Genomic DNA, 95313 nt, shown 5'->3' on the forward strand with positions numbered 1-95313 from the left:
TCGGCGAGCCGCCGCAGGTTGGCCGTCTTCTGCGAGGACCGGTAGGTCCAGCACAGGACGTCGAGGCCGTCCGGGACGTACCACAGCGGCAGCAGGTGCGGCCGGCCCGCGGGCCCGACCGTCGCGCAGGTCACCACCCGCCCGTCCGCCAGGAACCCCTCGATCTCCTCGTCGGTCATCCGGATCTGCTCGCGCCGAGACATGGCCCTCCTTGCGCCCTTCGGAACAGTCCACTACTTTATCGATAGTACTTGCCATTCGCAAGTAGACTTCCGGGAGGGCGCGCGTGCGCAGCACCAGCAGTGGCGGGGCCTCTCCCCGCCCTTCTCACGAGACGCTCTGCGCGGCCCTGCTCGACGCCGCGTGCCGGCATCCGCGGCGGGTCGCGTTCACCACGCTCGACGGGACGATCGCGCTGACCTGGTCGCGCGTGGTCGAGGTGGTGGCCCGGGTGGCCGGCGGGCTCATGCGGCACGGCGTCCGGCGGGGCGACACCGTGGCGCTGATGATGGGCAACCGCCCGGAGTTCGCGCTGGCCGACCTGGCGGCCGCGAGCCTGGGGGCCGTCCCGTTCTCGATCTACAACACCTCGTCACCGGAGCAGGTCGAGTACCTGCTGGCCGACTCCGGCGCCCGGATCGCACTGTGCGAGCCGCGGTACGCCGGCGTGCTGGACGCCGTGTCGCGGCGGCCGGGCGGCGCGCGCCTCGAACAGGTCCTGGTGCTCGGCGAGCGGCCCGGCGCGGACCCGGACGTGGCGGGCCTGCGGGACGCCCCGCCGATCGACCTGAGGCGGGCCGCGTCGCGGCTGGGCCCCGACGCCCTGCTGACCCTGGTCTACACGTCCGGGACGACCGGGCCGCCGAAGGGCGTCGAGGTCACCCACGGGAACGTGCTGGCGACGGTGGCGTCGATGTCCGGCGCGATCCCCCAGGGCGACCACCCGCGGCTGATCTCGTGGCTGCCCGCCGCGCACATGGCCGAGCGGGTCGCCAACCACTACACCGCGGTCGTGCACGCGGCGACCGTCACCTTCTGCCCCGACCCGGGCGCCATCGGCGACGCCCTGGGCGCGGTACGGCCGACCTGGTTCTTCGGGGTCCCGCGCGTCTGGGAGAAGCTGGAGGCACGGCTCCGCACGAGCTGGGACCGGCTCCCCGGCCCCGAACGCGAGCGGGTCGCCGCGACGATCGCCTCCGCCGAGGAGGCCGTGCACCTGCGGCAGGCGGGCAAGGAAGTCCCGCCGGAGCCGGCCGCGAAACTCGACCACGACCTGCTCGCCCGCCTGCGGGCCGAGGCCGGGCTGGACCGGATCGGCGCCGCGCACGTCGGCTCCGCGCCCTGCCCCCAGGAGACGATCGTCTTCTTCCAGGCCCTCGGCGTACCGCTCTCGGAGCTGTGGGGCATGTCCGAGACGACGGCCAACGGCACGGTCAGTCCGGCCGGCGCGGTGCGGATCGGCACGGCGGGGCTGCCGACCCCGGGGGTGGAACTGCGCATCGCCGACGACGGGGAGCTGCTCGTCCGCGGCCCGAGCGTGGTGCGCGGCTACCGGAACCGCCCGTCCGAGACCGCCGCCGCCATCGACGAGGACGGGTGGCTGCACACCGGCGACATCGGCTGGCTCGACGAGGACGGCTACCTCACGATCGTGGACCGCAAGAAGGAGCTCATCATCAACGCACACGGAAAGAACATGTCGCCCGTCGCCATCGAGGCGGCGCTGACGGCGTCGTCCCCGCTGATCGGCCGCGCCGTCGCCATCGGCGACCGGCGGCCCTACAACGTCGCGATCGTCGTGCTGGATCCCGACCATCTCCGGGGCTGGGCGGCCGAGCAGGGCCTCCCCCCGGATCCGGACGGGCTGGCGGAGCGCGAGGACCTGCTGGAGACCGTGCGCGCAGCGATCGTGCGGGCCAACACCCGGCTCTCGCGGGTCGAGCAGATCAAGCGGGTCGCCGTGCTCGGCGAGGAGTGGGCGCCCGGAGGTCCCGAGCTGACCCCGACCATGAAACTGCGGCGGACGCCGATCGCGCAGCGCTACGGCGCGCTGATCGACGACCTGTACGCCCGGCGCGCCGGCCTGGAGGTGGAGTGATGCGCGCGGTCCGGGTGACCAGGCCGGACGGCCCGTCCGCCGTGACCGTCGCCGACGTTCCCGAACCGGAACCCGGCACGGGCGTGCTGATCGAGGTCGCGGCGGCCGGGGTGTCGTTCCCCGACCTGCTCATGAGCAAGGGCAGGTACCAGGTCCAGCCCGACCCGCCGTTCACGCTCGGCCTGGAGGCGGCCGGGCGGGTCCTGGACGCCCCGGCGGGCAGCGCGCTGCGGCCGGGAGACCGGGTCGCCGCGTTCGCCCTCGGCGCCTTCGCCGAACGGTTCGTCGCGCCCGAGGAGTCCACGTTCCCGCTGCCCGACGAGCTGACCGACGAGCAGGGCGCCGGCCTGATCATGAACTACCAGACGGCCCACTTCGGGCTGCACCGCCGCGGCGGGCTGCGCGCCGGCGAGGTCGTCCTGGTCCACGGGGCGGCCGGCGGCGTGGGGACCGCGGCGATCCAGGTGGCCCGCGGCCTGGGCGCCCGCGTCATCGGCGTGGTGTCGACCGGGGAGAAGGCCGCCGTCGCGGCCCGGGCCGGCGCCCACGACGTCGTGCTCGCCGGCGACTGGGCCGCCGAGGTCCGCAAGCTCACCGGCGGCCGGGGCGTGGACGTCGTCTACGATCCCGTCGGCGGCGAGCGCACCGGGGAGAGCCTGCGCCTCCTCACCCAGGAGGGCAGGCTGATCGTGATCGGATTCGCCGACGGCGCGATACCGTCGCTGGCCCTCAACCGCGTGCTCCTGCGCAACGTCTCGGTCATCGGGGCCGCGTGGGGCCACTTCGTCGACACCCGCCCGGAGGTCTCGCGCGCCATCGCCGACGACCTGGCGCGGATGGCCCGCGAGGGCACCGTCGCCCCGCTGGTGGGCCCGGCCTTCCCGCTCGAGGACGCGGCCGCGGCGCTGGCCGCCCTCGACGACCGCCGGGCGACCGGCAAGGTCGTGCTGAGGACCGCGCGATGACCGGCGTCCAGGGCTGGTGGGCGGGCGGCCGGCACGTGACCCTGCCCGTGGCGGGACGCGACCGCCGGATCTTCGTCCGCGACGAGGGCTCCGGGCCGCCGCTGGTGCTGCTGCACGGCTATCCGGGCTCGTCGTTCGAGTGGGCGGGGGTATGGCCCGCGCTGGCCGCCGCGCACCGGGTCGTCGCGCTCGACCTCCTGGGGTTCGGCGCCTCGGACAAGCCCGCCCGGCACCGCTACCGGCTGGCCGAGCAGGCCGATCTCGTCGAGGCGCTGCTGCGGGAGCTGGAGATCGGCGCCTTCTCGGTGCTCGCCTACGACTACGGCACGATCGTCGTCCAGGAACTGCTGGCGCGCGGCGTGCTGCCCGAACGGGTCGTGCTGTCCAACACCGGGCTGTTCCCGGACCTGTACCGGCCGCGCCGGGTGCAGAAGCTGTCCGTCGCCCCGGTGGTGGGCACGCTGCTCGCGGCGCTCGCCGCCAACGAGCGGACGTTCCGGGAGACCTGGTCGGCGGTCTACAGCCGCGAGCATCCGCTGGACCCCGTGCAGGCCGCGCAGCACTGGCAGGCTCTCCGGGCCGGCGGTCCCGGGCGGACGCTGCAGCGCCGGCTCCTCGACTACATCCCCGAACGCCGCGCCGCCGGCGCACGCTACGCGGCGGCGATCCAGGACAACAGCGCGCGGCTGTCGTTCCTGTGGGGGTTGCAGGATCCGGTCTCGGGGTCGGCCATCGCGGCGGCCCTGCCGGAACGGCTCACCGATCCCGACCTGGTCACCTATCCCGACGCGGGACACTGCCCCCACATCGAGATCCCCGACCGGTTCGCCGCCGACGTCCTCGCCCGGACCGCGCCGGACCGGAGCCGCTGACGCCTCGCACGCCCACGGTGCAGGGCAGGTGCGCGCTCCTGCCCTGCACCGGCTCCCCTTGTTGACCTAGCAGCACCCCTGTTAGGTTGTCAGCACTCGTGCTTCTGGGGGGAAACCATGGTTTCCACGTCTGAACTGCTCATCGACCGGGCGCGCGAGCGCACCGGGCTGGCGGATCTCGGTCCGGACGGCTGGCAGGAGGGCCTCGACCGGCTGCTCGCCGCGGTCCCGGTCGACATCGGGTCCGACCCGCGGGCCGCCGAGGCGATCGAGACGATCATCCTCGGGCGGCTGGTCAACCGCCTGCGCATCGAACACTGGTACGCGCGGCACGACGAGGCGGAGATCCCCCGGGTCGAGGGCCCGGTGGTGATCCTCGGACTGCCCCGGACGGGCACGACCGCCCTCCACTACCTGCTGGCCGTCGACCCGCGGTTCCGGTACCTGCGGGCCTGGGAGAGCGGGGACCCGGTCCCTCCGCCGGTCGCCGCGACCGAGAGCGACGACCCCCGGCGGGCGGCGGCGAACGGCCGCGGGAACGTCCGCCACATCAAGACCGTCGACGGACCGGTGGAGGACGTCGGCCCGCTCGGCCTGCACTTCCACAACCAGGACCTCCTGCTCCCGCTGCCGTCGTACACCCGGTGGTGGCGCGACGCCGACCTGACCAGCACGTTCGCCTACCACGAGCGGGTGCTGCGGCTGCTCCACTCGCACTCGGCCTCGTGCCGGTGGCTGCTGAAGGCCCCGGCCTACCTCTTCCAGGTGGCCAGGCTCGCCGAGCGGTATCCCGACGTCCGCTTCGTCATGACGCACCGCGACCCGGCGGTGGCGCTCGCGTCGGCGTGCAGCACCGTCGCCAGTTCCCAGAAGGGCGCGGTGCCCGCGCGGGTCCAGGACCCCCGCGACCTCGGCCGCGATCTCCTCGAGCACTTCGCCGAAGGCACCCTCCGGGCGATCGCGGAGCGGCGGAGGCTCGGCGAGGAGCGCTTCCTGGACGTCGGGCAGCACGAGATCGAGAACGATCCCCTCGGCGCCGCCGAGCGGATCTACGACTTCCTCGGCCTGGCCCTCACCGCGCAGGTCCGGGCGGCGATGGCCGCCTGGGCGGCCGCGAACCGGCGCGGGGACCGGGGCCGGCACGTCTACGCGCCGGAGGACTTCGGCCTGAGCGCCGAGCGGATCCGGCGGGCGTTCGGAGGGTACATCGACCGGTTCGGCGCGCTCACCGGGATCGCGGCATGACCCTCGATCTCACCGGCGGCATGCCGCCCGAAGCCGACGAGGTGACCGCGGAGACCCCGGGCTCCCCCGCCTACCGCGAGGGCGTGTCGATGTGGATCTGGGACGGCGCCGGACGGCTCGCCCTCCCCCGGATCGGCGTCGAGGCGGTCGGCGCCACCTGGGACGAGTCCCGGTACCTCTCGCTGAACCTGGCCTTCCCCGACGGACGGGTCCTCGTCGCCCACGCGGAGCATCCGGCGCTGCCGGCGGCCGACGGGCGCGGTCTCCCCAGGGTCCTGGGGACCGGGCCGCTGCGGTTCGTGTGCGTCGAGCCGTTCACCCACTGGCGGCTGGTCTTCGACGGCCATGCCGCTCCCACGACCGTGCCGGACCAGATCGCCGGCCGCGCCGCGCGGGGGGCGGCGCTGACCGCCGCGGCGACCGTCCCGCTCAGGATCGAGGTGGACGGCCGCATGGCCGCTCCCCCCTGGGTGCAGGGCACCCACGATCCGGAAGGACGGTTCATCCCCGGCGAGCAGCGGTTCGAGCAGCTCTTCACCGCGACCGGAACGGTGAGCATCGACGGCGTCACGACCGGGTTCGAGGGCGGAGGGCTGCGCATCCACCGCAAGGGCGGCGGCCGCAGCGACTACGCCGACTTCTTCGGGCACTGCTGGCAGTCGGCGCTCTTCCCGGGCGGCCGGGCCTTCGGCTTCATCCACTACCGGCCGCGGCCCGACGGGTCGGTGAAGTACCACGAGGGCTGGGTGCTGGACGGCGGCGCCGTCCTGCCGGCCCGCGTCGTCGACACGCCATGGCTGGGGGACATGCGGTCCGGCGGCGAGGACGTCTCGTTCACCCTGCGCGCTCCCGAGGGCGATATCGCCATCGAGGCGGAGACCTTCGCCTCCGCGTTCACGCCGGAACGCCCCATCGGCGGCGGCAGGACCTTCCCCGACCTGCAGCAGGGCATCGCCAGGTACCGGTGGGACGGCGAGGAGTCCTATGGCATGATCGAGCGCTCGATCCGCCGTTAGGGTCGACCGCGTGATGGCATTGCAACCCGCACCGTCGGCGCAGCGCGGTGTCGAGATCGTCCGGTTCCTCGCCGACCATCCGGGCGAGGTGTTCGCCGTCGCCGACCTGGCCCGGAGGCTGGGGCAGAGCCGGGCGACCTGCCAGGCGGTCCTGCTGGCCCTCGAACCGCCGAACTGGGTCCGGCGCACCGAGAGCGGTTACACCCTCGGCGCCGGCCTCATCCCGATCGGCGCCGCGGCGCAGCGGGGGGCCGCGGTGGTGGGGCTGCTGCGGGCCGCCACGCGCCGCCTGTACCAGGAGACCGGCTGCGAGGTGATCGGCTACCTGCCCGCCGGAGACCAGCTGGTCAACGTCGGCCGCGTCGGCCCGCCGTTCCTGCTGTCGGCGACGATGATGGAGGGGCAGGCGTTCCCGCTCGCGCCCCCGAACGGCCTGGCGTTCGCGGCCTGGGACGATGCCGAGCTCGACCGGTGGATCGCGCGCGCACCCGGGATCGGACGCGAGGGCGAGACGCGGCTGCGGGAGGCGGCCGCCAGCGTGCGGACGCTCGGCTACGGCATCGTGCTCGACTCCTTCACCCGCCGCGACCTCGAATCGGGCCTCGCCGACCTGCCCGAGGAGCGGCGGCGGCCGATGGAGCAGGCGCTGGCCCAGGACGAGCTGGTGCGGGTGGCCCGCGTCGAGTCGCGCACCGTCCGGCACTCGTTCGTCTCCGCCCCCGTCTTCGGCGCCGACGGCCGGGTGGCCGCCCTGATGGGCGTCATCTTCGAGACCGACCACGACGCCGAGGTGCCCGACATCGCCGCGGCGCTGCTCGCGGCGTCCCGGCAGCTGAGCGACGGCCTCGGCGCGCCGAGCCCGGAACGGGGCGGGGAGGGCCCGTCCTGATCACGCCGTCCGGTCGTCCGGCCGGCCCCGCAGCGCGCGGAGCGCGAAGTCGGCGAGGTCTTGTGAAGTGCTGCGCGAGGGCGCGACGCCGTTGATCAGGTGGCGGCGCAGGCTGGCGAGGACGAAGTCATGGATGATCAGGGCGGCGCCGGCGGGGTCGGCGCAGGCCCACGAGCCGTCGGCGTTGCCCGCCGCGATGACCTCCTCCAGCAGGCCGCCCAGCTGCCGCTCGGTCTCGGTGGCCTCGGTCGGGTCCGCGGCCCCGCGCCGCCCGGTGCCGGCCACGAACGGCCGCGTCCGGTCGGCCGCGTACTTGGCCTCCGCCTGCTGCATCACCCCGCCCACCCAGGCCCGGATCCTGCCTTCGGGCGTCGGTTCCCGGGACATGCGCCGGGTGAGATGCTCGACCAGGAGCCGGCGCCCCTCGGCCAGCACCGCGTCCAGGAGGTCGTCCTTGGACGAGAAGCACCGGTAGAACGCCTGCTGCGACAGGCCCGCCTCGCGCAGGATCGCCCGGACCGCCGGTTCGCTGTCGGACGTGGCGGCGATGACCCGGAACGCGGCCTCGATCAGGCGCCGGGCGTACTCCTCCTTCTCGTCCTCCCGCAGGCGGGGGCGAGGGCTCATGCCCCGGCCGCCAGTTGACGCCGCTGGACCTGCCGGGTGGCGCCGGTGCGCGGGATGGCGTCCACCACGACCAGCCGCCTGGGGACCTTGAACCGGGCGAGGCGGCCGTCGCAGTGCCGCTGGAGCTCGGGCAGGCTGAGCGAGGCCCCGGGGCGCGGGACGACGAACGCCGTGACGATCTCGCCCCAGTCGTCGTGCGGCACCCCCGCCACCGCCGCGTCCAGGACGGCCGGATGGGTCGCGATCACGCCGTCGACCTCGGCCGGGGCGATGCTCTCCCCGCCACTGCGGATCATGTCGCTGACTCGGCCCACGATGGAAATGTAGCCCTCGCCGTCGATCTCGGCCAGTTCGCCCGTCCGGTACCAGCCGTCCACCAGCGCGGCCCGGGTGGCCCGCTCGTCGCGGTGGTAGCCGTCGAACAGGAACGGGCTCCTGACCCACAGCTCGCCGTCCTCGACCCGGACGCGCACCCCGGGCACCGGCGGGCCGACGCTGCCCGGCTTGCGCCGGACGTCCTCGAACGGCAGCCGGCACACGCCGGCCGCCTCGGTGGACCCGTAGGTGATCGTCGTGGTGGTCCGCGGCAGGGCCGCGTGGATGCCGGCGAGCAGCTCGGGCGTCGTCGCGGACGTGCCCGTGTCGGCCCGCCGGAGGGACCCCAGCTCGAACCCGGTCAGGTCGAGGTCCAGGATCCGCCGCCAGACCGCGGGGATGGCGTAGAAGCTGTGGGCCCGGCGCCGTTCGATGGCCCGCACCAGGTCCTCGGCGCCGCCCCCGTCGGCGAGGACGACCTCGTCCCCGCACAGCCACGGGCCGATGGCGCTGCTCCAGCCGGCCATGTGGAAGAGGGGGAACATCGAGACCAGGGGCCCGGTCGGGAAGTCCGACAGGGCGGACAGGGCCCGGATCATCGTGGTGCGGTGGGACAGCACGATCGCCTTGGGCAGCCCGGTCGTCCCGCTGGTGAAGTACATGACGTGGCCGTCGGTCTCCCGCGGCCCGGCCCGGCCGGCGCGGTCGATGCCGGACGCGGCGGGCGAGCGCGTCACGTCCGCGAGCCGCAGGTCGCCGTCGTACCCCTCGCCGGAGATGACGAGCCTGGGATCGGCCAGGTCGAGCACGGCCCGTGCCTCGTCGCCGGTGAGCTTCGGGCTCATCGGGGCGAACACGGCGCCGAGCGCGGCCGTGGCGAAGAAGAGCGGGACGAGGTCGAGATGGGTCTCGCCCCGCCAGACCACGCGGTCCGAGCGGCGGACGCCCGCCGCGGCGAGGGCGCGGGCGCACCGTTCGACGGCCTCCGCCACCTGCGCGTAGGTCACCGACTCGCCGCCCCGGGACGCCGCCACGCGCCCGGGGTGGCGCGCGGCGGCGGCGAGGAACGCCTCGTGCAGCAGCAGCTCGCTCATCAGCCCGAGGACGCGGAGAGGTCTTTGAGTACGCCCAGCTTGTAGGTGGCGGCCAGCTTGTCGTCGAGGTAGTCCGGCGCCTGCCGGGTCTCCAGGAACCATCCGGTCGGGCACATGGTGAGGACCTCCACGAAGGTGAACCCCGCGCCGGCCTCCTGCAGTTCGAAGGCCCGGCGGAGCGCGCGCCGGGTGCGGGTGACGTTGGCGGCGTTGTTGACCGCGCCGCGGGCCACGTAGGCGACGCCTTCGAGCCGGGCGAGGAGGTCGGCGATCGGAATGGGGAACCCGTGCTGCGCCGCGTCGCGTCCTTCGAGCGTGTTCTTCGTGCGCTGGCCGAGCACGCTCGCCGCGGTCATGTGGCCGCCGGTCTCGCCGAAGACGCCGTTGTTGACGAGGATCGCGGTCACCCGCTCGGCGCGCGCCGCCGTGTGCAGGATCTCCTGCAGGCCCTCGTTCACCATGTCGCCGTCGCCCTGCAGCGTGAAGACGAAGGAGTCCGGCCGCACCCGCTTGACCCCGGTCGCCAGCGACGGCGCCCGGCCGTGCAGGGCCTGCACGATGTCGATGTCGGCGGCGGTGGAGAACCCGGTGTAGCAGCCGATCCCGACCACCCCGATCGCCCTGGACGCGATCTTGAGCTCGGAGATCATCTCCGCGATGGCGCGCATGACGATCGGCTCGCCGCAGCCGGGGCAGAGGTGGTGCGCCTCGTTGCGCACCAGGGCGGGCGCGAAGTCCTCGAGCAGCCGGGCCGGGGCGGCGGGCGCCTGGTCGGTGGGCACGATCTTCACGTGGTCACACCTTTCGCGTCTCGGCGTCGAACGCCGTGCGGAGCCGCTCCGACAGCCGTTCCACGTCGTAGTCGGGGGAGATGCCGAAACCGGACATGTCCAGGGTCAGGTCGCCGATGAACCGCACCGGGGCGCGGCCGTTGACCGCGAGCCGCACGTCCTCGACCATCTGCCCGTTGTTGAGCTCGTAGACGGCGACCGTCCGGGCGCGGGCGGCGACCTCGGCGACGGTCTCGCTCGGGAAGGGCCACAGGGTGATGGGGCGGACGAACCCGATGGGGAGCCCCTCCTCGCGGAGCAGCCCGACGACATACCGGACGTAGCGGGCGGCCGTGCCGAAGGAGACGACGACGAACTCGGCGTCGTCCACGAAGCCGGTCTCGACCATCGGCGTGATCCCGGCGGCCATGGCCGACATCCGCTCCGCCACGAAGGCGAGGTGGGCGCCGTACCCGCCCTCGCCCTCCATCCGGGCCTTGTCGCGCGACAGCGGCGACACCAGTTTGGAGTTGCCGGTGCCGGCGGCGGATCCGTCCACGCACCAGTCCTTCGGCGGCAGCGGCCCGAAGTCCAGCGGCCGCACCTCGACGGACTCCTGGACGTGCGCCAGGTAGTAGTCGCCGTAGAGCAGCACCGGATTGCGCCACTGGTCGGCCAGGTGGAAGGCGTACTGGACCAGCTCGGCCGCCTCCGGCGCGTCCACCGGGGCCAGGACGGGGTGGCGGTAGTCGCCGTGGCCGCCGCCCCGGGTGCTCTGGAAGTAGTCCGTCTGGCCGCGGGACATGTTCAGCACGACGAGCGGCACCTGGGCGCGGCACAGCTCGGAGATCGACTCCTGCATCAGCGACAGGCCCTGCCCGACCGAGCCGGTCGCGGCGCGGGCGCCGGCGGCCGCCGCGCCCCACGTCATGCCGATCGCCTCCAGCTCGCTCTCGGCGTTGACGCAGGTGCCGCCGGCGTCCGGCAGGAGGCGGGCCATGTGCTCCAGGACCTCGGTGAACGGTGTCATCGGGTAGCCCGCGAAGAAGCGGCATCCCGCCGCGACCATCGCCTCCGCGATCGTCTCGGCCCCTTCGGCAAGACGCGGCGCCATCACTCGCCCTCCTCGGCGTCGACCGTGGTGACGACGGGCTCGTCGTACTTCCACACCTGGAACACGTAGTCGGGGCAGACCTTGGCGCACGCGCGGCACGCGATGCAGCCCTCGACGAGCAGCGGGTACTGGAACCCCATCTCGTTGCGCTCGTGCACCGTCATCGCGAGGACGTCGGGCGGGCAGGCGTCGATGCACAGCTCGCAGCCCTTGCAGCGCTCGACGTCGATGACCACCGTGCCCTTGGTGACGATCGGTTCCGTCATCGTCCCGCCCCCACTTCGGCTTCCCGCTTCTCGTCCGGCCAGGCCTCGGTGGCGCGCTCGGCCACGAGTTCGTAGCCCGCGCGGATGGCGGCGGCGTTGGCCTCGGCGTGCTGGGCCCGGTAGGACGGCAGCACCTCCCCGGCGGCCGCTTCGAGCGACTCCACGGTGACCACGCCGGTGGCCGCCGCCAGCGCCCCCAGCGTCACCATCGAGCCGCCGCGGGCGTTGCCGAGGCCGGTCGCCGCCGCGGTGGCCTCGACCGTGACCACGATCAGGTCGTCGCGGGCCGGCTCGCCCCGGAAGACGCTGCCGTCCACGATCACGACGCCGCCGGGCGACATCCGCCGTTCCACGTCGGCCCAGAACTCGTGGTGCATGGCGATCGCACCCCATGGGCGCGACACCGTCGGCGGCGTCACGAGCCGCCGGGTGCCGATCACCACCGTGGCGTCGGTGTTGCCGCCGCGCATCATGCCCGCGTACTCGCCGAACACCATCGCCGAGAGCCCTTGCGAAGCCGCGGCCACGCCCAGTGTCCGGGCCGCCAGTTGCACGCCCTGCCCGCCGATTCCGGTGAGCCGCAGCGCCCGCTCCGTCACATCGCCTCCCTGGTTTAGAGAACGCTGTTCCCTAAACGAGGGGAACACCGGCGACAGAAGTTGTCAAGGGGCGCAAAAAGAATGTCTCGCATCCCCGCCGGCGGGCGCGGCACCAGGGCGCGGGACGCCGTCTGCTACCTGCGAAAATGTTCGCTACATGGGGGAGGTCCGGTCAGGCGGCCGCCTGCTTGGCGCCGCCGAGATCCGGCGTCGGCTCGCGTCTCACGCCCGCCCGCCCGGCGTTGGCGATGAACGCGGTGATGAGCAGGCACACCAGGGTGGCGCCGATCATGAACAGGCACACCGACGTCAGCGCCGCCTCGGTCGGCAGGTGGGTGCCCGGCGCGGTGGAGGTGGCCATGATCACCGAGGCCAGGGACAGTCCGGTGGCGATCGACACGTTCATGATCACCCGGTTCATGCCGGTCGCCGCGCCGGTCTGCTCGGCCGGCACCACCTCCACGACCAGGTTCGGCATCGCGGTGAAGGCGAACGCCGAGCCCACGCTGAGCAGGCCCAGGCAGATCGAGGCGCCCACCAGGCTCTGCACCGTCACCATCAGCAGACCGGCCCCGACGAGGTAGAGCACGCACGCGATCACCATCGACCAGCGGGCGCCCACCACCTGGGCGATCCGCCCGCTCAGCGCCGAGCCGCCGTAGCCGACCACCGCGGCGATCAGCAGCACGAAGCCGGCTTCGGTGACCGAGAGGCCGTGCCCGACCGGCGCGGACGCGGGCAGCTGCAGGATGATGTGCCCCAGGATGGAGGCCGCCCCCATCGGCCCCACCCCGATCGCGATCGTCGCCAGCGTGGTCAGCGCCAGCTTGCGGTGGGTGAACTGCCGGACGTCCACGATCGGCTCGCGGACGCGCCGCTCCCACCACACCCAGGCGGCCAGCGACGCCAGCCCGACCAGCAGCGAGGCGAGCACCCGCCCGTCGGTCCAGCCCCAGTCCTCGCCCTGGGTGACGCCGAACAGCAGGCCGCCGCTCGCCGGGACGAGCAGCACGGCACCGGCGATGTCGACCGGGGGGCGGGGCCTGATCCCGGGCGTGCGCGGCAGCCCGGCCAGCGTGGTGAGCACCGCGGCGGCGCCCATCCCGGTGGCCACCATGAACATCAGGCGCCAGCCGCTGTGGTCGATCAGCACCCCGGCCAGCAGCCCCCCGGCTCCGGCGCAGATCGGGACGATCCCGCCGAGCAGCGCGATCGCCAGCGGCACCCGCCGCTCCGGCAGCAGCTCGCGGACCAGCCCGAACGACAGCGGCAGCGCGCCGGCGGCCACGCCCTGCACGCCGCGGCCCAGCACCACCATCCACAGGTCGGTGGCCAGCACGCTGATGAAGGAGCCGCAGGCCGCGACGCACAGCACGGTCACCAGGACGTTCTTGCGGCCGAAGATGTCGCCCAGGCGCCCGGCTGTGGCGGCGACGGCGGCCCCCACCAGCAGGTAGGCGGTGGTGGTCCAGCCGACGGCGGCGGCGTCGGCGTCGAAGACCTTCATGAAGGTGGGGATGGCCGCGATCGCCATCGCGGTCTCGAAGACCGCGAAGACCTCGATCACGATCAGGACGATGAGGAGGCGCGTGTGCGCGTCCTCACGGGGTGGGGTGACGCTGTCCGGCGAGAGGGACATGGGCTTCTCCAGGCGTGGGGTGGGATTGCCGGAGTCGGCTCGGACGTCGCGCGCGGGAAATCCGCGGAATCCGGAGCTGGAATTGCCGATGGAATGGTTCGGATCACATGGTCTTCGGCTATTGCACAGCGCGGGCCAAGGTGACTTTCCGGGGCCGGGGTGTGCCCTTCTCTGAGGCGCTGGCAGGGTCATGGTAACCAGGAGAAGCTGGTATGTCCATAAGCCGGTAGAAGATCGTTCTCGCCAAAAAAGGACAGTATTTCCGCAGGTGAAGGGGTTTCAACGGCCCCGACGACGGCGGGACGCCGTCGTCCCGCGGCGCCGCGCGGCCCGGCGGGCCGGCCAAAAGATCTTCCCTCTCGGCGCTTCCGAGCGCGAGCACGACCGTCACGCAAACCGTGTCAGGGCCGTGCGGAATGGCCGTTCCGAGAAGAGGCCGGCGTCCGCACGCGACATTCCCAGGACACCTCGCCGCGGAGCGGGGAGGGATCGTTCCTACGGGCGGCGGGCGACCGCGCAGGCCCCCAGGTTCGCGATCTCGTCGCCGGGCTCCTGCTCGGCGGGCTCCAGCTCCGGCCGCCACCGGAACGGGTCGACCAGGCCCGGCTCCAGGAACTCGAAGTCGCCGAACAGGGCGGTGATCTCGTCGCGGTCGCGCAGCGTGCCCAGGCCCATCGTCCCCTGGTACGCCTCGGCGACCTCCTCCAGGGCCGGAAGCACGTGGCTGATCGTCAGAAAGCTGCCGGGCACGAGCCGCTCGCGGAGGTGGGCCAGCAGGTCGGCGGGCCGGGGATCGGGCAGGAAGTGGAACAGGGCCAGCGCGCTGACGGCGACCGGACGGCTGAAGTCGAGCGTCCGGGCCGCCTCCCGCACGATGCGGTCGATGTCGACGACGTCGGAGTCGATGTAGTCGGTGGCCCCCTCCGGCCGGCTGGTCAGCAGCGCGCGGGCGTGGGCGAGCACGATGGGGTCGTTGTCGACGTACACCACGCGGGACTCGGGGGCGATGCCCTGGGCGACCTCGTGCAGGTTGGGCGAGGTCGGCAGCCCGGTGCCGAGGTCGAGGAACTGCCGCACCCCGTGCTCGCGCGCGAGCACGCCGACGGAGCGGGCCAGGAACCGGCGGTTGGCCTGCGCCAGCGGCCGCAGCTGCGGGCAGATGCCGAGGATGCGCCGGCCGAACTCGCGGTCGGCGCCGAAATGGTCCTTGCCGCCGAGGTAGAAGTCGTACACCCGGGCGGGGTGCGGCTCGTCGGTGCGCAGATCCACGGAGGGGGGCGTGTCGGTCATGGAGAGCGCTTCCTATAAAGGGAAATCAAAACGGTCGCGTCCGCAGAAGCGTAGCGGCAACGGACTTCTCGGACGGGCCTCCGGAGGGGTCCAGGCCCGGCGTGTCACGACCAGTAGCGCGCCGCGGAGTCGCGCGCGAGGCGGGCGAACTCCGGCATCGGGAGGGCGAGCAGTTCGGTGTTGAGGACCTCGACGCTGACCAGGCCCTCCCAGCCGCGGCCGAGCAGGGTGGAGGCGAAGCGGTCGAGTTCGAGGACGCCGTTCCCGGGCATCGCCCGGCGCTGCGAGGTCTCCTCCGCGATGTCGCCGGACACCGGCGGCGGCGCGTCGGCGAACTGGACGTAGGCGATCCGGTCCAGCGGCACGCGGGCCAGGTCGTCCCAGGTGCTGTCGCCGAAGGAGAAGTGCCACGAGTCGATCAGGAGGCCGGCCCGGCCGGCGCCCGCGGCGTCCACGACCTCCAGGCCCGTCCTGATCGAGGACACCGGTCCCAGCGGGCTGAACTCGACCGCCATCCCGGCGCCGGCGTCGGCGAACATCGCCGCGCACCGCTCGACCACCTTGGCCGTCTCCTCGGTGAGCCCGGTGTAGAAGAGCGTGGGGATCCACTCCGCCCGCACCGCGGCGGCCGTCCGCGCCAGCTGCTCGGCGGCCGCCAGCGTCGCCGCGTCGTCACCGTCCACCATGAGGACGAGCAGTTCGTGGCAGCGCAGCCCGGCCGCGTCGTAGACGGCCGGCGCGTCGGCGCCGACCCACTCGGCGGACAGCCCCAGGGCCGAGAACCCCGCCTGCCGGGCCGCCCCCACCAGGTCGCCGACGGCGCTGTCCCACCGGATGTCCGGACTGAGTCCCAGCTCCACCGCCACCGGTTCACCTCAGCCCTGTCGCCGCCACCGTCGGAATCATTGTAAGTTTTGCAATAATGATAGGCAAGGTGGCCGGGACGGGTTCACAGGCCGGCGCCGCCGGTCTTCTCGGCGCCCATGCCCGAGAACCCGACGGAGTAGCCGCCGTCCACCGGCATCAGGAGCCCGGTGATGTAGGAGGCCTCGTCGGAGGCCAGGAACAGCGCCGCCGAGGCGATCTCCTCGGCCAGCCCCCAGCGGTCCATGGGGATCCCGGGGATGCGGAACGTCCCCGGGGGCGGCTCCGGGAACTCCCGGGACCGCGCGACCAGGCCGGTCCAGATGCTTCCGGGGCACACCGCGTTGACGCGGATGCCGTCGTCGGCGTAGTCGAGGGCGGCGACCTTGGTCAGCTGGTTCACCCCCGCCTTGGCCGCCCCGTACACGCCGTGGTGCTTGAAGCCGACGACCGCGGTCGCCGACGAGACGTTCACGATCGAGCCGCCTCCGGTGCCGCGCATCGAGATGATGCCGTACTTCATGCAGAAGAAGACCCCCCGCAGGTTCACTCCGTGCACGCGGTCCCAGGTCTCGGTGGTCTGCTCGTGCAGCGGCTTCAGCCCGCCGCCGAACCCCGCGTTGTTCACCAGGACGTCGACCCGGCCGAACTCCTCCTCCGCCGTCGCGATCATGCGCCGCACGTCCGCCTCGTCGGCGACGTCGGTCCGGAGCCCGATCGCCGCGCCGCCGATCTCCCGGGCGACGTCGATCGCGCTGCCGCTGACGCTGGCGCAGACGACCTTCGCCCCCTCGCCGGCGAACCGGTGCGCGGCGGCCCTGCCGATCCCCGACCCCGCGCCCGTGATGACCGCGACCTTGCCCTGCAAGCGCATCCGCGCCTCCCGTCGTCCGTGCGCACCACACTCTCGCTCCACCCATCTTGTATGCAATATCGCCGAACAAACCGCAAGAATCTCGCTTGTTGCCCATGCGTATCGGGCTGGTGTATGCAATATGGGAACCTCGGTGGTGGGCGTGGATCGACCGGAACGGAGCCGACGATGACCGACCCGTTGGGCTGGCGGCTGAAGATCGGGGTGGTGACCCCCTCGGTCAACACCATCGTCCAGCCCGAATACGACGACATGCGTCCGCGCGGGGTGACCAACCACATCGCGCGGATCCACATCCGGGACTGGGTCGTGAACGACGACGAGGACTTCGCCGGGCTCGTCCAGGACATCGACGCCGGTGTCGACGACGCGGTGGAGCGGGTGCTGACCTGCGAGCCCGCGCTCGTGGTGCTCGGGGTGTCCATCGAGGCGGTCTGGGGCGACCCGAAGGCCGGTGACGCGATCCGCGACCGGCTCCGCGCCAGGTTCGGGGACGACCTGCAGCTGGTGCACGCGGGCGCGGCGATCCCGGCGGCCCTGCGCGCCGTCGGCGTCAACGAGGGCCCGATCGGCGTGCTGACCCCGTACCAGCCCGGATCGGAACAGCACCTGCGCGGTTTCGTCGAGGGCTGCGGGTACGAGCTGAGCACCGCGGTCCACCTGCGCGCCCCGACCGCCGTGCAGATCGCCCACACCCCCAGGGAGACCCTCGTCCAGGGGCTCAAGGAGATCGCGGAGAAGCGCCCGCGGGCGATCGTCCAGTTCGGCGCGAACCTGTGCATGGGACGGACGGCGGCCGAGGCCGAGCACTGGCTGGGCCTCCCCGTGATCGCCGTCAACACGGCCACGTACTGGCACGCGCTGCGGAGCAACGGCATCACCGACCAGATGGACGGCTTCGGCCGGTTGCTGGCGAGCCACTAGCCGTTGGGAGGCACCCGCGTTGCCCGCTGACTATCCGACCCTGTTCTCCCCCATCGCGCTGGGACCGCGAACGGCGCGCAACCGCGTCTGGATGGCGGCGCACGCCACCGAGTTCTCCACCGACGGGACGTTCGCCGACGCCAGCGCCGACTACTACGCCGAGCGCGCCCGCGGCGGCGTCGCCGTCATCACCATGGAGGCGATGGCGGTGCACCCCACGACCCAGCCGCGGCGCGGCGTCATCCACGCCTACGACGCCGCGGTGGTGGACAGCTACCGCAAGGTCGCCGCCGCCGTCCACCCGCACGGCGCGCTGCTGATGGCGCAGCTGTGGCACCGCGGCCGCCAGACCGACGGCATCATCTCCCGGCTGCCGACCTGGGCGCCCAGCCCGGTGCCCGACACCGTGTACCGGGAGACGCCGCACGCGATGGACCGCCGGGAGATCGACGAGATCGTCGCGCACTACGTCCTGTCGGCCCGCCACGCGGTGGAGGGCGGCGTCGACGGCATCGAGATCCACGGCCTGGCGCACGGGTACCTGCTCGGCCAGTTCCTCTCCCCCGCCACCAACCACCGCACCGACGAGTACGGCGGCTCGTTCGAGAACCGGCTGCGCATCGTGCGCCGCATCGTCGAGGAGGTGCGCGCGGCGGTGCCCGCCGACCGGGTGCTCGGGATCCGCCTCAACAGCGACGACGGCGACGTGGAGCACGGCCTGCGCAACGCGGACTGGGTGCGCATCGCGACCGAGGTCGACGGCTGGGGCGTCCTGGACTACATCTCCACCACGCAGGGCACCTACCTCGACCGGATGCAGATCTACGGCACCTCCGCCGCGCGGCCCGCGGGCTACGAGGTCGCCGACACCGCCAACATCACCGCCGCGGTCTCGGTGCCGGTCATGGCGGTGGGCCGGATCACGACCCCGGAGATGGCCGAGGACGTCCTCGCCTCCGGCAAGGCGCAGTTCGTCGGCATGGCCCGCCAGCTCATCGCCGACCCGCTGTGGCCCGCCAAGGCCGAGCGGGGCCGTCCCGACGACATCCGCCCCTGCGTCGGCGCGAACTGGTGCGTCGCGTCCTTCGCCCGCGGCCCCGTGACCTGCCTCCACAACCCGCACGTGGGCCGCGAGCGCGAGTTCCGCCAGGACGACGCGCGGCCGCGGCGGTCCCGCCGGGTGGCGGTCGTCGGCGGCGGCCCGGCCGGGCTGCGCGCCGCCCTCAGCGCCACCGACCTGGGGCACCGGGTCACCCTCTTCGAGCAGAGCGGCGCCCTCGGCGGGCAGGTCAACCTCCTCGCGCAGGCGGCGTCCTACCGGGAGTGGTCCGGCGTCACCGACTGGCTGGCCGACCGGCTCCGGCGCACCAAGGCCGAGATCCGCCTCCGGCACCGGGCCACCGCCGACGACCTCCTCGACCGGTACGACGCGGTCATCGTCGCCACCGGCTCCACCCCCGTCCGGCACGGCTGGACGGCCCGGCGGCCCGCGCGCTGGGCCGCCGACGCAGCCGCCCTGCCGGGCTCCGGCCAGTGGAACGTCTACACCCCGGCGCAGATCCTGTCCGGCGGCGAGACCCCGCCGCACCGGATCCTGGTCGTGGACGACACCGGCGACCGGCAGGCGTTCGCCACCGCCGAGTACCTGGCCGGACGCCGCCACGCGGTGCACGTGGTCTCCGCCTTCCCCCAGCTGGGCCACGCGTTCGCCGACTCCCACGACCTGCCGTTCGCGTTCGGCCGGCTGCGCCGCGCCGGCGTCACGTTCACGCCCAACGTGGAGGTCACTGCAATCGACGAGGACACCGTCACGCTCGCCGATGTGCACACCGGCGAGCTCTCCCGGCTGACCGACATCGACGGCGTGGTGCTCGTCCTCGGCAACGCCGCCGACGACGCGCTGGCCCGCGAGCTCGACGGCACCGGCCTGGACGTCCATCTGATCGGCGACGCCCAGGCACCCCGCCGCATCTTCAACGCCATCTGGGAGGCCGAGACCGCGGCCCGGAGCCTCTGAGCCGATCAGGATTCGAGAAGCGGCCGCGGCCGGGGCGCGCCTAGCGTGACCTGCATGGACTTTTCGTCGACCGGCTGGAGGCAGTGATGACGGCGAAGCAGCAGGCGCGCAGGCCCGGTACGCCCGGGGCGTTCTCGCGGTGGATGCAGCACCGGGCGAACGCCCGGATGAACCGCAAGGTGCGGCGGGGGCGCGGCACGTTCATGGGCATGGACGTCCTGATCCTGAACACGGTGGGCAGCCGGAGCGGGCAGCGGCGGGAGACGCCCGTGGCGTGGTTCGCCGACGGTGCGGACGACCGGCTGATCGTCGCGTCGGGCGGCGGGAGCCGGAACCCGGACTGGTTCGACAACCTGATGGCGCATCCCGAACAGGCGGCGATCGAGCTGCCCGGCCGCGACCCCGTGCCGGTGACGCCGCATCATCTGGACGGCGCCGAGCGTGAGCGGGCGTGGCGGCTCATCGCCACCGCCCAGCCGCGCATCGCGAAGTACCAGGGCAAGTCCGACCGGGAGTACCCGGTGGTCCGGCTCAGCCCGCGGTGACCGCCGCGAGGTCGTGCCACTGGAGGGTCTGGTCGCAGCAGGACTCCAGGAGCGCGGAGTCGTGGCTGACCATCAGGGCGGCGCGCGCGTCCTGCCGGACCTGGGCGCGGATGAGGTGGACGAGGGTGGCGGCGCTGGACGCGTCGAGCATGGCGGTCATCTCGTCGCAGAGCAGGTAGCGCGGTCCGGCGCCGAGGGTGCGGGCCAGGCAGGCGCGCTGGAGCTGGCCGTCGCTGACCTCGTGGGGCCTGCGGCGCAGCAGGTCGGGGGTGAGCCCGACGAGGTCGGCCAGCCGCTCGGTCTCGCCGTCGGGCGCCGACGGCGGGAGGTGGGCGGACACGATGCGCCGCAGGGTGTGGCGGGGGTCGGCGGCGGCGCGCGGATGCTGGAAGACGACCCCGACGCGGCGGCGCTGGGCGGCGGGCGCGGCGTAGCGGAACCGGCGGACGGGCTCCCCGTCCAGGTGGACGCTTCCGCCGCGGGGCGGGTGCAGGAGGGCGAGCACGCGGATGAGCGTGGACTTGCCGCACCCGCTGGGGCCCTGGACGCCGATGACGCGGCCGGGTTCGAGGGTCAGCGAGACGCCGGTCAGGACGTCGGGGCCGCGGCCGTAGCCGGCGGTCAGGGCGGTGGCGCTCAGCATGGCCGGTCTCCGTTCGGGGGGCGGGCGCAGGCGAGGGCGCGGGGCCCGGGCAGGCCGGCGAGGGCGGGGTCGCCGGTGCAGGTGTCGCGGCGGGGGCAGCGGGGGCGGAAGGCGCAGCCGGCGGGGAGGTCGGAGAGGTTGGGCGGATGTCCGGGCAGGGGGTGCAGGCCGCGGGCGGGGGTGGCGGCGAGCAGGCCCCGCGTGTAGGGGTGCCAGGGGTCGCCGAACACGTCGGCGGCCGGGCCCTGCTCGACGATCCTGGAGGCGTACATCACCGCGACGTCGGTCGCGGCGCGTTCGGCGGCGGCGATGTCGTGGGTGATGAGCAGGACGGCGCGGCCGTCCTCGGCGATGCCGCGCAGGGCGTCCACGGTGCGGTCGACCAGGGGCCGGTCCAGGCCGGAGGTGGGTTCGTCGGCGAGGACGACGTCGGGGTCGGCGGCGAGGGCGAAGGCGAGCACCGCGCGCTGGATCATGCCTCCCGACAGTTCGTGCGGGTAGTGGTCGAGGGCGCCCGGGGCGAGGCCGACGCGTTCGGCGAGGGCGTCGGCCTCCCGGTGCCGGTCGCCTTTGCCGGGACGCAGTTCGCGCAGGGTCTCGACGAGCTGGGCGCGGACCGTGCGGACGGGGGTCAGGGCGGTGGCCGCCGACTGCGGCACCAGCGCGACGCGCCGTCCGCGCACCTGGCGGGCGAGCACGCGTTCGGGCGCCGAGGTGAGTTCCACGGGTTCGGAGCCGGTGTGCAGCCAGACCTCGCCGCGTATCTCGGCGTTGCCGGGGAGCAGCCCGAGCAGGGCGGAGGCGAGGACGCTCTTGCCGCAGCCGCTCTCCCCGACGAGCGCGAGCAGCCGGCCGGGCCGCAGCTCGAACGACACGTCGGTGACGGCCTGCACGACCGAGTCGCGCAACCGGAACCGGACCGACAGGTCCCGGGCGCTCAGCAGCGGACCCGGGCCGGTCACAGGGCCAGCTCCGAGCGGCGCCGGGGGACGATCCGGTCCCTCCACCAGCCCGCCAGGCCCGCGACCGCCAGCGTCACCGCGACCAGCACCCCGGCGGGCGCGGCGATCGTCCACCAGGCGCCCAGCAGCACGTCGTCGCGGCTGTCGGCGACCATGGTCCCCAGGCTGGGCAGGTGCGGGGGGAGGCCGAGTCCCAGGAAGCTGAGAGCGGTCTCGTGCCAGACCGCGTGCGGCAGCAGCAGCACCGCCGCCAGCGCCGACTGCGGGGCGACCGCCGGGAGCAGGTGGCGGGTGAGCACGGCGATCCTGGACGCGCCGCCCGAGATGGCCGCGTCGATGTACGGGCGGGAGCGCAGCGACAGCACCTCGGCGCGGACGATCCGGGCCACGGTCGTCCAGTGCGTCAGCGCGATGGAGGCGATGACCGCCCACAGCGAGCCGCGGTACAGCGCCACGATGAGGATGCCCAGGAGGAGGTGGGGCACCGCGTTGACGCCGTCCACCAGCCGCATGACGATCGCGTCGACGGCGCCGCCGGCCGCGCCCGAGGCGGCGCCCACCAGGGTGCCGAGCACCGTCGCCACCAGGGCGCAGGTGACGGCGACGATCAGGGAGACGCGGGCTCCGGCGGCGGTGCGGGTCAGGACGTCGCGCCCGGAGTCGTCGGTGCCGAAGAGGTGGCCCGGCCCGGGGGCCTGCCGGACGGCGTCGTAGTCGACCGCGCCGGTCGCGGCGTCCCCCGCCATCAGCGGCAGCACCGCGACGGCGGCGACCAGCGGCACCAGGACCGCGACCGCGGCCAGGACGCGCGCGCGGGCGGAGGCGGCGGCGCCCGGACGGGCCGTGCCGCCGGGTCTGCGCCGGCCCGCGGGTCGCCACTCCTGGAGCCGGGGGCGGCCCCCGGCGGTCTGCTCGTTCATGGCCTCACCCATCGGCGGACGCTCTCGGATCGATCAGCAGGACGGCGACGTCGGCGCACAGGTTGCCGGCCAGGACGGCGGCGGTCGCCAGCAGGGTGAGCGCCACCAGCAGCGGGAAGTCGACGTTCAGGCCGGCCTTGACCATCGCCCCGGCCACGCCGGGCCAGGAGAACACCTCCTCGACCAGCACCACGCCGGTCACCAGTTCGGGGAGGCGGGTGCCGACCGTGGTCACGAACGGCAGCAGCGCCGTCGGCAGCCCGTGCCGCAGCACGACCCCGCGTTCGGGCAGGCCGCGCGAGCGCGCCGCGGTCACGTGGTCGTCGGCGAGCCCGACCAGCATCTGCTGCCGGACGGTCAGGATCAGCCAGGGCAGCTGCGCGACCGCCAGGACGAGCGCGGGCAGGGCCAGATGGCGCGCGGTGGAGGCGAACCCGGCGGTCCCCGTGGCGTCGCTGATACCGCCCGCGGGCAGCAGCGGCAGCGCGACCGCGAACACGGCGATCGCGCCCAGGCCGAGCAGGAAGGTCGGCAGACCTTCCAGTGCGTGCGCCACGGTGACGGTGAAGCGGTCGACCCAGCCGCCCTGCCGCCACGCCGAGACCACACCGAGCGTCAGCGCGATCGCCACGGCCAGGGTGAGGCCGGTGCCCGCCAGCAGCAGCGTCCACGGCAACCGCTGCGACACCACCTCGCCCACGGGCTGGCCGAAGCTGCGGCTGGTCCCCCAGTCGCCGGTCAGGACCCCGCCCAGCCAGTCGGCGTACTGCCGCCAGATCGGCTCGTTCAGGCCGAGCTCGGCGCGGGTGCGCGCGATGTCGGCCTCGGCGGCCGTGAAGATGCGCGTGCCGTAGTACTGGTGCACCGGGTCGAACGGCGAGGCCGCGCCCAGCAGGAACACCACTCCCGACACCACCAGCAGCAGCGGCACGGCCACGAGCGCGCGCCGCAGCGCCATCAGCCCGGCCCGCCCCCGCCGCGTGCGGGGTTCCGTCTTGAGAACGTTCACGCGCGGGGGGACCACTTCTCGAGGTTCCACCACGGCCCCCACATCAGCACGCCGTGCACGTGGGGATCGACGACCGGCTGGTAGCCCGACCACTGGCCGCGCACCACGTAGGCGTGCTCCAGGAAGACCAGGAACACCCACGGCGGGTTCTCGGTCAGCCTGCGCTGCACCGCCCTGTACGCCTCGGCCCTGGCGGACGGGTCGGTGGCGCGGCGAGCCTTGTCCAGTTCCGCGTCCACGGTGGCGTCCCGGTACGAGCCCGGGTTGTTGAACCCGTCCTCGGCCTGCGAGGAGTGCAGCACGCCGTAGGCCACCAGGTCGGGATCGAAGGGCGTGCCGCCGCCCATGACGACCGCGTCCCGGTCCATCCTCGGCTCGATCGCGTCCCAGCCCAGCCCGACCAGGTCCACCTTGACGCCGACCTTGGCCGCGTCGGAGGCGAACCCGCCGGCCAGGGCCCTGCGGACCGAGTCCTCCGCCGGATACATGAGGTTGAACCGTGCGGGGCGGCCGTCGCGCGCCCGGACGCCGTCGCTCCCGGCCCGCCAGCCCGCCGCGTCCAGGATCCGCCCCGCCTCGGCCGGGTCGTGCCGGAAGACCGCCGACGGGTCGGCGAACTCGCGCAGCACCTGCGGGATCGGGCCGTAGGCCGGCGCGCCGCGCCCGGCCAGCAGCGCCCGGATCATCCCGTCCCGGTCGACGGCCAGGTTCAGCGCCCGCCGGATCGCCAGGTCGCCGGTCACCGGGTTCTTCTGCGGCATCATCACGCCGCGGTAGTCGGCGCTGTCGTGGCCGTGCACGGTCATGCCGTCGACGCGCGAGAACGTGCCGGCGAGCGCGGGCGGCAGCACCGTGCCGTCGAAGTCGCCGCGCCGCATCCGCTGGGCCCGGGTGTTGTCGTCCGGGACGAACACCACCGTGACCTTCTTGATCCGCGGGGCCCCGCCCCAGTAGCGGTCGTTGGCGGTGAGCACCAGCCGCTCGCCCCGCCGCCACTCGGCGAACCGGTACGGCCCGGTGCCCACCGGCCGGGCGTTGAACGCCGACGACTCCAGTCTGCCGCCGCCGGCCAGCGCCTCCGACGGCACGATGCCCAGGAGGAGCCTGTGCACGAACGGCGCGTACGGGTGCCGCAGCCGGAACTCCACCGAGTCCGGCCCGGCCTGCCGGACCTCCTCCAGCATCCGGAACGAGGAGGCCACCGGCGACGCGGCCTTCGGGTCCAGCAGCGTCCGGTAGGTCGCGACGACGTCCTCGGGGCCGAAGGCCGACCCGTCGTGGAAGGTGACGCCGGGACGCAGCCGCACCGTCCAGGTCTTCCCGTCCGCCGACGGCGCGGGCACGGCCGCGGCCAGTGCCGGCTGCGGGCGGCGCCGCGCGTCGTGCGTCACCAGGCCGTCGAAGATCTTGCCCTTGCCGTCTTCGGCGAACCCCATCAGCGGGTGCAGCGACTCGTCCTCGTAGGGGTCGGCGAGGACGATGCCGTCCTCGCCGGTCTGTTCCTGGGGGGCGGCGCAGGCCGCCGCCACCGTTCCGATCGCGACCGAGGCCACGACAAACTTCACCAAAGCACGCGAAGTACCGCCCACGGCCAGGACGGTAACGTGCCCGCCGCACTTATTACAAGTCGCTCGCAACTACGAGGCACACGCAACAAGTGTTGTCCGCCGTGTTGTCCGCGTGGCCGCGCGGGGCAACAGGTCGGCCGTTGCCGCACAGCCGGTCACGCCGATGGGTGAGGTAATGGCGTCATGATGAACAAGTCCCATCTGGCCTACCTGTCCAGCCCGGAGTGGGCCGAGGCGCTGCGCACCGACCTGCTGCCCTGGCTCCAGGAGGTGGCCGAGCTCGGCGACCACGTCCTGGAGATCGGCCCCGGCTACGGCCTCACCACCGAACTCCTCGTGTCGCTGGCGCCCCGCGTCACCGCCGTCGAGATCGATCCCCGGCTCGCCGCGGAGGTGCGGGCCAGGCTCGGCGACGCCCCGGTGGAGGTGATCGAGGGCGACGCCGGCGCCCTGGACCTGGCACCGGACCGGTTCTCGGCGGCGACCTGCTTCTCGATGCTCCACCACCTGGAGTCGCCCGCGGCGCAGGACCGGCTGTTCGCGCGGCTGCACGGCGCGCTCCGTCCCGGCGCGGCACTGCTGGGAGTCGAGTCGATCGACGGGGAGATGATCCGCCGGGGCCATGTCGACGACACCTATGTCCCGGTCGATCCGGCCACGCTCGGGCAGCGGCTGGAGGCCGTGGGCTTCACCGGCACCGTGGTCGAGACGGTCAGCGACTACCAGTTCCGCTTCATCGCGAGAAAGCCGGGCGATGGTCACGGCTCGAAGCGGTAGCCCATCCCCGGTTCGGTGATCAGGTGTGCGGGGCGCGCGGGCTCGCTCTCCAGCTTGCGGCGCAGCGAGGCCATGTAGACCCGCAGGTAGTTGGTCTCCTTGACGTGGTTGGGGCCCCAGACCTGGGCGAGCAGGCGGCGCTGCGGCACCAGCGTGCCCGGGTTGCGCAGCAGGATCTCCAGCAGCTTCCATTCGATCGGGGTCAGGTGGACCTTGGCCTCACCGGGGCCGGTGACGGTCTTGCGGACCAGGTCGACGGTGTGGTCGCCGACCTGGACGATCGGGGAGACCTGGTCGGCGGGCGCCCTGCGGGTGATGGCGCGGATGCGGGCCAGGAGCTCGTCGACGCCGAACGGCTTGGTCACGTAGTCGTCGGCGCCGGCGTCCAGGGCGTGGACCTTGTCGGTGCTCTCGGTCCGTCCCGACAGCACCAGGATCGGCACCGAGGTCCAGCCGCGCAGCGACCGGATCACCTCGATGCCGTCCGCGTCGGGCAGGCCCAGGTCCAGGACGACCAGGTCGGGCCGCCAGTCCGCGACCCAGGTGAGGGCGCGGCCCGCGTCGGCGGCGACGCGGACGTCGTAGTGGCGGGCGCGCAGGTTGATGCGCAGGGTGGCCAGGATCTGCGGGGAGTCGTCCACCACGAGCACGCGCGTCATGATTCCTCGTCTCCTTCGCGCCCGCCGGGCACGCCGGCCGCCAGGTCGCCGCCCGGTTCCGCCGCCGGCAGGGTGACGACCATGGTGAGGCCGCCGCCGGGGGTCTCCTCGATGTCGATGGTGCCGTCCATGGCCTCGGTCAGGCCGCGGGAGAGGGCCAGGCCGAGACCCACGCCGGTGTGGTTGTCGCGGTCGCCCAGGCGCTGGAAGGGTTCGAAGACGCGGTCGCGGTCGGCGGGCGGGATCCCGGGGCCGCGGTCGATGACGCGCAGCTCCAGGCGTCCGGCGTGCGCGCTGGCGGTGACCAGCACGGGCTCGCCGGGCGGGCTGTACCGGACGGCGTTGCCGATGAGGTTGGCCAGGACGCGTTCCAGCAGGGCCGGGTCGGCGAGCAGTTCGGGCAGGCCGTCGGGGACGCGGATCCGGACGCCGGTCGCGTCCCCGGCGGCCCGGGGCACGATGTCCTCGGCGGCGAGGGGGCGCCGGGTGACGCCCAGCGACCCGGCCTGGAGCCGGCTCATGTCGAGGAGGTTGGCGACCAGGCGGTCGAGCCGTTCCAGCGACTCGGCGGCCGTGGCGACCAGCTCGTCCTGGTCCTCGGCGCTCCAGTCGACGTCGGGGCTGCGCAGGCTGTCGACGGCCGCCTTGGCGGAGGCGAGCGGGGTGCGCAGGTCGTGGCTGACGGCGTTGAGGAGCGCGGTGCGCATGCGGTCGGCGGCGGCGAGCGGGCGGACCTGCTCGGCGGCCTCGGCCAGCCGCCGGTGCCGCAGCGCCACCGCGGCCTGGGCCGCGAACGCCTCCAGCACCCGCCGGTCGGCGGCCGGGAGCGTGCGGCCGCGCAGCACGAGCGCGAGCGCGTCGTCATCGACGAGGATGTCGGTCTCGCCGGCGTCCGGGCTGGTGCACGGCTCGCCGCCGACCGTCGCGACGACGATCCAGGCGTCGGGGTCGCGGAGCGTGTCGGGGGTGGCGGGCTCGTCGGGATCGCGTTCCAGCAGGGTGACGGAGGCGAGGCCGTAGGTCTCGCGGAGCCGTTCGAGGATGCCGGCCAGGGCCGTGGAGTCGCGGCGCCCGCCGGCGGGGGCGTCACCGCGCAGGATGTCCCCGGCGAGGATGGACAGGATCTGCGACTCGGTCTGGGCCCGTGCCGCCTCCCGGCTCTTGCGCGCGGTGACGTCCACGATGGTGCTGACCGTCATCCCCACCACCACGTACACCATGAGCTGGAGGAACGCCTCGGGCTGGTTGATGGTGAAGGTGTAGAGCGGGGGCGTGAAGTAGTAGTTGAGCAGGAGCGAGCCGGCGATCGCGGCGAAGATCGCGGGAAACAGCCCGCCGATCATCGCGACCCCGATCACCGCCGCCTGGAACAGCAGGATCTCGCTGGTGAGGGAGAGCTGGTCGCGCGTGTGGTCGAGGAAGAAGGTGAGCAGCGGCAGCCCCGCGGCCGCGGCCGCGAACCCGGCGTTGCGCCGCTTGGCGGGCACGCCCCACGCGGTGCGCAGCGCCTTCCAGCGCCTCCCCTGGCTGGTCTCCTCGTGGGTGACCAGGTGGACGTCGATCGAGCCGGACTGGGCGGTGGCGGTGACGCCGACCCCGCGGGAGAACAGCTGGGCGATCCGGCCCCGGCGGGACGCGCCGAGGACGAGCTGGGTGGCGTTGACGCCCCGCGCGAAGTCCAGCAGCGCCTCGGGGACGTTGGTGCCGACGACCTGGTGGTAGCTGCCGCCCAGGCTCTCCACGAGGGCGCGCTGGCGGGTGAGATGGGCGGGCCCGGCTCCGGTGAGGCCGTCCGCGCGGGTGACGTGCACGGCGAGCAGGTCGGTCCCCTTGGTGCGGTCGGCGATGCGGGCGGCGCGGCGGATCAGCGTGTCGCCCTCGGGGCCGCCGGTGAGGGCGACGACGACGCGTTCGCGGGCCTCCCAGGTGCCGCGGATGTCGTGGTCGGCTCGGTACCGGTCGAGCTGGTCGTCCACCTTGTCGGCCAGCCACAGCAGCGCCAGCTCGCGCAGCGCGGTCAGGTTGCCGACCCGGAAGTAGTTGCCGAGGGCGGCGTCGACCTTGTCGGGCCCGTACACGTTGCCGTGCGCCATCCGGCGCCGCAGCGCCTGCGGGGTCATGTCGATCAGCTCGATCTGGTCGGCGCGGCGGACCACCTCGTCGGGGACGGTCTCGCGCTGCGGCACCCCGGTGATCCGCTCGACGACGTCGTTGACCGAGTCCAGGTGCTGGACGTTGACGGTGGAGATCACGTCGATGCCGGCGTCCAGGATCTCCTCGATGTCCTGCCAGCGCTTGGCGTTGCGGGAGCCGGGCACGTTGGTGTGCGCCAGTTCGTCGATCAGCGCCACCGCCGGGCCGCGCCGGATCACCGCGTCCACGTCCAGCTCGGTGAACGAGGCGTCCCGGTAGGCCAGCTCCCGGCGCGGGACGGTCTCCAGCCCGTCCAGCAGCCGCGCGGTCCGCTCCCGGCCGTGCGTCTCCACGAAGCCGACCACCACGTCAGTGCCGCGTTCCCGCCGCCGCCCCGCCTCGGCGAGCATGGCGTAGGTCTTGCCGACCCCGGGCGCGGCCCCGAGGTAGATGCGCAGACTTCCCCGGCCCATGTGTTCCTCCCGGCCCCGCGTCACCCGTTACCGCGGGGTCAACCGCGGTACGGGAACCTTCCGTCCAGCGCCATGTTCAGTTTCAGGACGTTGACCGCCGGCTGTCCCATGAACCCGAGGGCCCGTCCCGTCTCCTCCTTCTTCACGAGCTGTTCGACCTGGGCCGGGGAGACGCCGCGGGCCTGGGCGACCCGCCCGGCCTGGAGCCGCGCGTAGGCGAGGCTGATGTGCGGGTCCAGGCCGCTGCCGCTGGCGGTGACCGCGTCGGCGGGCACGGCGGGTTGCGCGGGCGCGCTCCCCCTGACCGGGACGACCAGTCCGGCGGAGTAGTCCTCGCCGTACCGGGCCGGTTCGACCCGGACGCCCTTGTAGGTGGCCATGAACGGGGCCCGCACCACGCCCGCCTGCTCGTTCAGGCTGACCACGCGGGTCGGGTGCGGGACGTCCCCGGCCGCCGTGCGGGCGCCGAAGACCGCGAGGACGGCGCCGGCCCCGCCGGGCGTGCAGAACGGGCGGGCGCCGCTGACGCCCTCCAGTTCCCCGACGCTCCTGCTGCGCTCGCAGACCTGGGTGAGCAGGCTCTGCGAGGCGTTCTCGTCCTCCTTGCCGGCGGCGACCAGCTTCGGGTTCGGCAGCGTGTCGACGATGCTCTCCGGGCCCAGGTTGCTCGCGCCGGAGGAGGTGGGGTCGTAGCCGTCGCCGGCGGCCGACGGGCGGCTCTGGAAGTACTGCTTGAGCGGGGCGCCGTCCTTGCCGGTGAACGACTGCCCGATGAGGGCGCTGCCGGCCGTCCGGCCGCCGGCCGAGACCAGCGAGCCGTCCGCCTTGTCCTGCAGGCCGGGAAGGCGGCCGACCGCGAACACGGCCAGCGGGTAGGCGACGCCGAGCAGCACGGTGAAGACCAGCAGCGCGCGCAGCGCGGCCAGGTGCTGCCGGATCCAGCTTGGTAGACGCATGTCAGGACATCCCCGGGAGGAACTGGACGATCAGGTCGATGAGCTTGATGCCGATGAACGGGGCGACGATCCCGCCCAGGCCGTACACGTACAGGTTGCGCGACAGGAGCTTGGACGCGCCGCCGGGCTTGTAGCGCACGCCGCGCAGGGCCAGCGGGATCAGCGCGATGATGATCAGCGCGTTGAAGATCACCGCGGACAGGATCGCCGACTGCGGGCTGTGCAGCCGCATGATGTTGAGCGCGTCCAGGCCGGGGAACAGCGCCACGAACAGCGCGGGAATGATCGCGAAGTACTTGGCGATGTCGTTGGCGATGGAGAAGGTGGTCAGCGCGCCCCGGGTGATCAGCAGCTGCTTGCCGATCTCGACGATCTCGATGAGCTTGGTCGGGTCGGAGTCCAGGTCGACCATGTTCCCGGCCTCCTTGGCGGCCGAGGTGCCGGTGTTCATCGCCACGCCGACGTCGGCCTGGGCGAGGGCGGGGGCGTCGTTGGTGCCGTCCCCGGTCATCGCGACGAGCCGGCCGCCCTCCTGCTCGGTCCGGATGAGGGCGAGCTTGTCCTCGGGCCTGGCCTCGGCCAGGAAGTCGTCCACCCCGGCCTCGTCGGCGATCGCCTTGGCGGTCAGCGGGTTGTCCCCCGTGATCATCACGGTGCGGATGCCCATCCGGCGCATCTCGTCGAACCGCTCCCGCATGCCCTCCTTCACCACGTCCTTGAGGTGGATGACGCCGAGGACGCGGGCGGTGCCGTGCACGACCTCGCCGACCACCAGCGGGGTTCCGCCGGACGCGGAGACGCCGTCGACGGTGGCGCCCAGGTCCTGCGAGACCGTCCCGCCGCGCTCGCGCACCCAGTCCGCGACCGCGCTCGCCGCGCCCTTGCGCAGCATCCGGCGGCGGCCGCCCCGGTCGTCGAGGTCGACGCCGCTCATCCTGGTCTCGGCGGTGAACGGCACCCAGGTCGCGTGCGCCAGCTCGCCGGGCTCGCGCTCGCGCAGCCCGTACCGCTGCTTGGCGAAGACGACCACCGAGCGGCCCTCGGGAGTCTCGTCGGCGAGGCTGGACAGCTGCGCCGCGCCGGCCAGCTCGTCCTCGGTCACCCCGTCGACCGGGATGAACTCGGCGGCCTGCCGGTTGCCGAGGGTGATCGTGCCGGTCTTGTCCAGCAGCAGCGTGTTGACGTCGCCCGCCGCCTCGACCGCCCGCCCGCTCATCGCCAGGACGTTGCGCTGCACGAGCCGGTCCATGCCCGCGATGCCGATCGCCGACAGCAGCGCCCCGATCGTGGTGGGGATCAGGCAGACCAGCAGCGACACCAGCACGATCCCGGTGACGCCGTTCCCGTCCAGCGCCAGGGAGTCCGGCACACCCGGATTGCCGGCCTTGGAGTAGATCGCCAGCGGCTGGAGGGTGGCGACCGCCAGCAGGAAGATGATCGTGAGCGCGGCCAGCAGGATGTTGAGCGCGATCTCGTTGGGCGTCTTCTGCCGGCTGGAACCCTCGACCAGCGCGATCATCCGGTCGATGAACGACTCCCCCGGCCGCTGCGTGATCCGCACGACGATCCGGTCCGACAGCACCTTGGTGCCGCCGGTCACCGCCGAGCGGTCGCCGCCCGACTCCCGGATCACCGGGGCGGACTCGCCGGTGATCGCCGACTCGTCCACGCTCGCGATGCCCTCGACCACGTCCCCGTCACCGGGGATGGTCTGCCCGGCCTCGACGACCACGACATCGCCCTGCCGCAGGTCGGCCGCGCCGACCCGCTCCTCCCGGAGGCCGCCGGGACGGCCCGGGGCCCACTCGGGCAGCCGGCGGGCGACGGTGTCGGTCTTGGCCTTGCGCAGCGTGTCCGCCTGCGCCTTGCCTCGCCCCTCGGCCACCGCCTCCGCCACGTTGGCGAACAGCACCGTCAGCCACAGCCACGCCACGATCGCCCAGGCGAACACGGTGGGTTCCAGCACGGCCAGGACCGTGCTCCACACCGCCCCGACCTCGACGATCAGCATCACCGGGTTGTGCCACAGCGTCCGCGGGTCCAGCTTGCGGAACGCGTCGGGCAGCGTCGTCACCAGCAGCTTCGGGTCCAGCAGCCCGCCCTGGACCCGGCCGCCCCCCTTGGACGCCGGGGCGCCCGGCACCTGCCCGGTCTTCCGCAAGGTCTGCGTGGGCATCAGTGGATCCCTTCGGCCAGCGGCCCGAGCGCCAGCGCGGGCAGGAACGTGAGAGCGACCAGGATCACCGTGACCCCGGCGACCATGCCGACGAACTGCGGCCGGTGCGTGGGCAGCGTGCCGTCCGACGCCGGCGCGTGCCCCTGGCGGGCCAGCGACCCGGCCAGCGCCAGCACGAAGATGATCGGCAGGAACCGGCCGAAGGCCATGCACAGGCCCAGCGCGGTGTCGTACCAGACCGTGCTGACCGTCAGGCCGGCGAACGCCGAGCCGTTGTTGTTGGACGCGGAGGTGAAGGCGTACAGGACCTCGCTCAGCCCGTGCGGCCCCGTGTTGAGCATGCCCTCGCGGCCGCTCGCGGTCGCCATCGCCGCCGCGGTCCCCGCCAGCACCAGGATCGGCGTGATCAGGAAGTACATCGCGGCGAACTTGATCTCGCGGGAGCCGATCCGCTTGCCCAGGTACTCGGGCGTGCGGCCCACCATGAGGCCCGCCACGAACACCGTGATCACGGCCAGCACCAGCATCCCGTACAGGCCCGAGCCGGTCCCGCCGGGCGCCACCTCGCCCAGCATCATGTTGAACATCGTCATCATGCCGCCGAGGCTGGTGTAGGAGTCGTGGAAGGAGTTCACGGCGCCGGTCGAGGTCAGCGTGGTCGCGGCGGCGAACACCGCCGAGTTCAGGACGCCGAACCGCGTCTCGGTCCCCTCGGTGGAGGCGCCCACGGCGGTCGGCACGGTGCCGTGGTGGATCCCCTGGAAGGTCATCGTCAGCGCGATGCTCGCGATCGCGATCAGGGACATCACCGCGGCGATCGCGTAGCCCTGCCGGTTCTGGCCCACCATCCGGCCGAACGTGCGCGGCAGCGCGAACGGGATCAGCAGGATCAGGAAGATCTCCAGCCAGTTCGTCCAGGACACCGGGTTCTCGAACGGGTGCGCCGAGTTGGCGTTGTAGAACCCGCCGCCGTTGGTGCCCAGTTCCTTGATGGCCTCCTGGCTCGCCACCGGCCCGCCGGTGATCGTCTGCGGGTGGCCGGTGAGCGTGGTCACCGTCGTGCCGCCGTCGAAGTTCTGCACGACCCCGCCGATGATCAGCGCGATGGCGCCGGCGAACGCGATCGGCAGCAGGATGCGCAGCGCACCGCGGGTCAGGTCCACCCAGAAGTTGCCAAGGTGCTCGGTCTTCTTCCGGGCGAACCCGCGCACCAGCGCGATCGCGACCGCCATGCCGACCGCCGCCGACACGAAGTTCTGCACCGCCAGCCCGGCCATCTGCACCAGGTGGCCCATCGTCGACTCGCCCGAGTACGACTGCCAGTTGGTGTTGGTCACGAAACTGACCGCGGTGTTCCACGCCTGGTCCGGCTTGACCGGATCCATGCCCAGGCTCAGCAGCAGATGGTTCTGCAGCCGCTGGAAGCCGTAAAGGAACAGGACGCTGATCGCCGAGAACGCGAGCACGCTGCGCGCGTAAACGCCCCAGGTCTGCTCGCCGCCGGGCTCGACGCCCATGCATTTGTAGAGCACGCGCTCCACGCGCGAATGCCTCGTACCGCTGTAGACGCGGTACATGTAGTCGCCCAGCGGCCGGTACGCGACCGCCACGGCGAGCACCAGGGACCCCAGGAAGAGGAGCCCCGCGGCCGTCGGACTCACTAGAAACGCTCCGGATACAGCAGGGCGGCGATCAGGAAGACGATCAGGGCGGCGGCCAGCACCAGCCCGATGAGGTTCTCGGCGCTCACAGCCGCTCCACGCCCTTCACCAGCAGGCCGAGCGCGGCGAAGATCGCCACGGTCAGCAGGACGAACGCCACATCACTCATTGGTCGGTCACCTCTGTCGAATACCGGATCACGAGCGGCCCGCGCCTCTCGGGGCCCTCGGTGAGTAAATCGCCGCATTCTGGGCGCTTCGACCCCCCTTAACGACTCCTTGACGAGGAGGCCGCCAGTCTTGACGCGGCACTGACGCGGCCACCCCGCCGACGGCCCGGATTTTGCGTCCGGCCGGCAGGGCGGCGACTTCTGGCCCCTTCAGGGGGTGAGGCCGTGGCGGAGCGCGAAGATGACGGCGGCGGCGCGGTCCCGGAGGCCGAGCTTGGTGAACACGCGTCCGATGTGGGTCTTGACGGTCCCTTCGGCGATGCTGAGCCGGACCGCGATCTCGGGGTTGGTCGCCCCCTCCCCGATCAGGGCGAGCACCTGCCGCTCGCGCGGGGACAGCCCGGCCAGCGCGGGCGGCGGCGGTGTCGCGCCGACGCGCGTGCGGTAGACGTCGAGGACCTGCGGCGCCACGGCCGGGTCGAGCCAGCCCTTGCCCGCGGCGACCGCCCGGGTCGCCTGGATGATCTCCTCGCACGGGGCGTCCTTGAGAACGAAGCCGGCGGCGCCCGCGGCCAGCACGGCGGCGACGACCGCCGGATCGTCGAACATCGTGAGCGTCAGCACGGGCGGCGCGCCGGGGACGGCGCGCAGCAGCCGGGTGGCCTCGGCACCGTCCACCCGCTTCATCCGGACGTCCATGAGGACGACGTCGGGCCGCACCCGGGCCGCCGCCCGGACCACCTCGTCGCCGTCGGCGCATTCGCCGGCGACCTCCAGACCGGGTTCGCCCTCGAAGATCCGGACGAGCCCGGCGCGCACGAGCGGCTGGTCGTCCACCAGCAGGAGCGCGGTCACCGGACGCCGCCGAGCGGGATCGCGGCGTCGATCCGCCACCCGGCGCCGTCCGGCCCGGCGTGCAGGGTGCCGCCGAGCGCCGCGACGCGCTCGCGCATGCCGACCAGGCCGAGCCCGCCGCCGGCGGGCGGGGCGGTCCGGCCGCCCGGCGGTGCGGCGCCCCGGTCGGCGACCGTGACGAGCGCGTGCCGGGCGCCGACGCTGGCGGCGACCGCGGCGGCGGCGCCGGGCGCGGGGCGGGCGCTGTTGGACAGCCCTTCCTGGACGACGCGGAACAGGGTCAGCCCCACCGCCGGGTCCACGGACGCGAGGTCGCCGCTCGTGGTCAGCTCGACGGACAGCCCGTCGGCGCCGAGCCCGTCGACGAGGGCGCGGATGTCCTCGGCGGTGGGCGGCGGCGGGGCGATCGGTCCCGCCGCCGCACCGGGGTCGCGGAGCAGGACCAGGCCCTGGTGGACGTCGCGGACGCCGCGGCGCCCGACCCGCTCGGCCTCCTCCAGCGCGCCGACCGCGGCGGCGGCGTCCCCGCGTGCGGCGGCGCGCCGGGCGGCGCCGATGTTGAGCAGCACCACGCCGAGCCCGTGGCCGATCAGGTCGTGCACCTCGCGGGCGATCTTGCGGCGCTCCTCGGCGACCGCCTCCCGGTCCAGCCGCAGCCGCGCCTCGTACAGCGCGGTGTGCAGGCGGAACGCCAGGCCGAGCAGGAGGAAGCCGATCCCCCACATGATCCAGGTGGGCCACAGCGGCAGGTTCCCGGCCGCGAACCGCTGCAGCGGGGCGAGCGCCAGCGCGACCGGCGCGCACCACACCAGGTCCCGCGTCCGCGCGAGGATGGCCAGATGCGCCCAGGCTGGCGCGGTGGCCACCGCGAGGGCGCCGTCGGCGAAGGTGCCCTCGGTGAACGGGAACGGCCGGAACTCCCCCGGCGCGCTCTGCGCCGGCGGCGCCAGGACGAGGGGCGCCAGGACGGCGAGCACGGCCCACGGCACCAGCGCGGGCGGGACCCGCCACGGCCGCACCACCTGGAGGGTCCAGACCGCGATGTAGGCGGCGACCGGCACGGTCCTCGCGATGGGCGCCGGTGACAGCGCCACGGCGAGGACGGCCCACGCGACGCCGACGCAGCCGAAGAAGCGGAGCACCGGCCACGGAGGGGGATGGCGGAGGAAGACGGCCTCGATCCGACCCATGCGCAGATCCTAGGAAGCGCCGCCGCGCGCCGTCATCGGACCGTGGTCGTACCCGGCCGCGACCCCGGTCATAGGCCGGCCGGCGCCCGCGGGGCGATGCGCGGACGGGGGCGCGGCGGCGACGCTGGCGTCCATGAGGATCCGATCGCTTTCCCGGATGGCGCGCCTGTCGGCGGTCCCCGTGGGCGTCACGCGGCGGCTCGTCCTGGCGGGCGGGCTGCGGGCCCTCGGGCGCCTGACCGACGAGTCCGCGCTCGACCTGCACGAACGCACCGCCGACCAGCTCGTCGAGGTGCTCGGCGGGCTGCGCGGCGGGGCGATGAAGTTCGGCCAGGTGCTGTCGGTGTACGAGGCGGTGCTGCCGCCCGCGGTGTCGGCGGTGTACCGGCGGAGGCTGGCCGTGCTGCAGGAGGACGCGCGCCGCGAGAGCGCCGGCACGGTGGAGCGGGTGCTGGCCGAGGACCTGGGACCCGGCTGGCGGGACCTGTTCGCCTCCTTCGACCTCGACGCCGCCGCGGCCGCCTCCCTCGGTCAGGTGCACCGGGCGCGCTGGGGCGCGGACGGCCGGGCCGTGGCGGTCAAGGTCCAGTACCCGCGGGCCCGCGACGAACTGCTCGGCGACCGCGACGCGGTCGTCCTGGCGATGCGCCTGTTCACCGGGCTGCTGTCGCCGGAGCTCGACGGCCGGGCGCTGGCCACCGAACTCATGGACCGGATCGCCGAGGAGCTCGACTACGCCGGCGAGGCCTCGGCGCAGCGGGCGTTCCGGGCCGCCTACCTGGACGACCCCGGCTTCCTCGTCCCGGAGGTCGTGCTGCAGCGCGGCCGCGTCCTGGTCACCGGCTGGGTCGGCGGGACGCCGCTGGCGCGCGTCGCCGAGTCCGGGAGCCGGGAGGCCCGCGACCGCGCCGGACTGCTGCTGACCCGCCTGCTGTTCTCCGGGATCCCGCGCTGCGGCATGATGCACGGCGACCCGCACCCCGGCAACTTCCGCCTCCTGGACGACGGGCGGCTCGGCGTCCTGGACTTCGGCGCCGTCTACCGGCACCCGCCCGGGACCGTGACGCCGCTGGAGCGGTGGATGAACGTCCACCTGGCGGCACTGGACGACGGCGCCGACCTGGAGGAGGCACTGCGCGAGGCGGGTTTCCTGCGTCCGGGCGTCCGGGCCGACCCGGTGCGGCTGCGGGAGCTGTTCCTGCGTTCGGGCGCGCCCGCGTTCGCCGAGTCGTTCAGGTTCGACGCCGCGTACCTGCGGGACGCGCTCGCCGGCATCACCGCCTCGATGCCGGTCGGGCTCAGCATGGCGTTCCCGCCCGGAGCCGTCCACGCGCAGCGCGCCCTGGGCGTCGGCATCGGAGTGCTGTGCCGGCTGGAGGCCGAGGTCCCGTTCCAGGCCGAAGCGCTGCGCTGGCTTCCCGCCGGCGAGGACCTGGCCGGGTGAGGCCAGAAAAACTCACCGTCCGTTTCCGAACAGGCACGGGCCGCACACTCCTTATCACTTAACGACAAGGTTCGGCGGAGGAAATGCTCGCCTTTCGAGAATGTGAATGGCGAACCCGGTCTCGTGGAGTTCGAGCAGTTCCCGGGTGACATCTCTTGGCCATATTGGTCGTTTACGGTCTCCGTCCGTGTCGCTCTCCGCCCCGACCTCGAATCCCCTCCCGACGGCCGCCGCTTCACGGCCGGGCCGGTCCGGTACGACCTTCGCGCTGACAGGATTGGCGTTGATGGGAGCCGGCATGGTCCTGCTGTGCGCCGGGATGGCCGCCGGACCCTCGGGACTGGTCCCCGAACGGGGTTCCGAAGGCCCTTTCCTCTCCGGCTCGCTCGGCCTCTCCCGCACAACGGTCACCTGGCTCGGCCGGACCGCCATCGGTTGCGCCGCCGCCGGCACCCTCGCCGTCCTGTGGGCCCTGCGGCGGGGGTGGAAAGGGCTGCCCCCGCGCGTCATCCTCACTTTCGGCGCGGCGGCCGCGGCGCTCATGACGGTGCTTCCGGTCGCGGGATCGGTCGACATCCTCAACTACGCCGTCTACGGCCGCATCACCGACCTGGGGCACAACCCGTACACCATGACCCCGCAACACCTGTACCGGCTTGGAGACCCGGTCGGGCTGCTGCGTCCCGAGCCCTGGGCCGGGCACCCCACCGTCTACGGCCCCGCCGCCACCGCCGTCCACGCGCTCGCCGGACACCTCGGCGGCGCCTCCATGGCCTGGATCGTCCTCTGGCTCAAGCTCTTCCACGCGGCCGCGTTCACGGCCACCGCGTACATGCTCCACCGGCTCACGGGCCCCGACCGCGCCGCCCGCACCCGCGCCGCGCTCCTGTGGACGCTCAACCCCGTGATGCTGTTCTGGATGATCGGCAGCGGGCACGCCGACGCCCTCGCGATCACATTCCTCGTCGGCGCCGTCCTCGTCGTCGGAAACCGGGCCGCGCTCGGTCCCGCGCTCCTGGCCGGCTCCCTCGCCGGAGCGGCCGTCGCCGTCAAGGCCACCTTCGCCCTGCCCGTCCTCGGACTGGCGATCGCGGGCCTGCGCCACCCCCGCCTTCTGGCCACCGGGGCACTCGGCGGCGCCGTCACCCTCGCCACCGGCTACCTCGTCGCCGGGCCCGCCGCCATCGCCTCCCTGACAAGGCGCCTGGCCCACGACAACGACCTCTTCCTCCCCGTCCCCGGCGCCCTGCTCGAACGCCCGGCGCTCTACACCCCCGCCATCGCCGCCACCACCGGCGGCCTGGCGCTCCTCATCTGGTGGCGCCTCAACCGCCGGTCACCGCTCGTCCCCGAGGCGGTCCTGGACGCGCGCCCGATCGCCGCCTTCGCCGTCGCCTGCGTCGTCCTCTCCCCCGTCCAGTACCCCTGGTACGACGCCGCCTTCCTCCCCCTCCTCGCACTCGTCCGGCCCAGCCGGCTCGACGAACTCCTCATCGTCCGCGGCGCGCTGCTCACGGCCATCGTCCTGCCGGGCATCGGCATCGCCACCCCCCAGTACGAGGCCGCCCGCGTCGTCGTCCTCCTCTTCACACTCGTCCTCGTCGCCTCCTGCCTCTGGAGACCGCGAACGCCGGCGTCCCTCGATCAGAGGTGGGCGCCGACGTAGCGGGTGATCTGCCGGGCCGCGCGGTCGAGGGCGGCCTGGCCGACACCGCGCGGCCGCATGATCTCGTCGAGGCGGTGGATGAGCGCGGCGGCGCAGATGTCGGCGTCCCGGCGGGGCAGGTAGCAGTGGATGTACGGACCGGCGTCCACGAGGTCGGAGCGCATCGGGGTGTGCATGACCAACGACACGCCGTCGGTTTGGTCGTTCATCGGATGGCCGGACACCAGATAGGCGAGGTGGCCCGGCAGGCCGATCGGAATGTCCTCCCGGTCCGAGACTGCTCGGGGGGAGCCGCAGTGCTGTGGCGTGGTGCGCCTGCGCTGGGCCGCTTCGTTGCTGTCGGGGAAGAAGCCGCATTCGTAGCCGCGCGTGTAGAGCACCACCATCACGCCTCGGGTGCCCGCCATGCCGATCCCGCTTCCGCCGGTTCCGCCGCAGTCCTGCCCGGCGGGTCCGATGAACCGGACGTCCCGGAACGGCACCTGGTAGACGGCCGCACGCGCCGGCAACGCGACCTGGGGCGGCAGCCGAATCCGGGAGGGTGACGAGCGCTCCCGGTCGAACGCGCAGGACAGCACGGGGACCACGGCGGCCGTCCTGGTGGCGGTCGGTCGTGGCGGCGCCGTCTCGTCCTGGACGGCGAGGGTCCCGGCGGTCCCGGCCCCGGCCACCAGCGTGGTGCCGAGCACCGCGGCGGTGATCTTCGCTCCGGTGGTGGCCAGCAGCCCGCCCTGCGCCGCGGCGGCGGCCCCGCCGCCCGCCATCCCCTGCGCGATGAGAGCGCCCAGGGGCAGCAGCGCCGCCAGGGCCACCGTGCCCGCGGCCAGGGCCCGGACGCCGCGATGCTCCCAGTCGGCCCCGTACGCCTCGGACGCGACGGCCTCCAGCGACGTGAGGAAATCCCGGGCGGACGGCGGGCGCCCGTCCGGATCCTTGGCCATGCCCGCCGTGACCAGGGGCCGCAGCGGTTCGGGGACCTCCTCCACCGGGACCGGTTCGGTGAGGTGCTGCCGCCTCAACCCGGGCAGGCCGGTCGCCCGGTACGGCCGGTGCCCGGTGACGCACTCGAAGAACACGCAGGTCGCCGCATACACATCGGTGGAGGGCGAGGCGGCCCGTCCTTCCCACTGCTCGGGCGACATGTAGGCAGGCGTGCCCATCCGGGCCCCGTCGCCGGAAACCGTGGCCACGCCGAAGTCGACGAGCTTGCTGAGGCCGTCGCTCTGGACGACCACGTTGGCGGGCTTGTAGTCACGGTGGACGACCCCGAGCGCGTGCGCAGCGCCCAGCCCCAGCAGCGAGCCCTTCAGAACGACCAGCGCGGCCTCGGGTGCGAGCTTGCCGTGCTCGGCCAGGATCGCCTTGAGCGAGACCCCGTTGACGGCCTCCATCACGATGGCCGCGCCGTCCTCGCCGCTCACGAACCGGTAGAGCCGGGTCACATGCGGGTCGGTGACGCGGCCGAGCATGACGGCCTCGGCCCGCAGCCGGTCGATGGCCGCCTCGTCGCCCGGACGCCGGTGCACGTACTTGATCGCCACCGGGGACCGCGATCCGGTGGGCCGGGCCAGCACCACGCGCCCCTGCGCGCCCGAGCCCAGCTCGCGGACTTCGTCGAACCCGGAGATCCGCCACGGGGCCACGGCGGTTCAGCCCTTCCGCCCGGTGACGCCGGCCTGGACGTCCATCGCGCCGACCGCCATGTGCGGGGCCCTCAGCCGAGCGCGCCGACGTCGATGTGCCCGGCTCGCCGGGCGAACCGCCACCGCCCGTCCTCGCGGACGAACTCGTCGACGTGCCGCCCGACGAGGACCCCGGGCGCGCCGCCCTCGGCCGCCCCGGACACCGCCGCCCACACGCACTCGCCGGACGCGGTGTCCCCGTCCAGTTCGATGCTGGGCGAGGCGATCACGTGGACCGACTTCCTCGCGCTCTCGGACCGGAGCACCTTCGCGGCCGCCCGCTCGATCTCCTCGCGGCCGTCGGCGCGCATGACGGGCCCGAGCCGGAGCTTGGCGTCCCGCGAGAACAGCGCCGCGTACGCGACCGGATCGCCGGCGTCGAGATGGCGCCCGTAGTCGATGTACAGCCGGCGGATCTCGTCCAGGTCCTCAAGCCGCCCGAGCCTGCCGGCCAGGTCCCGGAGCGCTTCGTCTCGATCCATGGCCGGATTGCTCCTTCGGTCCGCGATGAGAACGATGGTGCAATCTTAGGTAAGAAAGCGCTACAAGGCCACGCCCGCGTCGATGACGTGGGTGGCGCCGGTGACGAACCTGCCGTCGTCGGAGACGAGATAGAGGATCGCGTTGGAGATGTCCTCCGATTCGAGCGCGACGACCGGCAGCCGGTTGACCGCGCGTGCCGCCTCCTCGAAGTCCGCGCGGGTGGGGGCCTCCAGGTCGGGCCGGAACAGCCGGTAGGTGGAGTCGTTCAGGACCATGTCGGTCGCGACCGTCGTCGGGTGGACGGTGTTGACCCGGATGCTGTGCGGCGCCAGCTCCTTGGCCATGACCTTCATGAGCATGACCAGCCCCGCCTTGGCGGCCGAGTAGTGGGCGGTGTTCTCGTGGGCGTACATCGCGGCGAGCGAGCTGGTGATGACGACGGCGCCGCCCCGGCCACCGGCGACGATGTGCGGGACCGACGCCTTGAGCGACTTCCACACCCCGGTCAGGTTGATGTCGATCATGTCCTGCCAGGTCTCGTCGCTCATCTCCAGCGTCGGCGCCGGGGAGGAGATGCCCGCGTTGGCCAGGACCACGTCGAGCCGGCCGAACTCCGCGACCCCCGCCTCCACCGCCGCCGCCAGCGCCGCCGAATCGCGGACGTCGGCGTCGCGCGCGACGATCCGGCGGCCCGTGGCCTCGACCAGCCGCGCGGTCTCGGCCAGATCCTCGGCCGTGGCCAGCGGGTAGGGGACGCTGTCGACCTTGGCCGCGGTGTCGATCGCGATGATGTCGGCGCCTTCCCGCGCGAGCCGTACCGCGTGGCTCCGGCCCTGACCCCGCGCCGCCCCGGTGATGAACGCGACCTTGCCGTCCAGCTTGCCCATGCGCGTCTCCCATGCCGTTTCGGAGGGTTCCCACCGGAGGTTATGGCGCACGCCGACGCAGGTCCAGAACACAGCGACTGACCAAACGAACCGATCTGGTCAGTTCGTTCTATAGAGTGAAGGAGGAACCTACCGAGGAGGTCCTCATGACGGACGCGTCCAGGGGCGGCCGTGCGCTGGTGGTGGGGCTGGGGATCGCGGGCATCGCCGCCGCGGTGCGGCTGCGCCAGATCGGCTGGGAGCCGGTGCTGGTCGAACGGGCGCCCGCGCGCCGCTCGGGCGGGTACTTCATCATGCTGTTCGGCACCGGCGTCGCCTCCGCCCGGCGGCTCGGCGTCCTGGACCGGATCGGCGACCGCGGCGGACCCCACGTCACCGTGCACGAGGTCGATCGGACCGGGCGTCGCCGTCCAGGCATGAACCCGGCCGCCATGGCCCCCGGAGCCCCCCGCGCGCTGCTGCGCGGCGATGTGGAGCGCGGCCTCTTCTCAGCGCTGCCGGACGACGTGGAGATCCGCTACTCCACCGTCCCCACCGGCATCGTCCAGGACGACACCGCCGCCGAGGTGACGCTGCACGACACCACGGCCGGCACCACCGCCACCGAGCGCTTCGACCTGGTGGTGGGCGCCGACGGGATGCGCTCCACGGTACGAGAACTGGCCTTCGGCCCCCAGGACTTCCTGCACCCGCTCGACTACATGATCGGCGCCGCGCTCCTGGACGAGCCGGTCGACGGCTTCGGCCTGTCCGAGGGGCTGATGCTGGCCGAACCGGGCCGCTCGGCCTGGGCCTTCCCCTTCGCCGACCACGCGCCCAGCCTGCTGTTCTCCTACCGCACCACCGACATCGACGCCGAGTTCGCCCGCCCGCCGATCGAGTCCATCCGCGCCGCCTTCGGCCCCCAGCCCACCGGCCCCCTCCTGGAGAGCCTGCTCACCCGCTACGAACAGGCCCCCGACGCCCTTTTCGACTCCGTGCACCAGGTCAGGATGCCGCGCTGGCACCGCGGCCGGGTCGTCCTGCTCGGCGACGCCGCCTGGTGCCTGACCCTGTACTCGGGCATGGGCGCGTCCACCGGCATCGCCGGCGCCGAACTGCTGGGCACCATGCTGCGACGCCACGACCTGCCCGCCGCACTGCACGCGTGGGAGGCCCGGATGCGCCCCTTCATCCACACCCAGCAGACCGGCGCCCTCACCTCGCGACGCCTCTTCACCCCGCACGACCGCAAGGAGCACATCATGCGCGCCGGGATGATGCGCCTGATGCGCGCACCCGCCGTCGGACACGCCGCGCGCAGGATAATGGCCAAGGACATGAAGGCCAAGAACATCGACGTCGCCTCCCCCTGAGAGAGCCATGAACCCGCTGGTCGAGCACAACTCCCGCAAGGCCGCCCGCATCCTGGACGCCGCGCGCGAACTGGTGCTCGACCACGGAGCGGGCAAGGTCACCGTCGCCGAGATCGCCCAGGCCGCGGGCGTCGGCAAGGGCACCGTCTACCTCTACTGGCCCGGCAAGGAAGACCTCATCCGCGGCCTGTTCGCCCGCGACCTGCTGACCGGCATGGACGAACTCATCACCCGCCTCACCGCCGACGCCGCCACCGTCCAGCCCCGCCACCTGGCCCCGCTCCTCCTGCGCGCCGCCGGAACCCGTCCCCTGGCCCGCCTCGTGCACGGCAACGACCCCGACCTCCTGCGCCTGCTCACCCCCGACCCCGCCGACCACGAACTGTTCGCCCGCACCCGGCCCAGCGCCCTGTGCGAAGCGGTCATGCCCGTCCTGCACCGCCACCGCCTGATCCGCCACGACCGCCCCCTGCCCGACCAGACCTACACGATGCACGCCCTGCTCACCGGCTTCCTCGCCACCACCGCCGACCCCACGACCGGCGTGGACGACCCCGGAAAGGTCCTGGCCGACACCATCGCCGTGCTCTTCGAACCACCCGCCGCACCCGCCCGCCCCGCCGTCACCGCGGCCGCCGACCGAACCCTGGCCATCTTCCACGAGACCCGGAAAGCCGTCCTGGACCTCATCGACCGCAGCCAGACCCCCTAGAAGAGGCCCGCATGCGCATCGTCGCCGTCGCCGACACGCACACGTTCCACCACGAACTCACCGTCCCCGAGGGCGACGTCTTCGTCCACGCGGGCGACCTGTGCCGGCGCGGCAAGGACCTCCGGGAACTCGAGGACGCCGCGGACTGGCTGCACGCTCTCCCCCACCCGACGAAGGTCGTCGTCGCCGGCAACCACGACTGGATGTTCCTCGACCAGCCCGAACGGGCCCGCGCCGTCCTGGCCGACCGCGGCATCCGCTACCTCCAGGACAGCGGCACCGAGATCGACGGCGTGACCTTCTGGGGCAGCCCCTGGCAGCCGGAGTTCAACGACTGGGCGTTCAACCTGCCCCGCGGCCGTCCCCTGGCGGAGCGCTGGGCCCTGATCCCCGAAGGCGTCGACGTCCTCGTCACGCACGGCCCTCCCCTGGGCATCGGCGACACGAACGCCATGCCCGGACGCCACGGCTGCGAAGACCTCCTGACCCGCGTCCGCGAGGTCCGCCCCAAGCTGCACCTGTTCGGCCACATCCACCAGGACGGCGGCCTGTGGCACCGCGACGGGATCACCTACGCGAACGTCACCACCTGGGAATGCGAACGCGCCCCCACCACCATCACCCTGACCCCGACAGGCCCCCACCCCGAAACAGTGCCCCCCGCCCGACCTCGCTGAGCGTCCTGGCCCTCCACCGCCCGCCACCTCCGCCAGCGGAAACGCCGACCTGAGCCAGAAGACGGCGGCAGATCACGTTGGCACACCCGCTGGAATCTCAATGCCGCTTGACGGTATATGCCGTTCATGCCTGCAATAACAGTTCTTGGCGGATAAATCCCAGATTATTAGGTTTGGCCGCCCTTCTGGCGACCTGGGTTCGGCGACCGAGGGTCGAGTGTCAGCCCCATCACTCTGGGTAAATCCAATAAGGGGAGTAAGCTCTTTAAATTCGCTTGTCAAGTCCTTGCTCCCCTAGCGTTGGCGGAACCGGTTCGTTGTGCCAGTCATCGTCAGCCGTCACGGAAGATCTCGCCCACCCGGGTCCGTCCACGCGGTCGATCGATCGGCTCGCCAAGGAACCGTGATCGAGGGGCACGAACATCGATGACGCGGTCCCCCAGCACCGGAAGAGGAGGCGACGCCGGAGTCGTGCTCGATGGTGTCGGCCCTCCCGACCGACCCGACCGGTGGCGGCGGGAGTTCGGGTGGCTGTGGCTCGGTTCCGCGGCCTCGACGCTCGGGGGCACGAGCGTCGCCATGACCGCGCCGCTCCTGGCCCTCGCGGAATCCGAATCGGCCGTCGTCACGGGTGCCGTGTTCGCCGCGGGCACCCTGCCCAACCTGCTCTATCTGCCCGCGGGGCTCGTGGTCGACCGGTTCGACGAGCGACGGACGATGCAGGTCAGCCTGGCCGTCCGGCTGGCGGTGGCAGTGGCGATGGTGTGCGTGACCGCCGCGGGGCGACTGCATGTCTCGATGCTGCTCTGCGCGGCCGCCCTCAGCGGAATCTGCACGACCTTCTACAACGTCGCCGAGACCAAGACCGTCCCGCGACTGGTCCCCGTCAGCCACCGGAAAAGGGCCGCGGCGACCAACGAACTGCGCGGCAACCTCTCGTCACTGGTGGGACGTCTGCTGGGCGGCGCACTGGCCGTTCCGGGACGGAGCACGATGCCCTTCGCCATCGACGCGGCGCTGAGCACCGCGACCTTGGCGACCCTGTTCACCATAAGATCGCGTCTCAAGCGCACCACGACCGGTGAACGCCCCCAGGGACTGCGCGGTCTCGGGCCCGACTTCACCGAGAGCGCCGTCTGGCTGTGGCGCCGGCTTTTCCTTCGCACCGTTCTGATCACCTGCACGCTGACCAACGCGCTGTTCTCCGTGATGGTCCTGATACTGATGGTGCGAACTCGTGATCAGGGAGAAGGCTCCTGGCTGATCGGGCTGATCCTCGGCGCACCCGCTCTCGGCGGGTTCATCGCCGCCTGCTACACGGCCAAGCCCCGCTTTGGGTGGTTGCGGGAACTGATGCCGTGTCCGCGCGAGCCGTCCACGGCACATCCTGAGCCGGCCCCGGCACCCGCCACCGAAACGGAGACGGAGACGGAGCCGGTGTCACAGCATCACCGGTTGCGGTTCCTCAGCAGCCACCCGCTGCGGATGGTCTCCATCTGCCTGGGAAGCTGGCTGGTGCTCACCTCCGCCATCCCGCTCACCGGGAACCCGTGGATCTGGCTGATCGCCTGGGGCGGGGTCGGCTTCGTGGGCACCCTGATGAACATCGCCCTGAACGGTTACCAGTCGGTGTACACCCCCGAAGCGATGCGCGGGCGGGTGAACGGTGTCGTCCGGTTCTGCACGATGGGCGGGACCTCCATCGGCACCGTGGTCGGCGGCCCGCTCGTCTTCTGGATCGGGGCGACGGCGGTCGCCTGGTGCGTTCCGGGGGCTATCGCGATCCTGGCCGCGGTTCTGTGGGGAGCCTGGAAGTATCGGGTCCGCCGACCGCGCGACCGCGCGCTGCCGTCGCCCCCGGTGTCAGATTCCCCTGATCCCCCGGACGATGCGGAGTGCGGAGAAGCTCCGCGATCCCGCCAAGATTCCGTACTGCCCGCCGGAGCCGCTGCTCCGTAGCGACGGCGCCGTCCAGCCCGCCACCGTTGCGGATGAACTGGTAGGCGATGGCAGTGTCCGCGAGAAGTTCCGAGACCACGGTGCCGGTCTCCTCGGAATCGCCGAGCAGGACCCACATCGTCATGGTGGCGTTGTCGGCGTCCAAATACTCCTGGTGGGCGCGTGCGAGCGCCGCACCGAGTTCCTCGTTCTTCACGCTTCCGCTCGTCACCTTGCGGATCTCGGCGCAGAAGCGCATGGTGAACGCCAGCCTGAGCACGGCCGCCTGCGCCTCGGCGTAGCTCTCGAAGAGACGGTCACGGTCGGCTTCCCGGCGCGCGTTCGCCCGGGCATCGGCCTCCTGCCGGCGCTGCTGGCGGGCACGGCGCCCCTCTCCCAGGACCTGCAGCCAGGTGACGAGCCCCGCGGCGAAGAGCGTCGACAGACCAGTGATGAGCGCGACCAGCGCGGCGTCGGACATGTCCTGATGATGGGAGCCCGGTCAGCGCGTCACCACCTCATCGGTCACACTTCTTCGAGCAGGCGCCGCGCCTCGTCGCGCAGGTGAGAGGGCAGCGGAGGACGGCTGGCCTTGACCGCCTGGGATGCCAGCTCGGTGGCGGCACGCCGGTCGCCCGTCTCCCGCTTGCCCTTGGCCACGCGCAGCAGGACCGGTCCATTGTCGTCGGCCTCGGCGACGGCCTGCTCGAAGTCACGCCTGGCCGCCTCGATGGCGCCGGGACGGGCGATCGCGGCCAGCGCCAGCCCTCGCGCCGCCCGCACGGAGGCCGGCGGGTCGCTCCCCACCCGGTCGAGATCGCGCAGAGCCGACTCGGCCTGGCCGGAGTCGGCCAGGATCTCACCGCGCAACTGGAGCGCTTCAGGATTGTCACCGTCCGCCGCCAGCACCTCCCGGAGCACGGCCTGCGCCGCACGCGGCTTACCGACGTGCCAGAAGGTGAGGGCGAGGGCCGTGCCCACAGCAGGGTCGTTCGGGGCTCGCGTGGACGCGCGGTCGAGGATCTCCAGAGCCTCGTGTCCCTCTCCCCTGGCCAGATGGAGCCTGCCGATCGCGCCGAGTTGGCGCCCGGCGGCGGGCGAGTCGGGAATCGACTCGAACAGCGCGGCGGCGGTGCGGTAATGGCGGATCGCCGCCTCATCGGCGGCGCCCAGGCAGGCGATGTCCCCCAAACAGGACTCCGCCTCGGCACGAACGCGCATGTCCGGCTCGCCCGAACGGTTCAGCGCCGCTCTGGCCTGGCGTTCGGCCAGTTCCAGATCTCCTCGTGCCAGTGCCCGGCCGGCGGCCCGGACACGGGTGGCGGCATCGGACTCCCGCTCCGGCCGGTCCTCACGCCGCACCCGGTCGATCGCCCGGACCAGCAGCGGGTGCCTCGCCTCGTGCCGCCAGACACCGCCGTGCCGACGCGTTGTCAGCAGGAAACGTTCCTCCAGCGCGTCGAGCACCTCGAACGGGATCGCCCCATCGCGGGTGTCGAGATGATCGTGTGCGTCCGGATGCCCGATGCGGCTCAGCCACGCGGCCACGACCGGCGACGGGAGGTCATGGTCGACCGCCACATCGCTGATCGCGGCCCGGCAGAAATCCGTCAGAACCTCGTCGACATCCGGTAGATCACGCGGGGTGATCTCGCGGGCGCCGCCAGGTCGCCGATCCCACATCGGCCGGCACAGCAACTGCAGCAGCACAGGCTCGATGCCTTCTCCGGCAGGCCCTTCCCGCTGGGACAGTTCGTCCAGCAGCTGATCCGCGGCAGCGTCCGTGAAAGGGGGGCGGGAGCCCTCGAGCGGATCGGTGAGGGCCCGCCGGGCCTCCTCACGGCCGACGGAGGGTATCGCGAGCCACCCCATCGGCCCGGCGTCGAATGTCTTGAAGAGCCGGGTGAGATCGTCGAGACGCGTTTCCCGCACCACGAGCAGCAGGCGCAGATGGGGAACGGCCTCCAGGGCGCGGTGCAGTTCATCGACGAAGCCCCGCGTGCGACGCGAGTCAGGATCCCGGAAAAGCCTCTCCGCCTGGTCGATCGCCACCAGAACCGGACCCGCGGCGGGACCACGAGTGGCTGCGACGTCGCGCACGTGCACCCGACGACGCAGGTGATCGGCGATGGACAGGCCGGTCAGGCGGGTCAACGGCTCGCGGGGCCGCCACGCTTCCAGCAGCGTGCGCGTGAACGGATTCTGCGGGGGGAGGCCGGCGACCGGATAGCCGGCCTCCTCGGACGGTCCCATGGAGACCGAGGCGACCGGCAGGACGTCCGCGCGCCGGGACCGCAGCCACGGCACCGCACCCGCCCGGACAAGGGATGTCTTGCCCGAACCGCTCGCTCCGCACAACACCGTGAGGCGGTGCCGTTGCCAGACCGAGCACAATTGGGCGATCTCCTCGCCGCGCCCGATCAGCCGGCGCCGGTCATGAACGGTGAGGGAGCCCGGCCACCCCCCGGAGGAAGACCGTCCGAGAAACGAGTCAGCGGCGCTCATGTCGACGGCTCCGGTCAGGCGAAGGCGGTTAGAGACGCCCCTGGCCGCGGTGCCGGTCAGGGCCGGGCACGCGGGAGGTCACTCCAGAGCGGCCACGGAAGGGTCGACGAGCGCCTCGGTCGAATCGACGACACGCCCGACCCGAGCAGGCACGACGCCGGCCGGGCCGTGTGTCACACATCGTCCACGACGGCGTCGAATCTGGCCACCGCGTCATCGCCGTGATCCGAAGTGAGCAGAGAGCGCAACTCGCGTTCGACGACGGCGGCGTCGACGGCGGCCACGTCATCGAGCGAGACCTCTGAGAAATCGAGCAGAACACCCCCGAAGTCTTCGGCGTCACTCATTCGACCTCCCTGCGCGGTCAACGCTTCCTTCGCACGGTACCACGCCTATTGATCACCAAACAGGGCACAGCACATCTCTCCGCGCCGGCACCGCATTCCATGCTTTCGACGGCCAGGCCGAAAATGAGTTTCTGGATTAGCCGCATACCGATCGACCATTGCGTGCCACTGGATTACGATCACCACTTCACCTCGTGGTTATTTCCAGAAGCCGACGACATAAGATGTTCTCACGGGTGGGACGGACACGGAGGCGGCCGTGACGCGCGACGGTTACACGAGACGACCTGGAAGCTCCGAGCCCACGGTGTGGGGCGGGGTACCCCCCAGAAACAAGAATTTCACCGGGCGGACAGACCTGCTGGAGAGGCTCCGGGAGGGTATCGCCGGTGAGGTCACCGCCGTGGTCCCGCACGCCCTGCACGGCATGGGAGGTGTGGGCAAGACCCAGATGGCGGTCGAATACGCCCACCGCTACCGCGGCGACTACGACCTGGTGTGGTGGGTGCCCTCCGACCAGGCGTTCCTGGTCCAGTCCTCGCTGGCCGCACTCGCCCCGTTCCTGGACCTCCCGTCGGCCACCGCCACGGGCATCGAGGATGCCGCCCAGGCCGTGCTGGACGCGTTGCGGCGCGGCGAGCCCTACCCCCGCTGGCTGCTGATCTTCGACAACGCCGACAGGCCGGACGAACTGAACACCATCATCCCGCGCGGCCCCGGACACGTTCTGATCACTTCTCGGGACCATCGCTGGGAGGACATCGTCGACGCGGTCCGCATCGACGTGTTCACCAGGGATGAAAGCCTCGCGTTCCTGACCAGGCGCGTGCCGCACGCCATCACCGAGGCGGACGCCGACATGCTGGCCGAGTCGCTGGGCGATCTGCCCTTGGCGCTGGAACAGGCGGGCGCGCTCCAGGCGCAGACCGGGATGCCCGTGGACGAGTATCTGCAACTCCTCGACGAGCACCTGAGCAGCCTGATGGCCGAGGGCAAGCCACCCGAATACCCCAAGTCGATGACCGCGGCCTGGGCGTTGTCGGTGAGCACGCTGGAGGACAAGCTCCCCGAAGCCGTGGAACTGCTGCGCTGCTGCGCGTTCTTCGGCGCCGAGCCGATCCCGCGTGCCGTGTTCTCCCGCACGGCCGAACAGCTGAGCCCGCATCTGACCGGAATTCTCCGCGACCCCATCCTGCTCAACCGGGCCATCGGAGAACTCAACCGGTTCGCCTTGGCCAAGATCGACAACCCTGGGCGCACGATTCAGGTGCACCGGTTGGTCCAGGCCCTTCTGCGCGACTCGCTGGACGACGAGGACCAGGACCGCATCCGCCACCACGTGCACCGGTTGATGGTCAGCGCCGCCCCGGACGACCCGACGCAGCCTCAGAACTGGCCGGGCTACGCGGCCCTGCTCCCGCACGTCCTCGCCGCGGGGCTGCCCTCCTGCCAGGATCCGGACGTGCACGCCTTGGCCCTGGGCTTCGTCCAGTACCTGTGGCTGGCGGGCCACCACAGCTCGGCCGTGGAGTACATCGACAACTTCGAGGGTCACTGGGTCGCCCTCAACGGCGAGGACCATCTGGACGTGCTCGACCTGCGCCGACAGCGCGCCAACATCGTCCGCGCGCTCGGGCGGTTCACCGAGGCCTACGAGCTCAACCAGGGCACGCTGGCGCAGATGCGGCGCATCGGCCGTACGGACGAGCCCTTCCGGGACGTGCAGCTCCAGGTCGTCAACAGCATCGGTGCCGACCTGAGAGGCCGCGGAGACTTCCGCGGCGCCTTCGACCACGACCAGAAGTCCCTGGAAGAGCACGAGGCCGCCTACGGTCCCGACGACGCGCGCGTCCTGCGGGTGGTGAACAACCTCGCCCTCGACTTCGGCCTCATCAGCGACTTCCGGACAGCACGGGAACTGCACGAGCGCAGTTACGCCGGCGTGGAGACCGGAGGCGCGGGCATCGGCGCGACCAACGTCCTCACCGCGTGGGGAGGGCTGGCCCGCGCGGTCCGGTTGAGCGGCAACTACCAGGAGGCCGTCGACCTGGGCGAGGCCGCTCATTCCTATGGCGCCGACGTCCTGAGCCCTGAACATCTGCTGACGTTGCGCACCGGCATCGACCTGGCCATCGCCTATCGCAGGACCGGGGAGTACGAGGACTCGCTGGCACTGGCGACGGAGACCCACGACAGGTGCCAGCGCCTGTTCGGGTCCGACCACCCCGACACCCTCGCCGTCGTCGTCTGCCTGAGCAACATCCACCGCAGCATGAACGCGATCGACGCCGCGTACGAGATGATCCAGGCCGCCCTCATCCGCTACGCAAGCGTGTACGGCGAGGAGCATCCGTACTACCACGGCTGCGCGAGCAACGTGGCGATCCTCCATCGCGTCCGCGGCGACCTCGACGAGGCACGGCGTGCCAACGAGCACGCGCTGATGGGCCTGGAGAAGGCTCTGGGCCGCAACCATCTCTACCCGTTGACCGTCGCGACCAATCTGGCGAGCGACCTGGCCGCGCGTGGGGACCTGAGATCGGCGCACGAACTCGGCACCGACACCCTGGGACGCTTGCGCGCCCTGCTCGGCGAAGACCACCCGATGACGCTGGCGTGCGCCGCGAACGTGGCGTCGGACCTGCTCGCGGACGGACTCGAGGGAGAAGGCACCGTCCTGTACGAGGACACCCTCGACCGCTACACCCGTGCTCTCGGCCCGACCCACTTCGACACACTCGCCGCGACGGCACGCCACCACCTGGACTGCGACTTCGATCCCCCACCGATCTGATCAGCCCGGTGCCCTTCCCCGCCCCGCGTGGGCGGCCTGCCACCTCCCGCGATGGCGTTCGGCGATGGCACGCGCCGCGTCCAACGCGACGGAGGGGACGGGCTCGCGCCGCCACGCACGCACCGTCCTGTCCATGACGGCGACGAACTGCTCACCGGCCTCGGTGAGCCGCCCGCAGCCTCTGAGAGTGCGGATGACCAGGGCGCACGCGTCGCGCCAGTGCGCGAACTCGGTGTGCGCTCGCAAGGCGCCGTCTCCTCGTTCACGCCCCCGCTCGGCCCGCCAGTACCCGGCGACGCCCAGGTGCGCGTAAGCACCGTGGAGGAGGCCGCCGACCGGGCGGGGATCGTCCCTCCACGGAGCGTAGAAGCGGCTCCCGTCGTCGGGCAGCGTCAGCGGAACGACGTCGTTGAGCGCACCGAGCTTGGCGTGCTGGGCCTCATGCGCGAGGGTGACCGCGAGCGCGTGATCGTCCGGGGGCGGGGACATGGCGACGGCACCGAAGGCCATGGGCACGGTGGCACTGGTGTGGTCGGGTCCGTCCGCGCGGAGCGGGACCAGCACGCTGATCGCGGCGGCCACCTCGCCCGCCGTCTCCGCGTGCCCGCGCACGAGCAGCCGCCACGCCCGGCGGAGCGAGGCCCGCCACGCCTCCACCTCGGCGGCGGCCAGGCGGGGCGCCGCCTCCAGTTCGGGCGTGCCGGGCGTCCGATAGGGATCGCAGTCGTCGAGGACCAGCCTGATGGTCAGGCCGTGGTATTCGGCGTCGAGCCGCCGTAGCCCCTGCCACATGGACGTGTCGCCATGGGGGTCGGCGGGGATCCGCACCCGTGCGTCCGGCGCGGCGATCTCGGGCCGGCCGCCGGCGGTGCGCACGATCACGTACCGCCCCTCCGCCTCCCCCGGAAGGAGCAGACGTCCGAGAGACGGCAGCACAGCGCTCTCCCTGGAGATCTCGACTTCGATCGCCCGGGGGAAGCGAGCCCGTACAAGGGCGGCCGCCGCCAGCGAAGCCAGTGCTCCGGAATCGCCCTGGCCCTGCAGGGCGGCCCGCGCCCACACTCCCACGGTCGGATACCGGATCACGGCGTCCACCGCGTCGGGGCACGTTCTCTGGATCTCGGCCAGCAACGCGTAGGCCTGCCTCGCCCGCCTCGCACGGGTCGCCCCTTCGGCTCTGGCCGCATCGCGTACGGCGCGGAGCAGGAGGACGCGTTTGCTGTACTGGGCGGCCTTGAGGTGTCCGACCGCGTACGCACCGCCCCCGCCTGAGGCCAGGCCGTAGAAGACCTTGCCCGGGATGATGTGACGGGTCACGGGACGACTGCGTCGAGATGACCGGTGGCGACCAGGTCGCGGGCGACCGTCCGGCGGACATGCCTGATGAGGCGCATCAGGTCGGGGCAGTAGACGGACGGGTTGGCGAAGCCGCTCCCCGCCCGGTAGCGGTGCGGGTACATGCCTCCGCCGCAGATGCGCCCGACCGGGCAGGAGCGGCAGGACGAGGCGAGAGCATCCGCTCCCATCTGGCGTGCGGCGGTCCATGGGGAAAGGAGCGCCCTGTCGAACGGATCGTCGACGATGTTCAAGCCCGTGCGGGCCGCCCCGTGATAGGCGGACTTGAGAGTGTCGACCTGCTCGATCTGCCCGCCGGTCTCGATCACCGCCATCGCCGCCGGCGACAGGCCGACCGCCTCGGTGCGGGACCTCCCGCCCAGGAGCAACCGGATGATCTCGCTGAAGAGGCGGATGCGAGGCTTGTCGTCGGTCTCCCCGAACCAGTGGTCGAAGACGGCCACAAGCCAGTCCCCGTACGGGGTGGCGGGGTCGTCCCGGTGGCGTCCGGGAGGCGGAGCACTCCAGTTGCCGTGCGGGAGCAGAAAGTCCACGACCGGCGGAGCGTGCCGTGCCAGGGCCTCGTAGGTGGCGACGGGAGCGCCGGCGCGCAGGTCGACGGTCGCGAGCAGGCCGCTGAACAGATGCCGGTATTCCGGCGAGGCCAACCGCCGGATGCCCGCGCTCACCGCCGCGTGGCTTCCGCGTCCGTTGGCGAAACGGCGATGCCGGTCATGGCTCGCCTCGCCGCCGTCCAGGCTGACGCCGACGCGGATCGACAACTCCGCGAAGAGGTCGAGGAAGGCCTCATCGAGGAGGACACCGTTGGTCTGCACATAGGCGCGGACCTCTGCCGGGGCCGCGGCCGCGCGGACCGCGGTCACGGCGCGCCGGATTCGGGCGGGTCCCGCCAGCAGCGGCTCACCACCGTGCAGGATGAACTCGATCCTTGGAAGGCGGTGCGCTCGGACGTGCTCGCCGATCCGCTCCGCCACCTTGTCGATCAGTTCGGGCGCCATGGTGCGGGGCTGCTCGCGCCAGCTCTGATCGGCCATGTGGTACATGTAGCAGTAGTCACAGGACAGATTACATCTGCTGTGAATCTTCAGGATGAACTGCCTGAACGGTGTGGGCGTCCACCCCTCGGCCACGAGCTCCGACACATTCAGTGCGCCGGGCCATTCGACCCCGTCCGTGTGACCGGGCACGCCCATCAGCTCCCAGTACGGTCGAGCGCCGCGCTGCGCCGTTATCTACTTTGTCGCCATATATGCTTCTCAAATTCCATGATCATCAAACCCGTCTTGATCGGCCGTCTCATTCCGGCCACTTCCCGTCCCAGTGAACATCGCCCCGGTTAGGGACGGCATCGTTAGCCGACCACATATGTCCGTAAAGGGACGGTCGGAACCCCCGCGACCACCCGTGATCGCAGACCGGCTTCATGGCCGCTCACCGCTCGCGGAGCCGGCCTCGGCGTCCGGGAATTCGTTATCGCAGTGATCGTCTCCGGCGCTACCATCGCGAGGACACCGAGGAGCGGGCGAATGTGCGTGCACGAACCGGAGGCCAAGGAAGCGCTGGTCGCCGACTACATCCAGGCTCACCCGGACCACCCGGCCGCGGTGAAGCACCCGGCATTGGACGGCGTCGCCGAGATCTCATGGGCCACCTTCCCGGGATGCCCTGCCGGAGTTCCGGCGCTGTTCGCGGGGCTGCTCGACCGCTCCACCGGCGCCGAAGCGCTGCGCGTGCTGGAGATCGTGCTCACCGACGGCCTTTTTCACGTGAGCGCGGCGATGCCCACGGCGCTGCCGTTCCTGATCCGGCTCGCGACCGACTCCAGCGTGCCCGTCCGGGCCGACATGGCCGAATGGGTGCTGCTGATCGCGGTGCTGTCCCGGCCGGTCGACGAGAACAGCACACCATTCGACGTGACGCTCAACGGCCTCGACCTCGACCACCCGGAGCGCGCCGAGTGCAGGGCCGTGTTCGCCGAACACGCGGCCGAGTGCCGCACGCTCATCGACGAGACCACCGAAGACCTGTTCACGAGTGAGCGGTTCGACGCCCTGCTGGCAGCCCCCGCACAATCCCCGGGTGAGCGGTCAGCGTAGGACGGGAGTGCTGAGGGACGGCCCATGTCCTGCGCACGATGCTCTCCGGTGGGGTGCGGGAAGCCGTCCGCCCGGGTCACCTTCGGCCTGATGATGCGTCCACCTGGCGCGCGACCTGCTCGACGACGCCCTGGGGCCGGAGCTCCGGAGGGCCGTGGCGGCGGTACCGATGCGGGGATCGACCTTCAAGGTCGTCCTGGAGCTGGACGGGCCGCCCCGGTACGCCGGGCTGCCCGAACGCCGGTCGCGTGATCCTGCGCGACCGTACCGCGGAAAGGCGATAGACCATGGAATTCCTCGTCAACATCAAGATCGAGTGGCCCGCCGACGGCGACCCCGAGCGGTGGGCGCGCATCGTGGCGGAGGAGCGCGCGATGGCCGCGCGGCTCGCCGAGGCCGGGCATCTCGTCCGCATCTGGCGGGTCCCCGGCCGGCGGGAGAACTGGGGGGTGTGGCGGGCCTCGTCGGCGAGCGAGCTGCACGAGATCCTCAGCGGCCTGCCCGTCTGGCCGTGGATGGACCTGACCGTCCACCCCCTGGCGTGGCATCCGGCCGACCCCGACCCGCACGACCCGCGCCCGGAAAGCCCGATCGGCCTTGGGCCGGCGGGTTGAGCCGCCCGGTGCGGTGAACGGCATGCGGCTCACGCGACGCGGGCGGCGGGCCCACGCCCTCCTGGTCCTCGGGCTCGCCGGCGTCCTGGCGGCGTCCGGCTGCGGGACGGGCGGCCCCTTTGGAGGAGCGCCGGCACGCTGACGCCATGTTCGACCCGCTCGTCCGCGAGGACCTCACCCGCGGGTCCCGCGGCCGGGCGCCGGCGCTCAGCCCGCCCTGGCCGGCTTCTGGACGATCTCCAAGGACGGCCGGTCCTACACCTTCACGCTCCGCGAGAACGTGCGGTTCTCCGACGGGACCCCGCTGGACGCCGCGGCGCTGAAGCTCAACTTCGACCGGATCATGGACAAGGCGTCGCCGCTGTACGACAAGACGGCCGGCGGCAACATGATCACCCGCAACCCGCTTTCACTTTCCCACGGAGGATCGGCGCTGCCGGCCCGCCCGGAGGGTCCCGCGGGACGCCCGACTGACGTATCGGCCGAGATGCGGCGTGAACGTGCCGAGCGAGAAGGTGATCCCCCACAACGGGTCCGTGACCGGCGGCGACGATCCCGTGATCGTTTAAGGAGCGGTGGTCGGGCGATGAGTTTCGGGGGGTGGGGGGTGTCTGCATTGGTAGACGTATCCCGAGTGAGAGGAGCACGACGATGCGGATCACCTTGACGACGTTTCTGACGTTGGACGGGGTCATGCAGGGGCCGGGGACGCCGACGGAGGACACCAGTGGCGGGTTCGAGCACGGGGGCTGGCAGTTCCCCTACGCCGACGAGGAACTGGGCACCCGCACCGCCGCGTGGTTCGACGAGGCCGACGGGTTCCTGCTGGGCCGGAGGACCTATGAGATCTTCGCGGCCTACTGGCCCGCCGTCACCGACGAGGGCAACGTGATCGCGGCACGGCTCAACGCCCTTCCCAAGTACGTCGTCTCCACGACGCTGGACAGGGTCGAGTGGAACAACTCAACGCTGATCAAGTCCGATGTCCCGCGGAAGGTGGCCGAGCTCAAGGGCCGGCCCGGGCGGGAGCTCCAGATCCATGGCAGCGGCGTGCTCGCACGGTCGCTGCTGGACCACGGACTGGTCGACGAGCTCCGCCTGTGGAACTACCCCGTCGTCCTGGGCGGCGGCAAGCGGCTGTTCGAGCCGGGGCGGGTGCCGACGGCGCTGCGCCTGATCGAGTCCAGGACGACCGGCAGCGGCTGCGTCCTCAGCGTCTACGAGCCCGCGGGGAAGCCGGCGTACGGCGACTTCACGGGATAGGGCACGGCGGGAGCGTGGTCGGCACATTTCCCCGTCGGGATGGTCAGTGGCGACCTACCGTCAGGAAACAGAAAGTCGCCGCCGAACTACCTAAAGTGAGCACGGTCGTGATCGCGCACGCTCCCGAGGAGATCATTTGACCGGCTGGCGAATAATACTGGCGGCCACGGCCGCGGCGACCGGGCTCTGCGTCGTCGGCACCGGCCCGCCGAGCGCGGAGGCGCGGGCGAAGGCCGTCGAGGTCACCCGCTTCCTGGGCGAGCAGCGCGTGCCGCACAAGACGCCGCTCGACGGGACGACCGTCGGGGGCCTGTCCGGCTTCGACCGCGACCCCCGCACCGGCACCTGGTACTTCGTCTCCGACGACCGGTGGCGCTACAACCCGGCCCGGTTCTACACCGGGAGCCTGGAGATCGACCGCGTCACCGGCGCGTTCACCGGCGTGCGCCTGACCGGGGTCACCACCCTGCGGCGCCAGGACGGGACCCCCTACCCGCCCTACGGGCAGCCGGAGTCGGCCGACCCCGAGACGATCCGCTTCGACCCGCGGAGCCGCCGGCTGCTCTGGGGCAACGAAGGCGACCGGCCTGCGGAGGGCTCGGACATTCCGGTGTCCGACCAGTTCATCGGCTGGACCGATGGGGAGGGCCGGGACCACGGCCGGCTGCGGAAACCCGGCAACCTGGACCTGACCGACACCGACCGCGGGCCGCGCCGCAACTTCGGCTTCGAGGCGCTGGCGGTCACGCCGCACACCATCGCCGCCGCGATCGAAGGGCCCCGGTACGAGGACGGCGAGCCGCCCACCGTGCGGCGCGGCGCGCCGGCGCGCATCACGACGTGGAACCGCGCCGGGACCGTCCGCGGCCAGTACGCCTACGCCATCGACCCGCTGCCCACCGCGCCGGACCCGCCGGACGGCCACACCGACACCGGGATCTCCGAGATCCTCGCCATCGACGACCACCGGTACCTGGCCCTGGAGCGCTCCTGGCTCGAAGGCGTCGGCTACAAGGTCAAGCTGTACGAGTTCGACCTGCGCGGCGCCACCAACGTGCTGTCCCGGCCCGGTCTCACGGACGGCCGGCCCTACCGTCCGGTCGCCAAGCGCCTGGTCCTGGACCTCAGCACGGTCCGGCCGCCGGTGCAGAATCTCGAGGGCCTCGCCTGGGGGCCGCGGCTGGCCACCGGGGAGTGCACGCTGGTCGTCGGCTCCGACGACAACTTCGACTCCGGCGAAGTGACGCAGTTCCTGGCGTTCGCCACCCGTGGCTGCTGACCTGGGGGTTCAGGCGATCAGGGCGGCGGCGCCGCCGGTGACGAGGCCGACGGCGGGGATCAGGGGGCTGCCCTTGGCCGCGGCGACGAGGTGGAAGCGCAGGTCGCGGTACTCCGCCATGCCTTCGGTGCCGGGCAGGACCAGGACGCGGGGACGCAGGCCGGCGAAGACGATCCAGTCGAGCACGACCAGGTCGAAGACGCTCAGGGTGGCGAAGATCAGGGCGGCGCACAGTGCCGCCGAGACGAAGCCGAGCCCGCCGTCCAGCGCCCCGTCGAGCGTGATCATCGCGATCGTCATCAGGGGCAGGCCGCAGACCCCCCAGACGAAGACGCCGAAGGCCACCGCGACCCGCCGGCCGCGCGCGCTCTTGGGTCTGCCGTAGCGCTCCTGGAGCGCGGGCGGATAGTCGTTCAGCAGGAAGTCGGTGCTGACGGCCGCCCCGGCGAGCACCGCCGCGCTGAACAGGACGCTGAGCACCAGCCCGTATCCGAGGCCGTATCCGACGATCGTCGACCACTCCATGCCCCACCCCTTCGACATCAGTTCGGTAAGGCTTACCTAAGTTGGGATGGAGCTTAAAGTCAACAGGGTGTGAAGTTCAAGGCCCGCTAGGATGATCCGGTGCCCGGACGAGACACCGAGCCGTCCCCCGGGGGCGAGAGCGGCGCCACGAGCCGGAGGCGGCCCGAGTTCCGCAAGGGGCGCCCCACCCTCACCAGGGAGCGGATCGCGCGGGCGGCCCTGGCCATCCTCGGCGACACGGGTCCGTCCGACCTGACCATGCGCGCCGTCGCCGCCCGCATGGAGGTCTCGCCGCGCGCCCTGTACAACTACGTGACCGACCGCCGGGACCTGCTCCGCGAGATCGTGGAGGTCTGCCTGCGCGACCGTCCCGCGCCCCGGCTGGACCCCGCGCACTGGCAGGACGGCCTCCGCGCCTACTGCCGGGATCTCCGGTCCTGGTACCGGACCCATCCCGGGATGCTGGCCCTGGCGCGGGCCGAGGACCTGACGCCGTTCGCCTCGGCGGAGTCGCTGCGGGCCGACGACGCGCTGGTGGGCCTCTTCCTCGACGTGGGGCTTTCTCCCCAGGACGCCTACCGGGCCTGGTCCATCACCGTGCTCCAGGTGGCCGGGTTCGCCGAGATCTGGGACGCCTGGCACGACCGGCCGCCGCCCGGCTCGGATCCCCCGGCCTGGGCGGGGGTGCCGCCGAACTCGGCGGGCGCGGGCCTGACGCAGCTGGACCGCATCGCGACGGAGATCGTCCCCGAGCCCCCGGACGCCCTCTTCGAATCGGTCCTGACCATGCTGATCGCGGGCATCGAGGCCATGCTGTGACCGCGGGAAGGCGGTGGCCGCCGGGGTTCCCCGGCGGCCACGGAGCGGTCACTCGTTCAGCGCTGGGCGCTGGGCGATCTCTGGACGCCGGCCGAATCGCCGAGGCCGAGGGAATCGCCCCCGCCGGCCCTGATCCGCCTCGGCCGGTCGACCATGAGCGCGATGACGGCGGAAAGCGCCAGCAGCAGCGCGATCAGCAGGATGCCGCCCTTGTCGTTCCCGGTGGCGTCCCGCAGCCACCCGGTGAGATAGGGCCCGAAGAATCCGGCGGAGATGCCGACCGTGTTCACCAGCGCGATGGCCGTCGCGGCGCTCACTCCCGAGTACATCCGCGTCGCCATGATCAGGACGGTGGTGGCGCCGCCCGCGGTCCCGATCGACAGCAGGCAGATGAAGAGGATGAGCACGAGGGGGTCCGACGCGAACGTCGCGGCCACGCCGCCGACCAGGCCGATGACCGCGGTCGCGGCGACGAGGAGCCCGAGCCGCCCCTTCTTGTCGGCCCGCCGGCCGAGCCACAGCTGCGCCGCGCCGCCGAAGCAGAAGGGCACCGACGTCAGCAGCGCCACCTGGGCCGACGAATACCGGACGCCGAACTGCTCCTCGAATCCTGACACGATCGTCGGCAGGAAGAACGTCAAGGCGTAGGCGCCGTAGACGAAGGTGAAATAGCAGAGCCCGAGAAGCCACGGCAGTGAACTCTTGAACACCCCCAGAATGCCGCCGCCCTCGGCGGGCGTCGCGTCGGACCGGTCGGCTTCAAGGCGTGTGCGGATGCGGGCCTTCTCGTCCGCCGACAGCCATTTCGCCTTGTCGGGACGGTCGTCGAGGTAGAACCAGGCGATCACCCCCAGGATCACCGCCACGACGCCCGTCGACACGTACAGGAATCTCCATCCGACCAGTCCGAGGGGCCGGCTGCCGTCGCCGAACGAGATGAGCCACAGGGACAGCGGCGCGCCCACGACCGTGGCGACGAGGGTGGAGAAGAAGAACCGGCTGACCGCGCGTCCCCGGTAGGAGTGCGAGAACCACAAGGTCAGGTAGAGCATGACCCCCGGCGCGAAGCCCGCCTCGGCGACGCCGAGCAGGAAGCGGAGCGCGTAGAGCACGGGGGCGTTCGGGCTGAAGGCCGTGAGCGTCTGGACGATGCCCCAGGTGGTGATGATGCGGGCCAGCCACGCGCGCCCGCCGAAGCGGTGCATCGCGATGTTGCTCGGCACCTCGACCAGGATGTAGCCGGCGAAGAAGATCCCGGCGGCGAAGCCGAAGGCCGTCGCCGTCAGCCCGAGCTCTTCGTTCATCCCGTTCGGACCGGCGTAGGAGATGGCGATCCGATCGATGAACGCGACGAACATGAGCAGGGACAGGAAGGGAAGGAGGCGGAGGGAGATCTTGCGGTCGATCTGGGCGTCGACCGCGCCGAGTGCGTCCTTGTGAGTCAACCGACTCTCCTTTGTCCTGGCCGGGCGGAACCTGGCGGTCACCGCCTGACGAGACCGGAGCCATGGGGGGTGGGGGAACGCGACGGGACGGACGCCACATCCATCGGGAATCCGCCTTGCGGAGCGATTCAATAACTAAGTGAACGCTCCCTTGCTTGCGTTGGGATAGTAACCCCCGCCCGTGACCTGGGCAAGCGTGGGCGGGACATGACGTTCGCGGTGAGTTTTCCGGGAACCGCCTGTCAGAGGGAAGGCGTCAGCCCGGCAGGCGCGGCGGCGCGATCATCATCTGCCGCCGCTCGTTCTCGCGGCGGGCTGCGGGGGCGATTCGCCGAAGCCCGGCACGGCCAGTCCCCCGTTCAGGTTCCGGAAGCGCAAGGTCGGCCGCCGCTCCGGGCGTCCGCGAGCGTGCTGGACGCGCTCGCGATCACGTCGCCGGCCTCGCGTAGAACCCGAGCTCGCGCGGCGCACCGTCGTGCTGGGCTCCAGGTCCGCGTCTGAGGCCCGCATGGTCGCCTGCGCCGAGGCCGCGGCCAGTGCCGCGATCGCGCCGCCGTGCAGCGCCCCGGACCTCGTGTGCGGTTCGGCGACCCGCATGACGAGGTCCCCGCCGCGGCGTCGCACGCCGAGATCACGGAGGAAGGGGCTGCCGGCCGCCACGGGCCGCGGGGTTGTCGGGGGCGGCGTCTAGCATCGGCCCATGACCACCTTGTCCCAGCTGCGCAAGGCCGCGCTCGCCCTTCCGGAGGTCGAGGAGGGCACGCACTTCGGCATGGTCGCGTTCTCGGTGCGCGGCAAGGGGTTCGTCTCGGTGTCGAAGGACGGCCAGGCACAGCTCCACCTGCCGGAGTCCGAGGTCGAGGCCGCCGAGGCCGCGCATCCGAGCGGGGAGCGGCTGGTCAGGATGGGCAAGCTCATCGGCTTCCGGGTCCCGCTGGACGACGTCAACGGCAAGGACCTCAACGCCCTGGTCCGGGCGGCCTGGTACTGCCGCGCCCCCAAGCGGCTGGCGGCCTCCCTCGCGGCCGCCGACCGGGGGGCCGGGACGGCCGGCTCCGACCTGCCGGCCGGCATCGGCAGGCCGGCGACGCAGGCCCTGCTCGGGGCCGGGCTGAGCACGCTCGCGCAGGTCGCCGCCCGCTCGGAGGACGAACTGCTCGCCCTGCACGGGGTCGGCCCCAAGGCGGTGCGCATCCTGTCGGAGGCGCTGGCCGCCGAGGGCCTGGCGCTGCGCTGACCGCCTCGGCGCTCCCCGGGAACACGTCCGGGCCGGCCCGCACGCGGACCGGCCCGGACGCCCGGATCAGAGCTCGAACCGGTCGGCGTTCGTCACCTTGGTCCACGCCGCCACGAAGTCGCGCACGAACTTCTCCCGCGCGTCATCGCTCGCGTAGACCTCCGCGACCGCCCGCAGCTCGGAGTTCGAGCCGAAGACCAGGTCGGCGCGGCTGCCCGTCCACTTGACCGCGCCCGTGGCGTCGTCGACACCCTCGAAGGTCTCGGCCTCCTCGGACGTCGGGCGCCACGTGGTGCCCAGGTCGAGCAGGTTCACGAAGAAGTCGTTGGTCAGCGTCTCGGGCTTGTCGGTGAGGACGCCGAGCGACGACTGCTGGTAGTTCGCGCCCAGCACCCGCAGGCCGCCGACGAGGACGGTCAGCTCGGGCGCGCTCAGGGTGAGCAGGTTCGCCTTGTCGATCAGGAGGAACTCGGCCGGCAGCCGGTCGCCCTTCCCGACGTAGTTGCGGAACCCGTCCACCTGCGGCTCGAGCGCGGCGAAGGACTCGACGTCGGTCTGCTCCTGCGTCGCGTCCGTACGGCCCGGGGTGAAGGGGACCTCGACGTCGAAGCCGGCGGCCTTGGCCGCCTTCTCGATGCCGGCGGCCCCGGCCAGCACCACCACGTCGGCGAACGAGACCTTCGTGCCGCCGGTCTGGGCGGCGTTGAAGGACTCCTGGATCCCCTCCAGGGTGCGCAGCACCGGCGCCAGCTTCTCCGGCTCGTTGACCTCCCAGTCGTTCTGCGGCGCGAGGCGGATGCGGCCGCCGTTGGCGCCGCCCCGCTTGTCGCTGCCGCGGAAGGTCGAGGCCGCCGCCCACGCGGTGGAGACCAGCTGGGAGACCGACAGCCCCGAGTCGAGGATCTTCGCCTTGAGGGCGGCGACGTCCTCGGCGCCGACGAGCTCGTGGTCCACGGCCGGCACGGGGTCCTGCCACAGCAGCACCTCGGACGGCACCTCGGGCCCGAGGTAGCGGACGATCGGGCCCATGTCACGGTGGGTCAGCTTGTACCACGCGCGGGCGAAGGCGTCCGCGAACGCGTCGGGGTTCTCCAGGAAGCGCCGCGAGATCTGCTCGTAGACCGGGTCGAACCGGAGCGAGAGGTCGGTCGTGAGCATCGTCGGCTGGTGCTTCTTCGACGGGTCGTAGGCGTCCGGGACGGTGCCGGCGCCGGCGCCGTCCTTCGGCCGCCACTGGTTCGCCCCGGCCGGGCTCTGGAACAGCTCCCACTCGTAGGCGAACAGGGTCTCGAAGAAGCTGTTGTCCCACGCGGTCGGGGTGGGCGTCCAGGTGACCTCGAGACCGCTGGTGATCGTGTCCGCGCCCTTGCCGGTGCCGTGGGCGTTCTTCCAGCCCAGGCCCTGGGCCTCGATCGGGGCGCCCTCGGGCTCGGGCCCGACGTTGCTGTCGGGGGCCGCGCCGTGCGTCTTGCCGAAGGTGTGGCCGCCGGCGATCAGCGCGACGGTCTCCTCGTCGTTCATCGCCATGCGGCGGAACGTCTCGCGGATGTCGCGGGCCGCGGCGACCGGGTCGGGGTTGCCGTTCGGGCCCTCCGGGTTGACGTAGATGAGACCCATCTGGACGGCGCCCAGCGGGTTCTCGAGCTCACGGTCGCCGGAGTAGCGCTGGTCGTCGAGCCAGACGGTCTCGGGGCCCCAGTAGACGTCCTCCTCGGGCTCCCAGACGTCCGCGCGGCCGCCGGCGAAGCCGAAGGTCTTGAAGCCCATCGACTCCAGCGCGACGTTGCCGGCCAGGACCATCAGGTCGGCCCAGGACAGGTTCTGGCCGTACTTCTTCTTGACCGGCCACAGCAGGCGGCGGGCCTTGTCGAGGTTCCCGTTGTCCGGCCAGCTGTTGAGGGGCGCGAAGCGCTGCTGGCCCGCCCCGGCGCCGCCGCGGCCGTCGCTGATGCGGTAGGTGCCCGCGCTGTGCCAGGCCATCCGGATCATCAGCGGGCCGTAGTTGCCGAAGTCCGCCGGCCACCAGTCCTGCGAGGTCGTGAGGATCTCGGCGATGTCCCGCTTCACGGCGGGCAGGTCGAGGTTCTTGAACGCCTCGGCGTAGTCGAACTCCCCGCCGAGCGGGTCGGCCACGGCGGGGTTCTTGGCAAGGATCTTCAGGTTGAGCCGGTTCGGCCACCAGCCTCGGTTGCCGCCGCCCTGGGTGGGGTGCGGTGCCCGTCCGTGGACGACCGGGCACCCGCCCCCGCTCTCCGTGGCCTCGGCGGGAGTCGGAGTAATGACTTCGTTGTTCTCGGACATGTGGTTCCTTCCAGGGCGGGGATGAACTCAGGAACTCTGGGGGGCGGAGCAACCGGGGCACAGGCCCCAGTAGATGACCTCGGCCTCGTCGATCGAGAAGCCGTGGTCGTCGGACGCGGTCAGGCAGGGCGCCTCGCCGACGGCGCAGTCGACGTCGTCGATGGCCCCGCACGACCGGCATACGACGTGGTGATGGTTGTCCCCGGTCCGTGACTCGTAGCGGGCCACGGAGCCGTGCGGCTGGATGCGCCGTACCAGACCGGCCGCCGTCAGCGCGTGCAGCGAGTCGTAGACGGTCTGGTGGGACACCTTCGGGAGCTCCCTCCGCACGGCACCGATGATCGAATCGGTGTCGGCGTGGGGATGCTCGTGCACCGCGCTCAGCACCGCCACCCGAGGACGGGTAACGCGCAGCGCGGCGCGTCGCAGCATCTGCTGGAAGTCCAAGGGCGCGGTCACGGGACACAGGTTAGTCATTTTCTGGAATCAGTCAAGAATCCGATTTCCAGAACATGCCAGGACGTCCCGGAGCAGGGCATACGAAACGAAGCACCAGGTCAGAGCGGTTATCGGACGCGGCGGCACGGCGGAGCCCAGCGCGGGCCGTCAGGAGATCCCGGGCGCGAGTGCCGTCCCGGCTCGGTCGTACCCTCGTCTGGTGAGACCCAACCGTGCCGCGGGGCGGATGTGGCCGCTGTACGCGGCCGGGTTCACCACCGCGTTCGGCGCCCACGGAATCGCCGCCAACCTGGGCGGTTTCTCCGCGGACGCGGTCACCTCCCTGCTGGTGCTCGGCGGCCTGCTCGCCCTGTACGACGGGGCCGAGGTGCTGCTCAAGCCGGTCTTCGGCACCCTCGCGGACAGGGTCGGCGCCCGGCCCGTCATGATCGGCGGGCTGGTCGCGTTCGCCGCCGCCTCCGCCGTCTACGTCGTCGCGGACGCCCCCGGCTGGCTGTGGGCGGCCCGCCTGGGCCAGGGGGCCGCCGCGTCCGCGTTCTCGCCGGCGGCGTCCGCCCTGGTCGCGCGGCTCAATCCGGCGGCCGGTCACGGCCGGGCGTTCGGCTCGTACGGGTTCTGGAAGTCCATCGGCTACACCCTGGGCCCGCTGCTCGGCGGCGTGCTGGTGTGGGCGGGCGGACTGCGGCTGCTGTTCGCCGTACTCGCCGTGCTCGGCGCCGGGGTCGCGGTGTGGGCGGCGCTGGCCGTGCCCGCCGTCCCGCCGCTGCCCAAGGCGCGGCAGACGGTCGTCGACCTGGCCCGCCGGCTGGCCGACCCCGCCTTCCTGGCGCCCACCGCGGCGCTGGCCGCGGCGACCGCCGCCCTGTCGGTCGGGGTGGGCTTCCTGCCGGTGTCCGGCAGGGCGGCCGGGCTGGGCACCATCGCCACCGGCGCCGCCGTCTCCGCCCTCGCCGCCTGCGCCGCGCTCGTCCAGCCGCGGGCCGGGCGGGCGCTGGACACCGGACGGCTCACCGCCCGCGGCGGCGTCACCGGCGGGCTCCTGCTCACCGCCGCCGGGCTGGGCTGCGCCACGCTCCCCGGCCTGGCCGGAATCCTGTCCGCGGCGGTGCTGATCGGCGCCGGCACCGGCCTGATCACCCCGCTGGGCTTCGCCGCCCTGGCGGCCGCCACCCCCGCCGAACGGCTGGGCCAGACCATGGGCGCCGCCGAACTCGGCCGCGAACTCGGCGACGCCGGCGGCCCGCTCCTGGTCGCCGCCGTCGCCACGCAGGCCGGGCTCGGCCACGGGTACGCCGCGCTCGGCGTCCTGGTCGCCGCCGGGCCCCTCCTCGTCCTCGCCAGGCGCCGCCTGGGCGCCTCCCAGCGCGACACCGCCTGACCACCGCTAGGCGTCCTTCACGGGGGCCAGGAAGATCTCCAGGACGTGGTCGTGCGGGTCGGGGACGGCCGTGCCCGAGGGGGCGGGCACGAGGTAGCCGCCCGCCCACGCGCGCAGCATCAGCAGCGCCCGCAGCCGCGCCTCCCCGGCGTCGAACCCGAGGTCCTCCAGGCAGCCGGTGATGTGGCCGAGCAGCGCCCGGTCGGCGTGCCGCACCGCCTCCTCGGCGGCGGGGTCGTGCTGGGCCCAGAGCCGCATGGCCCGGTCGATCGGCGCGATCTCGCGGCCGAGCGCCTGGATGCGGCGGAGCCGCTCGCGCGGGTCGGCGGTGCTGCCGAGGGCCAGTCCCAGCACCTCGTCGGTGCGCTCGTGCGCCCAGCGGTCGAGCAGCGCCCGCAGCAGTTCGGACCGGTCCTTGAAGTGCCAGTAGAAGCTGCCCTTGGTGACGCCCAGCCGGGCGGCGAGCGCGTTGATGCCCACGCCGCGCTCGCCGCCCCGGGCCAGCTCCTGGTAGGCGGCCTCGATCCAGTCCCGCCTGGCCACCTTGGTACGGGCCGTCATCGCTCCCCCGCTCACGTCCCGGCGCGCGGGCGCCGTCACACGAGGGTCATCGGGCCGGGGTCCATCCCCAGCTCGACCCTGCCGTAGAGGGCGTAGGCCGCGTCCTGGTCGAACACCACATGCGTGGAGATCGTATTCATATCGCGCTGCGCCCGCTGGAACGGCGAGTCCGCGAACTGCGCGCTCGCGCCGGCCGCCGCGCACAGCTCGTTCACGACCCGGCGGGCGGTCCCGGCCACGTGGGCGGCCACCAGCCGGGCGCGGGCCCGCCGCGGGATCGAGCGGATCCCGTCGCCGTCCGCCCCCTCAGGATCGGTCAGGTCGCGCACGGCCTCCTCCAGCAGCAGCCGGGCGGCGGCCAGGTCCGCGGTCGCCGACGCCACCCGGATCTGGCCGCTCATCTGGTCGCGCTGCCGCTCACCGGTGTACGCCATCACCCGCCCCCGCATCCGCTCGGTGAACCGCGCCAGCACGCCCTCGGCCACGCCGAGCACGGGTGCCGCGCCGGTCAGCGCGAACACCGGCACCAGCGGGGTCCGGTACAGCGCCCCCGGGTGGACGAGCGATCCGGGCGCGCGCCCCTCGGCCAGCTCGGCCAGCGGCACGGAGCGGTGCCCGGGCACGAAGGCGCCCGCGACCTCGATGTCGTTGCTGCCGGTGCCCCGCATCCCGCTGGTGTGCCAGACGTCGTGGACGGTCACGTCCTCGCGCGGCAGCAGGAACAGCCTCGGCTCGATCCCGTCCCCGGCGGTGACCAGGGCCATCACCAGCACGTGCCCGGCGTGCACGACCCCGCTCCCCCACGACCAGCGCCCGGTGACGCGGTGGCCGCCGTCGACCGGCTCCGCGGTGCCGCTGGGCGCCAGGGTGCAGGGGATCAGGGCGTACGGGCGCTCGGCCCACACCTCGGCCTGCGCCTCCTCGGGGAACAGCGCGACCATCCAGTTGTGCAGGGTGTAGATGACCGAGAGCCATCCCGTCGAGGCGCATCCCGCGCCGGCCTCGCGGCACGCCGCCGCCATCGCGTCGAAGCCGAGTTCGGAACCGCCGAACCGTTCCGGCACCAGCATGCCGAACAGGCCGGTCGCGGCCAGGTCCGCGATGGTCTCGTCGGGCAGGCGCCGCGCGTCCTCGGCGGCACGGGCGCGTTCGGTCAGCGTCGGCGCGAGGTCACGGACGCGGCGGACGATCTCGTCTCCATACTCCATGGCATGGAGACCATACCCCTAGGTATGGAATCTGTACACGGCGGTCCGGCGGGGGCGTTCAGCCGATCCGGGCGCCGGACGGCACGTGCGGCGCCTCGACGCTGAACACCGCCACGTAGTGCTCGGCCGTCCCGCACCGTGCCGCGCCACCGCCGCCGCCGTCGCCGCCGACCGGCTCGGCCGCGAGCCGCTCCTCGTCGATCATCATGAGGGCGGTCTTCGCTCGGCAGCCGGAGACGACGAAGGCGAACCGCCGCCCGCCGTCCTGGCGGGCCGCCAGGCGGCCGAGCCGGGCGGCCGTGGCTCCGGGAAGCGAGGTGAGGAACCCTTCCAGCTGATCGGGCTGGCTCACCTCGGCCGCCCGCAGAGAGCCGGAGGCAGGCGGCGGCCCCGTGAGCCGCTCGAACGCCAGCAGCGTCCCCGGGCTCACCGGGTCGGGGCTGCCCGTACGCGAGCCGCCCAGCATGAGCCCGTCCGCCGGTGCCCTGGCCTTGTCGACGGCGAACATGGCCAGGTTGTCGTAGGGCGCCTCGCACTCGTCGTGCTCGGTGACACCGGTGAGGTCCATGCTGAGCCGTCGCGTGCCGTCACTGGTCAGGCGCGCGCCGCGGGCGGAGTCGCAGCCGCCGGTGTAGGAGAACAGCACCACCGCCTCCCGGCCGAAGTCGCGTCCCGCGGCGAGCTTCTCGACATCGTCGGCGTCCGGCGCGCCCCGCCCGCCCCCCGTTTCGGCGAACCAGCCGCGCACCGCCCGCGCGTCGGTGCGGCTGCGCAGCACCGTGGACACGTCGGGCAGGCCGTGCCCCTGGTGGAAGGTCAGCAGCTCGGCCTTCACCGTACTGGCCACCGGGAGGACGCGCGGGCCGTTCTCCGGCCACAGGGCCGCCACCACAAGGCCGGCCACCGCGAGCACGGCGACGACACCCACAGCGATGACTCTTCTGCCGCCCATGCCGCATTCGACGGTGCGGTTCCGGCCCCGGTTCCGCACGCGGGAACGACCTAGCTTGGACGCCATGCTGAACATCACCGCGGCGGAGACCGCGCGGGCGCTGCCGTTCGAGGTGCTGGTCCCGGCACTGCGCGAGGGCTTCGCGCGGGGCGCGCACACCCCGGCCCGGCACCACCACACCATCGACGAGGCGGCGGACGCGACCCTGCTGCTCATGCCGTCCTGGACCGACGGCGAGTACCTCGGGGTCAAGCTGGTCAACGTCTTCCCCGCCAACAGCGCGGCCGGGCTCCCCGCGCTGTCCTCGGCGTACGTGCTGGCCGACGCCGCCACCGGAAGGCATCTCGCGGTGATCGACGGCAACGAGCTGACCCGCCGCCGGACCGTGGCGACCTCCGCGCTGGCCGCCTCCTACCTCGCCCGCCCTGACAGCCGGACCCTGCTGGTCGTGGGCGCCGGGCACATCGGCGGGCTCGCGGCGGACGCGTTCCGCAGCGTCCTGGACGGCCTGCGGACCGTGCTCGTCCACTCCCGGACGCCCGCGCACGCCGAGCGCCTGGCGGGCCGCCTGCGCGCCGGGGGCGTGGACGCGCGGGCGGTGACCGGCCTGGCGGAGGCCGCGGCGGAGGCCGACGTCATCACGTGCGCCACGCTGGCGGCCGAGCCGATCGTCCGGGGCGCGTGGCTGGCCCCCGGCACCCATCTCGACCTGGTCGGCGGCTTCCGGCCGGGCATGCGCGAGTCGGACGACGAGTGCGTGCGCCGCGGCCTGGTCTACATCGACACCCCGGTCGCGCTGGAGGAGTCCGGGGACCTCACCCGGCCGATCGCGGCCGGGGTCCTGGCGCGGGACGACATCGCCGGCACGCTGCCGCAACTGTGCCGCGGGGAGGTCCCGGGCCGTCCCGACGCGGACCGGATCACGGTGTTCAAGGCCGTCGGCAGCGGGCTCGCCGACCTGGCCGCCGCGGCGGTCGTCCACCGCGCCGCGTCCCGCCGGACGGAGCACGGCGCCCCGTAGCCCGCTTCGCCGCCTTCCCGGGGCGGCCACCCTCGGTCGAATCCTTGCAAGGATTGAATCCTTGCAAGGATTAGTGATACCAAGTTGTCGTGAGCAGCACCGACGCCGCCGGCCCACAGCCGCGCGCGGACCGGAGACCCCGGGACGCGGCGTCCGGCCGGAGGTCGGCGGGCCGCGCGGCGCCCTCCTACGGCCCGCGCACCGCTCCGCCTGCGAAGTCTTCTCATCACGGCGGCACATTCCACCTCAACGACGAAACTGCCGGGAGTCCGTCACCATGTCGCAGCAAGGGACGCGCTATACCAGCGCCGCATCGATCGGTCTCGCCGCGGGCTGGAGCCTGGAACGGCTCTCCCCGCCGAGCCGGCTGTTCGGCGCGAACGGTCTCCGCACCGGGCCGGACGGCCGCATCTACGTGGCGCAGGTGGCCGGCAGCCAGATCAGCGCGCTCGACGTGGACACCGGCGAGCTGGAGACCGTGAGCGCGCAGGGCGGCGACATCGTCGCGCCCGACGACGTGGCCTTCGACGCCGACGGCGACCTCTACGCCACCGAGTACTACGACGGGCGGGTGAGCGTGCGCGGGGCCGACGGGCGCACGCGGGTGCTGCGCGACGACCTGCCCGGCGCCAACGGCATCACCTTCCACCAGGGCCGGCTGTTCATCGACGAGTGCCGGATCGGGGGCCGCCTGCTGGAGCTCGACCTCAACGGCGGCGCGCCCAAGGTGCTGCTGGAGAACCTGCCGATGCCCAACGCCATGGAGGTCGGCCCGGACGGGAAGCTGTACTACCCGGTGCTGGGCAGCAACGACATCTGGCGGATCGACCCCGACGGCGGCGAGCCCGAGCGCGTGGTGGGCGACCTGGGGGTCCCGGACGCGGTGAAGTTCGACTCCGAGGGCTACATCGTCTCCACCCAGGTGGGCACCGGCGAGGTCCTGCGGATCGACCCCCGCAGCGGCGAGCGCACCGTCCTGGCCACCATCGCCCCCGGCCTGGACAACCTGACGTTCGTGGGGAACCGGCTGTTCGTCTCCGGCTTCACCGGGCAGATCACCGAGATCCTCGGCGGCGGCGAGACCCGGGCGGTGCTGCCGGGCGGCCTCACTTGGCCGCTGGACCTCACGGTGGGCGGCGACGGCACCCTCTACATCTCGGACGGCACGCACTTCTACGTCCTCGCGCCGGACGGCGGCCTGGAGATGCTCGGGATGCTGTTCAGCCCCGGCTGGCCCGGCTACATCCGCGGCGTGACCGCCGCCGGCGAGGGCGAGTTCGTCGTCACCACCTCCAACGGGCAGATCGCGCGGTGGCGGCCCGCGAGCGGCGAGCACGACGTCCTGGCCGGTGAGACCGAGCCGTTCGACCAGCTCTACGGCGTGGCGGTCGCGCCCGGCGGCGAGGTCGTGGCCGCCGAGCTCGGCACCGGCCGCGTGGTGTCGGTGCGCGGCGGCGACGTGGCCACCCTGGCCTCCGGCCTGGACCGGCCGATGGGCGTGGCGTTCGGCACGGACGGCACCTGCCTGGTCTCCGAGTCCGGCGCCGGACGCGTCGTCGCGGTCACCGGCTCGGGCGTGGACACGGTCGTGGACGGCCTCGAAACGCCCCAGGGCCTCCTGGTGCGCGGCGGCCGGCTCCTGGTCGTGGACGCGGGCGCCAAGACGCTGGTCGAGGTCGACCTGGGCAGCAAGGCCCGCACCACGATCGCCCGCGACCTGCCGGTGGGCGCCCCGCTCGGGGTGGAGCCCAAGCCCCTGAAGGGACTGCAGCCGTTCTCCGGGCCGCAGGGCCTCTTCGCGGGCATCGCCGCCGGACCGGACGGCACCCTCTACGTCTCCGCCGACGCCGAAGGCAGCGTCCTGGCACTCCGCAAGGAAGGTTGAGCAGGGTCATGACACACGACTTCTTCGGACTGGACGGGCGCATCGTCATCGTCTCCGGCGCGGGCGGCGGCGGCATCGGCACCACGGTGACGCGCATGGTCGCCCAGGCCGGCGCCACCGTGATCGCGGTGAGCCGCTCCAAGGAGAACCTCGACACGCACGTGGGCCCGCTCGCGGCGGAGGGCCTCAAGGTCGTCCCGGTCACGGCGGACGCGTCCACCGACGAGGGCATCGCGACCGTGATGGAGCGGGTCGGGCGGACGCAGGGCGAGCTGCACGGGCTCGTGAACGTGGCCGGCGGCGCCGCGCCCGCGACCTGGATGCCGTCGACGCGGGTGACCCGCGAGGACTGGCGGGCGCTGTTCCACCAGAACGCGGAGACGATGTTCTTCATGAGCCAGGCGGTCGCGGCGGAGCTCAAGTCGCGCGCCCGGCCCGGCTCGATCGTCTCGATCTCCTCGATCAGCGGCATGAACACCGCGCCGTTCCACATCGCCTACGGCACCGCCAAGGCGGCGCTGGTGGCGGCGACCCGGACGATGGCCGTCGAGCTGGCCCTGGACGGCATCCGGGTGAACGCGGTCGCGCCCGGCGTGACCGAGACCCCGTCGTCACGCACCTACGTGGACGAGGACCCCGAGCGCGACCGGACCGCGATCGCCATGGGGCGGCGCGGCCGTCCCGAGGAGCAGGCGGGGGCGATCCTCTTCCTGCTGTCGGACCTGTCCACCTACATCACGGGCCAGACGATCCTGGTGGACGGCGGTCTCAACCTCAAGTGGACCCATCTGGGCTCGGACAACACCTCCCTCTTCCTCAAGGACGAGGGCTTCCGCGCCGCGATCACGCGCTGACGCCCCGGCACCCGCACCCCCACCCGCCCCCGCCTACGCACGCACACGGCGACCGCCCCCGTACCGACGACCTCCCGACGCGGGATGGAGAAATGTCATGAGCGAAACCCTCGAAGACGTCCAGGGAACCGCGACGGCCGAAGCGCTGTCGGAGCCGTTCACGATCGGCGTGGAGGCGTACCTCTCCGAGGACTACGCCCGGGCCGAGCGCGACAGGCTGTGGAGAAAGGTGTGGCAGCAGGTCGGCCGGGTCGAGGAGATCGCCGAGGTCGGCAGCTGGATCACCTACGAGATCCTCGACGACTCGATCATCGTCATGCGCACCGCTCCGAACAAGATCCGCGCGTACTACAACGTGTGCTCGCACCGCGGCCGCCGGCTCGTCGACACCCCGCCGCGCGCCCGCAACGCCCGCGGCCGCGGCCGGCAGTTCGTCTGCGGCTTCCACGGCTGGCGGTACGACATCGAGGGCCGGTGCACCCACGTGCCCGAGCGCGAGGACTGGCAGGGCGTCCTGACCGACGACAAGATCCGGCTGCGCGAGGTCAAGGTCGACACCTGGGGCGGCTGGATCTTCATCAACATGGACCCGGAGTCCGAGCCGCTCCGGGACTACCTGGAGCCGGCGGCCACGCTGCTCGAACCCTTCCAGCTGGAGCGGTTCCGCTACCGGTGGCGCCGCTGGCTGGTCTTCGACTGCAACTGGAAGGTCGCGCTCGAGGCGTTCAACGAGACCTACCACGTGCCCTACACCCACCCGGAGTTCATCCCCTTCGGGAGCTTCCTCGGGTGGTCCAGGGCCCAGGGCCGGCACAGCAACATCGGGTTCGAGGCGCCCAAGGGCCTGGAGGAGAACCAGGGCAAGCTGCGGATCGGCGGCGGCGTCGACGCCCGCGTGTCGACGGCCGAGATGCAGAACTTCATCTGGGAGAACGCGAACACCAACACCACCGAGACGCTCGTGGACGTCGCCAACCGGCTGGTCAAGGAGCTGCCGGAGGGCACGCCGCCCGACCAGGTGGCGAAGTACTGGCTGGAGACGGCCCGGCGCGAGGACGCCGAGCGCGGCGTGGACTGGCCGACCGTCGCCCCCGAGGCCGTCGCCAAGAGCGGCACCGCCTGGCAGATCTTCCCCAACTTCCAGATCGGGCACGGCCAGAACAACATGCTGTGCTACGGCGCCCGCCCCTACGGCTACGACCCCGACAAGTGCATCTTCGAGGCCGCCGTCTACCAGCTCTACCCGGAGGGCCAGGAGCCGGAGACCGAGTGGCTCTACACGCCGCAGGACGACCCGGACTGGCGGACCGTCCTGCCGCAGGACTTCTCCAACATGGCGGCGGTCCAGCAAGGCATGAAGACGCAGGGCTTCTCGGGCACCAAGCCCAACCCCTACCGCGAGCGCTCCACCGTGAACCTGCACCGGAACCTGTCCAAGTACATGGGCACCGGTGCGCCGCGCGACCTCGCCTGACCTCCTGCAGGCCCGTCCAGGCCCGTCGCCCCGGGCCCGGACGGGCCTGCAGGACCTTAGACCGCCCCGATCCGAGGACTTTGCATGCAGAAGTGCGAACCTACACAGCCGCCCGAGGTCGACAAGGAAGCCCTGAGGGCCAAGTACCTGGCCGAGCGCGACAAGCGCCTGCGCCCCGAGGGGCAGAAGCAGTACCTGGAGGCCGAGGACGACTTCGCGGAGTTCTACGAGGGCGATCCGCACCTGCCGGTCGTGCCGCGGCAGCCGATCTCGGACGAGATCGAGGTGGCGATCCTCGGTGGCGGCTTCGCGGGGCTGATCACGGCCCACCGCCTGCACACGGCCGGTGTCGACGACTTCCGGATCATCGAGCTGGGCGGCGACTTCGGCGGCGTCTGGTACTGGAACCGCTATCCCGGCATCCAGATCGACTCCGACAGCTACTGCTACCTCCCGCTGCTCGAAGAGACCGGCTACATGCCGAAGGAGAAGTTCTCCTACGGGGACGAGTGCTACGAGCACGCGCAGCGCATCGGCAAGCACTTCGGCCTCTACGAGAAGGCGATCTTCCACACGCTGATCCGCTCGCTGGAGTGGGACGAGGGGATCCGGCGCTGGCGGATCACCACCAACCGGGGCGACGACATCCGCGCCCGGCACATCGTCATGTGCCAGGGCCCGTACAACCGGCCGAAACTGCCCGGCATCCCCGGCATCAAGGACTTCCAGGGCCACACCTTCCACACCGCGCGCTGGGACTACGAGTACACCGGCGGAGACCTGCACGGCGGACTGGACAAGCTCGCCGACAAGCGGGTCGCCATCATCGGCACCGGCGCGAGCGGCATCGGGGCCATCCCGCACCTGGCCGCGTCCGCCCAGCAGCTCTACGTCTTCCAGCGGACGCCGTCGTACATCCACGTGCGCGGCAACGCGAAGACCGACCCCGAGTGGGTGAAGACGCTGCGGCCCGGCTGGCGCGCGGAGCGGCAGCGCAACTTCCACAACGCGGCGTACGCGTTCTACTCCCCGGGCGAGCCCGACCTCATCTGCGACGCCTGGACCGAGGTCTCCCGCAACGTGGCCGCGCACCTGGACGCCACCAACGGCTGGGCCGAGCTGACGCCCGAGAAGTTCATGGCCCTCAAGGAGGACGAGGACTACCGGGTGATGGAGGCGAACCGCGCCCGGATCGACGAGATCGTCGAGGACGGGAAGACGGCGGAGACGCTGAAGCCCTACTACCGCTTCCTGTGCAAGCGACCCGGGTTCAGCGACAACTACCTGCCCGCCTTCAACCGCCCCAACGTCACCCTCATCGACGTGTCGGAGACCAAGGGCGTCGAGCGCATCACCGAGAAGGGCCTCGTCGCCGGCGGGGTCGAGTACGAGGTCGACTGCATCATCTTCGCCAGCGGCTTCGAGATCACGGGCTCCCTCGACGCCCAGTACAACATCAAGCCGTTCGCGGGCCGCGGGGGCAAGTCCATCTACGAGCACTGGGGCAAGGGGTTCCGCACCCTGCACGGCACCACGGCGCACGGGTTCCCCAACCTGTTCTTCACGGGGTTCATCCAGGGCGGGGTGACCGCGTCCACGACGCTGATGTTCGAGCAGCAGGCCGACCACATCGCCTACATCCTCAAGGAGGCCGTGGGGCGCGGCGCCACGCTGGTGGAGCCCACCGCCGAGGCCGAGGAGGGGTGGATCGCGACCATCAGGGAGAACTCGGTCGACAACAGCAACTTCGTCCGGGAGTGCACGCCCGGGTACTACAACGCCGAGGGCGAGCCCAACGGCCGGTCGTTCCTGGGCGATCCCTTCTGGGGCGGCTTCTACGTCCTGGAGGACCTGCTCCAGGCATGGCGCGACACGGGCGAGCTGAAGGGCCTCGCCCTGGACGGGGCGTCCGATGACTGACCCCGCGACCGACCTCAGGTTCGACGGCCGGGTGGCCGTCATCACCGGCGCCGGCCGGGGGCTCGGGCGCGCCTACGCGCTGCTGCTCGGCTCGAAGGGCGCCAAGGTCGTCGTCAACGACCCGGGCGGCGCCCTGCGCGGCGACGGCGACGACGCCGGGCCCGCCGACGAGGTGGTCCGGGAGATCAAGGCGGCCGGGGGCGAGGCCGTCGCCTGCACCGAGTCGGTGGCGACGCCCGAGGGCGGTCAGGCGATCGTCCAGACCGCGCTCGACCACTACGGGCGGATCGACGTCCTCGTCCACAACGCCGGGAACGTCCGCGCGGGGTCCCTGCGCGAGCTGTCCTACGAGGACTTCGAGGCCGTCGTGGACGTCCACCTGCGCGGCGCCTTCCACGTCGTCCGGCCCGCCTTCCCCCTGATGTGCGAGGCGGGGTACGGCCGCGTCGTCCTGACCTCCTCGATCGGCGGCCTGTACGGCAACCACGGGGTCGCCAACTACGGCGTCGCCAAGGCGGGCGTGATCGGGCTGTCCAACGTCGCCGCCCTGGAGGGCGCCGAGCACGGCGTGAAGTGCAACGTCATCGTCCCGGCCGCCGTGACGCGGATGGCCGAGGGCATCGACATCTCGGCCTACCCGCCCATGGGCCCGGAGCTGGTGGCCCCGGTGGTGGGCTGGCTGGCGCACGAGTCCTGCTCGATCACCGGGGAGATGCTCGTGTCGATCGCGGGACGGGTGGCGCGGGCGTTCGTCGCCGAGTCCCCCGGCGTGTACCGGCCGTCCTGGACGATCGCGGAGGTCGGCGAGCAGCTGGCCGGGATCCGCGACACGAGCGACCCGTGGGTCCTGCCGCCCGTCCCGTCGGCGCACGTCGACCACATCCGCAACAGTTTCGCCATGGCCACGAAGGGAACCGACAATGCCGGTTAAGGTCTACGAGCGCATTCTGCAGCTCTTCGAGGCCGAGGGCATCAACACGATCTTCGGGATCCCCGATCCGAACTTCGTGCACATGTTCCATCTCGCCGAGGAGCGCGGCTGGAACGTGGTGGCGCCCCACCACGAGGCGTCCGCCGGGTTCATGGCGGAGGCGGTCTCGCGCATGACCGGCAAGGCGGCGGTCTGCATCGGCACGCTGGGCCCCGGCATGGCCAACATGGCGCCCGCCGTGCAGTGCGCCCTGGTGGAGAACTCGCCGGTCATCTTCCTGGGCGGGCAGCGGGCCCGGATCACCGAGCAGCGGGTCCGCCGCGGCCGCATCCAGTTCGTCCAGCAGACCCCGCTGGTGGAGGATTCGGTCAAGTACGCCGCCAGCATCGAGTACGCCGAGCAGACCGACGAGATCGTCCGGGAGGCGCTGCGCAAGGCGCTGTCGGGGACGCCCGGCCCGGCCTACATCGAGTACCCCTCGCACGTGATCCTGGAGGAGCTGGACGTCCCGGAGCCGCTGCCGCCCGAGCGGTACCGCCTGGTCGGCCAGACCGCCGGAGCCGACAAGATCGCGGAGGCGGCGGCGGCCATCCGTGCCGCCGAGCAGCCGATCCTGCTGGTCGGGCACGGCGTCCACACCTCCCGCGCGGGCGCTTCGGTCCGGGCGCTGGCCGAGCTGATGGCCTGCCCGGTCATCCAGACCTCCGGCGGCACCTCCTACATCGAGGGCCTGGAGGACCGCACCTTCCAGTACGCCTTCTCCGACGCGGCGACCGACGCGGTGGTGAAGTCCGACCTGTGCCTGGCCATCGGCACCGAGCTGGGCGAGCCTGTCCACTTCGGGCGCAACTTCCACTGGGTGGAGAACGAGGCGAACCGCACCTGGATCCTCGTTGAGCAGGACCCCCAGGCCATCGGCGTGAACCGGCCGATCGACGTGCCGCTGGTGGGCGACCTGCGCGCAATCGTCCCGCAGCTGACCGAGGCGCTCAAGGACACCCCGCGCACCCCGACCCCCGAGTTCGAGGGCTGGATCAGGGAGGACGCGGCGCGGCTGGCGGAGCTGGCCGAGACGGCGCCCTCGGGCGGGTCGCCGGTGCATCCGGCGCGGCTGATCGTCGAGGCGACCAAGGAGTTCCCCGCCAACGGCATCATGATCCGCGACGGCGGCGCCACCACGATCTTCGGCTGGACGTACTCGCAGGCCAAGCCGCACGACGTGATCTGGAACCAGAACTTCGGCCACCTGGGCACGGGCCTGCCCTACGCCGTCGGCGCCGGCGTGGCCGACGGCGGGAACCGGCCCCTGATGCTGATCACCGGTGACTCGTCCTTCCAGTTCCACATCGCCGAGCTGGAGACGGCCGCGCGCCTGAACCTGCCCCTGGTCTGCGTCGTCGGCGTCGACTACGCCTGGGGCCTGGAGGTGGGCGTCTACAAGCGCACCTTCGGCCAGGGGTCGCGGGAGACCGGCGTGCACTGGAGCACGGAGACGCGCCTGGACAAGGTCGCCGAGGGCTTCGGCTGCCACGGCGAGTACGTCGAGCGCGACGAGGACATCGCCCCCGCCGTCAAGCGCGCCTACGCCAGCGGCAAGACCGCCGTCATCCACGTCGCGGTCGACCCGAAGGCCAACTCGGAGGAGATGCCGAGTTACGACAAGTTCCGGACCTGGTACGCGGAAGGACAGCAGTAGGCATGCGCGAATACCTGAAGTTCTACATCGGCGGCCAGTGGACCGACCCGGCGGAGCTCCGGACCCTGGACATCGTCAACCCCGCGACCGAGGAGGTCGCGGGCAAGGTCGCCGTCGGCTCGGCCGCCGACGTCGACCGGGCGGTCGCCGCCGCCCGCGGCGCCTTCGCCGGCTGGTCGGCCAGCAGCAAGCAGGACCGGATCGACCTGCTCCAGAACATCCTGGAGGCGTACCAGAAGCGGTCCGCCGACCTCGCCGCCGCGCTCACCGAGGAGATGGGCGCGCCGGCCTCGCTCGCCGGCGGCTTCCAGGTGCAGCTCGGCGTCGGGCAGCTGTCCACGGCGATCGAGGTGCTCAAGGAGTTCGCGTTCGAGGAGCGGCGCGGCGCCAGCCTCGTCGTCAAGGAGCCGATCGGCGTCTGCGGCCTGATCACGCCGTGGAACTGGCCCATGAACCTGATCGCCGTGAAGGTGTTCCCGGCGCTGGCGACCGGCTGCACGATGGTGCTCAAGCCGTCGGAACGGTCGCCGTTCACCGGGCAGATCTTCGCCGAGATCCTGGACGCGGCGGGCGTGCCCGCCGGGGTGTTCAACCTCGTCCAGGGCGACGGCCCCGGGGTGGGCGTGCCGCTGGCCTCCCACCCGGACGTCGACATGGTCTCCTTCACCGGCTCCACCCGTGCGGGCGTCGAGGTCGCGAAGAACGCCGCGCCCGGTGTCAAGCGGGTCGCGCAGGAGCTGGGCGGCAAGAGCCCGAACATCATCCTGGACGACGACGCGTTCGCCGAGAACGTCGGCAAGGGCGTCGCCAGCATGATGGGCAACTCCGGGCAGACCTGCAGCGCGCCGTCCCGCATGCTGGTGCCCCGCGCCCGCATGGAGGAGGCCGTCGAGGCCGCCCGGAAGGCCGCGTCCGAGGTCACCGTGGGCGACCCCAACGGCGACGTCGTGATCGGCCCGGTGGTCGCCAAGGACCAGTTCGAGCGGGTCCAGGGACTGATCCAGAAGGGCATCGACGAGGGCGCCAGGCTGGTCGCCGGCGGCACCGGCCGCCCGGACGGCCTGGAGAAGGGCTACTACGTCAAGCCGACCGTCTTCGCCGACGTCACCAACGACATGACCATCGCCCGCGAGGAGATCTTCGGGCCGGTCGCCACGATCCTCGGCTACGACGATCTCGACGACGCCATCGAGATCGCCAACGACACCGAGTACGGCCTGGCCGGCTTCGTCGCGGGCGCGGACCTGGAGCAGGCCCGCGCGGTGGCGCGGCGGATCCGGGCGGGCTCGGTCGCGATCAACGACGGGTTCGACTTCCTGGCGCCGTTCGGCGGCTACAAGAAGAGCGGCAACGGGCGGGAGTGGGGCGAGTTCGGCTTCCACGACTACCTGGAGATCAAGGGCGTCCTCGGGTACGCGCCCGACGAAGCCGCCTCGTGAGCGGCCTCACCGAGGAGCTGGCCGGCCTGCTCGACCGCGAGCGGATCCGCGAGTGCGTCGCCCTCCTGGCCCGTGGCGAGGACCGCCGCGACGCCGGCCTGATCAGGGCGGCGTTCTGGCCGGAGGCGACCGTCGACTACGGCCTCTTCCAGGGCGACCTGGACGCGTACCTGGACTGGGTGGTGCCCGGCTCGCCGGCGATACCGGTGACGCAGCACTTCCTGGGGCAGAGCGTGATCAAGCTGCTGGACGGCACCGCGCTGGTGGAGACCCAGGTGCTGTCGTACCACCGGATCGACACGGGCGAGGAGGAGCGCGACGCCGTCATCGGCGGCCGCTACCTCGACCGGGCCGAGAAGCGGGACGGCGGCTGGCGGATCGCGCGGCGCACGATGCTCTACGACTGGCAGCAGGACTTCGGCCTGTCGGCCGACTGGTCGAAGGGCGTGATGGGCGCCCCGTTCAGCGGGGACCACTACACGGGCCGGGCCGTCGGCGACCACAGCACGGCCTTCTTCGGAGGGCGGACGTGACGTCGAGCACGGGTTCGCTGACGGGCAAGGTCGCCGTGGTGACGGGCGCCAGCCGCGGGATCGGCAAGGGGATCGCGCTGGCGCTCGGCGCCGAGGGGGCCACCGTCTACGTCACCGGGCGCACGGTCGCGCCCGGCTCCCACCCCCTGCCCGGCACGGTGGGCGAGACCGCCGAGGAGGTGGGCCGCCGGGGCGGCGAGGGCGTCGCCGTCCAGGTCGACCACGCCGACGACGAGCAGGTCGCGGCGCTGTTCGCCCGGGTGGAGCGGGAGCGGGGACGGCTCGACATCCTGGTCAACAACGCCTTCTCGCTGCCCGAGGACCTCACCGAGCCGCGGCCGTTCTGGGAGAAGCCGCTGTCCAACTGGGAGATGGTGGACGTCGGCGTGCGGTCCAACTTCGTGGCGGCCCACCACGCCGCGAAGCTCATGACCCCGCGCGGGTCCGGCCTGATCGTCGCCGTCTCCGGCTACGTCGGGGTGACCTACACCTACGGCGTGGTCTTCGGGACGTGCAAGTCGGCGGTCGACCGGATGGCACGTGACATGGCGATCGAGCTGGAGCCGTACTCCGTCGCGTCGCTGTCGCTGTGGCAGGGGCTGACCTTCACCGAGCGGGCGAACCGCAACCTCGCCCGCGACCCGTCGATGAAGGAGCAGACGGTCACCAAGCCCGCGGTCGGCTGCAGCCCGGAGTTCCCCGGCCGGGTGATCGCCGCGCTCGCCGCCGACCCGGAGATCATGCGGCGGTCGGGCGGCACGTTCATCACCGCCGAGGTGGCCCGGGACTACGGCATCACCGACATCGACGGCAAGGTCATCCCCTCGCTGCGGGCCGAGCGCGGCTCGCCCCTCTGGGACCCGATCACGAAGGCAGGCCATGGACGCTGACCGCACCGCCCGGCTGGAGCGGATGCTCGACCGGCAGGACATCCTCGACTGCCTCGTCCGCTTCAGCCGCGGAATGGACCGTTTCGACCGGGAGCTGTTCCTGTCGGCCTTCCACCCGGACGCCACCATCGCCGCCGGCGATTTCGTCGGCGGCCCCAAGGAACTGTACGACTGGGCGTCGGCCATGCACGAGCAGGGCCAGGTGGCGACGCAGCACGATCTGCTGAACCACACCTGCGAGATCGGCGGGCACACCGCGCACGCGGAGACCTATTACCTTTTCGTCGGCCGCAACCGCGACGAGTCCAACTGGATCGCCGGGGGCCGCTACATCGACCGGCTGGAATTCCGCGGCGGCGCGTGGCGGATCGCCATGCGCACCAACGCGATCGAATGGTCGGGCGCGCTGCCGACCCTGCCGCTGCCGTTCGCGGACGTGCCGGACGTCCATGGAAACGGCGCGCCCTCACGCGACAAGGACGACCCCTCGTACCGCCGCCCGCTGGTCAACCTGCGCGCGGCCAATAATCCCGCCCTTTCCTCACCGTCAGGAAAGGAAAAGTGAACCGGCCGAAATATTGACATTCCTCCGACCGCCGCATAGATTCCATGATATAACCCGCCAGCAGAACCAGAATTCGCCCGTTCCGAAGAATCCGGGCTGGAATTCCGAGCATTCAAAGTGTCAGGCCCCCTCCGCGAAAACGTCGGCGCGCCGGAAGGCGGCCGCCGTTCGCGCCGCGCCGGAAACGGCCGCGGGGGCCGGTGAGAGGAGGAGCGACCGATGGCCGCGATCGCCCTGGAGAAACTGAGCGAGCATGTCGGAGTGGAGGTCCGGGACGTCGACGTCGACCGGCTGCTGAACGACGACGACCTGCCGGAGGCGTGCCTGGACGCGCTCGAGGAGCACGGCGTGCTGCTGTTCCGCGAGCTGCACGCCGGCGACGAGGCGCAGGTGGCGTTCTGCCGGAGGCTGGGCGACCTGGTCCGGTTCCCGTCGTACCGGATCCCCGAGGTCATGGAGATCAGCTTCGACCCGTCCAACCCCAACGCCGAGTACTTCGCGAGCAACGACTACTGGCACATCGACGGCTCCCTGGACGACATCCCGGCGAAGGCGGGCGTGCTGAGCGCCCACGTGGTCGCCGAGGCGGGCGGCGAGACCGAGTTCGCCAGCACCTACGCGGCCTACGACGCCCTCACCGGCGAGGAGAAGGAGCGCTACGCCGGGATGCGGGCGGTCCACACCTTCGAGGCGGTGCAGCGCAAGTCCTACCCCGACCCGACACCGGAGCAGCGCGCGGAGTGGGCGAGGCGGCCCGCGCGGGAGCATCCGCTGGTGTGGGAGCACCGTTCGGGACGGCACTCCCTGGTGTTCGGCCCGACCATCGAGAAGTTCGTCGGGATGGGCGTCGACGAGAGCCAGGAGCTGCTCGCGGAGATCACGCGGCGCGCCACCACCCCGGACAAGGTGCTCCGGCACAGCTGGACGATCGGTGACCTGGTGATCTGGGACAACCGGGGCCTGGTCCACCGCGCCTGCGAGTTCGACCGGACCAAGCCGCGCCGCATGCACCGCACCACCCTGGCCGGGGACGAGGCGATCAAGTGAGCGCGCGCACGGCCGTCGTCACCGGCGGCGCCTCGGGCATCGGCGGCGCCATCGCCCGCCGGCTGGCGGCCGGCGGCGCCAAGGTGGCGATCTTCGACCGCAACGGCGGCGCGGCCCGCGACGCCGCCGCGGCCATCGAGAAGGACGGCGGCACGGCGGTCGGCCTGGCCGTCGACGTCACCGACCGCGCCGGCATCGACGCCGGGGTGGCGGAGACGCGGACCCGGCTGGGCACGCCGACGATCCTGGTGAACAGCGCCGGGGTGACCATCGACGGCCCGTTCCTCGACCTGTCCGCCGAGACCTGGAACCGGCTGCTGGCCGTCAACCTGACGGGCACGTTCGACTGCTGCCAGTCGGTGCTCCCCGGCATGGTCGAGGAGGGCTGGGGACGCATCGTCAACATCTCCTCGTCGAGCGTCCACAGCGGAAGCGTCGGACTGTCGGGCTACGTGGCGTCCAAGTCGGGCGTGGTCGGGCTGACCAAGGTCCTGGCGCTGGAGTTCGGCAAGCACGGCATCACCGCCAACACGATCCCGCCCGGTTTCATCGACACCCCCATGCTGCGCGAGAGCATGAAGGGCGGCCTGTTCAACCTCGACCAGCAGGTGGCGAAGACCCCGGTCGGAAGGATCGGGCAGCCCGAGGACATCGCCGCCGCCTGCGCGTTCCTCGTGAGCGAGGAGGCCGGCTACATCACCGGCCAGATCATCGGCGTCAACGGCGGACGCAACACCTGACGCGGCCGGGCCGGCCTGACCCGGGCCGGCCCCGACCGCGGGCCGGGCCTGACCGGTCCGCACTTCATCGGCGCCCCGCGCCGCACCTCTTCCCTCTTCGGCCGCCCGCTTCGGTCGGCCTCTCCCCCACCCCCCGCCCTGGGCGAGTCGGCGCATCGCCGTGGAACGGCCGCGCCGCCGCTCCCCGGCTCGTGCCAGCGAGCCGTTCATCCCCGCGGCCCGCCTCCCCGCCGGAGCGCCATGCCCGGGATGGTCCCGAGAGGAAGAACGATCAGATGATCAGCATGCGCAGATTCGCGGCCGCCCTGTGCGCACTGGCCGTCACCGCGGGGTGCTCCTCGGCGGGAGGCTCGTCGGAGACCTCGTCCGGGAACACGATCAAGATCGGGGTCATCTGCAGCTGCTCGGGCAAGGCCGGCATGACCGGCTTCAACGTGCCCGTGCAGAGCGCCGTCATGGCCTGGGCGAAGACGGTGAACGCGTCGGGGGGCCTCAACGGGCGCCAGGTCGAGATCGTCGCCAAGGACGACGGCCTCAACCCCGGCACCGCGCTCACCGCCGCCAAGAAGCTCGTCGCGGACAAGGTGGCCGCCATCATCAACATGTCCATGATCGACCAGACCTGGGCGTCCACCGTGGAGAAGGCGAAGGTCCCGGTCGTCGGCGTGTTCAGCAACACCAAGCCGTTCGAGACGAACCCGTACTTCTTCCCCGAGGGCCAGACCGGCGGCCAGATCCACAAGGCGGTCGTCTCCATCGCCAAGGGCGCGGGGGCCGCCAACCTCGGCTTCATGTACTGCGCCGAGGCGCCCGTGTGCGCCGAGTCCGTCCCGAAGCTGGCGGCGACCGGCAAGGCGCAGGGCGTGCCGGTGGTCTACAACACCAAGATCTCCTCGACGGCGCCCAACTACACGGCGCAGTGCGTCGCGGCCCGGCAGCAGGGCGTCAGCGCGCTCTACATCGGCAGCTCGTCGGCCGTCGCCGCCAAGGTCGCCGCCGACTGCGCCCGGCAGGGATGGAACCCGATCTACATCACCCAGGGCGCGGCCTTCGGCATGAACATGGCCTCCGCCCCCGGGCTGAGCCAGAACCTCTGGATGCAGTTCGCGACCCTCCCCTTCTTCGCCGACACACCGGCCGTGCGGGCCTTCAACACCGCGATGGACAAGCACTACCCCGGCGTCCGGCAGAACACGGGCGTCTTCATCCACAACGCGTTCATGGGATGGGTCTCGGCCAAGCTGCTCGAACAGGCCATCAAGAACAGCGGCGCCGCCGCGGGCGAGAAGCCGACCGCGGCCCAGGTCGTGAAGGGCCTGGAGTCGCTCAAGGACTACACCGTGGACGGCCTGGCGCCGCCGCTGACGTTCGAGCCGGGCAAGCCGCACAAGGTCGACTGCTGGTTCACCGCGCAGGTGAAGAACGGCAGGCCCATGGTCGCCAACGACGGCAAGGTCACCTGCGCCTCCTGAGGGGTCCCCAGTGAACGAATTCCTTCCCTTCATCGTCGCGGGGCTCGCCACGGGGGCGGTGTACGGCCTGGCCGGGCTCGGGGTGGTGCTGACGTACAAGACCTCGGGCATCTTCAACTTCGGTTACGGAGCGGTGGCGGCGCTGAGCGCCTTCCTGTTCCATTTCCTCCGGGCGGACCTGGGCATCCCCTGGCCGATCGCGGCGGCGGTCTGCCTGGGGGTGCTCGCCCCGGCGATGGGCCTGCTGCTGGAACTGCTCGCCAGGTCGCTGGCCGGGGCCAACGAGACGATCAAGGTGGTCACGACGGTCGGGATGATCCTGATCGTCGCGGCCCTCGGGGCGCTGTGGCACCCCGACAACCCGCCGACGTTCGCGCCCTTTTTGCCGCAGTCGACGGTGCGGCTGCTGGGCGTCAACGTCACCTGGGAGCAGATCGTCCTGTTCGCCTTCTCGCTGGCGGCCTCGGCGGTGCTGTTCTGGTTCTTCCGGTCGGTGCGCTTCGGCATCGTCATGCGCGGGGTGGTCGACGACCCCGACCTGGTGTCGATGTCCGGGGACGACCCGGTGCGGGTCCGCCGGTGGGCGTGGATCCTCGGGACGATGTTCTCCGTGGTCGCCGGGCTGCTGCTGGCCTCGGCGCAGCCGCTGGACGGCGTGACGCTGTCGACCGTGGTCTTCGCCGCCTTCGGCGCCGCCGCGGTCGGCCGCTTCTCCAGCCTGCCGCTGACGTTCGCCGGAGGGCTGCTCATCGGCGTCGCGGTGGCGATGGTCGACAAGTACGCGGCCACCGTCGACTGGGTCGGCGGGATGGCCCCGAGCCTGCCGTTCCTGATCCTCTTCGTCGTGCTGATCGTGACGCCCCGCGGAAAGCTGGTGCAGCGGCGCCTGGTGGCCCAGGCGCAGGCGTACCGCCCCTACCACGCGCCGGCTCGGGTGCGCCTGGCTGCGGGGGCGGTCGCGGTGGGCCTGCTCGCGCTCGTGCCGGCGGTCCAGGGCGCGCAGATCGCCGTCTGGTCCGCCGCCCTGGTCCACATCATCCTGTTCCTGTCGCTGGGGCTGCTCATCCGGCAGTCCGGGCAGATCTCGCTGTGCCACATGGCGTTCGCGGCGGTGGGGGCGGCGGCGTTCGCGCACTTCGCCGCCGTCGAGGGCATGCCCTGGGCGGCGGCGCTGCTGCTGGCGGCCCTGGTGGCGGTGCCCGTCGGCGCGCTGATCGCGATCCCGGCGGTGCGGGTGTCGGGGGTGTTCCTGGCGCTGGCGACGCTCGGCTTCGGGATCCTGGCCCAGCAGGTCTTCTACACCCGCGGCTTCATGTTCGGGGACTCCACGATGGGGATCCCCGCGCCGCGCCCGACCTTCACGATCGGCTCCCTGGACTTCTCCACCGACGAGGGCTTCTACTACCTCCTGCTCGTCGCGGCGCTGCTGGTGGTGGTGCTGGTGGTGGCGATCGGCCACGGCCGCCTCGGCCGGCTGCTGGAGGCGATGGCGGACTCGCCGCTGGCCCTGGAGACGCACGGGGCGACCTCCAGCGTCCTGAAGGTGATCGTCTTCTGCCTCTCGGCGGCCCTGGCCTCCCTGGCGGGCGCGTTCACGGGCATGCTCTACCAGTTCGGCATCGGCACCTACTTCGAATGGTTCAACTCCATCCTCATCGTGGCCGTGGTCCTGCTGGTCACGGTAGGCAGCCCCTGGTACGCGGTCATCGCGGCGATCGCGTACTCGGTCATTCCGGGTTACCTGCACGGCGGGGCCACGACCAACTCGGTGCTGCAGCTGCTCTTCGGGCTGGGCGCCGTCACCGCCGTGTACGCCACCCGTGCCGCCGGCACGCCCGAACCGGTCCGGAACTTCCTGGACCGCCTGGGCGGCCGCCGCCCCGCCCCGGCCACCACGGGCGAGGCCCGTCCGGCGCCCCGTGCCCCCGTCACCGTGCGACGCGAGGAGCCCGCCGGGAAGGGGCTGGAGGTCCGAGACCTGACCGTCCGCTTCGGCGGCGTCACCGCGGTCGACAACGTGAGCCTGACGGCTCCGCCCGGCGCGATCACCGGTCTGGTCGGCCCGAACGGCGCAGGCAAGACGACGACGTTCAACGCGTGCAGCGGCCTCAACTCGCCCACCTCGGGCCGGATCCTGCTGCACGGCGCGGACGTCACCCGCGCGAGCCCCGCCCGCCGGGCCAGGCGCGGCCTGGGCCGCACGTTCCAGCGCACCGAGCTGTTCGGCAGCCTGACCGTGCGGCAGAACATCGCCATGGGCCGCGAGGCGGCGCTGGCCGGCGGCAACCCCCTCGCCCAGCTCGCCGGCTCCCGGCACGCCGCCCGGCTGGTCGCGGACGCCGCCGAGGAGGCGATGGCGCTCACCGGGACCGACCGCATCGCCGACGTCCAGGCGGGCCTGCTGCCGATCGGGCAGCGGCGGCTGGTGGAGCTGGCGCGGGCGCTGGCCGGGCCGTTCGACCTGCTGCTCCTGGACGAGCCGTCGTCCGGGCTCGACGCCTACGAGACCGAGGAGTTCGGGCGGGTCCTGAAGACCGTGGTCCGGGAGCGGGGCACCGGGATCCTACTGGTGGAACACGATATGACGCTGGTCCGCGAGGTCTGCGACCGCGTCCACGTCCTCGACTTCGGGTCGCTCATCTTCGAGGGGACGCCCGAGGAGATGCACGCCTCGGAGCGGGTGCGCGCCGCGTACCTCGGCGACGCCGTCGCACTGGCAGGTGAGTGAGCATGCTGACGCTTGAGTCCGTGACCGCCGGTTACGGCGAGTCGACCGTCCTGCGGGACGTGAGCTTCACGGTCGGCGAGGGCGATGTCGTGGCCCTCCTCGGCCCGAACGGCGCGGGGAAGACGACGCTTCTCCGTACGGCCACCGGGTTCGTCAAGCCGCGGTCCGGCCGGATCGCCTTCCGCGGCGACGACGTCACCGGCAGGCCGCCGCACGAGTTCGCGAGGCGCGGCGTCTGCCACCTGCCCGAGGGCCGGGGCATCTTCCCGTCCCTCACCGTGAAGGAGAACCTCACGATCCAGGCCCGCGGCCGGGAGCGGGACGAGGCGATCGCGGAGGCGACGCGGCTGTTCCCGGTCCTCGGCGACCGGCTGCGCCAGACCGCCGGGAGCCTGTCCGGCGGTGAGCAGCAGATGCTCGCCCTGTCGAGGGCGTACCTGACCCGCCCCAAACTGGTCGTCGTCGACGAGGCATCACTGGGCCTCGCGCCGCTGATCGTGGACAAGATCTACGACGCGCTGGCCCGTCTCGTGGAGGAGGGGATGTCGCTGGTCATCGTGGAGCAGTACGTCAACAAGGCGCTCGCCCTGGCGAACACGGTCTACATCCTCAGCCGCGGCGAGGTCGTCCACACCGGCGAGGCGGGCGAACTGGACACGGGCGAGATCTACGAGCGCTACCTGGGCATCGACTGACGCCCAAATAGCGCGGCCGGGACGGATCTCCGCCCGATCCGTTCGCGGCAATGGCTCGGCGGCCCGGCCTTCGGACCGATCGCTGACAATCCAGCACGGCCGTGGGCATCATGGCTCCATCCCTCCGGGCACAGGGAAGGCGGCTGCTGGTGAGCACCGGATCTCTCCGTAAGGCTTTCGTTGGAGATTGGGACGAGGAGAATCGGCGCATTGTCGTGATGCTCTTCGACGGGGCTCTGCTGGCCAGCATGTCCTTCGCGTTCGGGGTGTTCGATCTCGCCTCCCACTACGGGGCCCTCCCCGGGGCGGAGGTGGCGGTCGTCGCGGGCGAACCGGGCTCGACGCTCACGGGCGGTGGGTTGACCTGCGCGGTCCCCTACGACCTGCAGGCGGTCCGGGTCGCCGATCTGGTCGTCGTGCCGAACCTGCCTCAACCTTCGGCCGAGGATCCGCCCGAGCCCGCGCTGGAGGCACTGCGCGCGGCGCATGGCCGGGGTGCCCGCGTCGCCGGGCTGTGCAGCGGGACGTTCGTCCTGGCGGCGGCCGGTCTGCTGGACGGTCGCCCGGCGACGACGCACTGGGCGCTCGCCGACCGGCTGGCCGAAATGTACCCGAGGGTTCGCGTCGACGCGTCCGCCCTGTACATCGATGACGGCGACGTGCTGACCGCGGGCGGCGGCGCTGCGGGGATCGACGTCGGTCTCCACCTCGTCCGGACGATGATGGGAGCTTCGGCCGCCAACCGGATGGCGAGGGCGATGGTGGTCGCACCGCACCGACCAGGCGGGCAGGCGCAGTTCATCGAGACACCGGTCCCGGATGGCGACACCGATGATCCGGTGGTCGAGACGATCGCCTGGGCGCACACCAGACTCGACACCGCCCTGCCGGTGAGCCTGCTGGCGGAAAGGGCGCATATGAGCAGGCGCAACTACGACCGGCGGTTCCGGGAGATCACCGGAGCCGCGCCGGGGAGATGGCTGACCCATCAACGGGTCATTCGGGCCCAGCAGTTGCTGGAGCTCAGTGATCTGCCGGTCGACGAGATCGCCCGGTCGTGCGGATTCTCCTCGGCCGCCGCGCTGCGCCCGCACTTCCGGCGGCTGCTCGGAGTCACCATGACCGACTACCGCAACACGTTCTCACACAGGCTGTCCTGAAACCGATCGCCCTTGGCCAAAACACTTCTCGCGCCAATCGGCCTCGTTTCCCAGAATCGGATGTCATCCAGGCGGTTCATCGAGAACGGGGGAAACATGACCCGGTTCGGCAAGCTCGCCCGCTGTGCGGCGACGGCTGTAGTGGCCGTCGGCGCCGTCTCGCTCGCGGCCGGTCCGGCCAACGCCGACTCCAAGACGTGCAAGAAGTTCTACGTCGGCGGCGGCTGGGGCTGCTACCAGTCGTACGGCGACATCATCAGGGTCAAGGACACCAGCTGGGACGGCTGGGGCGTCCGGGTGAAGTGGCACACCGCCGATGGGCGGTCCGGCAACTGCGTGGACGGCAACGGCTCCAACAACGGCACCGTGACCTGCAACAAGGACTTCGCCGAAAAGCTCTCCAACGGCGAGAAGAACCTGATCACCTACCGGGTCCAGGAGATCGAGGACGGGGACATCGGCGACGAAAGCGGCTGGCAGGGCGTCGAGACATAACCGGATGCGCCTTGAGCCTCAGGCCCGGCCCCTTCGCCCAGGCCACGGCCCTTGCGCGGCGGAATCGGTCCGTCACGGCGTGCGCCGAGGAGCGGTGGAGGCCGGCGAGGGCACCGTGCAGGGGTGGCACCTGACGCGCGGTCTACCGACCGGCCGAGGCGCGGGCCCTGGCCGGTCAGGGCACCGATGGCGGGGGCGGCGGCAACGGGGGCTCGCCGCACCCGCTGCCCCTCCGGTCGCACCGGTGCTTCGGAAACACCGGCGTCGCGGCCGTCTGGGCTCAGCCGCTCCCGCGCAGCCCGGACCCACTACCCGACCACACCGAACCCGACCGGCCACCGTCGCGAACCTCCTCGGCTGGTCGGTACACACCGATGGATACTCCGAGACCAGCCGAGGAGGTTCGCGACAGTGCCTGGCCGGTGCCGGAAGCCCCTGGAAACCGAACTCGGAGGCCCGTGGCGGCGGCATTGGTTATCTGCCCGCGGTGTTCGCATGAACCCCGCCACCAGCGGCTCCTCCACCACACCTGCCCCAACGGCACAGATCACCAGTTCCTGGGCGCGGAACTCATCCGCGTAATGATCGGAACGCTCCTGGAAACGTCAAGTGACCTTTCCCTGGTCAGTGGCACCACCAGACGCCCTCACCAGCGCGGCGATCTTCCACCTCGCCCAGTGCCTCCTGCAACTCCCCGACCCCGCCGAGCTGGCGCAACGTCTCGCGCCCCTCCTCGGCCACGCCTGGGAAACAGACCGCAGAGCCACCGAGAGCCTGCGGACCAGCATCAAACTCTCCAGGCCACTCGCCCACGCAATAGCCAGGACCCACGGCCTCCACGAGTCAGAAACGAATAGCAGCGCACCTTCGGCTCGCGAGCCCTACGACTCACCGCATCGGTGATCCCGACGCCCCTGACGGCCGGACGTCTCCATCACTGCGCCACACTCAACCCTGTGATCGACTTCATCGACGAGTTCCTCAAGCTCAGGTCCGTCTTCTCTGACACCATCCCACCATGGATCACGATGACTTCTGGCCGATCATCGAACGAGCCCGCGATCTGGGCGGCCCTCTCCATGAGGCCTTGGAAACAGTCCTGGCAGGCATGCCGGCCGAGGTAGTCGTTGACTATCGCCAGCATTACGACGAGCACAAGGCGGCGCTCTACCGCTGGGATGTCTGGGCCGCCGCCTATCTGATCGGCGGTGGCTGCAGCGACGACTCCTTCATGGACTTCCGAGCAGGCATCATCGCCCGGGGGCGTGAGAGTTACCAGATCGCCCTCACCAACCCGGACGGCCTCGCAGCCCTCTCGCTCGTTCAAACATCCGCCTTGGCTGGAGACGACGGCGAGGACATCTTCTACGAGGAGTTCACCTACGCCCCGTCTCATGCCTACGAACGCATTACAGGCAACGACGGTCTCTTCGAAGCTCAGGAGCAGCGGCATCCGCAGCAGTCTGGGGAGCACGACATGGGTGAGGACTTCGACTTCGATGACTCCGCCGAGATGCACCGCCGGCTACCTCGGTTGGCGGCCCTGTTCCTGGGCTCCTCCGAGTAGGTCACACTGGCCTGGCGGATCCACTCGACCTCCACCGTGCCGACCGCCGGGCGGGGAGGCTCTTGGATGACAGGATCGTCTGGGACGACCTCTCCTGGTGGGCACTGAACCGTCTCTACGGAATCGATCTCCCCACGTATGAGAGCGGTGGCTTCCTGCGCGATGACGAACAGGTGCGGCAATGGCTCGCAGAGCTGAGAAATCGCCGAGCAATGTGAACCGCCCCGGGCAGGGACTCTTTCTTCGGGTCGGCCATGCCGTGGCCGCGCGTCAGCCGTCGCCGTCGCCGGGTGAAGCCCCGGTGATGGCCTGCGACTGCTTTCCGACGATCTCCCCCAGCGGTATGTCGTTGTGATTGCCGAGGACGACGCCGACCCACCCGGTGTCCGGGTAGACGCTCCAGTAGGTGCAACTGCCGGGGTGGGGGCCGCCGCGCCCGAGCTCCCACCGGTCTTCGACGATGTGGGCTGTCATGCCGGTCACGGCCTCGACGATCTGCACGACGACTTCCGCACCCCAGCCGGGTTTCTTCGAACCCGCGCCGGGGGCCGCGTCCAGCTTCGCCTGCCGGTGGCACTCGTGCTGCTCCTGCTTGCTGTGGAAGATGCGTTGGTGGTCGTGCTCCGGAAAGGACAGCCCCGAGGTGCCCATGAGCAGGTGGTGGATGCGCACCTGCTCAGCGATCTCCTTGGCGAAACCGGTCAGGTAGGTGCCACCGTGTCCCACAGCTTCACCTTGCCCCGCTGCGCCAGCTGCACGATGGACAGGCTGAGGAACGGCCCGCCGTAGAGGTTGAACGCGGCACCTTCGTGGTTACCGATCCCCTTCTCCTTGTCGGCCATGCCGTAGCTGCGCGACAGCACCGTCCGGCCCCGGTGCGACAGCAGCACCACTCCGGAGAACTTGTCCTCGGCGGCCGGCTTCGCGATGTACCGGTCGTTGGCGCCGACGACGCGTTCCCGTTCCCGAGGGTGGTCCTGGCAGGTGATGGGGACTGCCCACCCGTCATCTTGGCACATGCCGCAAGGGACCTTCTTGACGCGCTCGCCCATGGGGCGCGCGACCGATGGTCGCACGCCTTCCTTGACCTTTAGGGATCTTTAGGTTGCCACCGCACCGCTTGCGGTACCTGTCCTCGCAGCTGGATGAACTCAACCAGGGTGGCGCGGAACGTCGTCAGCGGGACACCGCTGCCGGCAGGCCATCCAGCCTCGGACTCCGCTGCCAACGCAGGTGAGGCAGGTTCGCCGACGCTGTGGCCGAACATCGATGAACCGTAATATGCCAGGTAACCAAATCCATGGGCGACATGGACGACGAGCAAGCCGTCCTCTCCGTCGTCGCCCTGAATCACGGCGTCGGGCGACCCAGGGCGCGCCAGTAGCGAAATGAACCGCTCCAAGGATTCCTCGGAGTCCAAAGCGATATTCGTGCCCTGATTGTAGCCCGTGGGCACGCCTGCATGGTAGGTCAAGATCCGTCGGCCTTTCCTGGGCATGTCGTTGTGTGGCCGTCTCCGTCCACCACATGCAACTTGCGACCGGGCGCCAAGAAGTGCTCAATGTACCTGCGGCAACTGTGATTCCAGTCATTATCGAATCCCCGTGTTCCGCACATCTTTCGATCCATGACCACGGTTTCTTCCGAGAAGTGTTCACCGCGATCGTGGACGCCGCCGCCGTCCGCGCGAAAAAGGGGGCACACTGACCGGCCCCAATCCGGTCGATACGTTCAAGCCGTTGTTCATGGCGCTGCCCGCGATCCGCTCCCGGCGCGGACCGCGCCGTCGGCCGCCGCGCAAGGCCCGCGGCATCAAGGCCCACGCGCCCGCAAGGCCGCCCCATGATTCCTAGAGCATCCGTCAAACATGCCTGGACCAAAACGTCAAGCATCTCCTGGGACTGGACAGCGGTTACCCTAATACTCCAGCTGTAGATCGCGATCTTGCTGGTTAAGGGCGTTTGGAAGCAGGACGGCCACCGCGTGATCATCGTTGTTTGTGAGGACAAACGAAAACCGGGCGGTGGCCGCTGGCCACAGCGTA

The 95313-nt window shown here is 72.0% G+C and carries 85 protein-coding genes (1 of these 85 cut by a window edge); 44 read left to right on the forward strand and 41 right to left on the reverse strand.

Annotated features, from left to right (window positions below; all coding sequences use genetic code 11):
• Positions 1–203, reverse strand: the 5' portion of a protein-coding gene (locus tag ACFPZN_RS29760; RefSeq protein ID WP_378285556.1) for a pyridoxamine 5'-phosphate oxidase family protein. The gene continues 274 nt to the left of window position 1, outside the view; 203 of the gene's 477 nt are visible here — the first part of the coding sequence; the start codon lies at positions 201–203; its stop codon lies beyond the left edge, outside the window.
• Positions 204–286: 83 nt separating this feature from the next.
• Here ACFPZN_RS29760 and ACFPZN_RS29765 point away from each other — a divergent pair, with 83 nt between their 5' ends.
• The 6 genes from ACFPZN_RS29765 (at position 287) to ACFPZN_RS29790 (ending at position 7085) form a co-directional block, all read left to right on the forward strand.
• The gene (locus ACFPZN_RS29765) at positions 287–2098 is read left to right on the forward strand and encodes an AMP-dependent synthetase/ligase (protein ID WP_378285557.1); all 1812 of its coding nucleotides are present in this window, start codon (positions 287–289) and stop codon (positions 2096–2098) included.
• The gene (locus ACFPZN_RS29770; protein WP_378285558.1) at positions 2098–3063 is read left to right on the forward strand and encodes an NADPH:quinone oxidoreductase family protein; all 966 of its coding nucleotides are present in this window, start codon (positions 2098–2100) and stop codon (positions 3061–3063) included. The genes ACFPZN_RS29765 and ACFPZN_RS29770 overlap by 1 nt, the downstream gene beginning before the upstream one ends.
• Positions 3060–3935 (forward strand): alpha/beta fold hydrolase, encoded by an 876-nt coding sequence (locus tag ACFPZN_RS29775; protein ID WP_378285559.1) that lies wholly within the window; start codon positions 3060–3062, stop codon positions 3933–3935. The genes ACFPZN_RS29770 and ACFPZN_RS29775 overlap by 4 nt, the downstream gene beginning before the upstream one ends.
• A 117-nt stretch (positions 3936–4052) precedes the next feature.
• Positions 4053–5180 (forward strand): sulfotransferase family protein, encoded by a 1128-nt coding sequence (locus tag ACFPZN_RS29780; protein ID WP_378285560.1) that lies wholly within the window; start codon positions 4053–4055, stop codon positions 5178–5180.
• The gene (locus ACFPZN_RS29785) at positions 5177–6196 is read left to right on the forward strand and encodes a DUF7064 domain-containing protein (RefSeq protein WP_378285561.1); all 1020 of its coding nucleotides are present in this window, start codon (positions 5177–5179) and stop codon (positions 6194–6196) included. Before ACFPZN_RS29780 ends, ACFPZN_RS29785 begins: the two co-directional genes overlap by 4 nt.
• 13 nt (positions 6197–6209) lie before the next feature.
• Positions 6210–7085 (forward strand): helix-turn-helix domain-containing protein, encoded by an 876-nt coding sequence (locus ACFPZN_RS29790; protein WP_378285637.1) that lies wholly within the window; start codon positions 6210–6212, stop codon positions 7083–7085.
• On the opposite strand, the gene ACFPZN_RS29795 is transcribed toward ACFPZN_RS29790, so the two are convergent.
• The 10 genes from ACFPZN_RS29795 to ACFPZN_RS29840 form a co-directional block, all read right to left on the reverse strand.
• Positions 7086–7712 (reverse strand): TetR/AcrR family transcriptional regulator, encoded by a 627-nt coding sequence (locus ACFPZN_RS29795; RefSeq protein WP_378285562.1) that lies wholly within the window; start codon positions 7710–7712, stop codon positions 7086–7088.
• On the reverse strand, positions 7709–9121 hold the full coding sequence (locus tag ACFPZN_RS29800; RefSeq protein ID WP_378285563.1) for a class I adenylate-forming enzyme family protein: 1413 nt from the start codon (positions 9119–9121) through the stop codon (positions 7709–7711). Before ACFPZN_RS29800 ends, ACFPZN_RS29795 begins: the two co-directional genes overlap by 4 nt.
• Entirely contained in the window at positions 9121–9912 is a 792-nt protein-coding gene (locus tag ACFPZN_RS29805; RefSeq protein WP_378285564.1) for a thiamine pyrophosphate-dependent enzyme, read from the reverse strand. The genes ACFPZN_RS29800 and ACFPZN_RS29805 overlap by 1 nt, the downstream gene beginning before the upstream one ends.
• A 4-nt stretch (positions 9913–9916) precedes the next feature.
• Entirely contained in the window at positions 9917–11005 is a 1089-nt protein-coding gene (locus ACFPZN_RS29810; protein ID WP_378285565.1) for a hypothetical protein, read from the reverse strand.
• Positions 11005–11271, reverse strand: coding sequence for a 4Fe-4S dicluster domain-containing protein (locus tag ACFPZN_RS29815; RefSeq protein ID WP_378285566.1), 267 nt, complete (start codon positions 11269–11271; stop codon positions 11005–11007). Before ACFPZN_RS29815 ends, ACFPZN_RS29810 begins: the two co-directional genes overlap by 1 nt.
• Complete coding sequence (locus ACFPZN_RS29820; protein WP_378285567.1) at positions 11268–11870, reverse strand: 2-oxoacid:acceptor oxidoreductase family protein; 603 nt, start codon at positions 11868–11870, stop codon at positions 11268–11270. The genes ACFPZN_RS29815 and ACFPZN_RS29820 overlap by 4 nt, the downstream gene beginning before the upstream one ends.
• A gap of 172 nt (positions 11871–12042) precedes the next feature.
• Positions 12043–13509: an MFS transporter gene (locus tag ACFPZN_RS29825; protein WP_378285568.1), complete on the reverse strand. Its 1467-nt coding sequence runs from the start codon at positions 13507–13509 to the stop codon at positions 12043–12045.
• 495 nt (positions 13510–14004) lie between these two features.
• Positions 14005–14799: an SAM-dependent methyltransferase gene (locus tag ACFPZN_RS29830; RefSeq protein WP_378285569.1), complete on the reverse strand. Its 795-nt coding sequence runs from the start codon at positions 14797–14799 to the stop codon at positions 14005–14007.
• Positions 14800–14903: 104 nt separating this feature from the next.
• Positions 14904–15665: a sugar phosphate isomerase/epimerase family protein gene (locus tag ACFPZN_RS29835; RefSeq protein ID WP_378285570.1), complete on the reverse strand. Its 762-nt coding sequence runs from the start codon at positions 15663–15665 to the stop codon at positions 14904–14906.
• A gap of 83 nt (positions 15666–15748) precedes the next feature.
• Positions 15749–16537 (reverse strand): SDR family NAD(P)-dependent oxidoreductase, encoded by a 789-nt coding sequence (locus ACFPZN_RS29840; RefSeq protein ID WP_378285571.1) that lies wholly within the window; start codon positions 16535–16537, stop codon positions 15749–15751.
• Between the two features lie 168 nt (positions 16538–16705).
• Between ACFPZN_RS29840 and ACFPZN_RS29845 the strand changes: the two genes are divergently transcribed.
• The 3 genes from ACFPZN_RS29845 (at position 16706) to ACFPZN_RS29855 (ending at position 20023) form a co-directional block, all read left to right on the forward strand.
• The gene (locus tag ACFPZN_RS29845) at positions 16706–17461 is read left to right on the forward strand and encodes a maleate cis-trans isomerase family protein (RefSeq protein WP_378285572.1); all 756 of its coding nucleotides are present in this window, start codon (positions 16706–16708) and stop codon (positions 17459–17461) included.
• Positions 17462–17480: 19 nt separating this feature from the next.
• A complete protein-coding gene (locus tag ACFPZN_RS29850; protein ID WP_378285573.1) occupies positions 17481–19478 on the forward strand; it encodes an oxidoreductase in 1998 nt (665 codons plus the stop codon).
• A gap of 86 nt (positions 19479–19564) precedes the next feature.
• Positions 19565–20023: a nitroreductase family deazaflavin-dependent oxidoreductase gene (locus tag ACFPZN_RS29855; protein ID WP_378285574.1), complete on the forward strand. Its 459-nt coding sequence runs from the start codon at positions 19565–19567 to the stop codon at positions 20021–20023.
• Here ACFPZN_RS29855 and ACFPZN_RS29860 read toward each other — a convergent pair.
• From ACFPZN_RS29860 to ACFPZN_RS29880, 5 genes are read right to left on the reverse strand one after another with little or no spacing between them, the layout of a single operon-like run.
• On the reverse strand, positions 20010–20666 hold the full coding sequence (locus ACFPZN_RS29860) for an ABC transporter ATP-binding protein (RefSeq protein ID WP_378285575.1): 657 nt from the start codon (positions 20664–20666) through the stop codon (positions 20010–20012). The two genes, ACFPZN_RS29855 and ACFPZN_RS29860, sit on opposite strands and share 14 nt — an antisense overlap.
• The gene (locus ACFPZN_RS29865; RefSeq protein ID WP_378285576.1) at positions 20660–21628 is read right to left on the reverse strand and encodes an ABC transporter ATP-binding protein; all 969 of its coding nucleotides are present in this window, start codon (positions 21626–21628) and stop codon (positions 20660–20662) included. The genes ACFPZN_RS29860 and ACFPZN_RS29865 overlap by 7 nt, the downstream gene beginning before the upstream one ends.
• Entirely contained in the window at positions 21625–22548 is a 924-nt protein-coding gene (locus ACFPZN_RS29870) for an ABC transporter permease (protein ID WP_378285577.1), read from the reverse strand. Before ACFPZN_RS29870 ends, ACFPZN_RS29865 begins: the two co-directional genes overlap by 4 nt.
• 4 nt (positions 22549–22552) lie before the next feature.
• Positions 22553–23557: an ABC transporter permease gene (locus ACFPZN_RS29875; RefSeq protein ID WP_378285578.1), complete on the reverse strand. Its 1005-nt coding sequence runs from the start codon at positions 23555–23557 to the stop codon at positions 22553–22555.
• Positions 23554–25122, reverse strand: a complete 1569-nt coding sequence (locus ACFPZN_RS29880; protein ID WP_378285579.1) for an ABC transporter substrate-binding protein — start codon at positions 25120–25122, stop codon at positions 23554–23556. Before ACFPZN_RS29880 ends, ACFPZN_RS29875 begins: the two co-directional genes overlap by 4 nt.
• Before the next feature lie 186 nt (positions 25123–25308).
• Between ACFPZN_RS29880 and ACFPZN_RS29885 the strand changes: the two genes are divergently transcribed.
• Positions 25309–25902 (forward strand): class I SAM-dependent methyltransferase, encoded by a 594-nt coding sequence (locus ACFPZN_RS29885; protein ID WP_378285580.1) that lies wholly within the window; start codon positions 25309–25311, stop codon positions 25900–25902.
• Here ACFPZN_RS29885 and ACFPZN_RS29890 read toward each other — a convergent pair.
• The 8 genes from ACFPZN_RS29890 to ACFPZN_RS29925 form a co-directional block, all read right to left on the reverse strand.
• Entirely contained in the window at positions 25884–26561 is a 678-nt protein-coding gene (locus tag ACFPZN_RS29890) for a response regulator (protein WP_378285581.1), read from the reverse strand. The two genes, ACFPZN_RS29885 and ACFPZN_RS29890, sit on opposite strands and share 19 nt — an antisense overlap.
• Positions 26558–29167: an ATP-binding protein gene (locus ACFPZN_RS29895; RefSeq protein WP_378285582.1), complete on the reverse strand. Its 2610-nt coding sequence runs from the start codon at positions 29165–29167 to the stop codon at positions 26558–26560. Before ACFPZN_RS29895 ends, ACFPZN_RS29890 begins: the two co-directional genes overlap by 4 nt.
• Before the next feature lie 38 nt (positions 29168–29205).
• Positions 29206–30123, reverse strand: coding sequence for a potassium-transporting ATPase subunit C (locus ACFPZN_RS29900; RefSeq protein WP_378285583.1), 918 nt, complete (start codon positions 30121–30123; stop codon positions 29206–29208).
• A 1-nt stretch (position 30124) separates the two neighbouring features.
• On the reverse strand, positions 30125–32299 hold the full coding sequence (gene kdpB / locus ACFPZN_RS29905; RefSeq protein ID WP_378285584.1) for a potassium-transporting ATPase subunit KdpB: 2175 nt from the start codon (positions 32297–32299) through the stop codon (positions 30125–30127).
• Complete coding sequence (kdpA, locus tag ACFPZN_RS29910; protein WP_378285585.1) at positions 32299–33960, reverse strand: potassium-transporting ATPase subunit KdpA; 1662 nt, start codon at positions 33958–33960, stop codon at positions 32299–32301. Before kdpA ends, kdpB begins: the two co-directional genes overlap by 1 nt.
• Positions 33960–34049, reverse strand: a complete 90-nt coding sequence (kdpF, locus tag ACFPZN_RS29915) for a K(+)-transporting ATPase subunit F (protein ID WP_378285586.1) — start codon at positions 34047–34049, stop codon at positions 33960–33962. The genes kdpA and kdpF overlap by 1 nt, the downstream gene beginning before the upstream one ends.
• Before the next feature lie 290 nt (positions 34050–34339).
• Positions 34340–34984: a response regulator transcription factor gene (locus tag ACFPZN_RS29920; protein WP_378285587.1), complete on the reverse strand. Its 645-nt coding sequence runs from the start codon at positions 34982–34984 to the stop codon at positions 34340–34342.
• Positions 34981–36174: a sensor histidine kinase gene (locus ACFPZN_RS29925; RefSeq protein WP_378285588.1), complete on the reverse strand. Its 1194-nt coding sequence runs from the start codon at positions 36172–36174 to the stop codon at positions 34981–34983. Before ACFPZN_RS29925 ends, ACFPZN_RS29920 begins: the two co-directional genes overlap by 4 nt.
• 133 nt (positions 36175–36307) lie before the next feature.
• Between ACFPZN_RS29925 and ACFPZN_RS29930 the strand changes: the two genes are divergently transcribed.
• Positions 36308–37618, forward strand: coding sequence for an ABC1 kinase family protein (locus ACFPZN_RS29930; protein WP_378285589.1), 1311 nt, complete (start codon positions 36308–36310; stop codon positions 37616–37618).
• A 286-nt stretch (positions 37619–37904) separates the two neighbouring features.
• Entirely contained in the window at positions 37905–39284 is a 1380-nt protein-coding gene (locus ACFPZN_RS29935; RefSeq protein WP_378285590.1) for an MptA/MptB family glycosyltransferase, read from the forward strand.
• Here the strand turns inward: ACFPZN_RS29935 and ACFPZN_RS29940 are convergent.
• From ACFPZN_RS29940 to ACFPZN_RS29950, 3 genes are all read right to left on the reverse strand, one after another.
• Positions 39263–40927, reverse strand: coding sequence for a serine/threonine-protein kinase (locus ACFPZN_RS29940; RefSeq protein ID WP_378285591.1), 1665 nt, complete (start codon positions 40925–40927; stop codon positions 39263–39265). The genes ACFPZN_RS29935 and ACFPZN_RS29940 overlap by 22 nt on opposite strands.
• 71 nt (positions 40928–40998) lie before the next feature.
• Positions 40999–41448, reverse strand: coding sequence for a nuclear transport factor 2 family protein (locus tag ACFPZN_RS29945; RefSeq protein ID WP_378285592.1), 450 nt, complete (start codon positions 41446–41448; stop codon positions 40999–41001).
• A 60-nt stretch (positions 41449–41508) separates the two neighbouring features.
• Positions 41509–42336 carry a mycofactocin-coupled SDR family oxidoreductase gene (locus ACFPZN_RS29950; RefSeq protein ID WP_378285593.1) on the reverse strand — a complete coding sequence of 276 codons (828 nt, stop codon included), beginning with the start codon at positions 42334–42336 and terminating at the stop codon, positions 41509–41511.
• Between the two features lie 146 nt (positions 42337–42482).
• Here ACFPZN_RS29950 and ACFPZN_RS29955 point away from each other — a divergent pair, with 146 nt between their 5' ends.
• From ACFPZN_RS29955 to ACFPZN_RS29970, 4 genes are all read left to right on the forward strand, one after another.
• Positions 42483–43691, forward strand: a complete 1209-nt coding sequence (locus ACFPZN_RS29955) for an FAD-dependent monooxygenase (RefSeq protein ID WP_378285594.1) — start codon at positions 42483–42485, stop codon at positions 43689–43691.
• Between the two features lie 7 nt (positions 43692–43698).
• On the forward strand, positions 43699–44403 hold the full coding sequence (locus ACFPZN_RS29960; RefSeq protein ID WP_378285595.1) for a TetR/AcrR family transcriptional regulator: 705 nt from the start codon (positions 43699–43701) through the stop codon (positions 44401–44403).
• Positions 44404–44414: 11 nt separating this feature from the next.
• Positions 44415–45080 (forward strand): metallophosphatase domain-containing protein, encoded by a 666-nt coding sequence (locus ACFPZN_RS29965; RefSeq protein WP_378285596.1) that lies wholly within the window; start codon positions 44415–44417, stop codon positions 45078–45080.
• 471 nt (positions 45081–45551) lie between these two features.
• The gene (locus ACFPZN_RS29970; protein ID WP_378285597.1) at positions 45552–47039 is read left to right on the forward strand and encodes an MFS transporter; all 1488 of its coding nucleotides are present in this window, start codon (positions 45552–45554) and stop codon (positions 47037–47039) included.
• 504 nt (positions 47040–47543) lie between these two features.
• Here the strand turns inward: ACFPZN_RS29970 and ACFPZN_RS29975 are convergent.
• Together ACFPZN_RS29975 and ACFPZN_RS29980 are read right to left on the reverse strand one after the other, a co-directional pair.
• On the reverse strand, positions 47544–49523 hold the full coding sequence (locus ACFPZN_RS29975; protein WP_378285598.1) for an nSTAND1 domain-containing NTPase: 1980 nt from the start codon (positions 49521–49523) through the stop codon (positions 47544–47546).
• Positions 49524–49696: 173 nt separating this feature from the next.
• On the reverse strand, positions 49697–49870 hold the full coding sequence (locus ACFPZN_RS29980) for a hypothetical protein (RefSeq protein ID WP_378285599.1): 174 nt from the start codon (positions 49868–49870) through the stop codon (positions 49697–49699).
• Between the two features lie 259 nt (positions 49871–50129).
• Between ACFPZN_RS29980 and fxsT the strand changes: the two genes are divergently transcribed.
• Positions 50130–52664 (forward strand): FxSxx-COOH system tetratricopeptide repeat protein, encoded by a 2535-nt coding sequence (gene fxsT, locus ACFPZN_RS29985; protein ID WP_378285600.1) that lies wholly within the window; start codon positions 50130–50132, stop codon positions 52662–52664.
• On the opposite strand, the gene ACFPZN_RS29990 is transcribed toward fxsT, so the two are convergent.
• Complete coding sequence (locus tag ACFPZN_RS29990) at positions 52665–53981, reverse strand: HEXXH motif domain-containing protein (RefSeq protein ID WP_378285601.1); 1317 nt, start codon at positions 53979–53981, stop codon at positions 52665–52667.
• Positions 53978–55213: an FxsB family cyclophane-forming radical SAM/SPASM peptide maturase gene (locus ACFPZN_RS29995; protein ID WP_378285602.1), complete on the reverse strand. Its 1236-nt coding sequence runs from the start codon at positions 55211–55213 to the stop codon at positions 53978–53980. Before ACFPZN_RS29995 ends, ACFPZN_RS29990 begins: the two co-directional genes overlap by 4 nt.
• 333 nt (positions 55214–55546) lie before the next feature.
• Between ACFPZN_RS29995 and ACFPZN_RS30000 the strand changes: the two genes are divergently transcribed.
• The 5 genes from ACFPZN_RS30000 (at position 55547) to ACFPZN_RS30020 (ending at position 59272) form a co-directional block, all read left to right on the forward strand.
• Positions 55547–56116, forward strand: coding sequence for a hypothetical protein (locus tag ACFPZN_RS30000; RefSeq protein WP_378285603.1), 570 nt, complete (start codon positions 55547–55549; stop codon positions 56114–56116).
• Between the two features lie 287 nt (positions 56117–56403).
• Positions 56404–56730, forward strand: a complete 327-nt coding sequence (locus ACFPZN_RS30005) for a muconolactone Delta-isomerase (protein WP_378285604.1) — start codon at positions 56404–56406, stop codon at positions 56728–56730.
• 217 nt (positions 56731–56947) lie between these two features.
• A complete protein-coding gene (locus ACFPZN_RS30010) occupies positions 56948–57397 on the forward strand; it encodes an ABC transporter substrate-binding protein (protein ID WP_378285638.1) in 450 nt (149 codons plus the stop codon).
• On the forward strand, positions 57382–57993 hold the full coding sequence (locus tag ACFPZN_RS30015; protein WP_378285605.1) for a dihydrofolate reductase family protein: 612 nt from the start codon (positions 57382–57384) through the stop codon (positions 57991–57993). The genes ACFPZN_RS30010 and ACFPZN_RS30015 overlap by 16 nt, the downstream gene beginning before the upstream one ends.
• 136 nt (positions 57994–58129) lie before the next feature.
• Entirely contained in the window at positions 58130–59272 is a 1143-nt protein-coding gene (locus ACFPZN_RS30020; RefSeq protein WP_378285606.1) for an esterase-like activity of phytase family protein, read from the forward strand.
• Between the two features lie 9 nt (positions 59273–59281).
• On the opposite strand, the gene ACFPZN_RS30025 is transcribed toward ACFPZN_RS30020, so the two are convergent.
• Entirely contained in the window at positions 59282–59797 is a 516-nt protein-coding gene (locus ACFPZN_RS30025; RefSeq protein WP_378285607.1) for a hypothetical protein, read from the reverse strand.
• A gap of 99 nt (positions 59798–59896) precedes the next feature.
• Here ACFPZN_RS30025 and ACFPZN_RS30030 point away from each other — a divergent pair, with 99 nt between their 5' ends.
• Positions 59897–60616, forward strand: coding sequence for a TetR/AcrR family transcriptional regulator (locus ACFPZN_RS30030; protein ID WP_378285608.1), 720 nt, complete (start codon positions 59897–59899; stop codon positions 60614–60616).
• Positions 60617–60672: 56 nt separating this feature from the next.
• On the opposite strand, the gene ACFPZN_RS30035 is transcribed toward ACFPZN_RS30030, so the two are convergent.
• Complete coding sequence (locus ACFPZN_RS30035; protein ID WP_378285609.1) at positions 60673–62061, reverse strand: MFS transporter; 1389 nt, start codon at positions 62059–62061, stop codon at positions 60673–60675.
• A gap of 700 nt (positions 62062–62761) precedes the next feature.
• Between ACFPZN_RS30035 and ACFPZN_RS30040 the strand changes: the two genes are divergently transcribed.
• Entirely contained in the window at positions 62762–63298 is a 537-nt protein-coding gene (locus ACFPZN_RS30040; protein ID WP_378285610.1) for an MmcQ/YjbR family DNA-binding protein, read from the forward strand.
• Between the two features lie 66 nt (positions 63299–63364).
• Here the strand turns inward: ACFPZN_RS30040 and katG are convergent, their stop codons facing one another.
• Complete coding sequence (gene katG, locus ACFPZN_RS30045; protein ID WP_378285611.1) at positions 63365–65599, reverse strand: catalase/peroxidase HPI; 2235 nt, start codon at positions 65597–65599, stop codon at positions 63365–63367.
• Between the two features lie 27 nt (positions 65600–65626).
• Entirely contained in the window at positions 65627–66031 is a 405-nt protein-coding gene (locus ACFPZN_RS30050; protein WP_378285639.1) for a Fur family transcriptional regulator, read from the reverse strand.
• 226 nt (positions 66032–66257) lie between these two features.
• On the opposite strand from ACFPZN_RS30050, the gene ACFPZN_RS30055 reads away from it, so the two are divergent.
• On the forward strand, positions 66258–67436 hold the full coding sequence (locus tag ACFPZN_RS30055; RefSeq protein ID WP_378285612.1) for an MFS transporter: 1179 nt from the start codon (positions 66258–66260) through the stop codon (positions 67434–67436).
• Between the two features lie 6 nt (positions 67437–67442).
• Here the strand turns inward: ACFPZN_RS30055 and ACFPZN_RS30060 are convergent, their stop codons facing one another.
• Genes ACFPZN_RS30060 through ACFPZN_RS30070 form a run of 3 tightly spaced genes read right to left on the reverse strand, consistent with a single transcriptional unit; the run spans position 67443 to position 70133 of the window.
• On the reverse strand, positions 67443–67997 hold the full coding sequence (locus tag ACFPZN_RS30060; RefSeq protein ID WP_378285613.1) for a TetR/AcrR family transcriptional regulator: 555 nt from the start codon (positions 67995–67997) through the stop codon (positions 67443–67445).
• Between the two features lie 35 nt (positions 67998–68032).
• Positions 68033–69205 (reverse strand): acyl-CoA dehydrogenase family protein, encoded by a 1173-nt coding sequence (locus tag ACFPZN_RS30065; RefSeq protein WP_378285614.1) that lies wholly within the window; start codon positions 69203–69205, stop codon positions 68033–68035.
• A 58-nt stretch (positions 69206–69263) separates the two neighbouring features.
• The gene (locus tag ACFPZN_RS30070; protein WP_378285615.1) at positions 69264–70133 is read right to left on the reverse strand and encodes a hypothetical protein; all 870 of its coding nucleotides are present in this window, start codon (positions 70131–70133) and stop codon (positions 69264–69266) included.
• A gap of 88 nt (positions 70134–70221) precedes the next feature.
• Between ACFPZN_RS30070 and lhpI the strand changes: the two genes are divergently transcribed.
• The 19 genes from lhpI to ACFPZN_RS30165 all read left to right on the forward strand — a co-directional run bounded on the left by lhpI (position 70222) and on the right by ACFPZN_RS30165 (position 93269).
• Positions 70222–71178 carry a bifunctional Delta(1)-pyrroline-2-carboxylate/Delta(1)-piperideine-2-carboxylate reductase gene (lhpI, locus tag ACFPZN_RS30075; protein ID WP_378285616.1) on the forward strand — a complete coding sequence of 319 codons (957 nt, stop codon included), beginning with the start codon at positions 70222–70224 and terminating at the stop codon, positions 71176–71178.
• Between the two features lie 277 nt (positions 71179–71455).
• Positions 71456–73063 carry an SMP-30/gluconolactonase/LRE family protein gene (locus tag ACFPZN_RS30080; RefSeq protein WP_378285617.1) on the forward strand — a complete coding sequence of 536 codons (1608 nt, stop codon included), beginning with the start codon at positions 71456–71458 and terminating at the stop codon, positions 73061–73063.
• An 8-nt stretch (positions 73064–73071) separates the two neighbouring features.
• Positions 73072–73917: an SDR family NAD(P)-dependent oxidoreductase gene (locus tag ACFPZN_RS30085; protein WP_378285618.1), complete on the forward strand. Its 846-nt coding sequence runs from the start codon at positions 73072–73074 to the stop codon at positions 73915–73917.
• Positions 73918–74014: 97 nt separating this feature from the next.
• Entirely contained in the window at positions 74015–75391 is a 1377-nt protein-coding gene (locus ACFPZN_RS30090) for an aromatic ring-hydroxylating oxygenase subunit alpha (RefSeq protein ID WP_378285619.1), read from the forward strand.
• Positions 75392–75475: 84 nt separating this feature from the next.
• A complete protein-coding gene (locus tag ACFPZN_RS30095) occupies positions 75476–77311 on the forward strand; it encodes a flavin-containing monooxygenase (RefSeq protein WP_378285620.1) in 1836 nt (611 codons plus the stop codon).
• A complete protein-coding gene (locus ACFPZN_RS30100) occupies positions 77304–78242 on the forward strand; it encodes an SDR family NAD(P)-dependent oxidoreductase (protein ID WP_378285621.1) in 939 nt (312 codons plus the stop codon). Before ACFPZN_RS30095 ends, ACFPZN_RS30100 begins: the two co-directional genes overlap by 8 nt.
• Complete coding sequence (locus tag ACFPZN_RS30105; RefSeq protein ID WP_378285622.1) at positions 78232–79938, forward strand: thiamine pyrophosphate-binding protein; 1707 nt, start codon at positions 78232–78234, stop codon at positions 79936–79938. Before ACFPZN_RS30100 ends, ACFPZN_RS30105 begins: the two co-directional genes overlap by 11 nt.
• Positions 79939–79940: 2 nt before the next feature.
• Positions 79941–81377, forward strand: coding sequence for an aldehyde dehydrogenase family protein (locus tag ACFPZN_RS30110; protein WP_378285623.1), 1437 nt, complete (start codon positions 79941–79943; stop codon positions 81375–81377).
• Entirely contained in the window at positions 81374–81910 is a 537-nt protein-coding gene (locus ACFPZN_RS30115; RefSeq protein WP_378285624.1) for a nuclear transport factor 2 family protein, read from the forward strand. Before ACFPZN_RS30110 ends, ACFPZN_RS30115 begins: the two co-directional genes overlap by 4 nt.
• The gene (locus ACFPZN_RS30120) at positions 81907–82800 is read left to right on the forward strand and encodes an SDR family NAD(P)-dependent oxidoreductase (RefSeq protein WP_378285625.1); all 894 of its coding nucleotides are present in this window, start codon (positions 81907–81909) and stop codon (positions 82798–82800) included. Before ACFPZN_RS30115 ends, ACFPZN_RS30120 begins: the two co-directional genes overlap by 4 nt.
• On the forward strand, positions 82790–83365 hold the full coding sequence (locus ACFPZN_RS30125) for a nuclear transport factor 2 family protein (RefSeq protein WP_378285626.1): 576 nt from the start codon (positions 82790–82792) through the stop codon (positions 83363–83365). Before ACFPZN_RS30120 ends, ACFPZN_RS30125 begins: the two co-directional genes overlap by 11 nt.
• Before the next feature lie 219 nt (positions 83366–83584).
• A complete protein-coding gene (locus tag ACFPZN_RS30130) occupies positions 83585–84412 on the forward strand; it encodes a TauD/TfdA dioxygenase family protein (protein ID WP_378285627.1) in 828 nt (275 codons plus the stop codon).
• Positions 84409–85152, forward strand: a complete 744-nt coding sequence (locus ACFPZN_RS30135; RefSeq protein WP_378285628.1) for an SDR family NAD(P)-dependent oxidoreductase — start codon at positions 84409–84411, stop codon at positions 85150–85152. Before ACFPZN_RS30130 ends, ACFPZN_RS30135 begins: the two co-directional genes overlap by 4 nt.
• Positions 85153–85436: 284 nt before the next feature.
• Complete coding sequence (locus ACFPZN_RS30140) at positions 85437–86624, forward strand: ABC transporter substrate-binding protein (protein ID WP_378285629.1); 1188 nt, start codon at positions 85437–85439, stop codon at positions 86622–86624.
• A 10-nt stretch (positions 86625–86634) separates the two neighbouring features.
• Positions 86635–89352, forward strand: coding sequence for an ABC transporter permease subunit (locus tag ACFPZN_RS30145; RefSeq protein ID WP_378285630.1), 2718 nt, complete (start codon positions 86635–86637; stop codon positions 89350–89352).
• Positions 89353–89354: 2 nt separating this feature from the next.
• On the forward strand, positions 89355–90047 hold the full coding sequence (locus ACFPZN_RS30150; RefSeq protein ID WP_378285631.1) for an ABC transporter ATP-binding protein: 693 nt from the start codon (positions 89355–89357) through the stop codon (positions 90045–90047).
• A gap of 218 nt (positions 90048–90265) precedes the next feature.
• Positions 90266–91207 carry a GlxA family transcriptional regulator gene (locus ACFPZN_RS30155; RefSeq protein ID WP_378285640.1) on the forward strand — a complete coding sequence of 314 codons (942 nt, stop codon included), beginning with the start codon at positions 90266–90268 and terminating at the stop codon, positions 91205–91207.
• A 96-nt stretch (positions 91208–91303) separates the two neighbouring features.
• On the forward strand, positions 91304–91702 hold the full coding sequence (locus ACFPZN_RS30160; RefSeq protein ID WP_378285632.1) for a hypothetical protein: 399 nt from the start codon (positions 91304–91306) through the stop codon (positions 91700–91702).
• Positions 91703–92720: 1018 nt separating this feature from the next.
• Positions 92721–93269, forward strand: coding sequence for a DUF4240 domain-containing protein (locus ACFPZN_RS30165; protein WP_378285633.1), 549 nt, complete (start codon positions 92721–92723; stop codon positions 93267–93269).
• Between the two features lie 270 nt (positions 93270–93539).
• On the opposite strand, the gene ACFPZN_RS30170 is transcribed toward ACFPZN_RS30165, so the two are convergent.
• The 3 genes from ACFPZN_RS30170 to ACFPZN_RS30180 all read right to left on the reverse strand — a co-directional run bounded on the left by ACFPZN_RS30170 (position 93540) and on the right by ACFPZN_RS30180 (position 94725).
• On the reverse strand, positions 93540–93995 hold the full coding sequence (locus tag ACFPZN_RS30170) for a serine hydrolase domain-containing protein (RefSeq protein ID WP_378285634.1): 456 nt from the start codon (positions 93993–93995) through the stop codon (positions 93540–93542).
• The gene (locus ACFPZN_RS30175; RefSeq protein ID WP_378285635.1) at positions 93971–94288 is read right to left on the reverse strand and encodes a serine hydrolase family protein; all 318 of its coding nucleotides are present in this window, start codon (positions 94286–94288) and stop codon (positions 93971–93973) included. The genes ACFPZN_RS30170 and ACFPZN_RS30175 overlap by 25 nt, the downstream gene beginning before the upstream one ends.
• Before the next feature lie 71 nt (positions 94289–94359).
• On the reverse strand, positions 94360–94725 hold the full coding sequence (locus ACFPZN_RS30180) for an Imm1 family immunity protein (RefSeq protein WP_378285636.1): 366 nt from the start codon (positions 94723–94725) through the stop codon (positions 94360–94362).
• Positions 94726–95313: the final 588 nt, after the last annotated feature.

It is taken from the genome of Actinomadura rugatobispora, from assembly GCF_042656285.1.
Lineage (GTDB): Bacteria > Actinomycetota > Actinomycetes > Streptosporangiales > Streptosporangiaceae > Spirillospora > Spirillospora rugatobispora.

What these genes read in the sequence shown, in the direction of transcription:
- ACFPZN_RS30015 (WP_378285605.1), top strand. Translation starts at nt 57,382, where the DNA reads ATGCGGATCACCTTGACGACGTTTCTGACGTTGGACGGGGTCATGCAG.
- ACFPZN_RS29855 (WP_378285574.1), top strand. Translation starts at nt 19,565, where the DNA reads ATGACGGCGAAGCAGCAGGCGCGCAGGCCCGGTACGCCCGGGGCGTTC.
- ACFPZN_RS29845 (WP_378285572.1), top strand. Translation starts at nt 16,706, where the DNA reads ATGACCGACCCGTTGGGCTGGCGGCTGAAGATCGGGGTGGTGACCCCC.
- ACFPZN_RS29825 (WP_378285568.1), bottom strand. Translation starts at nt 13,509, where the DNA reads ATGTCCCTCTCGCCGGACAGCGTCACCCCACCCCGTGAGGACGCGCAC.
- ACFPZN_RS29925 (WP_378285588.1), bottom strand. Translation starts at nt 36,174, where the DNA reads ATGGGTCGGATCGAGGCCGTCTTCCTCCGCCATCCCCCTCCGTGGCCG.
- ACFPZN_RS30155 (WP_378285640.1), top strand. Translation starts at nt 90,266, where the DNA reads ATGCTCTTCGACGGGGCTCTGCTGGCCAGCATGTCCTTCGCGTTCGGG.
- ACFPZN_RS29995 (WP_378285602.1), bottom strand. Translation starts at nt 55,213, where the DNA reads ATGGGCGTGCCCGGTCACACGGACGGGGTCGAATGGCCCGGCGCACTG.
- ACFPZN_RS29930 (WP_378285589.1), top strand. Translation starts at nt 36,308, where the DNA reads ATGAGGATCCGATCGCTTTCCCGGATGGCGCGCCTGTCGGCGGTCCCC.
- ACFPZN_RS30005 (WP_378285604.1), top strand. Translation starts at nt 56,404, where the DNA reads ATGGAATTCCTCGTCAACATCAAGATCGAGTGGCCCGCCGACGGCGAC.
- ACFPZN_RS30080 (WP_378285617.1), top strand. Translation starts at nt 71,456, where the DNA reads ATGTCGCAGCAAGGGACGCGCTATACCAGCGCCGCATCGATCGGTCTC.
- ACFPZN_RS29870 (WP_378285577.1), bottom strand. Translation starts at nt 22,548, where the DNA reads ATGAACGAGCAGACCGCCGGGGGCCGCCCCCGGCTCCAGGAGTGGCGA.
- ACFPZN_RS30130 (WP_378285627.1), top strand. Translation starts at nt 83,585, where the DNA reads ATGGCCGCGATCGCCCTGGAGAAACTGAGCGAGCATGTCGGAGTGGAG.
- ACFPZN_RS29815 (WP_378285566.1), bottom strand. Translation starts at nt 11,271, where the DNA reads ATGACGGAACCGATCGTCACCAAGGGCACGGTGGTCATCGACGTCGAG.
- ACFPZN_RS29770 (WP_378285558.1), top strand. Translation starts at nt 2,098, where the DNA reads ATGCGCGCGGTCCGGGTGACCAGGCCGGACGGCCCGTCCGCCGTGACC.
- ACFPZN_RS30175 (WP_378285635.1), bottom strand. Translation starts at nt 94,288, where the DNA reads ATGTGCCAAGATGACGGGTGGGCAGTCCCCATCACCTGCCAGGACCAC.
- ACFPZN_RS30000 (WP_378285603.1), top strand. Translation starts at nt 55,547, where the DNA reads ATGTGCGTGCACGAACCGGAGGCCAAGGAAGCGCTGGTCGCCGACTAC.
- ACFPZN_RS29945 (WP_378285592.1), bottom strand. Translation starts at nt 41,448, where the DNA reads ATGGATCGAGACGAAGCGCTCCGGGACCTGGCCGGCAGGCTCGGGCGG.
- ACFPZN_RS29965 (WP_378285596.1), top strand. Translation starts at nt 44,415, where the DNA reads ATGCGCATCGTCGCCGTCGCCGACACGCACACGTTCCACCACGAACTC.
- ACFPZN_RS29785 (WP_378285561.1), top strand. Translation starts at nt 5,177, where the DNA reads ATGACCCTCGATCTCACCGGCGGCATGCCGCCCGAAGCCGACGAGGTG.
- ACFPZN_RS29960 (WP_378285595.1), top strand. Translation starts at nt 43,699, where the DNA reads ATGAACCCGCTGGTCGAGCACAACTCCCGCAAGGCCGCCCGCATCCTG.
- ACFPZN_RS30110 (WP_378285623.1), top strand. Translation starts at nt 79,941, where the DNA reads ATGCGCGAATACCTGAAGTTCTACATCGGCGGCCAGTGGACCGACCCG.
- ACFPZN_RS30050 (WP_378285639.1), bottom strand. Translation starts at nt 66,031, where the DNA reads ATGCTGCGACGCGCCGCGCTGCGCGTTACCCGTCCTCGGGTGGCGGTG.
- ACFPZN_RS30060 (WP_378285613.1), bottom strand. Translation starts at nt 67,997, where the DNA reads ATGACGGCCCGTACCAAGGTGGCCAGGCGGGACTGGATCGAGGCCGCC.
- ACFPZN_RS29775 (WP_378285559.1), top strand. Translation starts at nt 3,060, where the DNA reads ATGACCGGCGTCCAGGGCTGGTGGGCGGGCGGCCGGCACGTGACCCTG.
- ACFPZN_RS30040 (WP_378285610.1), top strand. Translation starts at nt 62,762, where the DNA reads ATGACCACCTTGTCCCAGCTGCGCAAGGCCGCGCTCGCCCTTCCGGAG.
- ACFPZN_RS30140 (WP_378285629.1), top strand. Translation starts at nt 85,437, where the DNA reads ATGCGCAGATTCGCGGCCGCCCTGTGCGCACTGGCCGTCACCGCGGGG.
- ACFPZN_RS29810 (WP_378285565.1), bottom strand. Translation starts at nt 11,005, where the DNA reads ATGGCGCCGCGTCTTGCCGAAGGGGCCGAGACGATCGCGGAGGCGATG.
- ACFPZN_RS29795 (WP_378285562.1), bottom strand. Translation starts at nt 7,712, where the DNA reads ATGAGCCCTCGCCCCCGCCTGCGGGAGGACGAGAAGGAGGAGTACGCC.
- ACFPZN_RS29790 (WP_378285637.1), top strand. Translation starts at nt 6,210, where the DNA reads ATGGCATTGCAACCCGCACCGTCGGCGCAGCGCGGTGTCGAGATCGTC.
- ACFPZN_RS29800 (WP_378285563.1), bottom strand. Translation starts at nt 9,121, where the DNA reads ATGAGCGAGCTGCTGCTGCACGAGGCGTTCCTCGCCGCCGCCGCGCGC.
- kdpB (WP_378285584.1), bottom strand. Translation starts at nt 32,299, where the DNA reads ATGCCCACGCAGACCTTGCGGAAGACCGGGCAGGTGCCGGGCGCCCCG.
- ACFPZN_RS29780 (WP_378285560.1), top strand. Translation starts at nt 4,053, where the DNA reads ATGGTTTCCACGTCTGAACTGCTCATCGACCGGGCGCGCGAGCGCACC.
- ACFPZN_RS30025 (WP_378285607.1), bottom strand. Translation starts at nt 59,797, where the DNA reads ATGGAGTGGTCGACGATCGTCGGATACGGCCTCGGATACGGGCTGGTG.
- ACFPZN_RS29955 (WP_378285594.1), top strand. Translation starts at nt 42,483, where the DNA reads ATGACGGACGCGTCCAGGGGCGGCCGTGCGCTGGTGGTGGGGCTGGGG.
- ACFPZN_RS29895 (WP_378285582.1), bottom strand. Translation starts at nt 29,167, where the DNA reads ATGGGCCGGGGAAGTCTGCGCATCTACCTCGGGGCCGCGCCCGGGGTC.
- ACFPZN_RS29975 (WP_378285598.1), bottom strand. Translation starts at nt 49,523, where the DNA reads ATGAGCGCCGCTGACTCGTTTCTCGGACGGTCTTCCTCCGGGGGGTGG.
- ACFPZN_RS29840 (WP_378285571.1), bottom strand. Translation starts at nt 16,537, where the DNA reads ATGCGCTTGCAGGGCAAGGTCGCGGTCATCACGGGCGCGGGGTCGGGG.
- ACFPZN_RS30160 (WP_378285632.1), top strand. Translation starts at nt 91,304, where the DNA reads ATGACCCGGTTCGGCAAGCTCGCCCGCTGTGCGGCGACGGCTGTAGTG.
- ACFPZN_RS30095 (WP_378285620.1), top strand. Translation starts at nt 75,476, where the DNA reads ATGCAGAAGTGCGAACCTACACAGCCGCCCGAGGTCGACAAGGAAGCC.
- ACFPZN_RS30065 (WP_378285614.1), bottom strand. Translation starts at nt 69,205, where the DNA reads ATGGAGTATGGAGACGAGATCGTCCGCCGCGTCCGTGACCTCGCGCCG.
- ACFPZN_RS29950 (WP_378285593.1), bottom strand. Translation starts at nt 42,336, where the DNA reads ATGGGCAAGCTGGACGGCAAGGTCGCGTTCATCACCGGGGCGGCGCGG.
- ACFPZN_RS29830 (WP_378285569.1), bottom strand. Translation starts at nt 14,799, where the DNA reads ATGACCGACACGCCCCCCTCCGTGGATCTGCGCACCGACGAGCCGCAC.
- lhpI (WP_378285616.1), top strand. Translation starts at nt 70,222, where the DNA reads ATGCTGAACATCACCGCGGCGGAGACCGCGCGGGCGCTGCCGTTCGAG.
- ACFPZN_RS30125 (WP_378285626.1), top strand. Translation starts at nt 82,790, where the DNA reads ATGGACGCTGACCGCACCGCCCGGCTGGAGCGGATGCTCGACCGGCAG.
- ACFPZN_RS30165 (WP_378285633.1), top strand. Translation starts at nt 92,721, where the DNA reads ATGGATCACGATGACTTCTGGCCGATCATCGAACGAGCCCGCGATCTG.
- ACFPZN_RS29980 (WP_378285599.1), bottom strand. Translation starts at nt 49,870, where the DNA reads ATGAGTGACGCCGAAGACTTCGGGGGTGTTCTGCTCGATTTCTCAGAG.
- ACFPZN_RS30085 (WP_378285618.1), top strand. Translation starts at nt 73,072, where the DNA reads ATGACACACGACTTCTTCGGACTGGACGGGCGCATCGTCATCGTCTCC.
- ACFPZN_RS29900 (WP_378285583.1), bottom strand. Translation starts at nt 30,123, where the DNA reads ATGCGTCTACCAAGCTGGATCCGGCAGCACCTGGCCGCGCTGCGCGCG.
- ACFPZN_RS30100 (WP_378285621.1), top strand. Translation starts at nt 77,304, where the DNA reads ATGACTGACCCCGCGACCGACCTCAGGTTCGACGGCCGGGTGGCCGTC.
- ACFPZN_RS29885 (WP_378285580.1), top strand. Translation starts at nt 25,309, where the DNA reads ATGATGAACAAGTCCCATCTGGCCTACCTGTCCAGCCCGGAGTGGGCC.
- ACFPZN_RS30105 (WP_378285622.1), top strand. Translation starts at nt 78,232, where the DNA reads ATGCCGGTTAAGGTCTACGAGCGCATTCTGCAGCTCTTCGAGGCCGAG.
- ACFPZN_RS29935 (WP_378285590.1), top strand. Translation starts at nt 37,905, where the DNA reads ATGGGAGCCGGCATGGTCCTGCTGTGCGCCGGGATGGCCGCCGGACCC.
- ACFPZN_RS29890 (WP_378285581.1), bottom strand. Translation starts at nt 26,561, where the DNA reads ATGACGCGCGTGCTCGTGGTGGACGACTCCCCGCAGATCCTGGCCACC.
- ACFPZN_RS29860 (WP_378285575.1), bottom strand. Translation starts at nt 20,666, where the DNA reads ATGCTGAGCGCCACCGCCCTGACCGCCGGCTACGGCCGCGGCCCCGAC.
- ACFPZN_RS30150 (WP_378285631.1), top strand. Translation starts at nt 89,355, where the DNA reads ATGCTGACGCTTGAGTCCGTGACCGCCGGTTACGGCGAGTCGACCGTC.
- ACFPZN_RS30090 (WP_378285619.1), top strand. Translation starts at nt 74,015, where the DNA reads ATGAGCGAAACCCTCGAAGACGTCCAGGGAACCGCGACGGCCGAAGCG.
- katG (WP_378285611.1), bottom strand. Translation starts at nt 65,599, where the DNA reads ATGTCCGAGAACAACGAAGTCATTACTCCGACTCCCGCCGAGGCCACG.